This is a genomic window from Ectopseudomonas toyotomiensis, assembly GCF_900115695.1.
Taxonomy (GTDB): domain Bacteria; phylum Pseudomonadota; class Gammaproteobacteria; order Pseudomonadales; family Pseudomonadaceae; genus Aquipseudomonas; species Aquipseudomonas toyotomiensis.
This window is the reverse complement of record NZ_FOXK01000003.1, coordinates 1-113,714: the sequence shown is the minus strand read 5'-3', so window position 1 is coordinate 113,714 and position 113,714 is coordinate 1. Positions and strand designations below refer to the sequence as shown.

General features: G+C 62.5%; 113 protein-coding genes and 1 pseudogene (1 of these 114 running past the window's edge). 31 read left to right on the top strand and 83 right to left on the bottom strand.

The annotated features are described in order from the left end of the window. The 16 genes from aruF to gspE all read right to left on the bottom strand — a co-directional run. Positions 1-353: the 5' portion of an arginine/ornithine succinyltransferase subunit alpha gene (gene aruF, locus BM186_RS06740; RefSeq protein ID WP_074914057.1), read on the bottom strand. Its footprint begins 664 nt before the window's first position; only the first 353 of its 1,017 coding nucleotides appear in the window; the start codon lies at positions 351-353; its stop codon lies beyond the left edge, outside the window. Positions 354-516: 163 nt separating this feature from the next. Then, entirely contained in the window at positions 517-1,737 is a 1,221-nt protein-coding gene (locus tag BM186_RS06735; RefSeq protein ID WP_017677549.1) for an aspartate aminotransferase family protein, read from the bottom strand. A 413-nt stretch (positions 1,738-2,150) separates the two neighbouring features. Further along, complete coding sequence (argR, locus tag BM186_RS06730) at positions 2,151-3,131, bottom strand: transcriptional regulator ArgR (RefSeq protein WP_026088623.1); 981 nt, start codon at positions 3,129-3,131, stop codon at positions 2,151-2,153. Positions 3,132-3,186: 55 nt separating this feature from the next. Beyond that, positions 3,187-3,951 (bottom strand): ABC transporter ATP-binding protein, encoded by a 765-nt coding sequence (locus BM186_RS06725; RefSeq protein WP_074914056.1) that lies wholly within the window; start codon positions 3,949-3,951, stop codon positions 3,187-3,189. Positions 3,952-3,979: 28 nt separating this feature from the next. Continuing rightward, entirely contained in the window at positions 3,980-4,678 is a 699-nt protein-coding gene (locus BM186_RS06720; RefSeq protein ID WP_072424547.1) for an ABC transporter permease, read from the bottom strand. Positions 4,679-4,688: 10 nt separating this feature from the next. Continuing rightward, on the bottom strand, positions 4,689-5,378 hold the full coding sequence (locus BM186_RS06715; RefSeq protein ID WP_074914054.1) for an ABC transporter permease: 690 nt from the start codon (positions 5,376-5,378) through the stop codon (positions 4,689-4,691). Between the two features lie 174 nt (positions 5,379-5,552). Further along, complete coding sequence (locus BM186_RS06710) at positions 5,553-6,326, bottom strand: ABC transporter substrate-binding protein (RefSeq protein WP_074914052.1); 774 nt, start codon at positions 6,324-6,326, stop codon at positions 5,553-5,555. A 496-nt stretch (positions 6,327-6,822) separates the two neighbouring features. Beyond that, complete coding sequence (locus tag BM186_RS06705; RefSeq protein WP_099481805.1) at positions 6,823-7,344, bottom strand: type II secretion system protein M; 522 nt, start codon at positions 7,342-7,344, stop codon at positions 6,823-6,825. Between the two features lie 5 nt (positions 7,345-7,349). Further along, a complete protein-coding gene (gene gspL, locus BM186_RS06700; protein WP_074914049.1) occupies positions 7,350-8,489 on the bottom strand; it encodes a type II secretion system protein GspL in 1,140 nt (379 codons plus the stop codon). Beyond that, positions 8,486-9,457: a type II secretion system minor pseudopilin GspK gene (gene gspK / locus BM186_RS06695; RefSeq protein WP_074914048.1), complete on the bottom strand. Its 972-nt coding sequence runs from the start codon at positions 9,455-9,457 to the stop codon at positions 8,486-8,488. Before gspK ends, gspL begins: the two co-directional genes overlap by 4 nt. Beyond that, positions 9,454-10,122, bottom strand: a complete 669-nt coding sequence (gspJ, locus tag BM186_RS06690) for a type II secretion system minor pseudopilin GspJ (protein WP_072424541.1) — start codon at positions 10,120-10,122, stop codon at positions 9,454-9,456. Before gspJ ends, gspK begins: the two co-directional genes overlap by 4 nt. Beyond that, positions 10,119-10,505, bottom strand: a complete 387-nt coding sequence (gene gspI, locus BM186_RS06685) for a type II secretion system minor pseudopilin GspI (RefSeq protein WP_064494480.1) — start codon at positions 10,503-10,505, stop codon at positions 10,119-10,121. The genes gspJ and gspI overlap by 4 nt, the downstream gene beginning before the upstream one ends. Further along, the gene (gene gspH / locus BM186_RS06680) at positions 10,502-11,053 is read right to left on the bottom strand and encodes a type II secretion system minor pseudopilin GspH (protein ID WP_074914047.1); all 552 of its coding nucleotides are present in this window, start codon (positions 11,051-11,053) and stop codon (positions 10,502-10,504) included. The genes gspI and gspH overlap by 4 nt, the downstream gene beginning before the upstream one ends. A 49-nt stretch (positions 11,054-11,102) precedes the next feature. Next, a complete protein-coding gene (gene gspG / locus BM186_RS06675) occupies positions 11,103-11,528 on the bottom strand; it encodes a type II secretion system major pseudopilin GspG (RefSeq protein ID WP_074914046.1) in 426 nt (141 codons plus the stop codon). A gap of 3 nt (positions 11,529-11,531) precedes the next feature. Then, entirely contained in the window at positions 11,532-12,749 is a 1,218-nt protein-coding gene (gene xcpS / locus BM186_RS06670; protein WP_074914045.1) for a GspF family T2SS innner membrane protein variant XcpS, read from the bottom strand. A 111-nt stretch (positions 12,750-12,860) separates the two neighbouring features. Further along, on the bottom strand, positions 12,861-14,348 hold the full coding sequence (gspE, locus tag BM186_RS06665; RefSeq protein WP_026088627.1) for a type II secretion system ATPase GspE: 1,488 nt from the start codon (positions 14,346-14,348) through the stop codon (positions 12,861-12,863). 228 nt (positions 14,349-14,576) lie between these two features. Between gspE and BM186_RS06660 the strand changes: the two genes are divergently transcribed. Together BM186_RS06660 and gspD are read left to right on the top strand one after the other, a co-directional pair. Continuing rightward, a complete protein-coding gene (locus tag BM186_RS06660) occupies positions 14,577-15,224 on the top strand; it encodes a type II secretion system protein N (RefSeq protein WP_239690026.1) in 648 nt (215 codons plus the stop codon). A gap of 4 nt (positions 15,225-15,228) precedes the next feature. Beyond that, positions 15,229-17,172, top strand: coding sequence for a type II secretion system secretin GspD (gene gspD, locus BM186_RS06655; protein ID WP_074914043.1), 1,944 nt, complete (start codon positions 15,229-15,231; stop codon positions 17,170-17,172). 497 nt (positions 17,173-17,669) lie between these two features. Here gspD and BM186_RS06650 read toward each other — a convergent pair whose 3' ends face one another. Next, complete coding sequence (locus BM186_RS06650; protein WP_074914041.1) at positions 17,670-19,373, bottom strand: amidase; 1,704 nt, start codon at positions 19,371-19,373, stop codon at positions 17,670-17,672. A gap of 215 nt (positions 19,374-19,588) precedes the next feature. On the opposite strand from BM186_RS06650, the gene BM186_RS06645 reads away from it, so the two are divergent. Then, a complete protein-coding gene (locus BM186_RS06645; protein WP_074914039.1) occupies positions 19,589-19,942 on the top strand; it encodes a DUF7079 family protein in 354 nt (117 codons plus the stop codon). A 7-nt stretch (positions 19,943-19,949) separates the two neighbouring features. On the opposite strand, the gene BM186_RS06640 is transcribed toward BM186_RS06645, so the two are convergent. Further along, a complete protein-coding gene (locus BM186_RS06640) occupies positions 19,950-20,864 on the bottom strand; it encodes a LysR family transcriptional regulator (RefSeq protein ID WP_074914038.1) in 915 nt (304 codons plus the stop codon). A 64-nt stretch (positions 20,865-20,928) separates the two neighbouring features. On the opposite strand from BM186_RS06640, the gene BM186_RS06635 reads away from it, so the two are divergent. After that, complete coding sequence (locus tag BM186_RS06635) at positions 20,929-21,546, top strand: LysE family translocator (RefSeq protein WP_074914036.1); 618 nt, start codon at positions 20,929-20,931, stop codon at positions 21,544-21,546. Between the two features lie 57 nt (positions 21,547-21,603). Further along, positions 21,604-21,993, top strand: a complete 390-nt coding sequence (locus tag BM186_RS06630) for a GFA family protein (protein ID WP_074914035.1) — start codon at positions 21,604-21,606, stop codon at positions 21,991-21,993. A 6-nt stretch (positions 21,994-21,999) separates the two neighbouring features. Here BM186_RS06630 and BM186_RS06625 read toward each other — a convergent pair whose 3' ends face one another. Beyond that, positions 22,000-22,704, bottom strand: a complete 705-nt coding sequence (locus tag BM186_RS06625; RefSeq protein WP_074914033.1) for a class I SAM-dependent methyltransferase — start codon at positions 22,702-22,704, stop codon at positions 22,000-22,002. A 155-nt stretch (positions 22,705-22,859) separates the two neighbouring features. On the opposite strand from BM186_RS06625, the gene BM186_RS06620 reads away from it, so the two are divergent. The 3 genes from BM186_RS06620 (at position 22,860) to BM186_RS06610 (ending at position 26,358) form a co-directional block, all read left to right on the top strand. Continuing rightward, positions 22,860-23,921 carry an AI-2E family transporter gene (locus BM186_RS06620; RefSeq protein WP_074914032.1) on the top strand — a complete coding sequence of 354 codons (1,062 nt, stop codon included), beginning with the start codon at positions 22,860-22,862 and terminating at the stop codon, positions 23,919-23,921. A gap of 842 nt (positions 23,922-24,763) precedes the next feature. Then, positions 24,764-25,642 carry a glyoxalase III HchA gene (gene hchA / locus BM186_RS06615; RefSeq protein ID WP_074914030.1) on the top strand — a complete coding sequence of 293 codons (879 nt, stop codon included), beginning with the start codon at positions 24,764-24,766 and terminating at the stop codon, positions 25,640-25,642. Further along, on the top strand, positions 25,639-26,358 hold the full coding sequence (locus BM186_RS06610) for a PA1136 family autoinducer-binding transcriptional regulator (protein WP_074914029.1): 720 nt from the start codon (positions 25,639-25,641) through the stop codon (positions 26,356-26,358). The genes hchA and BM186_RS06610 overlap by 4 nt, the downstream gene beginning before the upstream one ends. Before the next feature lie 246 nt (positions 26,359-26,604). On the opposite strand, the gene BM186_RS06605 is transcribed toward BM186_RS06610, so the two are convergent. Next, positions 26,605-27,000 (bottom strand): hypothetical protein, encoded by a 396-nt coding sequence (locus BM186_RS06605; protein ID WP_074914028.1) that lies wholly within the window; start codon positions 26,998-27,000, stop codon positions 26,605-26,607. A gap of 11 nt (positions 27,001-27,011) precedes the next feature. Then, complete coding sequence (locus BM186_RS06600) at positions 27,012-28,091, bottom strand: alkene reductase (protein WP_074914026.1); 1,080 nt, start codon at positions 28,089-28,091, stop codon at positions 27,012-27,014. Between the two features lie 124 nt (positions 28,092-28,215). Here BM186_RS06600 and BM186_RS06595 point away from each other — a divergent pair, with 124 nt between their 5' ends. The 5 genes from BM186_RS06595 (at position 28,216) to BM186_RS06575 (ending at position 31,573) form a co-directional block, all read left to right on the top strand. Then, positions 28,216-29,088: a LysR family transcriptional regulator gene (locus BM186_RS06595; RefSeq protein WP_074914024.1), complete on the top strand. Its 873-nt coding sequence runs from the start codon at positions 28,216-28,218 to the stop codon at positions 29,086-29,088. A gap of 504 nt (positions 29,089-29,592) precedes the next feature. Further along, positions 29,593-29,835, top strand: a complete 243-nt coding sequence (locus BM186_RS06590; RefSeq protein ID WP_074914023.1) for a hypothetical protein — start codon at positions 29,593-29,595, stop codon at positions 29,833-29,835. Continuing rightward, positions 29,828-30,124, top strand: a complete 297-nt coding sequence (locus tag BM186_RS06585; RefSeq protein WP_074914021.1) for a LasR-specific antiactivator QslA — start codon at positions 29,828-29,830, stop codon at positions 30,122-30,124. The genes BM186_RS06590 and BM186_RS06585 overlap by 8 nt, the downstream gene beginning before the upstream one ends. A 195-nt stretch (positions 30,125-30,319) precedes the next feature. Further along, entirely contained in the window at positions 30,320-30,865 is a 546-nt protein-coding gene (locus BM186_RS06580; RefSeq protein WP_074914020.1) for a hypothetical protein, read from the top strand. Positions 30,866-31,012: 147 nt separating this feature from the next. Then, positions 31,013-31,573, top strand: coding sequence for a type 1 glutamine amidotransferase domain-containing protein (locus BM186_RS06575; protein ID WP_074914018.1), 561 nt, complete (start codon positions 31,013-31,015; stop codon positions 31,571-31,573). Between the two features lie 12 nt (positions 31,574-31,585). On the opposite strand, the gene BM186_RS06570 is transcribed toward BM186_RS06575, so the two are convergent. Further along, positions 31,586-33,253, bottom strand: coding sequence for a sensor domain-containing diguanylate cyclase (locus BM186_RS06570; protein WP_074914017.1), 1,668 nt, complete (start codon positions 33,251-33,253; stop codon positions 31,586-31,588). Between the two features lie 343 nt (positions 33,254-33,596). Between BM186_RS06570 and BM186_RS06565 the strand changes: the two genes are divergently transcribed. Continuing rightward, positions 33,597-35,648 carry a TonB-dependent receptor gene (locus tag BM186_RS06565; RefSeq protein WP_074914015.1) on the top strand — a complete coding sequence of 684 codons (2,052 nt, stop codon included), beginning with the start codon at positions 33,597-33,599 and terminating at the stop codon, positions 35,646-35,648. A gap of 204 nt (positions 35,649-35,852) precedes the next feature. Here the strand turns inward: BM186_RS06565 and BM186_RS06560 are convergent, their stop codons facing one another. Both BM186_RS06560 and BM186_RS06555 read right to left on the bottom strand, forming a co-directional pair. Then, a complete protein-coding gene (locus BM186_RS06560) occupies positions 35,853-36,992 on the bottom strand; it encodes an acetyltransferase domain-containing protein (protein WP_074914014.1) in 1,140 nt (379 codons plus the stop codon). A gap of 87 nt (positions 36,993-37,079) precedes the next feature. Next, on the bottom strand, positions 37,080-38,060 hold the full coding sequence (locus BM186_RS06555) for a GlxA family transcriptional regulator (RefSeq protein WP_074914012.1): 981 nt from the start codon (positions 38,058-38,060) through the stop codon (positions 37,080-37,082). Between the two features lie 89 nt (positions 38,061-38,149). On the opposite strand from BM186_RS06555, the gene BM186_RS06550 reads away from it, so the two are divergent. Beyond that, positions 38,150-39,352, top strand: a complete 1,203-nt coding sequence (locus BM186_RS06550; RefSeq protein ID WP_074914011.1) for an NAD(P)/FAD-dependent oxidoreductase — start codon at positions 38,150-38,152, stop codon at positions 39,350-39,352. 87 nt (positions 39,353-39,439) lie between these two features. After that, positions 39,440-41,212, top strand: coding sequence for a S8/S53 family peptidase (locus tag BM186_RS06545; RefSeq protein ID WP_074914009.1), 1,773 nt, complete (start codon positions 39,440-39,442; stop codon positions 41,210-41,212). A gap of 12 nt (positions 41,213-41,224) precedes the next feature. On the opposite strand, the gene BM186_RS06540 is transcribed toward BM186_RS06545, so the two are convergent. The 8 genes from BM186_RS06540 to BM186_RS26960 form a co-directional block, all read right to left on the bottom strand. After that, complete coding sequence (locus BM186_RS06540) at positions 41,225-41,755, bottom strand: GNAT family N-acetyltransferase (protein ID WP_017677588.1); 531 nt, start codon at positions 41,753-41,755, stop codon at positions 41,225-41,227. A gap of 64 nt (positions 41,756-41,819) precedes the next feature. Further along, complete coding sequence (locus BM186_RS06535) at positions 41,820-42,389, bottom strand: DUF1285 domain-containing protein (RefSeq protein ID WP_017677589.1); 570 nt, start codon at positions 42,387-42,389, stop codon at positions 41,820-41,822. Between the two features lie 106 nt (positions 42,390-42,495). Continuing rightward, positions 42,496-43,098: a DUF4823 domain-containing protein gene (locus BM186_RS06530; RefSeq protein WP_072425910.1), complete on the bottom strand. Its 603-nt coding sequence runs from the start codon at positions 43,096-43,098 to the stop codon at positions 42,496-42,498. Between the two features lie 100 nt (positions 43,099-43,198). Further along, positions 43,199-44,428 (bottom strand): organoarsenical effux MFS transporter ArsJ, encoded by a 1,230-nt coding sequence (gene arsJ / locus BM186_RS06525; RefSeq protein WP_074914008.1) that lies wholly within the window; start codon positions 44,426-44,428, stop codon positions 43,199-43,201. Between the two features lie 194 nt (positions 44,429-44,622). Beyond that, positions 44,623-45,627, bottom strand: coding sequence for an ArsJ-associated glyceraldehyde-3-phosphate dehydrogenase (locus BM186_RS06520; protein ID WP_074914006.1), 1,005 nt, complete (start codon positions 45,625-45,627; stop codon positions 44,623-44,625). A gap of 13 nt (positions 45,628-45,640) precedes the next feature. Next, entirely contained in the window at positions 45,641-46,141 is a 501-nt protein-coding gene (locus tag BM186_RS06515; protein WP_074914005.1) for a cyclin-dependent kinase inhibitor 3 family protein, read from the bottom strand. 18 nt (positions 46,142-46,159) lie between these two features. Continuing rightward, on the bottom strand, positions 46,160-46,873 hold the full coding sequence (arsH, locus tag BM186_RS06510) for an arsenical resistance protein ArsH (protein ID WP_074914003.1): 714 nt from the start codon (positions 46,871-46,873) through the stop codon (positions 46,160-46,162). A gap of 100 nt (positions 46,874-46,973) precedes the next feature. Further along, the gene (locus tag BM186_RS26960; protein ID WP_074914001.1) at positions 46,974-47,750 is read right to left on the bottom strand and encodes a metalloregulator ArsR/SmtB family transcription factor; all 777 of its coding nucleotides are present in this window, start codon (positions 47,748-47,750) and stop codon (positions 46,974-46,976) included. A gap of 106 nt (positions 47,751-47,856) precedes the next feature. On the opposite strand from BM186_RS26960, the gene arsB reads away from it, so the two are divergent. Beyond that, positions 47,857-48,933: an ACR3 family arsenite efflux transporter gene (gene arsB / locus BM186_RS06500; RefSeq protein ID WP_074914000.1), complete on the top strand. Its 1,077-nt coding sequence runs from the start codon at positions 47,857-47,859 to the stop codon at positions 48,931-48,933. A gap of 108 nt (positions 48,934-49,041) precedes the next feature. Beyond that, the gene (locus BM186_RS06495) at positions 49,042-49,314 is read left to right on the top strand and encodes a hypothetical protein (protein WP_074913998.1); all 273 of its coding nucleotides are present in this window, start codon (positions 49,042-49,044) and stop codon (positions 49,312-49,314) included. Between the two features lie 191 nt (positions 49,315-49,505). On the opposite strand, the gene BM186_RS06490 is transcribed toward BM186_RS06495, so the two are convergent. Then, positions 49,506-50,474: a GTP 3',8-cyclase MoaA gene (locus tag BM186_RS06490; protein ID WP_074913997.1), complete on the bottom strand. Its 969-nt coding sequence runs from the start codon at positions 50,472-50,474 to the stop codon at positions 49,506-49,508. A 79-nt stretch (positions 50,475-50,553) separates the two neighbouring features. Continuing rightward, complete coding sequence (locus BM186_RS06485) at positions 50,554-51,177, bottom strand: TetR/AcrR family transcriptional regulator (RefSeq protein ID WP_003461933.1); 624 nt, start codon at positions 51,175-51,177, stop codon at positions 50,554-50,556. A gap of 75 nt (positions 51,178-51,252) precedes the next feature. Between BM186_RS06485 and BM186_RS06480 the strand changes: the two genes are divergently transcribed. Beyond that, entirely contained in the window at positions 51,253-52,386 is a 1,134-nt protein-coding gene (locus tag BM186_RS06480) for an aminotransferase class V-fold PLP-dependent enzyme (RefSeq protein ID WP_074913995.1), read from the top strand. A 350-nt stretch (positions 52,387-52,736) separates the two neighbouring features. On the opposite strand, the gene BM186_RS06475 is transcribed toward BM186_RS06480, so the two are convergent. The 13 genes from BM186_RS06475 to BM186_RS06415 all read right to left on the bottom strand — a co-directional run bounded on the left by BM186_RS06475 (position 52,737) and on the right by BM186_RS06415 (position 63,006). Next, on the bottom strand, positions 52,737-53,525 hold the full coding sequence (locus BM186_RS06475) for a TatD family hydrolase (RefSeq protein ID WP_074913994.1): 789 nt from the start codon (positions 53,523-53,525) through the stop codon (positions 52,737-52,739). A 114-nt stretch (positions 53,526-53,639) separates the two neighbouring features. Further along, a complete protein-coding gene (locus BM186_RS06470; protein ID WP_003245164.1) occupies positions 53,640-53,996 on the bottom strand; it encodes a PilZ domain-containing protein in 357 nt (118 codons plus the stop codon). 126 nt (positions 53,997-54,122) lie between these two features. Beyond that, positions 54,123-55,115 (bottom strand): DNA polymerase III subunit delta', encoded by a 993-nt coding sequence (locus BM186_RS06465; protein WP_074913993.1) that lies wholly within the window; start codon positions 55,113-55,115, stop codon positions 54,123-54,125. Next, positions 55,108-55,740, bottom strand: a complete 633-nt coding sequence (gene tmk, locus BM186_RS06460) for a dTMP kinase (protein WP_059391794.1) — start codon at positions 55,738-55,740, stop codon at positions 55,108-55,110. The genes BM186_RS06465 and tmk overlap by 8 nt, the downstream gene beginning before the upstream one ends. A 9-nt stretch (positions 55,741-55,749) precedes the next feature. Further along, positions 55,750-56,805: an endolytic transglycosylase MltG gene (gene mltG, locus BM186_RS06455; protein WP_074913992.1), complete on the bottom strand. Its 1,056-nt coding sequence runs from the start codon at positions 56,803-56,805 to the stop codon at positions 55,750-55,752. A 3-nt stretch (positions 56,806-56,808) separates the two neighbouring features. Then, positions 56,809-57,624, bottom strand: coding sequence for an aminodeoxychorismate lyase (gene pabC / locus BM186_RS06450; protein WP_074913991.1), 816 nt, complete (start codon positions 57,622-57,624; stop codon positions 56,809-56,811). Beyond that, positions 57,624-58,868, bottom strand: a complete 1,245-nt coding sequence (gene fabF / locus BM186_RS06445; protein ID WP_074913990.1) for a beta-ketoacyl-ACP synthase II — start codon at positions 58,866-58,868, stop codon at positions 57,624-57,626. Before fabF ends, pabC begins: the two co-directional genes overlap by 1 nt. 111 nt (positions 58,869-58,979) lie before the next feature. Continuing rightward, positions 58,980-59,216 carry an acyl carrier protein gene (gene acpP / locus BM186_RS06440; RefSeq protein ID WP_003245177.1) on the bottom strand — a complete coding sequence of 79 codons (237 nt, stop codon included), beginning with the start codon at positions 59,214-59,216 and terminating at the stop codon, positions 58,980-58,982. A gap of 228 nt (positions 59,217-59,444) precedes the next feature. Beyond that, positions 59,445-60,188, bottom strand: a complete 744-nt coding sequence (gene fabG, locus BM186_RS06435) for a 3-oxoacyl-ACP reductase FabG (RefSeq protein ID WP_003245179.1) — start codon at positions 60,186-60,188, stop codon at positions 59,445-59,447. A 15-nt stretch (positions 60,189-60,203) separates the two neighbouring features. Further along, on the bottom strand, positions 60,204-61,142 hold the full coding sequence (fabD, locus tag BM186_RS06430; protein WP_074913988.1) for an ACP S-malonyltransferase: 939 nt from the start codon (positions 61,140-61,142) through the stop codon (positions 60,204-60,206). 126 nt (positions 61,143-61,268) lie between these two features. Next, positions 61,269-62,279 (bottom strand): phosphate acyltransferase PlsX, encoded by a 1,011-nt coding sequence (plsX, locus tag BM186_RS06425; RefSeq protein ID WP_074913987.1) that lies wholly within the window; start codon positions 62,277-62,279, stop codon positions 61,269-61,271. 3 nt (positions 62,280-62,282) lie between these two features. Then, positions 62,283-62,465 carry a 50S ribosomal protein L32 gene (rpmF, locus tag BM186_RS06420; RefSeq protein ID WP_003245185.1) on the bottom strand — a complete coding sequence of 61 codons (183 nt, stop codon included), beginning with the start codon at positions 62,463-62,465 and terminating at the stop codon, positions 62,283-62,285. Between the two features lie 13 nt (positions 62,466-62,478). Beyond that, complete coding sequence (locus tag BM186_RS06415) at positions 62,479-63,006, bottom strand: YceD family protein (protein ID WP_074913985.1); 528 nt, start codon at positions 63,004-63,006, stop codon at positions 62,479-62,481. A 110-nt stretch (positions 63,007-63,116) separates the two neighbouring features. Between BM186_RS06415 and BM186_RS06410 the strand changes: the two genes are divergently transcribed. Next, on the top strand, positions 63,117-63,698 hold the full coding sequence (locus BM186_RS06410) for a Maf family protein (RefSeq protein ID WP_074913983.1): 582 nt from the start codon (positions 63,117-63,119) through the stop codon (positions 63,696-63,698). Between the two features lie 189 nt (positions 63,699-63,887). On the opposite strand, the gene sppA is transcribed toward BM186_RS06410, so the two are convergent. From sppA to rluC, 3 genes are read right to left on the bottom strand one after another with little or no spacing between them, the layout of a single operon-like run. Continuing rightward, positions 63,888-64,865 (bottom strand): signal peptide peptidase SppA, encoded by a 978-nt coding sequence (sppA, locus tag BM186_RS06405; RefSeq protein WP_072425929.1) that lies wholly within the window; start codon positions 64,863-64,865, stop codon positions 63,888-63,890. Next, positions 64,855-65,550 carry an HAD-IA family hydrolase gene (locus tag BM186_RS06400; RefSeq protein ID WP_074913981.1) on the bottom strand — a complete coding sequence of 232 codons (696 nt, stop codon included), beginning with the start codon at positions 65,548-65,550 and terminating at the stop codon, positions 64,855-64,857. Before BM186_RS06400 ends, sppA begins: the two co-directional genes overlap by 11 nt. Then, a complete protein-coding gene (gene rluC, locus BM186_RS06395) occupies positions 65,543-66,496 on the bottom strand; it encodes a 23S rRNA pseudouridine(955/2504/2580) synthase RluC (RefSeq protein ID WP_017677613.1) in 954 nt (317 codons plus the stop codon). The genes BM186_RS06400 and rluC overlap by 8 nt, the downstream gene beginning before the upstream one ends. Before the next feature lie 579 nt (positions 66,497-67,075). Between rluC and rne the strand changes: the two genes are divergently transcribed. Next, entirely contained in the window at positions 67,076-70,132 is a 3,057-nt protein-coding gene (gene rne, locus BM186_RS06390) for a ribonuclease E (RefSeq protein WP_074913980.1), read from the top strand. A gap of 115 nt (positions 70,133-70,247) precedes the next feature. Here the strand turns inward: rne and murB are convergent, their stop codons facing one another. The 8 genes from murB to BM186_RS06350 all read right to left on the bottom strand — a co-directional run bounded on the left by murB (position 70,248) and on the right by BM186_RS06350 (position 77,058). Further along, complete coding sequence (gene murB / locus BM186_RS06385; protein WP_074913978.1) at positions 70,248-71,267, bottom strand: UDP-N-acetylmuramate dehydrogenase; 1,020 nt, start codon at positions 71,265-71,267, stop codon at positions 70,248-70,250. Further along, entirely contained in the window at positions 71,264-71,728 is a 465-nt protein-coding gene (locus BM186_RS06380; protein WP_074913977.1) for a low molecular weight protein-tyrosine-phosphatase, read from the bottom strand. Before BM186_RS06380 ends, murB begins: the two co-directional genes overlap by 4 nt. Further along, entirely contained in the window at positions 71,728-72,492 is a 765-nt protein-coding gene (kdsB, locus tag BM186_RS06375; RefSeq protein WP_074913975.1) for a 3-deoxy-manno-octulosonate cytidylyltransferase, read from the bottom strand. The genes BM186_RS06380 and kdsB overlap by 1 nt, the downstream gene beginning before the upstream one ends. Next, positions 72,493-72,678, bottom strand: a complete 186-nt coding sequence (locus BM186_RS06370) for a Trm112 family protein (protein WP_003245207.1) — start codon at positions 72,676-72,678, stop codon at positions 72,493-72,495. It abuts the gene before it with no gap. Between the two features lie 22 nt (positions 72,679-72,700). Beyond that, positions 72,701-73,702: a tetraacyldisaccharide 4'-kinase gene (gene lpxK, locus BM186_RS06365; protein ID WP_074913974.1), complete on the bottom strand. Its 1,002-nt coding sequence runs from the start codon at positions 73,700-73,702 to the stop codon at positions 72,701-72,703. Beyond that, positions 73,703-74,131, bottom strand: a complete 429-nt coding sequence (locus BM186_RS06360) for an ExbD/TolR family protein (protein ID WP_074913972.1) — start codon at positions 74,129-74,131, stop codon at positions 73,703-73,705. Continuing rightward, positions 74,128-74,760, bottom strand: a complete 633-nt coding sequence (locus tag BM186_RS06355; RefSeq protein ID WP_074913971.1) for a MotA/TolQ/ExbB proton channel family protein — start codon at positions 74,758-74,760, stop codon at positions 74,128-74,130. The genes BM186_RS06360 and BM186_RS06355 overlap by 4 nt, the downstream gene beginning before the upstream one ends. A 72-nt stretch (positions 74,761-74,832) precedes the next feature. Then, positions 74,833-77,058 carry a DNA internalization-related competence protein ComEC/Rec2 gene (locus BM186_RS06350; RefSeq protein WP_074913969.1) on the bottom strand — a complete coding sequence of 742 codons (2,226 nt, stop codon included), beginning with the start codon at positions 77,056-77,058 and terminating at the stop codon, positions 74,833-74,835. Positions 77,059-77,184: 126 nt separating this feature from the next. Between BM186_RS06350 and BM186_RS06345 the strand changes: the two genes are divergently transcribed. Then, positions 77,185-77,712 carry a DUF2062 domain-containing protein gene (locus BM186_RS06345; protein WP_074913968.1) on the top strand — a complete coding sequence of 176 codons (528 nt, stop codon included), beginning with the start codon at positions 77,185-77,187 and terminating at the stop codon, positions 77,710-77,712. A gap of 37 nt (positions 77,713-77,749) precedes the next feature. Here BM186_RS06345 and BM186_RS06340 read toward each other — a convergent pair whose 3' ends face one another. Genes BM186_RS06340 through BM186_RS06330 form a run of 3 tightly spaced genes read right to left on the bottom strand, consistent with a single transcriptional unit; the run spans position 77,750 to position 80,947 of the window. Beyond that, complete coding sequence (locus BM186_RS06340; protein ID WP_074913966.1) at positions 77,750-78,994, bottom strand: lipoprotein-releasing ABC transporter permease subunit; 1,245 nt, start codon at positions 78,992-78,994, stop codon at positions 77,750-77,752. Continuing rightward, positions 78,994-79,695, bottom strand: coding sequence for a lipoprotein-releasing ABC transporter ATP-binding protein LolD (gene lolD, locus BM186_RS06335; protein ID WP_017677624.1), 702 nt, complete (start codon positions 79,693-79,695; stop codon positions 78,994-78,996). Before lolD ends, BM186_RS06340 begins: the two co-directional genes overlap by 1 nt. Positions 79,696-79,699: 4 nt before the next feature. Beyond that, positions 79,700-80,947 carry a lipoprotein-releasing ABC transporter permease subunit gene (locus BM186_RS06330; RefSeq protein ID WP_074913965.1) on the bottom strand — a complete coding sequence of 416 codons (1,248 nt, stop codon included), beginning with the start codon at positions 80,945-80,947 and terminating at the stop codon, positions 79,700-79,702. Positions 80,948-81,239: 292 nt separating this feature from the next. On the opposite strand from BM186_RS06330, the gene BM186_RS06325 reads away from it, so the two are divergent. Genes BM186_RS06325 through BM186_RS06315 form a run of 3 tightly spaced genes read left to right on the top strand, consistent with a single transcriptional unit; the run spans position 81,240 to position 82,850 of the window. Continuing rightward, positions 81,240-81,806, top strand: coding sequence for a PilZ domain-containing protein (locus BM186_RS06325; RefSeq protein WP_074913963.1), 567 nt, complete (start codon positions 81,240-81,242; stop codon positions 81,804-81,806). 19 nt (positions 81,807-81,825) lie between these two features. Continuing rightward, a complete protein-coding gene (locus tag BM186_RS06320) occupies positions 81,826-82,134 on the top strand; it encodes a phosphodiesterase (RefSeq protein WP_072425941.1) in 309 nt (102 codons plus the stop codon). Next, on the top strand, positions 82,131-82,850 hold the full coding sequence (locus BM186_RS06315) for a glycerophosphodiester phosphodiesterase (protein WP_074913962.1): 720 nt from the start codon (positions 82,131-82,133) through the stop codon (positions 82,848-82,850). The genes BM186_RS06320 and BM186_RS06315 overlap by 4 nt, the downstream gene beginning before the upstream one ends. Before the next feature lie 222 nt (positions 82,851-83,072). On the opposite strand, the gene sthA is transcribed toward BM186_RS06315, so the two are convergent. The 10 genes from sthA to BM186_RS06265 all read right to left on the bottom strand — a co-directional run bounded on the left by sthA (position 83,073) and on the right by BM186_RS06265 (position 93,447). After that, entirely contained in the window at positions 83,073-84,467 is a 1,395-nt protein-coding gene (gene sthA, locus BM186_RS06310; RefSeq protein ID WP_072425943.1) for a Si-specific NAD(P)(+) transhydrogenase, read from the bottom strand. A gap of 96 nt (positions 84,468-84,563) precedes the next feature. Continuing rightward, positions 84,564-84,794, bottom strand: a complete 231-nt coding sequence (gene nqrM, locus BM186_RS06305; protein ID WP_072425944.1) for a (Na+)-NQR maturation NqrM — start codon at positions 84,792-84,794, stop codon at positions 84,564-84,566. After that, positions 84,791-85,714 carry an FAD:protein FMN transferase gene (locus BM186_RS06300; RefSeq protein ID WP_083431569.1) on the bottom strand — a complete coding sequence of 308 codons (924 nt, stop codon included), beginning with the start codon at positions 85,712-85,714 and terminating at the stop codon, positions 84,791-84,793. The genes nqrM and BM186_RS06300 overlap by 4 nt, the downstream gene beginning before the upstream one ends. A 105-nt stretch (positions 85,715-85,819) precedes the next feature. Beyond that, positions 85,820-87,043 (bottom strand): NADH:ubiquinone reductase (Na(+)-transporting) subunit F, encoded by a 1,224-nt coding sequence (nqrF, locus tag BM186_RS06295; protein WP_072425946.1) that lies wholly within the window; start codon positions 87,041-87,043, stop codon positions 85,820-85,822. Positions 87,044-87,058: 15 nt separating this feature from the next. Next, positions 87,059-87,667 (bottom strand): NADH:ubiquinone reductase (Na(+)-transporting) subunit E, encoded by a 609-nt coding sequence (gene nqrE, locus BM186_RS06290; RefSeq protein ID WP_017677633.1) that lies wholly within the window; start codon positions 87,665-87,667, stop codon positions 87,059-87,061. Further along, positions 87,667-88,335, bottom strand: coding sequence for an NADH:ubiquinone reductase (Na(+)-transporting) subunit D (locus BM186_RS06285; RefSeq protein ID WP_072425947.1), 669 nt, complete (start codon positions 88,333-88,335; stop codon positions 87,667-87,669). The genes nqrE and BM186_RS06285 overlap by 1 nt, the downstream gene beginning before the upstream one ends. Positions 88,336-88,337: 2 nt before the next feature. Next, entirely contained in the window at positions 88,338-89,126 is a 789-nt protein-coding gene (locus BM186_RS06280) for a Na(+)-translocating NADH-quinone reductase subunit C (RefSeq protein WP_074913958.1), read from the bottom strand. Further along, positions 89,119-90,330, bottom strand: coding sequence for an NADH:ubiquinone reductase (Na(+)-transporting) subunit B (locus tag BM186_RS06275; protein ID WP_017677636.1), 1,212 nt, complete (start codon positions 90,328-90,330; stop codon positions 89,119-89,121). Before BM186_RS06275 ends, BM186_RS06280 begins: the two co-directional genes overlap by 8 nt. 3 nt (positions 90,331-90,333) lie before the next feature. Continuing rightward, on the bottom strand, positions 90,334-91,671 hold the full coding sequence (locus tag BM186_RS06270) for a Na(+)-translocating NADH-quinone reductase subunit A (protein WP_074913957.1): 1,338 nt from the start codon (positions 91,669-91,671) through the stop codon (positions 90,334-90,336). 309 nt (positions 91,672-91,980) lie between these two features. Further along, positions 91,981-93,447, bottom strand: coding sequence for a glyceraldehyde-3-phosphate dehydrogenase (locus tag BM186_RS06265; RefSeq protein WP_074913955.1), 1,467 nt, complete (start codon positions 93,445-93,447; stop codon positions 91,981-91,983). Between the two features lie 131 nt (positions 93,448-93,578). Between BM186_RS06265 and mfd the strand changes: the two genes are divergently transcribed. Together mfd and BM186_RS06255 are read left to right on the top strand one after the other, a co-directional pair. After that, complete coding sequence (gene mfd, locus BM186_RS06260) at positions 93,579-97,016, top strand: transcription-repair coupling factor (RefSeq protein WP_074913953.1); 3,438 nt, start codon at positions 93,579-93,581, stop codon at positions 97,014-97,016. Positions 97,017-97,029: 13 nt separating this feature from the next. Further along, positions 97,030-97,551 (top strand): peptidoglycan binding protein CsiV, encoded by a 522-nt coding sequence (locus BM186_RS06255; protein ID WP_059391813.1) that lies wholly within the window; start codon positions 97,030-97,032, stop codon positions 97,549-97,551. 157 nt (positions 97,552-97,708) lie between these two features. On the opposite strand, the gene BM186_RS06250 is transcribed toward BM186_RS06255, so the two are convergent. The 4 genes from BM186_RS06250 to BM186_RS06235 are packed head-to-tail and all read right to left on the bottom strand — an operon-like array spanning position 97,709 to position 100,756. Then, entirely contained in the window at positions 97,709-98,446 is a 738-nt protein-coding gene (locus BM186_RS06250) for an S-methyl-5'-thioinosine phosphorylase (protein WP_074913951.1), read from the bottom strand. A 10-nt stretch (positions 98,447-98,456) separates the two neighbouring features. Then, positions 98,457-99,455, bottom strand: coding sequence for a beta-N-acetylhexosaminidase (gene nagZ / locus BM186_RS06245; protein WP_074913950.1), 999 nt, complete (start codon positions 99,453-99,455; stop codon positions 98,457-98,459). A 12-nt stretch (positions 99,456-99,467) separates the two neighbouring features. Then, positions 99,468-99,995, bottom strand: a complete 528-nt coding sequence (locus BM186_RS06240) for a L,D-transpeptidase (RefSeq protein WP_074913949.1) — start codon at positions 99,993-99,995, stop codon at positions 99,468-99,470. A 53-nt stretch (positions 99,996-100,048) separates the two neighbouring features. Continuing rightward, the gene (locus BM186_RS06235; RefSeq protein ID WP_017677644.1) at positions 100,049-100,756 is read right to left on the bottom strand and encodes a TetR/AcrR family transcriptional regulator; all 708 of its coding nucleotides are present in this window, start codon (positions 100,754-100,756) and stop codon (positions 100,049-100,051) included. Between the two features lie 228 nt (positions 100,757-100,984). Between BM186_RS06235 and lexA the strand changes: the two genes are divergently transcribed. Continuing rightward, positions 100,985-101,599 (top strand): transcriptional repressor LexA, encoded by a 615-nt coding sequence (gene lexA, locus BM186_RS06230; RefSeq protein ID WP_021488554.1) that lies wholly within the window; start codon positions 100,985-100,987, stop codon positions 101,597-101,599. Between the two features lie 9 nt (positions 101,600-101,608). Then, the gene (gene sulA, locus BM186_RS06225; RefSeq protein ID WP_059391816.1) at positions 101,609-102,082 is read left to right on the top strand and encodes an SOS-induced cell division inhibitor SulA; all 474 of its coding nucleotides are present in this window, start codon (positions 101,609-101,611) and stop codon (positions 102,080-102,082) included. 60 nt (positions 102,083-102,142) lie between these two features. Here sulA and BM186_RS06220 read toward each other — a convergent pair whose 3' ends face one another. From BM186_RS06220 to fadB, 6 genes are all read right to left on the bottom strand, one after another. After that, positions 102,143-102,379: a hypothetical protein gene (locus BM186_RS06220; RefSeq protein ID WP_003462072.1), complete on the bottom strand. Its 237-nt coding sequence runs from the start codon at positions 102,377-102,379 to the stop codon at positions 102,143-102,145. A gap of 80 nt (positions 102,380-102,459) precedes the next feature. Beyond that, positions 102,460-102,978, bottom strand: a complete 519-nt coding sequence (locus BM186_RS06215) for a DUF6586 family protein (RefSeq protein ID WP_072425955.1) — start codon at positions 102,976-102,978, stop codon at positions 102,460-102,462. Between the two features lie 131 nt (positions 102,979-103,109). Next, complete coding sequence (gene topA / locus BM186_RS06210) at positions 103,110-105,719, bottom strand: type I DNA topoisomerase (protein WP_074913948.1); 2,610 nt, start codon at positions 105,717-105,719, stop codon at positions 103,110-103,112. Between the two features lie 240 nt (positions 105,720-105,959). Then, positions 105,960-106,202 (bottom strand): DUF1653 domain-containing protein, encoded by a 243-nt coding sequence (locus BM186_RS06200; RefSeq protein WP_017677650.1) that lies wholly within the window; start codon positions 106,200-106,202, stop codon positions 105,960-105,962. A 73-nt stretch (positions 106,203-106,275) separates the two neighbouring features. After that, positions 106,276-107,451: an acetyl-CoA C-acyltransferase FadA gene (gene fadA, locus BM186_RS06195; RefSeq protein ID WP_045734553.1), complete on the bottom strand. Its 1,176-nt coding sequence runs from the start codon at positions 107,449-107,451 to the stop codon at positions 106,276-106,278. Between the two features lie 30 nt (positions 107,452-107,481). Continuing rightward, complete coding sequence (gene fadB / locus BM186_RS06190) at positions 107,482-109,629, bottom strand: fatty acid oxidation complex subunit alpha FadB (protein WP_074913947.1); 2,148 nt, start codon at positions 109,627-109,629, stop codon at positions 107,482-107,484. A gap of 469 nt (positions 109,630-110,098) precedes the next feature. On the opposite strand from fadB, the gene BM186_RS06180 reads away from it, so the two are divergent. Both BM186_RS06180 and BM186_RS06175 read left to right on the top strand, forming a co-directional pair. Then, positions 110,099-110,920: a hypothetical protein gene (locus BM186_RS06180; RefSeq protein WP_074913946.1), complete on the top strand. Its 822-nt coding sequence runs from the start codon at positions 110,099-110,101 to the stop codon at positions 110,918-110,920. Between the two features lie 150 nt (positions 110,921-111,070). Continuing rightward, on the top strand, positions 111,071-111,520 hold the full coding sequence (locus tag BM186_RS06175; RefSeq protein ID WP_074913944.1) for a universal stress protein: 450 nt from the start codon (positions 111,071-111,073) through the stop codon (positions 111,518-111,520). A 276-nt stretch (positions 111,521-111,796) separates the two neighbouring features. Here BM186_RS06175 and BM186_RS06170 read toward each other — a convergent pair whose 3' ends face one another. Then, on the bottom strand, positions 111,797-112,726 hold the full coding sequence (locus BM186_RS06170) for a LamG-like jellyroll fold domain-containing protein (protein ID WP_074913943.1): 930 nt from the start codon (positions 112,724-112,726) through the stop codon (positions 111,797-111,799). Position 112,727: 1 nt separating this feature from the next. Further along, positions 112,728-113,714: pseudogene (locus BM186_RS26575) on the bottom strand (hypothetical protein); the annotation flags it as partial.

Here is a 113,714-nt window from a genome sequence, read left to right as displayed (position 1 = left end):
GTCAGGTCGTGACACAGTGACAGCACGTGGATCTTGTTGTGGATCTTCAGCTCACGCGAGTTGTGCACGAAGGTTTCGTTGCGAAAGCTGTAGAAGGGTTCGGAATATCCCGCCGAAGCGACGATGCCGGAACAACCGACCAGGCGCCCGCTCTCGGTGTCCTCGAGGACGAAGAAATAGCTCTCCTCGCCGTTGAAACTGACTTCAGCGGCGAACGACGCATCCGAGGCGGCGATCTTGTCGCCCAGCCGGCCTGCATCGTCCGGCAATGAAGTGACACCTACCGGGCTGTCAGCAGCCAATCGCTGCACTTCGGCCAGATCCGCCATTTGCGCAGGGCGCATCACCAGCATGGGTCACTCCTTCTAAACAGGGTATTCATAGCCCGGGTCGGGCAAACAGCCGTGGGAGGCGCTTTCGGCTCGGGCATCCTGCTTCGCTCTACCTTCTGCATCCATGCAGTCGCAGCGGCGATTGTCGCAGCTAAAGCGCCTCCCGCAGCAAGTCAGCAGGGACTCAGGCGGCCGTCAGTTTGCTCAGCGCACGCTCGAAACGCGCCAGGCCTTCGTCGATATCGGCATCTTCGACCACCAGGCTCGGAGCGAAACGCACCACATCCGGGCCGGCCTGCAGAATCATCAGACCCTCGGCGGTAGCGGCATCGAGCACCTGCTTGGCCTTGCCCATCCACGCCTCGTTGAGTACGCAGCCGAGCAGCAGGCCCATGCCTCGTACCTGCTCGAACAGACCGTACTGCTTGCCCAGAGCCAGCAGGCGCGTCTTGAACTGTTCGCTCTTGGTCTTCACACCGTCCAGGGTCTGGCGGGTGTTGACGATATCCAGCACTGCCTCACCGACCGCACAGGCCAGCGGGTTGCCGCCGTAGGTCGTGCCGTGGGTGCCGGGCGAGAAGTGCTTGGCCAGGTCGGTGGTAGTGAGCATCGCCGCGATGGGGAAACCACCGCCCAGGCTCTTGGCGCTGGAGAGAATGTCCGGCACCACGCCGTAATTCATATAGGCGAACAGCTCGCCGGTACGGCCCATGCCGCTTTGTACTTCATCGAACACCAGCAGCGCGTTGTGTGCGTTGCACAGTTCGCGAGCGCCTTGCAGATAGGCCTTTTCGGCCGGCAGCACGCCGCCCTCGCCCTGCACGGGCTCCAGCACCACGGCGCAGGTCTTGTCGGAAATCGCGGCTTTCAGCGCCTCCAGATCGTTGTACGGCACATGGGTGATGCCCTGGATCTTCGGCCCGAAACCGTCGGAGTACTTCGGCTGGCCGCCGACGCTGACGGTGAACAGAGTGCGGCCGTGGAAGCTGTTGGTAGCGGCAATGATCTCGTGCTTTTCCGGGCCGAAGCGGTCATGGGCAACGCGACGCGCCAGCTTGAACGCAGCCTCGTTGGCCTCGGCGCCGGAGTTGCAGAAGAACACGCGCTCGGCGAAGGTCGCTTCGACCAGCTTCTTGCCCAGGCGCAGGGTCGGCTCGTTGGTGAATACGTTGGAGATGTGCCACAGGGTATTGGCCTGCTTGGTCAGCGCCGCGACCAGTGCCGGGTGGCAGTGGCCAAGCACGTTGACGGCAATGCCGCCGGCGAAGTCGATCAGCTCTCGACCACTCTGATCCCAGACTCGCGAACCCAGGCCGCGCACGGGGACGAAGGCAGCAGGGGCGTAGTTGGGGACCATGAACTGATCGAAATCGGCGCGTTGCACCGCATCGTGCTGAACGGACATCAAAGCTCTCCTGATGAGAAATACCGGCCGCAGAGAGGCGACGAAGCGCCCGAAACGACAGGGAATGCAAGGATTGTAGGGACTGAATCGGGGTCGGCATTGTCGCCATGCGACAACTTCTTACAGCGCCACCCCAGGTTTTCCGCGGGTTTTCGTCCAAGCGACAGAAAGCGTCGGAAAGGCGCAGTTTAATCGCAGATCGCCGCCTGGAGCACGCCGCTGGAAAAATTCTCCGCAGGCTGACCGGTCAGTATCGAACCCTGCTATGCATAGCCCGAATAAAGCCGGGGCCGGCACCGCCCCCCCCCGGATTTCATCCGGGCTACGGCTACCGCAGTGTAGGAGCGAGCTCTGCTCGCGAACCGAGGACAACGCCAAAGCTTCGCGAGCAGAGCTCGCTCCCACAGAATGGATCAACCGCGCTCGACCGGCGTCGACGTCAACTCGAAGGGGCTGTTGCTGCGGCGCTGGTTACGGTCGTCGCGCGGCGTGGCGCCGAAGAAGTTGCGGTAGGCGCTGGAGAAGTGCGGCCCCGAGGAGAAGCCGCAGGACAGGCCGATCTGGATGATCGACTTGCTGGTCTGCATCAGCAGTTGCCGTGCCTTGTTCAGGCGCAGCTCCAGGTAATACTGGCTGGGCACGCGGTTGAGGTACTGCTTGAAGATGCGTTCGAGCTGACGACGCGACACGCACACGTGCTGGGCGATCTCGTCAGTGGTCAGCGGCTCCTCGATGTTAGCTTCCATCAGCAGCACGGCCTGGGTCAGCTTCGGGTGGCTGGAGCCGAGGCGATTCTGCAGCGGAATGCGCTGACGTTCGCCGCCCTCGCGAATGCGCTCGACCACCAGCTCCTCGCTCACCGCACCGGCCAGCTCGGCGCCGTGATCGCGCGCCAGCACCGCCAACAGCAGATCGAGCACCGCCAAACCACCGCAGGCGGTCAGGCGGTCACGGTCCCAGTCGAACAGATGGCTGGTGGCGATGACCTTGGGGAAGCGCTCGGCGAAATCGTCCTGCCAGCGCCAGTGCACTGCCGCGCGATAACCATCGAGCAAACCGAGCTGAGCCAGCGGATAGACCCCGGCAGACAGCCCGCCGATCACACAACCGCTGCGCACCTGCTGCTTGAGCGCCGCCGCCAGCCCCGCAGACACCTGCGCTGGCGGCGCATCGGCCAGCAGGAACAGCTTGTCCAACCCTTCCAGGTGCCCGGCCCAGGGCTCGCCCGGTAGACGCCAGTCACCCGCTGCCAGCGGCTCGGCCTGAAGGAACACCAGCTCGTACACCACTTCCGGATGCACGCGCTGGGCGACACGCAGGGCCTCCTCCGCCAGGGACAGGGTCAGGGCCTTGGTGCCGGGCCAGTACAAAAAGCCGATTCGATGGGGAGTCATTAGCGTCTATTCAATGGGTTCAACGCACCAGTTAAGTGCGAAGTCTAGCTTCTTATTATTTGAGACTGCCGGAAAGGAACTGCTGCAGCCGTTCGGATTGCGGATTGACCAGCACTTCCTTCGGGCAACCGCGCTCCTCGACCAATCCCTTGTGCAGGAACACCAGCTGATTCGACACCTCGCGGGCAAAACCCATTTCGTGGGTCACCACCACCATGGTGCGACCTTCGGTGGCCAGGTCCTGCATCACCTTGAGCACCTCACCAACCAGTTCGGGGTCGAGCGCCGAAGTGGGTTCATCGAACAGCATCACCTCCGGCTCCATGGCCAGGGCACGGGCGATGGCCACGCGCTGCTGCTCACCACCACTCATGTGCGCGGGGTAGGCGTCCTTACGGTGCGCGACGCCGACCTTGGCCAGATAATGTTCAGCCTTGTCGCGGGCTTCGGCCTTGCTTACGCCGAGTACGTGCACCGGCGCCTCCATCACGTTTTCCAGGGCGCTCATGTGCGACCACAGATTGAAGTGCTGGAACACCATGGCCAGGCGCGAGCGCATGCGCTGCAGCTGTTTGGCATCGGCGGCACGCAGCGAACCGTCCTTGGCCGGTAGCAGCTTCAGCTCTTCGTTGTTGAGCAGAATCTTACCGGCATGCGGCTGCTCGAGCAGGTTCAGGCAGCGCAGGAAGGTGCTCTTGCCCGAGCCGCTGGAGCCGATGATGCTGATCACGTCGCCGGCCTTGGCCGCCATCGACACGCCCTTGATCACTTCATGGCTGCCGTAGCGCTTGTGCAGGTCCTGAACTTCGAGTTTGTACATGTTCGGGTTCTCTTCAATCGTCATGGCATCAGGCCTTGCGTGGTGCCAGATAGGCCAGCCAGCGGCGTTCGGCCAGCTTGAACAGGCGCACCATAATGAACGTCAGTGCCAGGTAGAACAGGCCGGCGGTGACGTAGGCCTCGAACGGCAGGTAGTACTGCGAGCTGACGGTCTTGGCCGCACCGGTGATGTCGATAAGGGTCACTACCGAGGCCAGGCTGGTGGTATGCAGCATCATGATCACCTCGTTGCTGTACTGTGGCAGCGCGCGGCGCAACGCCGACGGCAGCAGGATGCGCCGATAGAGCCTGCTGCGCGACATGCCCATGGCCTTGGCCGCCTCGATCTCGCCGGGCGGTGTGGCCTTGAGGCTGCCCGCGAGGATTTCAGCGGTGTAGGCACTGGTATTGATGGCAAAGGCCAGACAGGCGCAGAACGTGGCGCTGGACAGGTAAGGCCACATGAAGCTTTCGCGCACGGCCTCGAACTGGGCCAGGCCGTAGTAAAGCAGGTACAACTGCACCAGCATCGGCGTACCACGGATCACGTAGGTGTAGAGCCATGCCGGGAAGTTGATCAGCTTTTGCCTGGACACCCGCATGATCGCCAGCGGCACAGCCAGCAGCAGGCCCACGGCCAGCGCGATGATCAGCAACTTGAGGGTCACCAGCACGCCGCCGAAGTACAGCGGCAGGCTGTCGAGTACCACGTTGTAATCGAAAAGCATGGTCACTCCCTCAGAGCTCGGCGGCTTTCACGCCGACCGAATAGCGCCGTTCGAGATAGCGCAGCACCAGCAGCGACACACTGGTGATCGCCAGGTACACAGCCGCTGCCAGAAGGATGTAGGTGAAAGGCTCACGGGTCGCATCACCGGCGCTCTTGGCGCGGGCCATCATGTCCTGCAGGCCGACCAGGGAGATCAGCGCGGTGGCCTTGACCAGCACCAGCCAGTTGTTGGTGATACCGGGAATCGCCAGGCGGATCATCTGCGGCACGAGGATGCGCAAGAACACCCGCACCGGGCTCATGCCATAGGCCAGGCCAGCTTCGCCCTGCCCTTTCGGGATAGCCATGAAGGCGCCACGAAAGGTCTCCGACAAATAGGCGCCGTAAATGAAGCCCAACGTGCCGACACCTGCCACAAACGGATTGATGTCGATGTAATCCTCATGGCCCAGCAACGGGGCGATGCGGTTCACCAGGTCCTGACCGCCGAAGAAGATCAGCAGAATCAGCACCAGCTCAGGAATACCGCGAATCACCGTGGCATAGGTCTCGCCCAGCAGGGCCAGCCATTTCACCGGTGACAGACGAAAAGCCGCACCGAGCAAGCCAAGCGCGACAGCAACTGCCATCGACAGCAGCGCCAACTGCACGGTAAGCCAGGCACCATCGAGAATGGTCGAGCCGTAGCCTTGAAGCATGCGCTAATACCTCTCAGGCACCCCTGGCGCCGCCTAGCACAAAGAAAATTCTGTCGCTCACGCGACGGGCCGCAGGTCGAATAGCCGCATTGGTATTCACCGCCCCCCCCGCAGAACCAAGAAAAAAGTGGCACAACCTCAAAAGGTTAGTGCCACTTCATCTATCTGGGACGCTTACTCGCCGTATACGTCGAAGTCGAAGTACTTGTCCTGCACTTCCTTGTACTTGCCGTTGGCGCGGATGGCCAGGATGGCCGCGCTGATCTTGTCGGCCAGCGCCTTGTCACCCTTGCGCACGGCGATGCCCTGGCCTTCGCCGAAGTACTTCACGTCGGTGAAGTCCGGGCCGACGAATGCGAAGCCCTTGCCGCCATCGGTCTTGAGGAAGCCGTCATCGATGTTGACCGAGTCGGCCAGGGTGGCGTCCAGGCGGCCAGACTGCATATCCAGGAACACCTCGTTCTGCGAGCTGTAGCGCACGACCTCGGCGCCAGCCGGGGCGAAGATGTCGGTGGCGTAGCGGTCATACACGGACGAACGCTGCACGCCGATCTTCTTGCCTTTCAGGTCGACCAGCGGGTCCTTGATCTCGGTACCGGCCTTCATCGCCAGCTTGGCCGGCGTGGCGTAGTACTTGCTGGTGAAGTCCACGGACTTCTTGCGGTCTTCGGTGATCGACATGGAAGACAGCACGGCATCGAACTTGCGCACTTTCAGGGCCGGGATCAGGCCGTCGAACTCCTGCTCGATCCATTTGCACTCGACCTTCATCTCTTCGCACAGGGCGTTGCCGATGTCGTAGTCGAAGCCGGCAATCTGGCCATCGGGAGTCTTGAATGCGAAGGGCGGGTAGGCCGCCTCGATGCCGATGCGCAGCGGCTTCTCGGCCATGGCCAGGGGCGACATCAGGGACAGCGCCAGGGCGCCAAGCAGTGCGATCTTCTTCATTCTTTGCTCCTTCGAATTGGGTATGACATCGATGGCAGTGAGGGGCCCGGGCCTTTTATGAATTGTAGAAGGCGGTGCTGCGCTGTCGTGGTGGACGAGCGACAAAGGGGCCTTGGCTGGGTGTGCGGCATTCTAGCGGCAGGCAATGAGGCGATATTTCCTCAATGCGACAACTAATTACAGAAGCACAGGAAGCGCCGGCGGCAGATATTGACAGCCCGCAAAAGGAGTGATCAAGCAGAAAAGGGTAAACAGATATCTACAGCAATACTCAGGCCATAAATCAGCAAAAGCCCGATTCATGGGCCTCACCGCCGGTTTCACGTGTCATCCAGTGTTGTAAATGGCACCGTATCGGCGCACCAACGTTCCCTAACCGCCCAATCGGGTGCGCGCTGTTACCCGCAAGACCACCAACGCGTAGGGTGCGCCGCGCACACCGAGATGACCCAGCGTGGTAGCGAGCCCCATAAGAAGCCGGTGCGCATGGCGCACCCTACCCGTCTACGCGCAGGCTCAAGCGCGCTATCACGCGATTTTCCTCGGCGCGGTCCAGCCCGGCTTCCTCGATGCGCACCCCCTGCCCCTCCAGCGCTTGAATCCAGCGCAGCAACTGGGCGAATGCCACGGGCTGCAGGTTAACCTGCACCGCGCCAAAGCCCTCGGTATCCAGACGCTCGATCACCAGGCCCTGCTCGGCGGCACTTGCCGTGACCACCCCCTGCAGGCGCGCCGGGTCGAGGCTGGCGCGTGGCTGCAGGTCACGCCCCTGCACCTGTGGCGCACGGCTCTGCATATAGGCGTACAGGGCGCGCTGCTCTTCGAACGCGGCACGCGCAGCCTGAGCCTGACGCTGCACCGGCTGCCAAAACGCCAGATAGAACAGCACCAACAGCAGGAAAACGCTCAGCGCCACGAGTGCCAGACGATCACGTGCCGGCAGCGTTTGCCAGCGTTGCGCCAGCGGCGAGCGCTGCCAGTGCAGTTGCAGACCTTCGCTCAACCCCGTCCTCGACATGCCCATCATCCTCCTATCACCACGCGGGCACTGACGCCCTCGGCTTCACGGCTGGCCGAGCCCATCTGCACCGACAGGCCGGACTCCTCCAGGCGCTCACGCAAACGCTCCAGCTCGGCAAAACCCGGCGCCTGCAATTGCAACGACAGATCACCACGGGTCGCGCTGTAATCGAGCTGATTGACCTGCACCAGCGCTGCGCCATCGGCCTGCAGCGCCGCTGCTACTTCGGCCAGCAGGCCCAGCACCGGACTATCGCCGCCCGTGGACTGCGCCAGATGTTGATCGAACTGCGCACGCAGGTTGATCAGCTTGCTGTCCTGAGGAAACAACTCGCGGTACAGCGCCTCGCTGGACGCGGCATAAGCATCGGCTTCACGCTGCAGGTACCAGCCTTGCGCGAAATTGAAGCCCCACTGCAGCACGAGGCACAGTGCCAATACCCCCGCTAGCGGGCGCCAACGCCGCCAACTGTCGCCACTCTGGCGCAGGGCGAACTCCCCCTGAGCCAGATCGACACCGTTGCCCTGACGCACCAGCCATTGATGCGCGTCCTCCAGCAGATGCACCTCATCCACCGGCTCGGGCAGCGCCTGCCCGGCTGGCGCACTGGCGATGCATGGCGATGGGCAACGGCCTACCAGCGCTGGCCAGTCCTCAGTCTGCAAAGCCAGGCGCCAGGGCGCCTCGCCACCGAGCAACCAGCGCGACTGCAACCAGAGCAGCTGACTGCCCTGGCGTGGCAGCAGATCGGCATCGACGCGAATCGCCTGCGGCGGTTGCGCCGCGCACAGGGCCAGGAACTCGCGCAGCCAGCTGGCGCGCAGCGCATAGACGCGGTGACGGCCATCGGCCAGTTGCTCACCCAGGGCCAGATGCATCAGCTCGACCTCTTCGGCCAGCAGTTCCTCCACCGCGAACGGCAGCGCCTGGCGCATCCAGCGCGCCTTCTGCGTCGGCAGTTGCACGGCGCAGGCGGTGACCGCCTCAACCGGCAGCACCAGCTCCCAGTGTGCCGGCAAATCAGCCAGAGCCTCGGCCAGACCGAGCGTGCGACAGCTGTCTGCCGTGACGCGCTGCACGGGTAGATCCGCCGAGAGCGCGTGGCACGCCTCAGGCGGCAGAAAAATCCATAACGGGTTCATTCTTGTTCTTCCTCGATGGGCCGTGGCGGCATACCGCCCTGCCCCAGATCACGCGCCAGGACACTGACCTGGCCATCATTGCTGCGCTGCAGCAGGCTACGCAATACCACCCGGCGTTCACCCAGGCTCACCTCGCTGAACACCTCGAAATACTGGCTGCCGACTGCCAGCCCCTGTACCACCTGTTCGCCCAACCCGGCGAGCGCAGGCTGAGCAGCGAAAGCGGCCGGACTGAGATACCCCTCGTCACCACGCCCGGCGATCAATGCCAGGGCGGCATCCGGCGTCAGTCCATCGGAGAGGCTGGAGAGCACCATCGCGCTGGCGGTGTTGACGTTGAGCAACGCCTCGCTCGGCAGCGCACTGACGAAAGGCCGCAGACGGCGATAGTCGGCCTCCTCCATCTCCAGCAGCAGGCGCAGTTCGGACACGTCGGTGATCTCGCGATTGGCCGTGCGATAAGCCGGTGTCGCCAGCAGGTACTGGCCGTCCTCGGCGCCATTGCCGCCCTGCAACTCATTGTCGCTATCGAGCCAGTCCAGCAAGCGCTCGGCATAGGGTTTATCGATGCCCAGACGCAACAGCAGGCGGCGCAGGCGCAGCACCGCCAGCTCGTTGGGCCGGCCCTGGCGCACCAGGCTGTTGAGGTTGAAACGGCCGTTGGGGTCGACGATGCGTACCCGTAGCTCGCCGCCTTCATCCAGCGGGAACGTCAGCGGCCTGGCCCAAGGTTCCAGCAGGTGATCAACCGGCTGGCGCGGATCACCCCGGCGCAGGTCGCGCTCCAGCACCGCCGTGGCCAGCGTCTCGCCCCCCAGGGCGTAGTGCCAGGCCTGGGTCACGTGCAACTGATTGGCGCTGCTGCGGATCGACAGCTGCTGACGGGCGATCAGCCCGGCACACACCACCGTGACCACGGCGACCACCAGCAGCACGGTGATCAACGCCACCCCATTCTGCCGCTTCATGACTGCGGCACCTCGTTAGAATCCTCCGGCGGCGCGCCGACAGCGTTCTGCGCCGGCAGATCGGGCAGGCGCAGCAGACGGCGCAGTTCGCCATAGCGGCGATGCTGCAGGCGCAGTTCCACAGCGCGCGGCAGCTCGGTGAGCAAACCGTCGCCAGAGGCATTGGCTGGCGGCCAGTCAGGCTGCCACTGGCCGTCCTTGTCCAGATAACGCAGGCTCAACGACTCGACGCCATCGAGCGCCTGCTGGATCTGCGGCGTGCTGTCCTGCGCGCGATCCAGCACGCGCCAGTAACGCCGCTGCCACTGCTCGCCACTGAGCTGCCAACGCACCCGCTGTACTTCGGCACGCGGTTGGCCGAGCGGGTTGCGCCAGCCGACGCGACTCAGCTCCAGCGCCGTGGCATCAGCCAGATCGCCGTGCAGCGCTGGCTGGGCATCACCGAAAGCATCGCGAATCGGCCGTACCGTGATCTGGCGCAGATCACGCTCGAAGGCTGACAGGGCGCGGGTCAACTCGCGCAACTGGCGTTCGTGCTCGCGAGTGACGGCATCGGCGCTGAGCACGCTGTCGAGCATGCGGTAGGTGGCCAACCCCAGCAGGGCGAAGATGGCGATGGCGATCAGCAGCTCCAGCAAGGTGAAGCCGCGCTGCGGACGAGTCACTGCGGCGCCCCCAGGAAACCGCTGAGCGTGACCTGCGCCCGCTCACGCAGATCGCCCCTGGCGCCCCGCTCTTCGGCGGCGACCCACAGCGTCACGCGGCGCATGGCCGGCTCGCTGGTGGCCTGAATTTCGCTCTGCCACGACCAGCGACGGCCGGCGAACTCCACCTGGCCCTGGTCGCGGCCATCAGCCGGTGGCGTGTCGGCCAGCTGCAGCTCGGTCAGTCGGTTGTCCGCCACCCACATGGCCAGGGTCTTGTTCTCAAGCTGGCTGGCCGTGCGCACGCTGCGTGCGCTGGCAGTCAGCACGCTGGCGGCAATCAGGGCGAAGATGGCCAGGGCCACCAGCACTTCGAGCAGGGTAAAGCCGCGCGCTGATCTCATCTGGCGCGCCCCATGCCCAGCTCCTCGACACGCGGCAGACCAAAGCCATCGCTGGACAGTTGCAGACGCAGGCCGTCACGACGGCGTTCGGCCAGGCGCAGACGGAAGGGCGTCAGCTCGCCGCTGGAGAGGATCAGTAACTGTGGCGTATCAGCACTGGCATCGGTTGTTAGGCTCAAAGCCTCGCCCTCGACCTCGAATGCCAGCTCGGCCCACTCCGGCAGGCGATGAGCCTGACGATCCAGTGCCTGCCATTCGCTGCGCTGCGGGTCGTAACGCAGCACCCGGTAACCATCGCGGGTAAAGCTCAAGCCATATTCACGATTGTCCAGCACCGCCTCGTCGACCAGCACACCGATCAACCCACCTAGGCGCTCGGCCTCGCTGCGCAATTCGCGCACCGGCCCGGCGATGCCGGTGCTGAACACCGCCAGGCCAATCAGGCTGCCGAGAATGACCAGCACCACTAGCAGCTCGATCAGGGTGAAGCCGTGCTGAGCCTTCCACGTAGGAGCGAGCTCTGCTCGCGAAGGTTTTCTACGACGCATGCTTCGCTCGCGATGCTCGCTCCCACAGGCGCACGACGGCATGGTCGAGTCAGAGATCCCAGTTGCCGATATCGGCGTTCAGGTCACTACCACCCTGCTTGCCGTCGGCGCCGAGCGAGTAGAGGTCGAAGACACCTTTGGTACCAGGGGCCAGGTACTGATAAGGGTTGCCCCAGGGGTCGATGGGCAGGCGCTTGAGGTAGCCGTCCTTGTTCCAGTTCTTCGCTTGTGGGTTACCGCTCGGCTTGCTCACCAGCGCCTCCAGACCCTGTTGGGTGCTGGGGTAGTTGTGGTTGTCGAGCTTGTACATGTCCAGCGCCGCACCGATGGCGCGGATGTCGTTTTGCGCGGCGGTGACCTTGGCCTGATCGGGCCGACTCATCACCTGCGGCACCACCAGTGCCGCCAGAATGCCCAGAATCACCACCACGACCATGATTTCGATGAGCGTGAAGCCCGCCTGAGATTTTCTCACCTGCTATCCCACCATTTGGTTCAAAGAAAGAATCGGCAGCAGGATGGCCAGTACGATCACCAGCACCACTGCCCCCATGAATACCAGCATGAACGGCTCGAACAAGCCGACCAGCAGAGCGATCTGTGCGCCGAGGTCGTTCTCCTGATTCTTCGCCGTGCGCGCCAACATCTGATCCAGCTCACCGGAGCGTTCGCCGCTGGCGATCATATGCAACATCATCGGCGGGAACTGGCCGGTGGCCTCCAGCGAGCGGGTCAGGCTGCCACCTTCGCGCACCTTCTGCGCCGCCACCAGCACCTCGCCACGGATCACCCGGTTACCGATCACCTCGCCGGCAATCGCCAGCGCCTCCACCAGCGGCACACCACTGCGGGTAAGGATCGCCAGGGTCGAGGCAAAACGCGCGCAATCGGTGGCGCGGCCCAGACGGCCGATCAGCGGTATGCGCAGCAGAAAGCGATGCCAGCGCAGCCTGAACGCCTCGTCACGCAAGGCTGCGCGCAAGGCGACGACCGCCAACACAAGTGCCACCAGCGCCACCAGCCCCCAGGCCTTGACCCAATCGCTCAGGGCAATCAGCCCGCGCGTCAGCGCCGGCAGGGTCTGCCCCGAGTCGACGAATACCTTGACCACGTCCGGCACCACGTAGCCGAGCAGAAAGCCGACAATCAGCAAGGAGGCGCACATCAGGATCACCGGATAGAGCAACGCCAGTTGCACCTTCTGCCGCGACTGCTGGCGCTGTTCGGTGTAGTCGGCCAATTGCTCCAGCACCGGACCAAGGTGCCCGGCATGCTCACCCGCTGCCACCGTGGCGCGGTACAGCTCGGGAAAAGCAGCGGGGAATTCCTTCAGGCTACCGGCCAGGCTATGACCTTCCAGCACGCGGGCGCGCACCGCCAGGAGCATGCCCTGGATACGCGAACTGGTGGATTGCGCAGCGGCGGCGCGCAGCGCTTCTTCGATGGGCAGCGCCGCCTGGATCAGCGTCGCCAACTGGCGAGTGACCAGCGCCAGGTCGCGCGCCGACAGGCCACGTACAAAACCCAGGCGCGCCTGCCCGCTGTCCTGCTCGCGGCTGCGCGTGGCCTTGACCTCCAGCGGCGCCAGCTGGCGCTCGCGCAGCAGTTGGCGCACCTGGCGCGCGCTGTCGGCTTCCAGCACGCCCTTCTGCTGGCGGCCGCGCCCGTCGAGGGCGATATATTCAAAGGCAGCCATCGACAAATCGCTCCGGTTGTTCCCGTAGGAACGGCTGGGCGGCATTCCGTTTCAGTCGCGATCTGCCCCGACCCACGGCTGAAGTCGCACCTAAAAACATCCCACTTGCCATCATTCCTCTCGCGTCACGCGCAGCACTTCCTCGACCGTGGTCACCCCTTCCAACACCTTGCGCCGGCCATCGTCACGGATGCTCGGGCCCAGAGTGCGGGCGTGGCGGGTCATGTCCTGCTCGGAAGCGCGGCTATGCACCAGAGTGCGCATGGTTTCATCGAAGACCACCAGTTCGTAGATGCCGGTACGTCCACGATAGCCCTGTTGATGGCAATGGGCGCAACCACGGGCGTGGTAAAGCGTCGGCGGCGAACTGGCCGGCACACCGAGCAGCGCGCATTCGGCCTCATCGGCCGCATAGGGTTCCTTGCACGACGGACAGAGCACCCGCACCAGGCGCTGGGCCAGCACGCCAAGCAGCGATGACGACAGCAAAAAGGGCTCAACGCCCATGTCCACCAGACGGGTAATGGCACCAATGGCGCTGTTGGTGTGCAGCGTCGACAGCACCAGGTGGCCGGTCAGCGAAGCCTGCACGGCGATCTCGGCGGTTTCCTTGTCGCGGATCTCGCCGACCATCACCACGTCCGGGTCCTGGCGCAGGATGGCGCGCAGACCGCGGGCGAAGGTCATGTCCACCTTGGTATTGACCTGAGTCTGGCCGATGCCTTCGAGGTGGTACTCGATGGGGTCTTCGACGGTGAGGATGTTGCGCGTGTGGTCGTTGAGGCTGACCAGGCTGGCGTACAGCGTGGTGGTCTTGCCCGAGCCGGTGGGGCCGGTGACCAGCAGGATGCCGTGCGGCTTGCGCACCGTCTCTTCCATGAGCTTGCGGTCCTCGGCGCGCATGCCCAGGTGCTGCAGAGACAGGCGCCCGGCCTGTTTGTCGAGCAGACGCAGCACCACCCGCTCACCGTTGGCCGAGGGCAATGTGGACACGCGAATGTCCACCTCGCGCCCGCCGACCTTGAGCGAGATGCGCCCGTCCTGAGGCACGCGCTTTTCGGCGATGTCCAGCCGCGCCATGACCTTCACCCGCGAGACCAGCAGCGCCGCCAGCTCGCGCTTGGGCTCGAGCACCTCACGGAGGATGCCGTCGACGCGAAAGCGCACTACCAGGCGCTTCTCGAAGGTTTCAAGGTGAATGTCGGAGGCGTTTTCCTTGATCGCTTCACCCAGGATGGCGTTGATCAGGCGGATGATCGGCGCGTCGTCCTCTTGCTCCAGCAGGTCTTCGGTTTCCGGCACCTGATCGGCCAGCGAGGCCAGATCGAAACTGCCGCCGATGTCCTCGGCCAATTGCATCGATGCTGAATCGTGTTGATAGGCCGCGCCCAGCACCTGGGCGAACTCAGGCGCACTCAATACCTGCAGCGGCAGGCGGCGCCCGGCGAAGCGCTGCGCCTCGGCCAGCGCCACCGGGTCACAATCGGCGCGATGGGCCAGGCTGGCGCGCTCATCCTGCATCACGAACACCACACCGTGACGCTTGGCAAAGCTGAAGGGCAGACGGCGCAGCGGAATTTCGAGCAACGAAGTGTTCATGCGTGGCCTTAGAACAGAACCTTATACGGGTAGCACAGCCTAATCTGACTGTTTGACCCAATAGCTACCTCTAGGACGGTCTTTTTGTGCGTTTATTCAACTATCTTTAACACATCGTCTGTAACTGTACACCCACCCTATTTGGGGGATGCCAACCTCGCGCAGGCTGCTATGATCAGCGCGCGACGCCCAGCACATAAGAAGAACTAGACTGTCGTTTGCGGAGCAATGCTTTTGCCCACCTCGGCCCTTTCCCAGCGGATCAAGGACAATGCCCCGAGCCTGATCGGTATGCTCGTGCTGATTGCCCTGAGCGTGAGTCTGGCCTGGCAGAGCGCCGAATTGCTGCGCCTGGTGCGCGGCCCCGTACAGCAACCGCTCAGTCAGACTGCGCCAAATCTGCAACAGCGCGCACAAGCGCCCATCGCCCAGTTGTTCGGCAGCCCGCGTGAGGTCGACAGCGGCCCGCCACCGGCCACCAACCTGCAACTGACTCTGCTCGGCAGCTTCGTTCACAGTGACCCGCAACGCTCCAGTGCGGTGGTTCAGCGCCAGGGCCAGAGCGCCCAGCGTTATACCGTCGGCATGGAGGTGGACAGCGGCGTACGTCTGGATGCCGTCTATGCCGACCGCGTAGAACTGCTGCGCAACGGCCGCCGCGAAAGCCTGGCCTTCCCTCGTCAGCAGAGTGGCCAGTACAGCGTCTATACGCCAGCGGAAGAAACGATCAACGACCCCGTCGAACAACTCGATCAACTCGACCAGAACAACCTCGAACAACTGCGCCAGCGCATGCAAGACCTGCGCGAACAGATGGAAGCCTCTGGCACCCTGCCAGAGGAAACGCCCGCCGATCAGCTCATGGAAAGCGACTGAACCGATGCATGTTCTCCGAAGCAGACTGACCCTCGCCCTCCTCGCCGCCGGCCTGGCCGCTGCCCCTTTGCCCTTGCTCGCGCAGATCGAGCAGGTGCCGGCCAGCGCCAATCAGCAGGAAGAAAGCTGGACCATCAACCTCAAGGGCGCCGACATCCGCGAGTTCATCGATCAGGTCGCCGCCATCACCGGGCAGACCTTCGTCGTCGACCCGCGTGTGAAAGGCCAGGTCAACGTGATCTCCAGCACGCCGTTGGGGCTGTCCGAGGTCTATCAACTGTTTCTCTCGGTGATGGCCACCCACGGTTTCAGCGTGCTGACCCAGGGCGATCAGGCGCGCATCGTGCCCAACGCCGAGGCCAAGGCCGAAGCCGATGCCAGCCGTCCGGCGCCGGATCGCCTGGAAACCCGCCTGATCCAGGTGCAGCACGCGCCAGTGGCCGAGTTGATCCCGCTGATTCGTCCGCTGGTACCGCAATATGGCCACCTGGCTGCCGTCACCTCGTCCAACGCGCTGATCATCAGCGACCGCAGCGCCAACATCGAACGCATCGAAGACCTGATGCGCCAGCTCGACCGCAGCGGCGCGCAGGACTTCAGCGTGGTGACCCTGCAGCACGCCTGGGTGATGGACGCCGCCGAAGTGCTCAATACCGCCATCGCCCGCGGCCAGGCCAAGGGCACCAGCGCCACCCAGGTGGTGGCCGACGCCCGCACCAACCGCCTGATTCTGCTCGGCCCGCCGGACGCCCGCGCCAAACTGGCCGACCTTGCCCGCTCGCTGGACAGCCCCACCAGCCGCTCGGCCAATACGCGAGTGATCCGCCTGCGCCACAACGATGCCAAGTCCCTGGCCGAAACCCTCGGCGACATCTCCGAAGGCCTGAAGAACCAGGAAGGCAGCGAAACCACCGGCAGACAGTCGAATATCCTCATCCGCGCCGACGAGAGTCTCAACGCCCTGGTGCTACTGGCCGAGCCCGATCTGGTCGCCACCCTCGAAGATATCGTGCGTCAGCTCGACGTACCGCGCGCCCAGGTGATGGTCGAAGCGGCCATCGTCGAGGTCTCCGGCGACATCACCGACGCCCTCGGCGTGCAGTGGGCCGTGGATGCTCGTGGCGGCAGGGGCGGCCTGGGCGGGGTCAACTTCGCCGGCACCGGCCTGTCGGTGGGCAGCGTGCTGCAGATCCTGCAAAGTGACGAAATACCGGAAGACCTCACGCTGCCCGACGGCGCCATCATCGGCATCGGCAGTGATCGTTTCGGCGCACTGATCACCGCACTCTCTGCCAACAGCAAGAGCAACCTGCTGTCCACGCCGAGCCTGCTGACCCTGGACAACCAGAAAGCGGAAATCCTCGTCGGGCAGAACGTGCCCTTCCAGACCGGTACCTACACCACCGACGCCTCCGGCGCCGGCAACCCCTTCACCACCATCGAACGCCAGGACATCGGCGTGACCCTCAAGGTCACGCCAAGCATCAACGAAGGCGCCACCCTGCGCCTGGAGATCGAGCAGGAAATCTCCTCCATCGCCCCCAGCACCGGGCTAAACGCCCAGGCGGTCGACCTGGTGACCAACAAGCGCTCGATCAAGAGCACCATCCTCGCCGACGACGGTCAGGTGATCGTGCTTGGCGGGCTGATTCAGGACGACGTCACCCAGGCCATCTCCAAGGTGCCACTGCTGGGCGACATTCCTTTGCTCGGCGGGCTGTTCCGCTCCACCCGCGAATCCCATATCAAACGCAACCTGATGGTCTTCCTGCGGCCGACCATCGTCCGCGATGGCGCCGGCCTGGCTGCACTGTCGGGCAAGAAGTACAGCGATATTCGCATCATCGGCAACGGCGGCCCGGACAACGGCCGCCCCAGCATCCTGCCCAGCACCCCCAGCCAGCTGTTCGACGGCCAAGGCGCACCGGCGGTGGATTTGCGGCAGTAACGATAGGGCGTCACTCGTGAGGGGTGCAATCCGCCAGAATGGCAATGGCGGGTTGCACCCGCCCTACGTGCTGAATTGTAGAGCGCCACAAGCCGTGGGAGGCGCTTTAGCGGAGACAGGCGCTACGGCAGTCGCGGCTAAAGCCCCTCCCACCGAGCCAGCGCGACTTGCCTCCCATCTTCAATCACAGATGACCGATACATCGTAGGGCGGGTGAAACCCGCCGCAATGGCGATGGCGGGCTGCACCCGCCCTACGTGCTGAATTGTGGAGCGCCACAAACCGTGGGAAGCGCTTTAGCGGCGACAAGCTCTACAGCAGTCGCGGCTAAAGCCCCTCCCACAGAGTTGTAGCGCGCCTGTCTCCCCTCTCCCGTTTACGGGAGAGGGGCCGGGGGAGAGGGCTGAATCGATGTGCCTTTGTAGGAGCGAGCTCTGCTCGCGAAAAGCAGTTCGCTCGCTCCTACACACGACACAGCACGATCAGCTGACTTCCAATCACCCCAGCGCCGGCGTACGCGGCGGGATCAGGCGCTTGGAGCCGGTCGACTCATAGGCCGCCGCCAGCTGCAGCAATGACGAGTCATCATAAGCACGGCCGGCGAAGGTCAGGCCCACCGGCATGCCGATGTCAGCCATCACGCCCATCGGTACGATGACGGTCGGCACACCCAGATGACGAATCGCCAGGTTGCCATTGGCCACCCACACACCGTTGCTCCAGGCGATATCGGCGGATGCCGGGTTCACGTCGGCATCGGCCGGGCCGACATCGGCCACGGTGGGGAACAGCACCGCATCCAGGCCCAGTTGATCCATCCAGTCTTCCAGGTCGATCTTGCGGGTGTGCTCCAGGCCGCGCAGGCCGTCAGGCAGCGTGACGATCTGGTCCCAGGATTTGATCCCACGCTTGGCCATGTTGACGTACTCGTCCATGCCCGCCGCCAGATCGCCCTCACGGTTCGGCAGCGTGCCGGGGTCGTGGGGGAAGATCTGTGGGCCATCGACGTCGGCCAGGCGATTGAGCTGCGGATCACCATTGGCGCGCAGGAAATCGTCGAAGGCCCAGCCGCTCAGCTCCCACAACTCGTCGTGCAGGAACTCCGGCGTGACGATGCCGCGATTGAACACGGTCGGCGCACCGGGGCGATCACCCTCGCAGTTGGACACCAAGGGGAAGTCCACTTCCACCACCTCGGCGCCGGCCGCTTCCAGCGTCTGGCGCGCCGCTTCCCACAGGGTGATCACCGTCGGCCGGGTGTGAATGCGCTGGCCAGTCGGCCCGCCGATGCCCGGGTTCTCGCTGGTGCCAGCGGCTTCGTCCTTGTTGATGAACATCTTCGGCACGCCCAGGCGCTTGCCCTTGAGCGTATCGGCCTTGGCCGCCAGCGCCAGGTAGGACGCGGGACGTACTTCGGAGGCTTTCGGTATCGGCACCCAGGGCTGCAAACGCCACAGGTCGCCACGGCTGTCGGCATCGTCGGCCACCACCACATCGAGCACTTCCAGCAGATCGGCCATGGTCCGGGCATAGGGCACCACCACGTCCATGGTCGGCGTCAGCGGCCAGTTACCACGCACCGAGATCACCCCGCGTGACGGCGTGTAGGCGCACAGACCGTTGTTCGAAGCCGGGCCACGCCCGCTGGACCAGGTTTCCTCGGCCAGGCCAAAGGCGGCGAAGCTGGCAGCAGTGGCGGTGCCGGCACCGTTGGACGAGCCCGAGGCGAACGGCGCCGTCAGGTAATCGGCGTTATACGGGCTTTCGGCGCGGCCATAGACACCGCGCTGCATGCCGCCATTGGCCATCGGCGGCATGTTGGTCTTGCCCAGACAGATGGCGCCGGCCGCGCGCAGGCGCTCGACGGTGAAGGCATCACGCTGCGCCACCAGGTCCTTGAACGCCGGGCTGCCGGAGGCCGCCGTCAGGCCCTTGACCAGGTAGCTGTCCTTGGCGGTGTAGGGAATGCCATCGAGCGGGCCGAGCGTCTCGCCACGGGCGCGGCGCGCATCGGACGCCTCGGCCTCCTTCAGCGCGTCGGGGTTGCGCACCACCACCGCGTTGAGCCGGGTCGGCGTATCCGCGCCGTCGTAGGCGTCGATACGCGCCAGATAGGCCTTGACCAGCTCGACCGCCGTGGTGCGGCCGGACTCCAGCGCGGCGCGCAGCTCGGCAATGGAAACTTCGGTTACCTCGATCATGGTGTCATCACTCGCAGATGGCGGGCCGCGTCTACGGCCACGGATACGAAAACAGCGCGTGCACGGCCGACGCTCACGGGCAGATTCAGCCATGCAAATATGTGCCCGATGATACATCCCACCAAGCCTTCGCAGCAGCCCGCGCCAATGGCCAGGATGCGCGCCAGCCATTACAGTCTCGCCACTGATTACGCAGCATTGAGCAGACGTGGCTTATGACCCGCGAAGAACGCATCCATCTGTGGTCGGCGCTGTCGGACGTATTCATCGACAACGAAGTCGACTACGGATACATCGCCCGTCAGGTGGCAGGTTTCGACCGTGCCACAGTACAAGCCGCCTTCTACCAGGACGTCGCTCCCGCGTGCTACTCCAACCTGCTCGCGCCCATCCCACCGATCTGGACAGGCTTCGACAGCGCCTGGCTCAGCGCAACCATCGAGCAAGCCCAGGCGGCGCGACGGAGTTCCACCCTGCGCCGCCTGCGCGACCGACTCTTCATCGCCTACCTGCGGCGTGCCCTGAAACCGGAATGGGCGAAGCTTGAGCAAGAACTGGATCGCCTCTGAAACCCGGCTAGCGTCCCATCTCCCGCAGCCAGGCCAACAACTCGGCGTGCAGGTTTTCGGGCTCCGGCGCAGCGGGTGAGAACAAGCAGTAGCGCGAGCCGTCCTCGACGAAGCCAAGCGGCGCAACCAACAAGCCACTGTCGATGTCATCGCGTACCAGATGCCACGGCCCGATGGCCACGCCCAGACCTGCCACCGCGGCCTGCAGGCTGAAATAGAAATGCTCGAAGGTCTGCGCCGGCCCTTGCGGCAGCGCGCTGCCGGCGACATTGGCCCACTCCGTCCAGGCATTCAGCCGCGTGCGCGTATGCAAAGGCAACGCATCCGGGCGCAGGCCCTGGGCATCAAACCATTGCTCGACCTTGTCTGCTCGGCAAACCGGCCCTACCCGCTCGATGAAAAGCGCTTCGGCGTGATAACCGGCAGGTCTGGGAAAGTCATCGCGACGGATGGCCAGGTCGATGCCTGCCTCGAAGGTGAAAGGCCCACCGCCCGCCAGCAGATGAATCTCCTGCCCCGGCTGGCGCACCTGAAACGTACTCCAGCGCGGGATCAACCAGCGCATCAACAGCGTCGGCTCGCAGGACACCACTAATGGCCGCGTCTGCCTGGCACTGGCCCGTAGCTCGCGCGTGGCCTGGCGCATCAGCCCCAGCCCATCGCCCACCGCACGCGCCAGCTTGCGCCCAGCCTCGTTGAGATACACACGGCGGCTACGCCGCTCGAACAGCGCCACCCCCAGGTCATCCTCCAGCAGACGTACCGCGCGGCTGACTGCGCCATGGGTCAGGTGCAGCTCCTGGGCAGCGCGACTGAAGTTCTCCCAGCGCGCCGCTGCCTCGAAACAGCGCAACGCCAATAACGAAGGCAGGCGCGCATCCGCTAACTGTGAAATCAGCTCACCATCAATGTCAGAACTCATCGTTATTCATCGCCAAACGCCATCGGAATAATTGGCTCAACTCCAACCATCAGCAGAATAAGCCATGACCGAATGGATAGCTGTAATCACCATCACCCTACTTGCCGTCATCAGCCCCGGGGCGGATTTCGCCCTGGTCAGCCGCAACAGCCTGCTGCTCTCGCGCCGCGCCGGCGTGCTCACGGCGCTGGGCATCGGCTTGGGCGTACTGATCCACGTCGGCTACACCCTGCTCGGTGTCGGCCTGCTGTTGCAGCAGTCGACCGGGCTGTTCAACGCGCTCAAGATGGCGGGCGCGGCCTACCTGATCTATCTCGGCGTGAAAATGCTGCTGAGCAAACCCGACAGCGCAACGCACAGCGATGCGCAAAAGCCTGCAGCAGATGGCGCAGCCCTGCGCACCGGTCTGCTGACCAACGCGCTCAATCCCAAGACGGCGGTGTTCATCGTCAGCCTGTTCATGCAGGTGGTGCAGCCGAGCACGGGCCTTGCGACGCAACTGGGCTACGGTGCCTTCATCACCGTCGCGCATGTCGGCTGGTTCGCCGTGGTCGCGCTGTGCTTTTCCGCCGGCCCGGTGCGCGACAGGCTGCTGGCCGCCAGGCGCTGGATCGACCGCATGTTTGGCGGTCTGCTGATCGGTTTCGGCACGCTGCTGGCGCTGGCCAGTCAGCGCCCTTAACCCAGCGCGCCTTTGCTATGGTGGCAGGTACACGCCCAAACACTGGAGGACAGCAACATGGATCGACTCACCGGCGGCTGCCTCTGCGGCCAGGTGCGTTTCGAAACCAGCGGCCAGCCTTATCGGGTCGGCGTCTGCCACTGCATGGACTGCCGCAAGCACCACGGCGCCCTCTTTCACACCTCGGCAATCTTTCCGCAGGACGCGGTGAAGGTAGAGGGTGAAACCGGCCAGTACGCAGGCCGCCACTTCTGCCCGCGCTGCGGCTCGCCGGTGTTCGCACGCTCTGGGGATGAGGTCGAGGTGAACGTCGGCTCGCTGGACGAACCGAACCAGTTCACCCCCACCTACGAACTCTGGACCATCCGCCGCGAAGCCTGGCTACCGCCCTTGCCCTTTTACCGCCACTACCCACGCGACCGCGACAGCAGCGCACGCCACGAGTAGAACCATTCAAGCATCGGCTTCTCGCCGGCTTACCCAGCCGTGCATCAGCCCGGCCTGGAAGAACTGCACCGGCGCATCGAAACCGGCAGCCTGGATGATGCCAGCCACCTGCTGCGCCGGTAGCACCGCCACATCACGGGCGTAGGCTGCCCGCGCGCGCTCCAGCATCTGCGCATCGACCCCGGCCGCAGCCATCAGCGTCATCCAGCCAGGCAGCAATACCTCATACGCCGGCGACTGGATATCCGCCGCCAAGTCGACACTGGCCAGCAGCCCGCCGGGTTTCAGGCGCTGCGCGATCTGGCCGAAGAACGCGGTACGCACCGCGGGTTCGAGCAGAAACTGCGACACCAGAAAACAGGTAGCGCCGTCGTAGGCCGCCTCAGGCGCCAGCGTATCCAGATAGCCCTGGTAAAAGTCGCAGCGCTGGGCAAAGCCGCCGTGCTCCGCGCGCTGACGGCACAGCTCGAGCATCGCCCCGGACGGGTCGAGCGCGGTGAAGCGCCAGCCCGGAAAGCGCTCGGCCAGGTGCTCGATTTCCGCCCCCGTGCCGGCGCCCACGCAGAGTATCCGCGCGTCGGCCGGCAGGTCGATGAACAGCGCATCGAGCAGCAAATACAGCGCCTCACGAATCGGCGCCATCCCCGCCCATTGCTTGTCGTAGCCCGCCGCCTGCTGGTCGAACAGCGCCTTGATTTCCTCGTCACGCATGGCCATGCCTCCGTCGAATGATCGTCCTCACGCCTACCAGTATCCCAGAGCTGTCAATCCCCCCGCCGCGCGGCTACAAGTCCGGTCCAACTTTGTCGGCACTTTGCCAGAGCATCGGGGGACTAACTGACATGTCCCTTCCCAGCGATCCCGATATGCAGAGCCCGACCTTCGAACAGAAAGCCTTCATCCTCCTGCTCGTTCTGGTGACCATCGCCTTCTTCTGGATACTGCTGCCGTTCTACGGCGCTGTGTTCTGGGCCATGGTCCTGGCTGTGGTGTTCGCACCGCTGCAGGAGCGTTTGCTGCGGCGCACTGGCGGCAGAGGCAACCTTACTGCCCTGCTGACGCTGATCATCTGCCTGTTGGTGGCGATTCTGCCGGTGATCTTCATCACCTCCGCTGTGGTGGCCGAAGGCACCGCCCTGTACCAGAAGCTCGAGTCGGGCGAGCTGGATACCGGCGCCTACGTCACCAGCTTTATCCAGATGCTGCCGCCATCGATACAGGAACAGCTCGACCGTGTCGGCATGAACAACCTCGACGGCCTGCGCGAACAGATCTCCAACGGCGCCATGGCCGGCAGCCAATACCTGGCCACCAAGGTATTCGCCATCGGCCAGGGTACCTTCGAGTTCTTCATCGGCTTTTTCGTGATGCTCTACCTGCTGTTCTTCCTGCTGCGTGACGGCAAGGATCTAGTGCATAGAATTCGCACCGCCATCCCGCTGGCCGACACCACCAAACGGCGTTTGCAGATCAAGTTCACCCGCGTGGTGCGCGCCACGGTAAAAGGCAACGTGGTAGTCGCCGCCGCACAGGGCGCACTCGGTGGCTTCATCTTCTGGGCGCTGGGCATCTACAGCCCGCTGCTGTGGGGCGTGCTGATGGCCTTTCTGTCACTGCTACCGGCCGCCGGCGCTGGCATCATCTGGGCGCCTGTGGCCATTTACCTGATGCTCAGCGGTAGCCTGGTGCAAGGCATCATCCTCACCGCCTTCGGCGTGCTGGTGATCGGCCTGGTGGACAATATCCTGCGCCCCATCCTGGTCGGCAAGGACACCCGTATGCCCGACTACCTGATCCTCATCTCCACCCTCGGCGGCCTGGCCCTGCTGGGCCTCAACGGCTTCGTGATCGGCCCACTGGTGGCGGCGCTGTTCGTGGCCAGCTGGAACCTGTTCGGGGCGAAGAAGAAGGTCAGGTTGCCGCAGTAAGCCAAGCGAGACTCACACAGGCGCTCGAATTCACAAGGCAATGCGGCAGTTCGCCCTAACTTCCAGCCCTGGTCTTCCCACGCCTTCGCCAGCGAAGTGAATATCTGCCTGTGGTATGGCACGGCGGACAATTGGTCGCCTTTCGGTATGTCGGCGTATCTGGCTGAGCGCCTCCCAAGCAACGCGCGCGTCGAGCGGATGGAGGGGCTTTCTCACTACTCCTGCCTGTATGCCGCAGCACCGATGATTTGTGCGCGGCTCGCCAGCGAGTGATGTTGAGGCTGAGCTGTATTCCACGTGAACTGGAGCTATGAAGACTGTGTCGTGATCAGACTACTTTCGGCCAGAAGCGGACGGTGATCCTCAATAAATAAATCTGTCCCTTTTGGGATTTTGGGAGGATTTAGGGTGCCGATGAAGCAAGGGCGATTCAGGCAGCCTAATCATGCAATTCGCAGTGCTTGAAATGTCCACTCGCTTTTCAAATGCGCAATTGCAGTTACTTGACCACCTGATTGCATTCGGCTTGACCAAGCTTTTGCACAGGATCTGACCATCACACCGCGTGACCATGACCGACAGATAACGACCCATAAGCTTTGGGATGGTCGCTCCCATGGTCCACACCATGGTGGGCCTCCGCGCGCCAGAGCTGAAATGATCGTTAGTCTGAGATCGGATGATGGAATTCCTGCTCGACTAGACTCACTGATCGGAACTCAGATTGGCGTTAGCTTCGCGTGCTTGGCGTAGTTCGTTGAGGGAAATCCCTCATTGCCCTGTGGCGTGACACCTTCCTAGCATTGCTCTCAGTAATCGACCCGAGAGACGGAGAAAACCCCATGACTACCATACAGACTGACGACAAGCGCCCGACCCCCGACCCGGCAGAGGACAATGCCTTTTTCCCTTCGCCTTACTCGCTCAGCCAGTTCACCTCACCCAAATCTGACCTCAGTGATGCCGACTATCCGAACCCCTATCGCGGCGGGCGTTGGAAGGTCCTGATGATCGGGGCCGATGAGCGCTACTTGCTGACGGACAACGGCACCATGTTTTCGACGGGAAACCACCCCGTAGAAACACTGTTGCCCATGTACCACCTGGATAAGGCCGGTTTTGCCTTCGACATCGCGACCCTGTCCGGCAACCCGGTCAAATTCGAGTTATGGGCCATGCCCTCCGAAGACGCCGAGGTAAACGGGCAATACGCCAAGTATCGCGATCAGTTCAAGACCCCTCTCAAGCTGGCCGATGTGATCGAGCAGAAGCTGGGTGAAGACTCCGACTATATCGGCGTGTTTATTCCAGGCGGGCACGGGGCCTTGATCGGTCTGCCCGAGAGCGAAGACGTGAAGAAGGTTCTTCAGTGGGCTGTGGCCAACGACAAGTTCGTGATTTCTCTTTGTCATGGCCCCGCAGCTCTGCTCGCAGCAGGCATTGGCGAAGGTCGAGACACCTGTATTTTCAGCGGTTATAAGATCTGCGCGTTTCCCGATGACCTGGACGCGAAGACGCCTGACATCGGCTACATGCCCGGCCATCTGACCTGGAAATTCGGTGAAGAACTGAAGGCGTTAGGCCTGGAGATCCTTAACAAGGATATCTCGGGGGCAACCCACCAGGACCGGAAGCTGCTGACGGGCGACAGCCCGCTCGCGGGCAACGCCCTGGGCAAACTGGCGGCCGCCGCGCTGCTGAAAGAGGTGGCGGCGGGGTGATTCAGGGAGTGGCCGAGGCGGCATTTCGCGCCGTCCTTGGGATCGAAAGTGCCCAGGCGCTTTCGGTGATCCAGGAGACGGTTCGCACCTTTGCCACGCCCCATGGTTACGACCGCTTCGTCCTGTTTTCCGCCACATCGGCACGCGACGAAGTGGTCGAACGCATCTACTGGGTAGAGGGAGACTGGTTCGGCGACGAGCATACGGTCGACGCTGATACTTATGTCCGACGCTGTCCGGTAACTCGCCATATCCTGGAGACCCGTGAGTCTTTTTACTGGAGCAAAATGAAGGGCAACGGTGGCGAACTTTACCGGGTGGTTCGTACTCCGGTGGGCCCCGGCGTTCATGGATTGCAAATACCCGTATTCGGTCCACTGGGGCTTGAAGGCGCCATGAGCCTTGGTGGGGAGCGGGTGGATGCGACCCTCCGGGTTCGCCTGGCGCTGAGCATCGTGGCCACGGCGGCGTTCTTCTCCGCTCGCCGGTTGCTAGAGGCACCAGTGGGCGACGTGTACAGAAAACTTTCCGAGCGTGAGCGCGAAGTCCTGGCGTGGACTGCTGCAGGAAAGCGTCAGGCAGATATCGCCGCAACGCTCGGTCTGTCGGAACGTACGGTGGAAAACCATTTGCGCTCGGCGCGCCGCCGTCTTGGCGTTGCAACGACAGCCCAGGCCATCACCATTGCTATGCGAAACGGTGATCTGGATGGTTAGAGGCAGAGCGGAAAGGGTACAAATCCATTTACTGGGTTGACTGTCCGCTTCTGGCCGATAGCAGCCCGTCGTCACTGGGTGCTATCGGCCAAATGTAGTCAGTCAAAAACTCCAAAAACAGTGGTAATTCAAAAAGTTGGAGCCTCGAGCACCACGCGGCTGAGTTAATCAGTTAGTGCTCGCCGTAAAGCAAGGGTCAGTCATAAGCGTCTTTGCAAAAATGATCGTCCAGTTTGGGGCCGATGATCATTTTTCTTTGGGGGACTGCAGTAGAACGCCAAATGCAGTGATGCCCAGTAGGACTGCCGCTAACAGCAGATTGATCGGCACTCCGATCTCACGCAACGCCTGGCTGGCATATACATCTGTACCGGGAATCAGGTAAGCCACGAACAGACCCGGCCAGAAACTGCCTGGCGCCAATGCCGCCGCCCATACCTGACCACGCTTCAGTGCGGCCAGAGAAAACAGACTGACCAGAACCAGCGTGGTGAACTGCATGCCGATATGAAACCGCGCATGCCCTGGCCAATCCGGATTGAACAGATGGGTGGCATTGAACACATCGGCGATGGCCACTATCGCCACGGTAGCGACGATAGCGAAACCAAGCAGGGTTTTACCAAGTAATGGGCGAGTCATGATGGCCTCCTTCACAGGCTTGGATAGTCAATGAAGCCCGCATCCTCACCGCCATACAGTGTGGCGCGGTCGGCTTGAGCCAATTCGGCGCCACGTGCAAAGCGCTCCGGCAGGTCGGGATTGGCCACGAACGGAGTGCCGAACGACACCAGTGCGGCCTCGCCAGCCTTGAGAGCCGCCTCACCGCTCGCTGCGTCATAGCCACCGTTGGCAATCAATGGGCTGTTAATTTGCGGACCGAAAGTTGCCAGTACGTCACGCGGCCAGTGCGGGAAGTTGTCCAGCGGAAACAGCGCGCGCATTAAGTGCACATAGCCAGGCTGCAGCTTGTTCAATTCGCCCAGCAGGTAGCTGTAGAGAGCCAGCGGATCGCTGTCGATCATGCTGTTGAAAGGAATCACCGGCGACAGCTTGATCCCCACGCGAGCTGAGCCCCAAACTTCGATCAGCGCCTGCATCACCTCCAGCACGAATCGGCTGCGCTTAGCGATGCTTCCGCCGTACTCGTCCGTGCGCAGATTGGCCGAGTCCACAAGAAACTGGTTCGGCAGATAGCCGAATGCGGCGTGCAACTCAACACCGTCAAAACCCGCACGCCTGGCGTTTTCAGCGGCTCGACGGTAGTCACCGATGACGGCCTGGATTTCGCTGAGGGTCAGTGCGCGCGGTACCTCGTAATCCTTCATACCTTCCAAGGTGAAATGCTGCTGGCCCTGGATCGCAACAGCAGACGGAGCCACGGGTAACAAACCACCACGCACACTGGAATGACCGACTCTGCCGGTATGCCAGAGCTGCGCAAAGATCTTGCCACCTGCCTCATGCACCGCCGCCGTTATCTGTTGCCAGGCGGCAATTTGCTTATCGCTGAAGAGGCCGGGGGTGAGCGGACTTCCGACGGCGTCTGCCGAGATATTGATCGCCTCACTGATGATCAGTCCGGCACTGGCACGCTGGGCGTAGTAGATGGCCGTGGATGCCCGCGGCACCCCGGCAGCGTCGGCCCTTGAGCGCGTCATCGGCGCCATCACCATATGGTTGCGCAGATCAAGATCATGCAGACGAGCCGGGCTAAGCAATTGAGCGGTCATGGGGAAGTCTCCAAGTTCACGCAGAGGGATATCAGGCGTGAACAGATCATCCGGCCCAGCATGTATAGGATAAAGTCACAAAATCAGGAATGATTGCTCCACCAGTGGAGCAATGGAGTTCTATATGAAGCTGCTCAATGACATGGCCCTGTTCGTTGAAGTGATCAAGGCCAACAGCTTTCGCGGCGCCGCCGAGGCAGTTGGCTTGCCCAACTCCACGGTCTCGCGGCGAATTGCAGAACTGGAGCGACGTATCGGTCTGCGCCTGCTCAACCGCACCACACGGCGTATCGAACTCACAGAAGGCGGTCGCCTTTACTATGAGCGCTGTCGGCGCATCGTCGACGAAGCCCGCCTGGCCCATGAAGAGATCTCTGATCTGGTAGACAATCCCAGCGGCCTGATCCGTCTGTCCATGCCCATCGACTTCGGTGTGGTCTACCTGGCACCGCTATTGGCCGAGTTTGCCGAACGCTACCCGCAGATCCAGTTCGATCTGGATCTCACACCAAAGCGTCTGGATCTGATCCGTGACCCGGTTGATCTCGTGATCCGTATCGGCGCCTTACCCGACTCGCAGTTGGTTGCCCGCCCCCTTGGTACCCTGCAGCGCAACCTCTTTGCCAGCCCAAGTTATCTGGCCCGCCATGGTGTACCGAGCAGCCCAGCAGAATTACTGCAACATCAGTGCCTACGCATGCTGGATGCGCCCTGGATCCTGCACGCTGCAGAGCAGAAAGTGAGCCTGCCGATCCAGGGACGCTACCTGCTGAACAACATCGGCATGCTACGTCGCTTGGCCTTGCTCGGTCAGGGCATCGCTATGCTGGTGGACGAGATGATCGGCGAGGATCTTGCCCAAGGCCGATTGCAGCACGTATTGCCCGGCTGGCGGGCAGAGGCCCTGCCGGTTTACGCGATTACCGAGACCCGACTGGTGCCGGCCAAGGTGCGGGTGTTGATCGACTTCCTCTCTGAGCAGTTCAACAGAGAGTGAAGTACGTCCAGCGCATGCGCTGCTGCAAGAATGCCGGACAACGAGCGTAGACCAGTGCGCCGACTTTGATTATTGAATCGCCCCTGGTTTCGCAGCCGTTTTATGACCGCTTTGGGCAGATAGCTGCCGATTCACAGCTTGCCCTGCTCCCTCCCCACACGCTACAGTCCGCCCGTCACGGTCAATCCCGTGACCGGGTGTGGTAGCCCGATTCACACGAAGGCGCGGTAGCGCCATAGTCGAGAGCAGGCGCTTTTTTTGTGCCTGCTGTTTTCTCGCGCATTTATGGCGGGCCGTGTGAGGCAGGCTTCGGCCTGGCCGGCGTCCTTCGTGGGTCGGTCTACCACCCTTGCACGGTCCGCCTCCATATCGTGTGGTAGCGAATGGAACGCGGCTCCTTAAATCCACGAAGGAGCATAAGGAAAATGCACTATCCCCCTTTTACCCAAGGGCTCCGCCCTGGGCTGCCGGCTGTCGTGTCGACTTCCGTTCTGGAGGTGTCGCATGGCCAGGTCTGAATCCGTCGTTATCCCCTTCCCCACACCACGCAATCCCTTACATAGCCATGTGGCCGACGAGTGTCCGCACCAGGCTGCGGCTGAGTATCTGGCGGCGTTGCTGGCCAAGCTGTTGCGGCGGGTGCCGGAGCCGGAGTTGGCGAACATCACCAATGCGCTGCTGAGCGAGTTGGCCGTGCTCTATCGCCGGGCCATCGCCCAGGCGCAGGGAGGTAACGCCCATGGCTGAACGGCATATCACTCACCTTCCCGCCCACGACGGCCACCCCGGCGCCGAATTCGGTTGGAACGAGCAGAGCCAGGCGAGCTTCATCCATGGCGTGCAGCAGGCGCAGGCCTGGCTGGACGATTCCAACAGCGGCTGGCTGTGGGCGAATCTGTTGCTGGAGCGCCAACTGTTCCCGCCCGGTGCGCAGCGGCACGCCTTCGAGCTGGGGTTTCTTAGCCGCATCCATCAGCGCTTGTGCTCGCCGCTAGGTGGTGAGCATCAGGCCAGGCGTACGGAGTTGCAGTTGTAGGCGTCCCGCAAGCTGGTGGGCGGGCTCTGCGTGCTCATCGGCTTGCGCCTGCGGCTGGGGTGTCACGCCCCCCGTGCGTGGCATGCCGGCCCGATAAAAACAGTGAATGACTGGAGGACTCGCGGTCTAACTCGTCAGCCCCCCACGCGGCTGCTCGTCTGCCGGGCAGGCCCAACTGACAGTCGAGCACAGCCCATGAAACGCGCCCGAATCATTACCTCCGAATTACACGATCTGCATAGTGAGCAGCAGGCGGAGTTGCTGATATTCGGCACACCGAAGGAGCGGCTCGATTTCTATCGGCGGGAAATTCAGTACGAAACCAGCCTGCTGGCCGGGCGCACCAACTCGTATCTGACGGCGCAGTCGTTTCTGGTGATCGCCTATGCATCGTCCATGGCCAACCTGAATGAAAACTGGGGGGCACTATTCACTCTGGTGGTTCCGGCGCTGTTCACGCTGCTGGGCATCATCAGTTCACTACACGCCTGGCCGGGGATCAGGGCCTCCGCGACGATCATCGAGCACTGGCACTACAAGCAGGAGCAGCTGCTGCGCAGCGATCCCGAGTTCGGCCATGCCTATGACGACTCACCACTGTTCAGCGAGAAGGAGGCCAGCAGGGAGAGCACCTACAAATCGTTGTTGTTCTTTCTGCGCTCGCCCTGGCTGTTCATCGTTTTCTGGAGTGTACTGGGCGTGTTCTCGGTCTGGTTGCAGTTGCCCTCGGCGAATCTGTGAGCCGGCCGAGACGGGCCTGATGGCAGCCATCGCCCGCCAATCAAGTCGAACTTCTGCTTCTTACGCCTTTCAATCCTGATACATGCCGCGTTCGCCAACGCGACCATTCACGGCGCCCCATGCGGCGCATCAGCGGAGGTATCGATCATGAGTTCGAATCTGCAAGGCAAGAAGGTGCTGTTCATCACCGCCAACACGGGCATCGAGCGAGACGAGCTGCTCAAGCCGATGCAGGCGTTGAAGGATCAGGGCGCCAGCGTCACCCACGCCAGCGTCAAGGGCGGCGAGGCCGAAACCTGGCTGAAGGACAGCAAGAAGGACGTCAGCGTGCAATCCGACACCCAGCTCAAGGGAGTGGGCGCGGCGGACTACGATCTGCTGGTGATCCCCGGCGGTACGGTGAACGCCGACAACCTGCGCCAGGATGATGACGCGCAGCGCCTGGTGCGGGAGTTTCGTGATGCCGGCAAGACGGTCGCGGCGATCTGCCATGGCCCCTGGCTGCTGATCGATGCTGGCGTGGTGCCGGGCAAGGTGCTGACGTCGTATGCCAGCGTGCGCCTGGATCTGGCCAACGCCGGTGCGAGCTGGGTAGACGCCGAGGTGCAAGTTTGCCCAGGGCAGAACTGGACGCTGATCACCTCGCGCAACCCCGACGATATTCCTGCGTTCAACGAGGCCATCAGCCAGGCGTTGCTGGCGGCCTGAGTCAGCCTGCCGTCAGTGATACTCGATGCGATTTCGCCCGCCGCGCTTGGCGCAGTAAAGGGCGATATCGCTGCGCGACAGGGCGGCCTCGACGCTGGCATCGCTGGCATTGAGCGATGAGATGCCGACGCTGACGGCGAGGAAGATCGGCTCCCCAGCATGCAGGATCGGCGCCCTGGCCAGTTCGCTCTGGATGCGCGTGGCGAAGTGCATGGCCTTGTCCAGACTCGCATCGCTGAGCACCACGGCGAACTCTTCGCCACCCAGTCGCCCGGCTGTGTCGGCCTTGCGCAGCTGGCTGCTTAGAATTCCCGCGAAATGGCGCAGCGCCTGGTCGCCGACATCGTGGCCCCAACGGTCGTTGATGGTCTTGAAGTAGTCCAGGTCGAACATCAGGATCGCCGCACTCTGTTCAGGGCTGCGTTGCAGGCGCGCCAGTTCTGCCTCGAGCTGACACATGAAGTGCCTGCGGTTGGCGAGCTGGGTGAGGAAGTCGGTGGTGGCAAAGGCCTGCAGCTCGGCCTCGATCTGCTTGCGTTCAGTCACGTCAGTCATGAAGCCATGCCAGATCACGCTACCGTCTGCTTCGCGACGCGGGCAGGCTTCACCCTGGCACCAGGCGACTTCACGCCCCGGCACCTGCACGCGGAACTCCAGATGCCAAGGCGTGAGTTGCTCGGCCGATAGCTGGAAGGAGTCGATGAAAGCCGCGCGGTCATCCGGGTGAACGATGGCGGTCAGCGCCTCAGCGTCCTGCATCAGTTGCATGGCGCTGAGGCCGCAGATGGCTTGCGCGCCGGCGCTGGCGTAGGTAACGGCGTACTTGCCATCGCTCTGCCGGCGGAACTGGAAGACCATGCCGGGAATTTCATTGGTCAGGTCGGTCATCAGGGTAGCGGACTGCTGTACCTGCTCGGACAGGCGGCGCATGGCGGTGATGTCGGTGGTGGTGCCGATCATTCGCAGCGGTTTGCCATGCTTGTCGCGCTCGACCACCTTGCCGCGGCTGCACACCCATTTGTACTGGCCGTCACGGCAACGCAGACGGTGCTCCACCTCATAGGCATCGGTACGCTGATCCAGGTGTGCCTGGATGGTCGCGCGCACGTAGTCGAGGTCGGCTGGATGTACGCGGGTATAGCTCTCTTCGATGCGATTGCCGATTTCATGGTCGGCATAGCCGAGCAACGCCTTCCAACTGCTGGAGTAGTAAATCTCGCCGCTGCTGATGTCGCGGTCCCAGATGCCGGTACCACTACCAGCGATGGCCAGTGCCATGCGTCGTTCACTATCGCGCAGGGCGGCGATCTCATGACGCTGCCGGGCTTCGTCGGCCTCGCGTGCCAGTAAATCGAGGGTCAGGGTGGCGAAGTCCTGCAGAGCCTCCTGTTGCCTGGCATCGAGCGTACGTGGCCGGTCGAAATGCAGGTACAGCGTGCCGAGCCGGGCACCTGCTTGCGCCTGCAGTGGCCAGACGAGCGTGGTGGGCGTGGTTTCGCTGATGCCGATGATCTTCGCCACATCGCTCAGACCAGGGCTGGCCCAGATACGGCGCGCAGAGCCGGCGCCAGTAACCAGCACGGCGGCCGAGTCGAAATACCGGCCAAGCAGGCGCACTAAGCCATCGAGCCGCTCATCATTGGCACTGCTGGGCGCATTGACCGAACACAGGGGCTGCATAGTGATTCTGTTTGGATAGAAACGCGGAAGACGCCTGATATTGATACGCCATTAGCTGGCCGGCGTCTAATCGTTCGTGCAGATCAGGCCACTGTGCATCGGCCGTTGCGCCGACAGCTCAACCTCAGACGCCTCTAGCCAGAGCCTTTGCGGCCCCCGTGGCTTGATTTCGAACTGGTCGAGCGCATCAGAATTGTTATGATATAACATATGAATTGGAGATGATTCGTCGATATGTTCCGGCCGACCGGACAACCCGCTGCCGCCAGGAGACTCGCCAGCCCGCGCGGCAAACCAACGCTACACCCTCCCTCACTTAGAAAACGCAACGCTAGGAATACCCATGAAAGCCACTTCGGCCTCCCTCGCCGTCATGACCGCCCTGGTCACGCCTCAGATTCACGCCGCCTCCTCCGGCAACTCCACCGTTTCGCTCGGTTCGGTATACGTCACCCCCGAGGCCAGCGGCACGCTACGCACCGACAGCATCCTGAGCTCGGTCGACATCATGGGCAGCGACAAGATCGAGAATAAGAACGTGATGAACAGCTGGGAACTGGTGGGCCAGATGCCCGGCATCCAGCTGACCGAGACGCGCATGGGCGCCGAATCCGGCAAGGTGACCTTCCGTGCGTTCAATGGCGAGGGCTACATCAATGGCATCAAGACGTTGATCGACGGCGTGCCGAGCAACGTCAACAGCGGCAACCAGCGCTTCATCGACATGATCTTCCCGCTGGATATCGACTACATCGAGGTGGTGCGCGGCACCAACGACCCGCGCTACGGCCTGCACAACATCGGCGGCAACATCAATTTCGCCACCCGTCAGGGCGGCAACTACACCGATGGCCGCCTGACCTACGGCAGCTTCAATACCCGCGAATTCCAGCTGGCCGTCGGCCACGAGGAAGGCAACTTCGCGCAGAACTACTTTCTGGCCAAGCAGGATTCCGACGGTTTCCGCGACCACAGCAACTCCAACAAGTATTCCCTGGGCGGCAAATGGTTCGTCACCGATGACGAGCAGACCATGAAGCTCGGCGTGATCGCCCGCCTCTACCACCACCAGGCCGAGGAGCCGGGTTTTCTCACCGCGCAGGAGCTGGCCGCGAGCCGCTCGCAGTCGCCGGAGAAGAACGCCAACGATGGCGACGACCGCGACATGAAGCACCTTAGCGCGCATGCCGACTTCCAGCTCAGCGACGACCTGAGCCTGAGCAACAAGCTGTACTACAACAGCTACGACGATGACCGCACCGTGACTTTCACCAGCTACCCGGTCGGCAATGCCCCGCGTCAGCGCCGCCAGTGGGAAGAGCGCCAGACCGGCGTGCTGAGCAACCTGACCTGGCGCGCCCACGAGATGTTGACCCTCGACGGCGGCATCAACTACGAGCAACAGAACAACGAATACCGCCGCTACCGCTACAACTTCGGCATCCCCACCGATTTCGACGCGCCGCCGGCACGCACGCAAAACGACGACAGCTACACGCTGTACAACACCGGCGCCTATGCCCAGGCGATCATCCAGCCCATCGAGCAGCTCAAGATCATCCCGGCGTACCGCGTCGACAAGTTCTCCGGTAATACCGAGCTGATGAACGGCGAGAAGGCCGAGCTGCAGGACTACGGCTGGATCGAGCAGCCCAAGCTCAGCGTGGTGTACAGCATCACCCCGGACATCAACGTCTACGCCAACTGGGGCCGTACCTTCCAGATCCTCACCGGCTCCACCGCACCGGCCTACGTGACCGCCGGCCAGGCTTCGTACAAACCGTCGATCAACACCGGCAAGGAAGTGGGGGTGAAGTTCAAGCCGTTCGCCGGCTCGGAGGCGCGCATCGCCGTGTGGCAACAGGAAGCCACCGACGAAGTGGCCAACATGCCCAGCACCGGCACCACCGTCGGCCTGGGTGAAACCAAGCGTCGTGGCATCGACATGCAGCTCACCGCACAGCTGAACGATCAGTGGACGGTGTGGGGTTCGCACGCCATCCAGGAAGCCAAGGTGGTCAGCGCCTTCACCGCTGGTGGACAGTCGCTGGCGGGCAAGGAGGTGTTCTCCACACCGCGCTACATCAGCAATGCCGGGGTCGACTACCAGTTCAACGACGCCTGGCGCTTCGGCCTGTCGGCCCGCGCCCAGGGCGACTACTACATCGACGAGCTGAACCAGCAAGGCAAGTACGGCGGCTTCGCGGTGCTCGATGCCAACGTGCGCTATCAGGTATCGGCCACCACCAGCCTCGACCTGCAGATGAAGAACCTGACCGACCGCGATTACGAGTACGTATGGTTCGACAACTTCTTCTGGGGCGGCGATGACCAGCCGATGTTCTCCCCTGCTCCAGGCCGCTCGGCCTACCTGTCAGTGAACATGAAGCTGTAACGCCTGAGCCGCGCGGAAAGACCTCGCAACTCGACCTGTAGGAGCCGGCTTGCCGGCGATCGCGTCAGTCAGCCATCGCCCGCAAGCGGGCTCCTACAACGCACGACATCGTGCCAATGCCGAGCGAACGTAGGGTGCGCCGTGCGCACCGGATATTTTCGAGGTGCCAGTTGGTGCGCACGGCGCACCCTACGTCAAAGGCTCTCAGAGGTACTTCAACCAGCGAATGTCGCGGCGCCGCGCCTTGAGTCGAGCGAACCACTGCGTGGGCGCAAACAGCAGCAGCGCCAGCAGCACGGTCGCAGCCCAGATCCAACCCATCGAGTCGAAGCCGAAGTAATGCCCCTGGTTCGCGCCCCAGATGGCGAAGGCGGCGATGTACAGTAGCTTCAGCACGTACAGGTGCAGCAGGTAGAAGAACATCGGCGCGCTGCCGAACACGGCCAGCGTGCGCACCATGCGCCCATCGTTGCGGCGCTCGAAGTAGGCCAGCAGCAACAGGCCGACGCCCAGCGTCAGCGCCAGGAACAGCAGCGACGGCGGGTATTTGGTGATGTTGAACAGGCCCATCAGCGTTTGCAGTGCGGTTTCTTCCACGGCCCAGGGTTTCTCGCCATAGCCGTTGAGCAGGCGCAGCAGTACGAACAGCGCCAGCGCGCCGAAACCGGCGCGACGCAGCCATTGCAGACGCTGCTCGGGCGCACTGGTCCAGCGGAACCACGGGCCGATCACATAGCCCAGGGCAATAACCCCGATCCACGGCAGCACCGGGTAGGAGGTGCGCAGACGCAGGGTTTCGGAAAACTCGATCCAGCCGCGGTCATGCAGGATCGCCCAGGGAATGTGCAGCGCCGACTCCGCATCGAAGTGCAGCCCATCGAGCAGGTTGTGCCCCGCCACCAGCGCCAGGCCCAGCACGGCCAGCAGCGTTCGCGGCAGCCACAGCAGCACGGAGAGCGCCAGCATGCTCAGGCCGATGGCCCAGATCACCTGCAGGTAGATCACCGTGGGCGGGAACTGGAAGGTCCAGGCGAAGTTGACCAGGGTGAACTCCAGCACCACCAGGAACAGCCCGCGCTTGAACAGGAAGGCGCTGGTCGCCGCCCGGCTCATCTGCTTCTCGCCATAGAGAAACGCCGAAAGCCCGGTGAGCAGGATGAACACCGGCGCGCACAGATGCGCCAGGGTACGGCTGAAGAACAGCGCAGGCTCAGTAGCGGTCACGTCCATCGGATCACCGACCTGCTGGTGCAGGTAGAAGGTTTCGCGAACGTGATCGAGCAACATGAAGAGGATGACCAAACCGCGTAGGGCGTCGATCGAGAGCAGACGATTGGAGGACATGGAAGGCTTCGAATGGGGCTTGAAGAGAACGTAATACTATAACCAGATTCTGCCGAGCCGATGCCATCCACCTGCGGCGCAGAGCCTTCAGCGCGAGAAGCGTCTTCGATAATCCCGCGGCGAAATCGCTAAATGACGTTGGAATGTCGCACGCATTCGCTCTTCGTCACCGAAGCCGCATTGCCTGGCGATAACATCGATATTGCGGGTGGAGTCCTCCAGCAGCCTGCGCGCGGCTTCGAGGCGGAAAATTTCCACTGCCTTGGCCGGCGTGCGCCCGGTCTTCTGTTTGTACAGGCGGGAGAAATGCCGCGGGCTCATGTGGCAGCGCTTGGCCATGGTCTCGATATTCAGCTCCGGGCTGCTCAGGTGATCGCCCAACCAGCGGTGCAGCTCATCGAAGGTCGAGGTGTCCTTGGCCTGTGCCTGCAACAGCTCGCTGAACTGCGCCTGCCCGCCAGGACGCTTGAGAAAGACCACCAGCTCACGCGCCACCTGCATGGCCACCTCTCGCCCGCAATCGGCCTCGACCAGTGCCAAGGCGAGGTCGATACCGGCACTGACACCCGCGGAGGTCCACACTGTGCCCTGCTCGATGAAGATGGCGTTGTTGTCCACTTCGATGGCCGGGAAACGCGCCTTGAGCATGTCGCACATCGCCCAATGCGTCGCCGCGCGCTTGCCCTCGAGCAAACCCGCATGAGCCAGCAGAAAGGTGCCACTGCATACGGAGGCCGTGCGCCGCACTCGCCGTGCGTTGCTGGCGATCCAGGCAATCAGTTCGGCCGATTCGGCCACCGCACGCTCGATTTCCGGCGCGCCAGGCACGATCAGCGTATCGACCTGCGCCAGCTGTACCTCTGCCAGCGGCTGGGTATCCACCACCAGGCCTTCGGCAGTGCCCACCAAACCACCCGCAAGGCTGACAGTGAGGCGCTCGTAACCTGGCAAACCGCGTTCGTGCATGGCCTTGGTGGCCGCCCAGAACACCGTCTGCGCGCCGGTAAGATCGAGCAGACCGACTTGCGGGTAGGCGAGGAACAGAACGGTACGCGGGCGAGTTGGCATGATTTCGGGGGTATATGTCGTATCTGCCGAAATGCTCCTCTCCTAGCATGACTCCGTCAAACGAAACGTGCCAAAGCCAGGAGTACCAGATGAAACAACGCATTCTGATTGTCGGTGGTGGTTTTGCCGGGGTATGGAGCGCCCTCAGTGCCATGCGCCTGCTCGATCAACACGGACGAACGGATATCGGCGTGACCATGCTCGCCCCTCAGCCGGAGCTGCGCATTCGACCGCGCTTCTACGAGCCGAATGTGCAAAGCATGAAAGCGCCTCTCACCGAGCTGCTGGCAGCCGTGGGTGTGGAATTCGTTCAGGGCACGGCCGAAGGTATCGATGCACCGCGTCAGCAGGTCAGCTATCGCGACGCCGCCGGCAAGCCGGGGAGCCTGAGCTACGACCGCTTGGTGCTGGCCTCGGGCAGCCGCCTGATGCGCCCAGCACTGGAGGGCATGGAGGCGCATTTGTTCGATGTCGATGAAATCGAGCAGGCGGTGCGCCTGGAGCAACATTTGGCGAGCCTGGCAGAGCGTCCGCCAAGCACTGCACGCAATACCGTGGTGGTCGCCGGCGGCGGCTTTACCGGCATCGAGACCGCGACGGAAATGCCGGCACGCCTGCGCGCCCTGCTCGGCGATGACGCCGCAATTCGCGTGGTAGTGGTCGATCGTGGCGAAGAGATTGCCGCCGCGCTGGGTGATGGCATTCGTCCGGCGATCAGCGAGGCGTCGCGGGAACTGGGAATCGAATGGTGCCTGGGACGCATGGTGGTGGCGGTCGATGCCAATGGCGTGACCCTGGATGACGGCCAGCGTATCGCCTCCCATACCGTGATCTGGACCGTGGGTTTTCGCGCCAGCGCGCTGACCGAGCAGATCAATGCTCCACGCGATCATCAAGGCCGACTGCAGGTCGACAGCCAGCTCAAGGTCCAGGGTCAACCTGCAATCTTCGCAGCAGGCGATACCGCCCGCGCCGCAACGGACGATGTCGGCAACTTCAGCGTGATGTCCTGCCAGCACGCCATCGCCTTGGGTCGCCACGCTGGCAACAACGCTGCAGCCGAATTGATCGGGATAGCGGCGACGCACTACAGCCAGCCCAAGTACGTGACCTGCCTCGATCTCGGCGCCTGGGGTGCGGTGTACAGCGAAGGCTGGGATCGCCAGGTAAAACTGATCGGCAGCGAAGCCAAGACGCTGAAACAACAGATCAACAGCCTGTGGATCTACCCGCCGGTCGCTGATCGCGCCATCGCCCTGGCAGCCGCCGACCCGGCGATTCCAGTGGCCTGAGCGAAGCAGCCAGTTTCCTCCCAACCTGAACAAAGCGCGGCGAAGGCAGTCGGAAAAGCAGGACAATCGTCACGGAAACCCTGCCCCATGCTGCCCAACCGCGCCCTTCTCTCAGCTTTCGTCGTGGCCCTGCTCAGCCCCCTTGCCGAGGCGCAGGACCCGTTGCGCATCCAGAGCCTGCAGCGCTGCGGCGACCTGCTCGCCAGTGAAAAGCAGGAATGGTGCATGCAGGTGCGTGGCCTTGGCGCGAAGCTGCCCAGGCTGCGCCTCGGCGACGACACCCTGCCCGCTTCGGCGGTCAAGCGCACTGGCGATGGCCTACGCTTACAGTTGAACAGCAACGAACATCGCAGCGCACCGCTGTGGCTGGAGGACGGCTCGCGCGCCAGCAATCCGGTGTGGTTGTCGCTGCATCGCAGCCATGTGCTCGCTGCCGGCCCGGATGAAGTGGCGAAGAACATGGATGGCCTGACCACCTATGTCGACCTGGTCAGCCTGCTGATCGAGGAAAGCCACGACGGCCTCGACGAGGCCAGGCGCCTGGCGAAGAAATACGACGCCAAGGTGGTCGGCGCCATCCCACCGCTGAACGTCTACCAACTGCGCCTGCCGGTGAAGAACCTGACCGAGCGCGATGCGCTGGTGCTGCGCATCGGCAACGAAACCAGCGTCGATGCCGTGGTGGTGGAAGAAAGCGCACCGGAGCGCGGCGAAGAGCGCGAAGCCGCGCGCCAGCCAGCACGCAAACCGGAAAAGAACTCCGAAGAGTGGGCGGCGAACCGCTTCATGGATGCGGTGAACTATTACCAGCGACGCATCCCGGCGGGCGAGACGCCCATAGAGGCCGAACCGATCCGCGTCGGCGTGATCGAGCGCAATGTCGATTTCGATTCGCCCGACTTCGCCGATTACCTCGGCGCCTGCCCCGATGGCAAACCGCGCACCTGCGTCTATGCGCGTGATGCCGACGAGCCGGACAACCATGGCAGCACCGTGGCCGGGATTCTCGCCGCGCACTGGGACAAGGGCGGCAACACCGGTTTCCTGCGCGGGCTGGACAAGGCCAGCCAGGGCTTCGAAGTCATCGTCGAGCGCAACTCAGACGCCGGCATCACCGCCAACATCGCCGCGTCGGTGAACCTGGTGGAAGACGGCGTACGTGTCCTCAACTGGAGCTGGGGCATCCACCGCGTTGGCACGCGCAACGTCGAAGGTGACGAGATCGATTCGCTGGTGCGCTCGGGCATCGCCATGAGTGGCTATGAGGAGTTGCTGGAGGAATTCTTCCTCTGGTTGCGCGAGGAACACCCGGACGTGCTGGTGATCAACTCCGCCGGCAACGGTTCGTCCTACTCCGGCCAGGACGAGTATCGCCTGCCCTCCTCCTTCATCACCGAGCAATTGCTGGTGGTCGGCGGGCATCAGCGCAACAAGGAAAAGGAGGTCGATATCGACGACCCGAGCTACGCGGTCAAACGCAACTCGTCGAACATCGACATGCGCGTCGACATCACCGCCGCCGCCTGTGCCCGCGCTTCAACCCGTGAGGTCGATGCGACCGGCGACGTGCATTGCGGTACCTCCTACGCCACGCCCCTGGTCACCGGTGTGGTCGCCGCCATGCTGTCGATCAATCCGCGTCTGCAGCCGGAACAGGTGCGCATGCTGCTACGGCGCAGCGCCATGACCATCGGCGGTGATTACGACTTCGAACCGATGGACGCCGAAGACCTGACTGCGCCGATCCTGCCATCGGAGCGCAACTACAAGATGAGCGACAAGGACGTGGGCCGCTCGGCGCGGCTGGATATGCAGAAGGCGCTGGACCTGGCGGTACAGAGCCGTGATCGGGTGCGTTGAGGGCCGCTCAGGTCACTCGCCGGAAACCCGCTCATAGAGCTCGACCGGCTCCAGCTTGCCCTGGCAGCCGCACTGGCTGTGGCCCAGGCCCAGATGGCGGAAGCCGGCCTTGAACAGCACTCGGCCGGATTGCGGATTGCGCGCCAGGTGGCTGGCGTGCAGGCGACGCAGACGCAGTTGCTGAAAGGCGAAATCCACCAGGGCATTGCAGGCTTCGCTGGCGTAGCCACGGCTCCAGTAAGGCACGCCGATCCAATAGCCCACCTCGGCCTCGCCGCGGCCGATGTCCTTGAGCGCCATGCTGCCGACCAACTTGCCGCTGGCCGACTCGGTGATGATGAAGTTGGCCGCCGTGCCACTGGCCCAATCCTGCGCGCAGCGCTCGATCCACTGCTGCGCCAGCTCGGGCGGATAAGGATGGGGAATGCTGCTGGTGACATCGGCAATACGAAAATCACCAGCCAGACGTTGCACCTCGGCAGCATCCTCCGGCTGCGGTGGGCGCAACGTCAGACGTTCGGTTTCGATGCGATGCTCATCCATCTGCGTCTCCTGTCAAACCCGTAGGGTGCGCTACGCGCACCGGCGCTTCTCCCGAATTGCCCACTCAGACCGGGGACGGCCCGATGGGATAGAACTGCCCGGCACTCCACACCCCCAGCCAAGGCTTGCCGTCCACTTCGCGCTCCACCGCCAGTTCCACCAGTTGGTAGAACACGTTGCGATGAATCAGCGCTTCGAGGTTACGCCGCACCAGAATATAGGGCGAGGGTTCGAGTGTCGCAGGGTCGATCTCCACCCGAATCGGGTGCTCGACGCCGGCCACGACCTCGTCCTCGACGTTGGTGGTAAAGCGCAGCACCTGCGCTTCGCCCTCACCTTCCACCTGCAGGGTCACGGCAACGAAAGGCGCGTCGTCTACCTTGATACCCACCTTCTCCACCGGCGTGATCAGGAAATAATCGTCGCCGTCACGGCGGATGATGGTGGAAAACAGCCGCACCATGGGTTTGCGGCCGATGGGCGTGCCCAGGTAATACCAGGTGCCATCGCGGGCGATACGCATGTCGATATCGCCACAGAAATCGGGGTTCCACAGGTGCACAGGGGGCAGGCCCTTGCCTTCGCCCTTGGGGATCTGCGCCAGCAGGTCGCCGGCCTTGCCTGGATCGCTCATGCTCTCTCCTCGTCCATATTTTGCCGGGGACTGAAGAGGATACACCGTGGCACCTGTCGCGGCTAAAGCCCCTCCCACAAGAGCGGCGCGCCGATTGCCCCTATTCTTAGCGGCCAACACCCAGCAGGCTGCGCGCATAGTCGTGCAGCGGCGGGCCGATCAGGTCCTGCGGCTGGGCGTCGTAAAACGTCAGGAATCCGCCACGGCTGCGAATCCGCGCGGTGTCGACCAGGAAGCGGGTATTGGTTTCGATCAGCATCAGCTGGATCGATGCCCGGTCAGTGCCGAGGCGATCTGCAGCCTCCTGATCCTCCCACTCCTCCAGGGTGCCGATGCGGTCATCGCTGTAGGCGAAACGCGCATACAACAGATAATGTGCGCCAGCCCCGCGCGCCTCGGCCATGGCTTCATCCAGGCCCGCCGGCTGACGTGCGCGGCGCACCAGCGGGAAGTATTCGACGAAGCCCTTGAACGCCTCCTCGGCCACCACATTGGGCCGCGGGTAGCCGTGGCCTGGCGGCACGAAGTGGCCCTGGGCGATGTAGATGAAGGAGTCCTGCTGCAGGCGCCGCGAGGCCATGCGCTCGGTACGGCCGTGGTCGAGAAAACCGGCATCGCGCAGGTGGTACTCGGCGCCGCTGGCCAGATCGCTGACCTTCATGCACCCGGTCAGGCCCAGCAGCGCCACCAGTAGAAGCAGGTTACGCATGAATCGATCCTCCTCGCCGGTGACGGAAATCCGGCGGATGAGGCGTAGATGCAGGTTCTGCGCCAGCCTTATTCAAGTCCACCTTGCCATTTCAGCGACCTCAGGCCTGCCGAGCGGTATCGCGGTGTCTGGGCAAGGCGATGGAAATCAGCGCAGCGGCCAGTACGAACGCGCTGGACACCCACAGGCAGGCCTCCAGCCCATAAGCCTGGAAGACCCAGCCCGACAGCAGCGTGCCGATCAGCCGCCCCAGCGCGTTGGACATGTAGTAGAAGCCTACGTCCAGCGATACGCCGTCTTCCTTGGCGTAGCTGACGATCAGGTAGCTGTGCAGCGAGGAATTCACCGCGAACAGCACGCCGAACAGCATCAGCCCGCCGAGCAAGACCACCTGCGCCGACCAGCCAGTGCCCAGCCCCAAGGCGATCAGCGCTGGCAGCCCGGCCAGCAGCGTGGCCCAGACGAAAGCCGCGCGGCCGTCCGGCACTTGCCCGTTTTGCTTGCCAGTGATGCGCGGTGCAAACGATTGCACGATGCCGTAGCCGATTACCCAGGCAGCGAGAAAGCCGCCCACCAACCAGAAATCCCAGCCGAACACACTGCTCAAATACACCGGTAGCGCCACCACGAACCAGACGTCACGCGCACCGAAGAGAAACAGCCGGGCAGCCGAAAGAATGTTGATCGCCCGGCTCTTGGAGAGCATGTCGCGGAATTTCGGCTTGGCCTTGGCCTTGCCCAGATCCTTCTTCAGCAGCACCAGGCTGGCCAGCCAGATCAGCGCCAGCGCGGCAGCCATGGCCAGCACCGCGCCGGTGAACCCGAGCACGGCGAGCAGCGCGCCACCCAGGAAGAAGCCGACGCCCTTGAGCGCATTCTTCGAGCCGGTGAGGATGGCCACCCATTTGTACAGCGTGCCCTGCTGACTGTCCGGCACCAGGAGCTTGATCGAGCTCTTGGCGCTCATCTTGTTCAGATCCTTGGCGATGCCGGACAGCGCCTGCGCCACCATGACCCAGGGCACGGTCAACCAGGCGGCCGGCACGGTGAGCATCAACAGCGCCAGTACCTGCAGACCAAGGCCGATGTTCATGGTGCGGTTCAGACCCAGCCGCGCGCCCAGGTAGCCGCCCACCAGGTTGGTGACCACGCCGAAGATCTCGTAGAACAGAAACAGCGCGGCGATCTGCAGCGGCGTGTAGCCCAGGCTGTGAAAATGCAGCACCACCAACATGCGCAGTGCGCCGTCAGTGAGGGTAAAGGCCCAGTAGTTGCCGGTTACCAAGAGGTACTGGCGGATCTCCGGAGAGAGTCGTGCGAGGGCGTGCATGGCGTGATTTCCTGATCGGGCGTTATAGCGGCCGGACGGCTGGCCTCAAACGTAGGGTGCGCCGCGCGCACCATGGCGCTCCCTAACGGGCATACGAGCAAGCCGATGATTCGTCCCAGGCAGCAGGAAGGACGCCCATAAGCCTGTCCTTCCCATTCGGTGCGCTGGCTGGTGCGCAACGGCGCACCTACGAATCAGCCGGCCTGGCCGACCAGGCGCGCCAGCTCCACCGCGCGGTTGGCATACCCCCACTCGTTGTCGTACCAGGCATAGATCTTCACCTGAGTGCCGGCCACCACCATGGTCGATAGCGCATCGACGATGGACGAGCGCGGATCGGTGCGGTAGTCGATGGACACCAGCGGGCGCTCCTCGTAGCCAAGGATGTTCTTCAACGGGCCATCGGCGGCCGCTTTAAGCAGCGCGTTGACTTCCTCGGCGGTGGTGGCGCGCTCAACCTCGAACACGCAATCGGTCAGCGAGGCGTTGGCCAGCGGCACGCGCACGGCATGGCCGTTCAACTTGCCGCGCAACTCGGGAAAGATCTCGGCAATCGCCGTGGCAGAACCGGTGGTGGTCGGAATCAGGCTCATACCCGAGGCGCGGGCGCGACGCAGGTCCTTGTGCGGTTGGTCGAGGATGCTCTGGGTGTTGGTCAGGTCGTGGATGGTAGTGATCGAGCCGTGACGAATGCCCAGCGCCTCGTGGATCACCTTGACCACCGGTGCCAGGCAATTGGTGGTGCAGGACGCGGCGGTGACGATGCGATGCTGCGCCGGGTCGAACAGGTACTGGTTGACGCCCATCACCACATTCAGCGCGCCCTGCTCCTTGACCGGCGCGCAGACCACCACGCGCTTCACGCCCTGATCCAGATAGCCCTGCAGCACGGCGACCGTCTTCATCTTGCCGCTGGCCTCCAGCACCAGGTCGCAACCACTCCAGTCGGTGTCGGCGATGGCCTTGTTGGCGCTCACCTTGATGCGCTTGCCATCGATCACCACGCAATCGCCGTCGCTGCTCGCCTCATGCTGCCAGCGGCCATGCACCGAGTCGAAATTGAGCAGGTGCGCGTGGGTGGCGGCGTCGCCTGCCGGGTCGTTGATCTGCACGAACTCCAGTTCTGGCCAGTTCCAGGCCGCGCGTAATGCCAGACGGCCGATGCGGCCAAAACCGTTGATACCTACTTTGATGCTCATGTCGATGCCTCTGTCAGTGGGTCGCGTCGAACTGGTTGATCCAGTTGACGTGAGCGGGATGCTGGATGGCCTTGGGCCGCAGTGCCTGCACCAAGGCGATGGCCTGACTGCGCGCGATGCCGGTTTCGATGAGGATGCGTGCGGCGATCAGACCGGTGCGCCCGGAGCCGCCCTTGCAGTGGATGGCCAGCGCGCGGCCGCCACGCAGGTGTTCGAGAATCGCCTGGCGCGATGCCCGCCAGCCCTCGCCGAAATCCTCCAGCGGCACCTGTTCGTCGGCCACCGGCAGGTGATACCAGGCCAGGTCCAGGGCCTGGCACTGCTGGGCGATTTGCTCGGCGCCGCTGGCGGCCAGCTCGCTGTGCGGCATCAGGGTGATCACGCCCTCTGCACCAGCCTGCTTGAGCGCCAGCAGCGCCTGTTCCAGCGAGGTTTCCCGGGTGCCGGGGCAAGGCGTGAAGATCAGCGTGCCGGCCAGGCCGGGCACGTGCAGTGCATCGTATGGATGAGTCATGGCGGGCAGTTCCTTCGCTCAGATGGCGCGCTGATTGACGCGTTTGGACAGTTCTTCGGCCGACTCCTTGCGCTCGGAGTAGCGATCGACCAGATAGTCGGAGCGGTCGCGCAGCAGCAGGGTGAACTTGACCAGTTCCTCCATCACGTCCACCAGACGGTCGTAGAACGAGGACGGCTTCATCCGGCCCTCCGTGTCGAACTCCATGAAGGCCTTGGGCACCGAGGACTGGTTGGGGATGGTAAACATGCGCATCCAGCGCCCCAGTACGCGCAGCTGATTGACCACGTTGAACGACTGCGAGCCGCCGCAGACCTGCATCACCGCCAGGGTCTTGCCCTGGGTCGGGCGGACCGCGCCCATGGCCAGCGGCACCCAGTCGATCTGCGCCTTGAACACGGCGGTCATCGCGCCGTGGCGTTCGGGGGAGCACCACACCTGGCCTTCCGACCACTGCATCAGCTCACGCAGCTCTTGCACCTTGGGATGGCTGTCCGGCGCATCGTCCGGCAGCGGCAGGCCGCGCGGGTCGAAGATGCGCGTCTCGGCGCCGAAGTGCTGCAACAGGCGCGCGGCCTCCTCGGTCATCAGGCGACTGAAGGACTTCTCGCGAGTGGAGCCGTACAACAGCAGGATGCGCGGCGCGTGGGTCGAGGCCGACTCGACGCTGAGCTTGTCCGCAGTCGGAAGATCGAGCAGTTGCCGGTCAGTATTGGGCAGGTCGTTGTGCATGGTTTTCATCCGCTGCAAGGGGTTAAACGGGCGGCAGTGTCGGCATCACGCACGGGGCGGGTCGACGCGCACTGGCGCTGGCCATGAAGTGCCGCATGGCTCAATCGCAGAGCGGCTTACGCCCAGGGCGGTCACGCATCTGCCACAGGCGCTGCACATCCGGGCGCAGCCACTCGGCATTGCTGTCCAGGGTGCGCTTGAGCACGTCCCTGACCCACTCGGGCAACTGCGGATGCAGGCGGTAGTACACCCACTGCCCATTACGGCGGTCTTCCAGCAGACCGCTGCTGCGCAGCAAGGCCAGGTGGCGGGAAATCTTCGGCTGAGCCTGTTCCAGCGCCGCGGTCAGCTCGCAGACGCACAGCTCCTGCTCCAGGGTAACGAGCAGGGCGATGCGCGCGCGCGTCTCGTCGGCCAGGCACTTGAACACGTCGGTGGGGGCCATAGCCTCGGGGTCACCGCTGGCCGGCTTGCTCTTGATCAGCACGAACATCTTTATCCGCTCGTGGATCTCGTGCAGGGTCTTGCGATAGGCGTCCTTCTGCGAACTGGTCGCCGGATCCTCGAAGTTCCAGGCGATGTATTCGCCAGTGCCGGGCAACGCCAGGCACTCCAGCGCGGACTTGTCGCACAGGGTGATCACATAGTCGAACGGCTCGCCGGCGACCTGCTCGACCGACATGCTGAACAGCCCGGCGGTAGAAACGCCAAGGTGCTCCAGCGCATCGCGGGTGCGCGGGTCTACCGCAGTGGGCGCGGTGCCCGCACTGAAGGCTTCGAAATGTTCGGAGTCGGTATGGCGCAGTAGCGCTTCGGCCATCTGCGAGCGCGACGAGTTGGCCACGCAGAGGAACAGGACACGCTTTTTCTGACTCATGTTGATTTCCGTCAAGGATGCACATGAGCGAATATATTATTTTGCGAATATGCAGTAAAGCGAATATGTTTGAGCCATGCGCCCATGACGAGGATAGGCAACCAAGATGACAAATGCGTGTGACACCGCCCTGAAGCAATCCGCAGGCGCGCCCCTGGGGTTCTTCGAGCGTTACCTGACCCTGTGGGTGTTCCTCTGTATCGCGGCCGGTACAGTTCTCGGCATGCTCGCTCCGCAGGCCGCTCAGGCAGTCGGCGCCATGGAAGTTGCCCAGGTGAACATCCCGGTCGGCGTGCTGATCTGGGTGATGATCATCCCCATGCTAATGAAGATCGATTTTGGCTCGCTGCATGAAGTGCGCGGGCAGAAAGCCGGCATCGGCGTCACCCTGTTCGTCAACTGGGTGGTCAAGCCCTTCTCCATGGCCCTGATCGGCTGGCTGTTCGTCAAGATCCTGTTCGCCGACTGGCTGCCGGCCGACCAGCTCGACAGCTACATGGCCGGGCTGATCCTGCTTGGCGCCGCGCCCTGCACGGCGATGGTGTTCGTGTGGAGCAATCTGTGTAACGGCAACGCCAACTTCACCATCAGCCAGGTGGCCCTCAACGACCTGGTGATGGTGTTCGCCTTCGCCCCCATCGTTGCCCTGCTGCTGGGCGTGTCGTCGATCCCGGTGCCCTGGGACACCCTGCTGCTATCGGTGGTGATGTACATCGTCATCCCCCTGGCCATCGCCCAGGCCATACGCGCCCACCTGCTCAAGCGCGGCAAGCCCACCTTCGAAGCGGCCCTGGCGAAAATCTCTCCCTTCTCCATCATCGCTCTGTTGGCCACCCTGGTGCTGCTGTTCTCCTTTCAAGGCCAGGCCATTGTCGAACAACCACTGGTGATCGGCATTCTGGCCATGCCCATCCTGCTGCAGACGCTGCTGATCGCTGCACTCGGCTACTGGCTCAACCGCTCACTGAAGGTACACCATGACGTGGCCGGCCCCTCCACCATGATCGGCGCCTCCAACTTCTTCGAGCTGGCCGTGGCCGTGGCTATCGTGCTCTACGGCTTCGACTCCGGTGCGGCGCTGGCCACCGTGGTCGGCGTGCTGATCGAGGTGCCGGTGATGCTCTGGCTGGTACGCATGGTCAACAAGAGCCGCAACTGGTACGAGCGCGCCTTGCACCGCTAACCAGGGAAATTTTACATCTGGTTACACGCATATACGGATAATGTAATAAGCAAGTCACATAGCCTACGCTAGGGTGTGCCCACCCCCAACACCCTAGGATGCACAACGATGAAAAAGATCGCCCTGACCGCCCTGATGCTCTCCAGCCTCTTCGCCGGCACCGCGCTGGCCAGCCAGTACGACCGGCCTGGCTTCGTCACCGAAGTCGAGGACGGCCGTCTGTGGGTATTTCGCGAGAACTCTCAAGAGCTGAAGGACTTCAAGGCCACTGGCGAGCCGGCCAAGCAGTTCACCGACATCGGCAGCGGCCCGGAGGGCATGACGGTCAAATCCGCTGACGAGCAGACCCTCAAGGATTACCTGCAGGCAGTGAAGAATTAATCATGAGACAAGCGTCGGGCGTATGAAAAGACGATGCGCCTGACGCTCGCAGCCGCCTTCGGGCGGCTTTCTTTTGGACTGGACCGAAAGCCTGATGCAGAACACCCCGGCGCTTTCTTTTTCAGAGAGCACGCGGCAATCGCCGAGAAAGGATTGCGTAGCTAAGTCGTTCCAGAACAGCCAACCAAGCATCAGCCGCCGATGATCTTCATCACGGTGACGCCGCCGGAGAAGGCCAGGTCCTGCTTGTCGCCGAGTGCCTTGACCAGCAGACGCTGCAGCGCCGGCAAGGCCTGGTGACGGGGTTTGTCCAGCAGGTCGCCAACGAAGTGGCGGTTGCTCGACGACAGGCAGCCGTGCAACCAGCCGGTAGACGACAGGCGCAGGCGCGAGCAGGTACGGCAGAACGGCACGCTTTCGTTGGCGATCACGCCGAAATGACCGGCACCGGGAATGGCGTAGCGCATCGCCGTGGCATCCACCGGAGCGCTGGCCTGAACATACTGGTGACGGGTGCCGATCAGCTCGAGCAGCTCCGGCAGACCAACGAATTGCTGGTTGAAGGCATTGGGGTCGCGTGCCAGGTGGCCCATGCGCATCAGTTCGATGAAGCGCAACTCGAAACCCCGCTCCAGGCAGTACTCGAGCAGCGGCAGCACCTGATCGAGGTTCTGCCCGCGCAACGGCACCATGTTGACCTTGATCTTCATCCCGGCTTCGCGCGCCGCTTTCATGCCGGCCAACACGGTGGCCAGGTCGCCGCCGCGGGCGATGCTGCGGAAGGCGTCAGCATCGAGGGTATCGAGGGAAACATTCAGGCGGCGAATACCGCATTCGACCAACAGCGGTAGCTTGCGCTCGAGCAACTGGCCGTTGGTGGTCAGGCTGATATCGTCGAGGCCGAGCTGACTGACCTGGCGCAGGAAAGGCTCCAGACGCGTGCTGACCAGCGGTTCACCACCAGTGATGCGCAAGCGCTCGATGCCGGCTGCTTCGATCAGATAAGCCACGCCACGCGCCATGGCGTCGGCGGAGAGTTCGTCCTGAGCGGCGACCAGACGCTTGCCGTTCGGCACACAGTAGGTGCAGGCGTAGTTGCAGGCGGCGGTCAGGCTGACGCGGAGGTTGCGAAAGCGTCTGCCCTGGCGGTCGACGATCATTGAGAGCTCCAGTTCGTTAAGAACCGGAGTATATCGCTATGTCAGCCACGGCACAGTACCGTGGCCGACATGCCAGGTATCAGGCGTCGCGCTTGCGCTTGTTACCCATGCGTACGCCGATGTCCATGAGGAACTGGAAGAAGCCTTCCTGATCCTCGAGCACATTGCTCCAGAACGGCGAGTGATACAGCGCCACGGCGCCGTGCACCAGGGCCCAGGCTGCGCAATAGTGGAAGTACGGCGGCACGTCTTCCAGCTTACCTTCGGCGATGCGGCCCTTGATCAGCTGGGTCAGACGCTCGAAGTTGGAAGCACGGATCTTGTGCAACTGCTCGACCATTTCCGGCACCTGATTGCCCTTGACCACCTTTTCTTCCAGGCGGTCGAACAGCCGATAGCGCTGCGGATCGCGCATGCGGAACTCGAAGTACGCACGCGACAGCGCTTCTTTGTCACGATCCACGTCGGCCGAATGCAGCAGCTCGTTGAGATCACGCTCGTAGTCGAGCATCAGGCGCAGGTAGATCTCCGCCTTGGACTTGAAGTGCTTGTAGATAGTGCCTTTGCCGATACCGACCGCATCAGCGATCATCTCGACAGTAACGCTGTCTTCTCCTTGTTCGAGGAAGAGTTTCAGCGCGGTATCGAGAATTTCTTGCTCGCGGCGACGGAATTCGCGGACCTTACGGGGTTCTTTCTGCATAAAGGGACTACGGGGTCAAAAATCGAAGCCGCTTATTATGCCCAAATGCGGCCAAATTGCACGGATCATCCGACCATGTACGTGTTTCATGATGAGTTCCCCCTGGAAAATGGACTGCGCTATCTGAACCATGCGGCGGTCGCCCCCTGGCCGAAACGCAGCGCTGAAGCGGTGCGGCGGTTCTCGGAAGCGAACGTGACCAGCGGAGCGCGTGACTATCCCGACTGGCTGAAACTGGAGCGTAGCCTACGCGAACGCCTTGTGCGCCTGATGAACGCACCAAGTACCGGTGATATTGCACTGGTCAAGAATACCTCCGAGGCGCTGTCCTTCGTGGCATTCGGCCTGGACTGGCGAGCCGGCGACCAGGTGATCATCAGCGACGAGGAATTCCCTTCCAACCGCATCGTCTGGCTGGCGCTGGCCGCCCAAGGCGTGGAGGTGATCGAAGTCAATCTCAAGGGCGACGATCCGGAAGCAGCGCTGCTCGCCGCCTTCACCCCGCGAACACGCCTGTTGTCGATCAGCGCCGTGCAGTTCGCCAGCGGCCTGCGCCTGGATCTGCCGCGCCTCGGCCGCGGTTGCCGTCAGCACGGCGTGCTGTTCTGCATCGATGCCATCCAGCAGTTGGGCGCCCTACCCTTCGACGTCCAGGCCTACGACTGCGACTTCGCCATGGCCGACGGCCACAAATGGATGCTCGGCCCGGAGGGCCTGGCGGTGTTCTACTGCCGCAGTGCGGTACGCGACCAGCTGAAACTGCACGAGTACGGCTGGCACATGCTGGAGCACGCCGGCGATTACACCCGCCAGGACTGGCAACCGGCCCGCAGTGCACGGCGCTTCGAATGCGGCAGCCCGAACATGCTCGGCGCCTTCGCCCTGGAGGCGAGTTTGTCGTTGCTCGAAGAAGTGGGCATGGAGCGGGTCGGCGCCTTGCTGGAGGAACGGGTGCAGCGCCTTGACGACGGCATTCGCGCATTACCCGGTGCGGTGATTCATAGCCCGCTCGACTCAGCGCGCCGTGCCGGCATTCTCAACTTCAGCCTGGCAGGCTGGGACAACCCCGCGCTGTATCAACGTCTGCGCGAGGAACAGGTGATCTGCGTGCAGCGCGGTCCAGGCGTACGCCTGTCGCCACATTTCTATACCAGCGAGCAGGTGATCGAAGAGACCCTGGGCCTGCTAACCCAGCTGGCAAAAGGGTGAGGACTCAGCAGCGTCCGCGGTATTCCAAATCCGTTTAAAAAACTCAGGCTTTGGCCTGGACGCTCGCTGATCATGGCTAATACTGGAACTTACTGGTGTGCGGCATCTCCCCCCAAGTGCCCCGCCAGCCAAGGTACCGTGGACCGCGTACCTTGATTTACTCCTAATGGTCTTAACCCGGATTCATCCCCCAGAGTCCGGGTTTTTTTTGCTCAGTGGATCGCCGTTCCCGTAGGGTAGGTTAGCCGCCTGTCACGGTCGCTGACTGCTTCACTGGATCTGGGTGCGGCGTAACCCACCATGGTTGCAACGCCTCACATCGCCTGGTGCGCGGCGCCCCCTACGGGCTGTTATGCGTCAGCCACACCAGCCAACGGGAACAAACGCTTGAAGTTGCTCGAGGTCTGCTCGGCCAGGGTCTCGTAGCTGACGCCACGTAGTACGGCCAGGTACTCGGCCACTTCACGCACGTATTGTGGCAGGTTGGGCTTGCCACGATGCGGCACGGGCGCCAGGTAAGGCGAGTCGGTTTCCACCAGCAGACGGTCAGCCGGCACTTGGCGCGCCACCTCGCGCAGCGCTTCGGCATTGCGGAAGGTGACGATGCCGGACAAAGAGATGTAGAAACCGATGTCCAGCGCGGCCTTGGCCATCTCCCAGTCTTCGGTGAAGCAATGCAGCACGCCGGCCTGCGGCAGCGCCGCTTCGCGCAACAACGTCAGGGTGTCGGCGCGAGCCTCGCGGGTATGCACGATTACCGGCTTGCCCGTAATGCGCGCTGCCTCCAGATGCAGACGGAAGGAGGCCTGCTGCAGCGCAGCGGATTCCGGCTCGTAGTGGTAATCCAGACCGGTCTCACCAATGGCCACCACTTTTGGATGTGCCAGCTCGCCCAGTAGCCAGTCCAGCGCAGGCTCGGCGCCCGGCTCGAGATCCAGCGGATGCACGCCCACCGAGCAATCGACATCGGCATAGCGCTCGGCCAGGCCCTTGACCGTGGCGGCGTTGTCAGCGCTGACGCCAATACACAGGAAATGCCCGACGCCGGCTGCGCGCGCTGCATCAAGAGCAGCATCCAGCGAGCCGCCATGGGCAGCGAGGTCGAGACGATCAAGGTGGCAATGGGAGTCGATCAGCACAGCAGGAGAACTCGGGCAAATGGAAAGCCCGAATTGTAATCGAAAGTGGCAGGCGCCTGGACGCTCTGGGGGAGATGCTTCGGCCGCGAAGACAGTGAACTCGCGGCCAGCGGGTTACATGGTGTGAGTCGGCCGGTCGGACTTCAGCGCGCCAGCGAGGTAGGTTTCGATCTTGTTGCGAGCGGTGTTATCGCCATCGTTGAACTGCACGCCGACACCGGCAGCACGGTTGCCCTGGGCGCCTTTAGGGGTGATCCACACCACCTTGCCGGCCACCGGAATCTTCTCCGGCTCATCCATCAGGTTAAGCAGCATGAACACTTCGTCACCGAGCTTGTAGCTCTTGTTGGTGGGAATGAAGAGGCCGCCATTCTTGATGAAAGGCATGTAGGCCGCGTACAACACGGACTTGTCCTTGATGGTCAGGGACAGAATTCCGTTACGGGGACCCAGATTGGGTGGCAGGCTCATCAGCGCATTCCTAGCGTTTATTGCTTAATGGCTGATTCTAGGGCTTGTTCATGCTCATGCGCAAACAACCGGGCGGCAGGCAGCCAGCAGAATGTGACGCCCTGCCGAATCCGACTCTCGCACCAGTCAGCCGCGATCCTGTCCTGGCAAGGCGGCCCACTGCACCAGCAAGGCTTCCAGTAGCAGCACACGATTGAGGTTGGCTTTACCCATCACCTTCTGCCTTTGCGCGAGCAGCCATTCCTGAATCGCCAATACCTTGGCCTGCGCGCTCTTGTCCGCCAGGTACTGCACCACCTTGCGCATATCGACCTGGCCCAGGCCTTGCTCATCCTTGGTCAGTTGGTAGCGCAACATCAGTTGCGCCCAGTCGCAGAACCAGTCGAACAGCAGATTCAGCGGCAGTGAGTTCCAGCTTTCCGCCAGTTGGCTCGGGGAGACCTGCTGCTTGAGCAGTTTCTTCACGCCCTCCACAGCCTGCGCACGCTGCTCGCGCACGCCTTGCGCCTGCAAACGCACGGCGGCCAGTGGCGAACCCGCCGCCAGAGTCAGCAGATCGCTTCGTTCATCGTCACCCAGTTCGGGCAGTGCCTGGGCCAGCCAGGCCAGGCTCATCGCCTCGCTCGGCAATGGGCAGGCCTGCTGCACGCAGCGACTCTTGATGGTCGGTAGCAGGCGGCTGGGCTGGTGGCTGATGAGCAGCAGCACGGTATTGCCGGAGGGTTCTTCCAGGCTTTTCAGCAGCGCGTTGGCGGCGTTGAGGTTCATCGCCTCGGCCGGCTCCAGCAGCACAACCTTGCGCCCACCGAGCTGCGCGGTCTGCACCACGAAGTCGACCAGCTCACGCACCTGATCGACCTTGATCGGCTTGTCCGCCTCCTCGGGCTCCAGCACGTAGTTGTCCGGGTGAGTACCGGCAGCCAACAGATGACAGGATTTACAGTTGCCACAGGCATCCAGCCCATTCGGGTTCTGGCACAGCAGGCGCGCCATCAGGCGCTCGGCCAACACACGCTTGCCGATGCCGGCCGGACCATGCAGCAGGTAGGCATGGGCGTGCTGGCTACGCCCGGCGAGTTGCTGCCAGAGCGCTTGTTGCCAGGGATAGACATCAGCCACGGCAAGCCTCCAGCAGACTCGGCAGCAAGGCATCGATATCGGCCTGCACCTGAGCCAGGGTCTGCCCCGCGTCCAGCACGCGATATCGTTGTGGCGCCTGCTCGGCGCGCTGCAGATAGGCCTGACGTACCGCTTCGAAGAAGCCACGGCCTTCCTGCTCGAAACGATCCAGGCGACCGCGAGCCGCGGCGCGAGCCAGACCGATCTCCACCGGCAGATCGAAAATCAGCGTCAGATCAGGGCGCAGCTCGCCCTGAACGAACTGCTCCAGTTGCGCGATACGTTCGATGGAAAGACCCCGACCACCGCCCTGGTAGGCGTAGGTGGCATCAGTGAAACGGTCGCACAGCACCACGCTGCCCTTGGCCAGAGCCGGACGAATGACCTGCTGCAGATGCTGGGCACGGGCAGCGAATACCAGCAGCAACTCGGCATCGGCGGCCATCGGCTCATCGCTCGGATCAAGCAGCAATTCACGGATCCGCTCGGCCAGCGGCGTGCCGCCGGGTTCACGAGTCAGCAGCACATCGATGCCCTGCTCGCGCAGGCGCTCGGCCAGATATTCGCGATTGGTGCTTTTGCCGGCGCCTTCCGGGCCTTCCAGGGTAATAAACAGACCAGTCACGGGTTGCCCTTATTCGGTTTCGGCCGCCGCGCGTGGCGCGGGGCTGGAGCGGTAGTCGGCGCGACGCTTGAGCTGGTATTCGCGCACCGCGCGGTTGTGCTCGGCCAGGGTGTTGGAGAACACATGGCTACCGTCGCCTCGCGCGACGAAATACAGGGTGGTGCCATCAAGCGGGTTGAGCGCCGCGTGAATCGCCTCGCGGCCGACCATGGCGATCGGCGTCGGCGGCATGCCGTCGATGGTGTAGGTGTTGTAAGGCGTTGGCGTACGCAGGTCGGCGCGGGTGATGCGGCCGTTGTAGCGCTCGCCCATGCCGTAGATGACGGTGGGGTCGGTCTGCAGGCGCATGCCCATGCGCAGGCGACGCACGAACACGCCGGCAATCTCGCCGCGCTCTTCGGGTACACCGGTTTCCTTCTCGATCATCGAGGCCATGATCAACGCGTCGTACGGCTCGCGATAGGGCAAACCCTCGGCGCGCTTCTGCCACTCTTCTGCCAACACGCTCTCAAGACGGACGTTGGCCTGCTTGAGCAGGTCCTCGTCGCTCATACCACGCACGTAGCGATAGGTATCGGGGAAGAAACGCCCTTCCGGGTTCTGCCCGGCCAGGCCCAGGCGCTCCATCAACTGGGCATCGCTGAGATCGGCCAGGCGCTGCTCCAGACGCTCCTGGCGAGCCAGAGCGGCGCGCACCTGGCGGAAGTTCCAGCCCTCGACCAGGGTCAGGCTGTACTGCACCACCTCACCGCGTTGCCACAGGCCGAGCATGTCTCGCGCAGTTTGCTGCGGCAGCAGGCGGTATTCGCCGCTGTGCATGGCCGGAGCCCGCAGGTTGAAGCGCCAGTAAAGGCGCAGCCAGAAGGCGTTGTCGATCACGCCCTCCGCCTCCAGGCGATTGAGCAGGCCGCTCGGCGTGGCGCCGGACGGCACCTCCAGGAGTCTTTCCTCAGTCAGATGCAGAGGCTGCTCCAGCGCTCTCTGCTGCTGCCAGGCGGCCCCCACGACGAGCAGCGCAGCCAGTAGCACGCCGCACTCAAGCAGCACCAGGATCTTGCGTAGCACCAGTTATTTACTCAGTAGGTCGCAGACGATGGCCTGCAGTTTACGGGTGAGCGGCCCGACCGACCAGTGTCGCTCTTGCAATGCCCGCACAGGCCAGATGCCGTAAAGGCTGTTGCAGAGAAAGACTTCATCGGCATCCAGCAGTTCGTCGAAGGAAATATCGCGTAACTCGACAGTCAGCCCGAGCAACTGCGCCTGCTGCAGGATCTCGGCACGCATCACGCCGGACACGCCACAGCGCGACAGATCGGCCGTCACCAGCCCGCCGTCGACGACCAGGAACAGGTTGCTGTACACGCCCTCGATGACCCGACCACTGCTGTCACGCATCAGGCCCTCGGCGTGCTCGGCGTCCTGCCATTCGGCGCGCGCCAGTACCTGCTCCAGGCGGTTGAGGTGCTTGAGCCCGGCCAGCAAGGGCTGCTCGGCCAGACGCGTCACACAAGGGAAGAGACGAACACCCTGCTCGGTATGGACGGCAGGGTACTGCGGCAACGGCGCCGCCTGCAGGATGCGCAGCGGCTGGCAGGGCTGCGGCGGCGCGTAGCCGCGCTGACCTTCGCCACGGGTGACGATCAGCTTGGCCACGCCGTCGCCCAGTTGCCTGGCGAAAGCCTGCAACTCGCTGTTCATCAGCATCAGATCGAGGGGAATGGACAAACGCCGGCAGCCCTCAGCCAGGCGCGCCATATGCCGCGCCAACAGCGGGATGCGTCCGCCACGAACGGCGATGGTCTCGAACAGACCATCGCCGTAAGCCAGGCCACGGTCACGAACCGACAACTGCTCGCCGGGCGCACCGTTGACCCAGCTCAGCATCAGCCGTTGAACCGACGGAACAGCAGCGAGCCGTTGGTACCGCCGAAGCCGAAGGAGTTCGACAGCGCGATTTCGATCGGCATGGCTTTGGCCTGGTGCGGCACGAAGTCCAGGTCGCAACCTTCGTCGGGCTCATCCAGGTTGATGGTGGGCGGTGCCACCTGATCACGGATCGCCAGAATGCTGAAGATCGCCTCCACCGCGCCCGCTGCACCGAGCAAGTGACCGGTCATGGACTTGGTCGAGCTGACCGACAGTTTGTAGGCATGCTCACCGAACACGCTCTTCACTGCCGCGGCTTCGGCCAGGTCGCCCGCCATGGTCGAGGTGCCATGGGCGTTGATGTACTGCACCTGATCGGCATTGATACCGGCATCACGCAGGGCAGCCGCCATGCAGCGCGCCGCACCTGCGCCATCCTCGGGTGGTGAGGTCATGTGGAAGGCGTCTCCGCTCATGCCGAAGCCGATCAGCTCGGCATAGATGGTGGCACCACGCGCCTTGGCGTGTTCCAGCTCTTCCAGCACCAGGGCGCCGGAGCCGTCGGACAGGACGAAGCCATCACGGCCCTTGTCCCATGGACGGCTGGCCCTGGTCGGCTCGTCATTGCGAGTCGACAGCGCACGCGCCGCACCGAAGCCGCCCATGCCCAGGCCGCAGGCCGCCATCTCGGCGCCACCGGCGACCATCACGTCAGCTTCGCCATAGGCGATGTTGCGTGCGGCCATGCCGATGCAGTGAGTACCGGTGGTACACGCCGTGGCGATGGCGTAGTTAGGCCCCTGCAGACCCAAATGGATCGACAGGAAACCGGAAATCATATTGATGATCGAGCCCGGCACGAAGAACGGCGAAATGCGCCGTGGCCCCTGCTCGTGCAACGATTTGCAGTTGTTCTCGATATTGGTCAGGCCACCGATGCCGGAGCCCATGGCCACACCGATACGCTCACGATTGGCGTCAGTGATGTCCAGGCCGGAATCACGCACGGCCTGAAAGCAGGCAGCGAGACCGTACTGGATGAAAAGGTCGAGCTTGCGCGCCTCCTTGGCGGAGAGATATTCCTCGACGTTGAAGCCCTTTAGCGACCCGCCAAAACGGGTGGAGTAGGCCGACAGGTCCATGTGCTCGATCAGGCCGATGCCACTGCGCCCGGCCAAAATGCCCTGCCAGCTGCTCGGCACATCGTTACCCAGCGGCGACAGCATGCCCATACCGGTAACCACGACGCGTCTACGCGACACAGCAATCTCCTCTTGTTCTACTCAGGCGCCACATGCGCCTTGCACGTAAAGAAAAACCGCACGCCTGATTAGGGCAGTGCGGCTTTTCTCGATCAGAAAGCTGACTGTGACTTATTGCGCGTGGGCAGTCACGTAGTCGATAGCTTCCTGAACGGTGGTGATTTTCTCAGCTTGCTCGTCCGGGATCTCGGTCTCGAATTCTTCCTCGAGAGCCATCACCAGCTCAACGGTGTCAAGAGAGTCGGCACCCAGGTCTTCAACGAAGGAAGCGCTGTTGGTTACTTCCTCTTCCTTGACGCCAAGTTGCTCAGCAACGATTTTCTTGACGCGTTCTTCGATGGTGCTCATACCTTGTTTTCACTCCTATTGGACAAATCCAGGCAGCTGGTAGCGGCCAAGTGTATAGAAAGGGTTTTTAGCATTTCAAGCTGAATGCCGGGGAGCCCCCAGGAACACTTCAACGATCTGTCTATAAACCTGTTGCAGCTTTATAACGGATTTTAGACAGCGACTATGACAGTTTTCTGATGGCTCGCGTCACATTCGAGAGCCTCCGGACATTCGGAGGCGCCCTTTTTAGCTCATGTACATACCGCCATTCACCGGGATAGTAGCCCCAGTGACGTAACCTGCGCCATCAGAAGCCAGGAAACCGACCACCTTGGCGATCTCTTCGGCCTGACCCAGACGGCCCAGCGGAATCTGCGTCAGTAGGGCGTCACGCTGGCCTTCCGGCAGCTCACGGGTCATATCGGTGTCGATGAAACCTGGAGCCACCGAGTTGACCGTGATACCACGCGAACCCACTTCACGCGCCAGGGCACGACTGAAACCTTCCAGACCGGCCTTGGCGGCAGCGTAGTTGACCTGACCGGCATTGCCCATCGCACCGACCACGGAGCCGATGTTGATGATGCGCCCGAAACGTGCCTTGGTCATGCCACGCAGCACAGCCTTGGACAGACGGTAGAGGCTGTTCAGGTTGGTATTGATGACATCATGCCATTCGTCGTCCTTCATCCGCAGCATCAGGTTATCGCGGGTGATGCCAGCGTTGTTGACCAGGATCAGCGGCTGACCAAGATGTTGCTGGATATGTTCGAGGGTGGTGGCAACCGATTCGTCATTGCTTACGTCGAGCACCAGGCCGGCGCCTTCGACACCATTGGCCTTGAGGGTTTCCGCGATGCGCTCGGCACCCGAGGCGCTCGTAGCAGTGCCGATGACGATGGCGCCCTGACGACCCAGTTCCAGGGCGATTGCCTGACCGATGCCACGGCTGGCGCCGGTGACCAGCGCGACCTTACCTTGCAGACTCATGTTCGTTCTCCTTTCTCAAGCCAACGCAGCGCGAGCAGCGGCGAAAGCTTCGGGGGTATCCAGGTTGTAAGTGTTGATGCCTTTGACACAGCGCTTGTTCAGGCCGCCCAGCACCTTGCCAGGACCGCACTCGACCAGATCGGTCACACCCTGCTCTGACAGCCGCACCATCGACTCGACCCAGCGTACCGGGCTGTAGAGCTGCGCCAGCAGATCAGCCTTGAGAGTGGCCAGATCGGACACCACGGCGGCACTGACGTTCTGCACCAGCGGGATCTGCGGCGCCTGCCAGTTCAGCGCCTCGACCGACTCGGCGAAACGCTCGGCGGCCGGCTTCATCAGGGCGCAGTGCGACGGCACACTGACCGGCAGCGCCATGGCGCGCTTGGCACCACGAGCCTTACACGCCTCGATGGCACGCTCGACGGCAGCTGCGCTGCCGGCGATAACCACCTGGCCAGGGGCGTTGAAGTTGACCGCGCTGACTACATCGCCCTGCGCGGCTTCGACACAGGCGGCCAGTACGTCGGCATCTTCCAGACCGAGGATGGCGGCCATGCCGCCCTGCCCGGCCGGCACAGCCTGCTGCATCAGTTGACCACGACGTTCTACCAGCTTCACCGCATCAGCAAAGGCGATGCTCCCTGCGGCGACCAGCGCGGAATATTCACCCAGGCTATGACCGGCAACGAAAGCCGGCCTGGCACCGCCATCGGCCTGCCACAGACGCCACAGGGCGATGGAAGCAGTGAGGATGGCCGGCTGGGTCTTGTCGGTCTGGTTCAGTTGCTCTTCCGGACCTTGCTGGGTCAGTGCCCAGAGGTCGTAGCCGAGCGCTTCGGACGCCTCGCCGAAAGTATCGAGCACCAGCTTCTGCTGGGCGCCGTGGTCGGCAAGCATGGCCAGGGCTTGCGAGCCTTGGCCGGGGAAGACGAATGCGAGGGATGCAGACATGAATAAGTCCCTTGAGTCGAAAAACCAACGCCAGGCGAGCCTGGCGCAGCAAGCTGACAGTTGGATGACAGGCTGCGTGCCGCGGTCACATTCCGCCACAGCCCATGCCCTGAAAACGTGACGAGTTTACAGCAACAAGTCCTCGAGGCGACCATGCAGTCGCTGCGGCAAATTCTCCTGCACCTCGCGCAGCGCACAGCGAATGGCACTCTGAAAGCTTTCCTGACCAGCCGCACCATGACTCTTGACCACGATGCCCTGCAGCCCGAGAAAGCTCGCACCATTGTGCCGTGCCGGCGCCAGATCAGCCTTGAGGCGGCGCAGCAGCGGCATCGCCAGGGCACCAATCGCCTGGGCGAACAACCCCTCGCTGAACAGCGTCTCGACCCGACCGGTGATCATCCTGGCCAGGCCTTCGCTGGATTTGAGCAGGATATTGCCAACGAAACCGTCGCACACCACGACATCGGCTTCGCCGCGATACATGCCGTCACCCTCTATGTAGCCGATGAAGTTCAGCCCATGCGCCTGCTGCAGCATATTGGCCGCCAGCTTGACCTGCTGATTGCCCTTGATGTCTTCGGTACCGACATTGAGCAAGGCGACCCGCGGCCGAGACACGCCCAGCGTCTCGGCCGCCACAGCGCCCATGATCGCGAACTGATAGAGGTGCTCGGCACTGCAATCGACATTGGCGCCCAGATCCAGCAGGTAGCAGTGACCGCGCTCGGTGGGAATCGGGCTGACCATGGCCGGCCGATCGATACCCGGCAGCGTCTTCAGCACGTAACGCGACAGCGCCATCAGCGCTCCGGTATTGCCGGCACTGACGCAGGCATGCGCCTGGCGCTGACGCACCAGCTCCAACGCCACGCGCATCGAGGCATCGGGCTTGCCGCGCAGCGCCTGAGCCGGACGTTCGTCCATGGCGATCACTTCACTGGCGTGATGAACCTGCAGGCGCGAGCGATCGACGCCGGACTGGCGAGCGAGCTGTTCTTCGATGAGGGGAGCTTGGCCGACGAGGGCCAGGTGCAACGAGGGGAACTCGGCCAGCGCAGAAATGCAGGCCGGAACAATGCAGTGGGGACCGAAGTCCCCACCCATTGCATCAATCGCGATGATCGAGGCAGACAAGGATTACTCGTCAGCGCCCTTGTCGATCACTTTGCGACCGCGGTACACGCCTTCCGGAGAAACGTGGTGGCGCAGGTGAACTTCACCGGTGCTCTTCTCTACGGACAGGGTGCTGGCCTCGAGGGCGTCGTGCGAACGACGCATGTCGCGGGCGGAACGGGATTTTTTGTTCTGCTGAACAGCCATAACTCATTAACTCCTAAACGTTTGGGTCACGCTTTAACTGCGCCAATACACTGAACGGGTTGGACCGCGATACCTCGTCCTCGCCCGGCTCGGGCTCATCGAGACCGCCCGGCTGCTGGCAATCACCTGGGGCATGAGCAGGAACGATGGGCAAGGCGAGAAGCAACTCTTCCTCGACCAGACCAAGCAGCTCCAGCGGCTCTTCGCCCACTTCCAGCACGTCGTAGCCCTTCGGCAAGGACTGAGTGTTCGCTCCAACCCGAACCACGGCGTATTCACATTCGCTGCGGATGGGTAGCGCGACCAGCTCCAGACAACGCTGGCAGACCATTTTGACCTCAACCTCGAGCTCACTGCGGATAACCACGGTTTTCTGCTCGTCACGGGCGAAATGAAACTTCGCCTGCACCACACCCGCCGTATCGGCAAGCGGGTCGCAGAGACGCGGCAGGCTGGCCAGTTCGAGCTGCCCTTCGAGGGTAGCTTCGCGGTCGGCTAGCTTGCGCGGATCAACGTGAGGTGGAATCGGCCCATTCAACATAGGCGCAGCATTCTAGGGATGCACCCTGCCCATGTCAAAGGAAATTCGGCCTGTCTTCGAATGGTGTCGATCAGTAGAATTCCTCGCTCATCTATATAAAGGAAGAGAACATGCCCGCGCTGCTGCTCGCCTCCAGCTCACCCTATCGCCGCGAGCTGCTCGAACGCCTGCAACTGGCCTTTACCTGGCAGTCACCGAGCATCGATGAAAGCCGCCGCGAGAGTGAAGCAGCCATCGACCTGGTCAAGCGCCTGGCCGAAGAAAAGGCCCACGCCCTCGCCGCCAGCCATCCTGACCACCTGATCATCGGCTCGGACCAGGTCGCCGTACTCGGCGATGGACAAATACTCGGCAAGCCCCACAACCTGCCGAGAGCCCAGCAACAGCTGCGCGCCGCCAGCGGCAGCAGCGTCACCTTCCTCACCGGCCTGGCACTCCTCAACTCGAACACCGGCAAATGCCAGGTCGAATGCGTGCCCTTCACCGTGCACTTTCGCCAACTCAGCGATGAGCAAATCCTGCGCTACCTGCAGCGCGAACAGCCGTTCGACTGCGCCGGCAGCTTCAAATCGGAAGGCCTGGGCATCAGCCTGTTTCGCAGCACCGAAGGAGAGGACGCCACCAGCCTGATCGGCCTGCCGCTGATTCGCCTGGTGGACATGCTACTGAACGAAGGCGTCGAGATTCCTTGAGAGGGCGTCTACAAAATGGCTGCACTTGGCAATACTGCGTTGAAAACGATCTCGAAATGCTCATTTACAGCACGTAAACTCCGCTTTCTCGATCATTTTCGCCTTGTCTTGCCTTCGTTCGCCTATCTTGTAAACACTCTCTGAGCCCTCAATGAAGAAGGCCCGCTCAGCGGGCCCTCCCTTTACCTGTCAGCGCAGCGTCGGCCCCTGGAAGCCCATCCACAACGCGATGCGATCCGCCACACTGGTACCCAGTCGCTTGGCGAAGCGATCAAATGGCGTATCACGCTGAGTGAAGTCGACCATCTCTTTCTGACCAATCACCTCGCGCGCCACATAACTGGCACTACCCAGCGCATCGACCAAACCCAACTGCAGCGCCTGCTCACCCGACCAGACCAAGCCCGAGAACAGTTCGGGATGCTCGTCCGCCTTGAGACGCTCACCACGCCCCTTCTTCACGCTTTCGATGAACTGGCGATGCGTGGTGTCCAGCACCCCTTTCCAGAAGCGGGTTTCCTCTTCTTTCTGTGGCTGGAACGGATCGAGAAATGCCTTGTGCTCGCCCGAGGTATAAACCCGGCGCTCCACACCAAGCTTCTCCATGGTTTCGACGAAGCCGAAACTGGCTGCCGTGACACCGATGGAGCCGACCAAGCTGGCTTTGTCGGCATAGATCTCATCAGCCGCACTGGCGATGTAGTAGGCACCGGAGGCACCCAGATCACTGATCACCGCATAGACCTTGGTCTGCGGATATTCGCCGCGCAAACGACGGATCTCGTCATAGATGTAGCCAGACTGCACCGGACTGCCGCCCGGGCTATTGATGCGCAGGATCACACCTTTGGTATTGGTGTCTTCGAAGGCAGCACGCAGACTGCCCACCACCTTGTCGGCACTGGCCTCTTCACGGTCAGCGATCATGCCGCGAATTTCGATCAGCGCGGTATGCGCCTCAGTGGTTGAGGCTTTTTTCAGGTCGAGCACCGGCAGCACCAGCGCCAGCGCACCGAACAGATAGATAAAGGTCAGCAGCTTGAAAAAGATGCCCCAGCGACGCGAGCGACGCTGCTCCTGAACACTGGAAAGCAGTGCCTTTTCCAGCAACTTCCAGCTTTTGGCATCCTCGCCCGACGAAGACGATGACTTCCACTCATCCGACATGCTCACTCACCTCTGCAGGACGCTGCGCATGACGGCCTTCCAGCCATGCACGCAGCTCATTGAATTCATTGATCGCCAAACGCGGCGAGCACTCGCGCAGCACCGACAACGGCTGCGCACCGAAACCTACCGCCACGGCATCCATCCCGGCATTGCGCGCCATCAGCAGATCGAAGGTCGAATCCCCCACCATCAGCGCGCGCTCGGGCTGCACCCGGCAATGCGCAAGAATCTCATGCAGCATCAGCGGATCGGGCTTGCTTGCCGTCTCGTCGGCGCAACGGGTGATATCGAAGTAATCCAGCCAACCCTTGTCAGCCAGCACCCGATGCAACCCATTTCGCCCCTTGCCGGTGGCCACGGCAAGACGATAACCCTGATCACGAAAGACCTCGAGCGACTCGCGCACCCCCCCGAACAGTGGCGACGGCTCGGTTTCCAGCGCCAGATACTGCTCGCTGTAGGCACGCCGGATGGTTTCGATTCGCAGCGGCTCATCGAGTTCCGGGTAAAGCGTGCGAATCGCCACACCCAGCTCCAGACCAATGATCCCGCGCACCGCGACATCGGTGCAGCGCGGAACGCACGCCACATCGGCAGCACGGTGCATGGCCTCGACGATACGGCCGATGGAATCCACCAGCGTGCCGTCCCAATCGAAAATCAGTAGCTGATAATCAGGCACTCAGACGCTCCAGGGTCTTCGCCCACATCTCATCCACCGGCGCCTCGAGCTTCAGCACGCCGCCATCGGGCAGCGGCACGTGCAACTCGTAGGCATGCAGGAACAGCCGCTTGCCGCCCAGCTCGCGAATCTCGCGGGAGAAGTCGTCGTCGCCGTATTTGCTGTCACCAGCGATACCATGACCCGCGTATTGGGCGTGCACACGAATCTGATGGGTACGACCAGTGATCGGCCTGGCTTCGACCAGCGTGGCGAACTCACCGAAACGGCGCAGCACGCGAAATACCGTGAGCGCCTCCTTGCCCTCGGGATTCACCTCGACCATACGCTCGCCGGAGCGCAGGTTGCTTTTCAGCAGCGGCGCGGCGATCTGCTTCTTGGCGGTCGCCCAGTGGCCGCGCACCAGCGCCATGTAGCGCTTGTCCACGCCATCGCCGCGCAATGCCTCATGCAGATGGCGCAGCATGCTGCGCTTCTTGGCGATCATCAGCAGGCCGGACGTATCACGATCGAGGCGGTGCACCAGCTCCAGATCCTTGGCATCGGGACGCAACTGGCGAAACGCCTCGATCACGCCGTAATTCAAGCCGCTGCCACCATGCACGGCGATACCGGCCGGCTTGTTCAGCACGATCAGCGCCTTGTCCTCATAAACGATGGCGGCTTCTAGGCGCTGCAGCAGCCCCTGCGCCAGCGGCTCGGGCTCATCGCGCTCGGCCAAGCGCAGCGGCGGCACGCGCACCACGTCACCAGCCTGGAGCTTGTACTCGGGCTTGATCCGCCCCTTGTTAACCCGCACTTCGCCCTTGCGCAGAATGCGGTAAATCAGGGTCTTGGGCACGCCCTTGAGCTGTGTCCTGAGGAAGTTGTCGATGCGTTGGCCGGCGAGTTCCGGTGCAACCTCGATCAGCTGAACGCCGGAGGTTGGAGAGGCAGGAGTAGTCATCGCGCAATCATAACAATTTTTTATGGAATTGAAGCACTTAATCATTGCTGCTATAGTCGCGAACGCCGCCAAAAGCGGCCTGGCTTGCGGATGAATGCCAAACTTGCCATCCCCTGCCCGCGCAAACGTATTTGGACGTGAGGCCGTCCGACGGATTCTTCAGGTTAGAAAGGCCGCAAAAGGCCACGAAGACTTCGGAAATAAAGCCTTGAGTATGATGCGCGATTCGCCCACCGGGCGGTCGCGGTAACTGACAACCGCTGCGGAATCCGCGCGCGGCACCCGATTTTCAGCGATACGTGTAGGGTGGAGATGTACAACTGTCGGACTGCGTAGCATATCGCTTGATCAAAGACGCCTCATCTCGTCCGCTACCGCCAGTTGATTCCTCTTCCTGACTGAGTGCTTTCTGTCACCACAGCAAGCAGGAGACGTCCGTCGCGACCGCGGCCTGATAATGGCTGACCGTCGCTAGACAGTGGAACGATTTACGACCGTTTCTGACGCGCCTGACACCGACCCTGAGAGTCGTGTGTGCCTAACGTGGCTTCCGCTAGCCCCGGAACCCATTGGTACCACATGAAAAGAATGCTAATTAACGCGACTCAGCCTGAAGAGTTGCGTGTTGCCCTGGTAGATGGCCAAAAACTCTACGACCTGGACATCGAGTCCGGCGCCCGCGAACAAAAAAAGGCCAACATCTACAAAGGCCGTATCACCCGCGTTGAACCCAGCCTCGAAGCCGCCTTCGTCGACTTCGGCTCCGAACGCCACGGCTTCCTCCCCCTCAAAGAAATCTCCCGCGAATACTTCTCCAAGGCCCCTGAAGGCGGCCGCGTCAACATCAAGGACGTGCTCAAGGAAGGCCAGGAAGTCATCGTCCAGGTCGAGAAAGAAGAACGCGGCAACAAGGGCGCAGCCCTGACCACCTTCATCAGCCTGGCCGGTCGTTACCTGGTGCTGATGCCGAACAACCCACGTGCTGGTGGCATCAGCCGCCGTATCGAAGGCGAAGAGCGCAACGAATTGCGTGAAGCGCTGAATGGCCTTAACGCTCCGGCCGACATGGGCCTGATCGTGCGCACTGCCGGCCTCGGCCGCTCCAGCGAAGAAATGCAGTGGGACCTCGACTACCTGCTGCAACTGTGGAGCGCCATCAAGGAAGCCTCCACCAGCCGCCCTGCCCCGTTCCTGATCTATCAGGAATCCAACGTCATCATCCGCGCCATCCGCGACTACCTGCGCCAGGACATCGGCGAAGTGCTGGTCGATAGCGTCGAAGCCCAGGAAGAAGCCCTGAGTTTCATCCAGCAGGTGATGCCGCAGTACGCCAGCAAGATCAAGCTGTACGAAGACAGCGTGCCGCTGTTCAACCGCTTCCAGATCGAAAGCCAGATCGAAACCGCCTTCCAGCGTGAAGTGAAACTGCCGTCCGGTGGTTCCATCGTCATCGACCCGACCGAGGCCCTGGTTTCCATCGACATCAACTCGGCGCGCGCCACCAAGGGCAGCGACATCGAGGAAACCGCGCTGCAGACCAACCTGGAAGCGGCCGAAGAAATCGCCCGCCAACTGCGCCTGCGTGATATCGGCGGCCTGATCGTCATCGACTTCATCGACATGACCCCGGCCAAGAACCAGCGCGCCGTCGAAGAGAAGGTGCGTGAAGCCCTGGAAGCCGACCGCGCCCGCGTTCAGGTCGGCCGCATCTCGCGCTTCGGCCTGCTGGAAATGTCCCGTCAGCGCCTGCGTCCGTCCCTCGGCGAGACCAGCGGCATCGTCTGCCCGCGCTGCAACGGTCAAGGCATCATCCGTGACGTCGAATCCCTGTCGCTGGCCATCCTGCGCCTGATCGAAGAAGAAGCGCTGAAGGATCGCACCGCCGAAGTCCGCGCTCAGGTACCGATCCCGGTCGCCGCCTTCCTGCTCAACGAGAAGCGCAACTCGATCACCAAGATCGAACTGCGCACCCGTGCGCGTATCGTGATCCTGCCGAATGATCACCTGGAAACCCCGCATTTCGAAGTGCAGCGCCTGCGTGACGACAGCCCGGAAGCCCTGAGCGGCCAGACCAGCTACGAAATCGCCGCCACCGCAGAAACCGAAGAAACCGCTGCCCAGCCGGCCGCCGCCACGCGCACCCTGGTTCGCCAGGAAGCCGCGATCAAGGCCGCACCGCGCAGCAGCGCCCCGGTCGCTGCCGAGCCTCAAGCACCGCTGGCTCCGACCAAAGCGCCTGAACCGAGCCTGTTCAAGGGCCTGGTGAAGTCTCTGGTCAGCCTGTTCGCCGGCAAGGAAGAAGAAGCCAAACCTGCAGTAGTCGAGAAGAAGAACAACGAGCGTCCGCCGCGCGAAGAGCGCCGCAACGGTCGTCAGCAGAGCCGTAACCGTGGCGGTCGCCGCGATGACGAGCGCAAACCTCGTGAAGAGCGCGCCCCGCGTGAAGAGCGTCAGGCCCGTGAACCGCGTGAAGAACGCCAACCTCGCGAAGAGCGTGCCCCGCGTGAAGAACGCGCCCCACGTGAGCCGCGCGAAGGTCAGGAAAATCGCCGTGAGCGCAAGCCGCGCGAAGAACGCGCCCCGCGTGAAGAGCGCGTGCGTGAACTGCGTGAACCACTCGATGCCGATGCTGGTAACGAGCAACGCGAAGAGCGTGCCGAGCGCCAGCCGCGCGGTGAACGTCAGGAGCGTCAGCGTCAACCGCGTGAAGAGCGTCAGCCGCGTGCCGAGCAAACCGAGGCCCTGCAGGACGAAGCACTGCCGAACGAAGAGCAGATGCAGGACGATGAGCAGGACAGCAACGATGGCGAGCGTCCACGTCGCCGTTCCCGCGGTCAGCGTCGTCGCAGCAATCGTCGCGAACGTCAGCGTGATGCCGATGGCAACCTGATCGAGAGCGCCGAGAACAGCGAAGCTGCCGGTAACGACGCCCAGGCCGTCACCCCGGTTGCCGTGGCTACTGCCGCCGCCGTGGTTGCAGAAAGCGTCGATAGCAGCGAAGCCATTGCCAGCGAGGCTCCGGTCAGCGAGGCTCCGGCCGTCGAAGCACCCTCTGTTCAGGTTGAAGAAGCCCCTGCTGCTCAACCGGTGGAGGCGCAAGCCGAGGCTGCTGTGAGTGAAGTGGTCGAAGCCGCTCCGGCCACAGAGAAAGCAGTTGAAGCAGAACCGGTCGCAGTCGAAACCCCTGCTGCCGTTGAAGCGCCAGTTGCCGAACCGGTCGCTCAAGCTGAGCCGACTGTCGAAGTCGCCCAGGAGCCTGCTCCGGCACCGGTCGAACAAGCATCTGCTGCCGCACCGATTCCAGCCAATGCCACTGGCCGTGCGCCGAACGACCCGCGCGAAGTGCGTCGTCGTCAGCGTGAAGCTGAGCGCCTGGCGCGCGAAGCTGCACAGGCCGCCGCTGCAGCCCCGGCTGTAGAAGCTGCCCCAGTAGTCGACGCCGCTCCGGTCGCTGAAGCAAGCGCCCCGGCAGAAGCCGAAGCCGCTATAGTCGAAACAGCTCCTGTAGTCGAGCCGGTCGCTGAAGCCGAAGCCACCTCTGTCGTCAGCGAGCAAAGCGTGAGCGAAGCGGTAGAGCAAGCGCAGCCGGAAGAAGAAACTCAAGCCGACAAGGAGGAGGTCAAGCCTCAGGCTTGACCCTTCTGCGGTAACAAAAAAGGGGATGCCTAGGCATCCCCTTTTTCATTTCCGTCACTGGTAGCCCGGATGCAATCCGGGAGCGGCATTCACCGGTTCACGTCCGCCCCACCGATCAAAGCACGTTGGGTTCGATTTCCAGCGTTACGCCAAAACGCGCCAGGATATCGGCCTGGATACGCTGCGCCAGCCGCAGCAGCTGCGCACCCGTGGCGTTGCCGTAGTTGACCAGCACCAGCGCCTGCAAACGATGCACGCCGGCATCGCCCTCACGCGCGCCCTTCCACCCTGCCCGCTCGATCAGCCAACCGGCGGCCAGCTTGGCCAGGCCAGCTCCAGCCGGATAGCTGACCAGATCGGCATGCTCGGCGCGAATACGCTCGGCCAGTTCGAATGGCACCACCGGATTCTTGAAGAAGCTGCCGGCGTTACCCAGCTCGGCGGGATCTGGCAGCTTTTCGCTGCGAATGGCGCAGATCGCCCGGCTGACATCGCTTGCAGTCGGTGCCTCGATGCCCATCTCAGCCAGGCGCTGACGCACCGGACCGTAATCCAGACGCAGCGAAGCCAGACGGCTCAGACGAAAGCGCACGCGCAGGATCAACCAGCGCCCGGCTTCGCGCTTGAACAGACTGTCGCGGTAGGCGAAGGCGCATTCTTCCAGCGCGAAGTCGCGCAGCTCGCCGGTGTGCCGATCCAGAGCGGTCAGGCCGGCGAACAGATCCTTGATCTCCACACCATAGGCGCCGATGTTCTGCATCGGCGCAGCGCCGACGGTGCCGGGAATCAGACTGAGGTTTTCCAGGCCATTGAGGCCCTGCGCCAGACTCCATTGCACGAAGGGATGCCAGGGCTCACCAGCTTCGGCCTCCACCAGCACCTGCTCGCCGTCGTCCTCGAGGATACGAATACCACGGCTGGCCATGCGCAGCACCAGCGCCTCGACATCGCGGGTCAGCAGCAGGTTGCTGCCACCGCCGATCACCAGCAGCGGCAAGCCCTGCTGATTTGCCAGGTTCAGCGCCTCGCGCACATCGTCATCATCGTGGGCTTCGGCGAAACGCCGTGCATGCACATCGACACCGAAGCTGTTGAAGGCCTTGAGCGACACGTCGCTCTGCAGATTCAGACTCACAGGCGTCCCCTGATCTCGATCAGCAACGCGTCACTGGCCTGTTCGATCAGGTCCAGCACCTGCTCGAAGCCATCCTCGCCGCCGTAGTAGGGATCGGGCACCTCATCCAGTGCCAGTTCATACCGACGCAAGTACAGATCCAGATCGGCACGTGCGTCGGCCGGGCGCAGCGCCTTGAGGTTGCGCAGGTTGCTCTGGTCCATGGCCAGGATCAGGTCGAAGCGCTGAAAGTCGGCGACCTCGACCTGCCGTGCACGCTGCGCCGACAGGTCATAACCACGGCGCAGCGCGGCCTGACGGGTGCGGCTGTCCGGCGCCTTGCCGACGTGCCAGTCACCGGTGCCGGCCGAGTCAACCTGCACGCGATCTTCCAGCCCTGCGGCACGCAACTTGTGGCGGAAGACGCCCTCGGCCGTGGGCGAACGACAGATGTTGCCCAGGCAGACGAACAGAACCTTCATCAGGCCCCCAACAGGTGGCGCACCCGCTCCAGGTCTTCGGCGGTATCCACACCGGCGGCCGGCGCTTCGAGGGCATCGGCGACATGGATGCGCACGCCGTGATATAGCGCGCGCAGTTGCTCCAGGCACTCGGTGTCTTCCAGCCAGCACGGGCCCCAGGCGACGAAGTCACGCAGGAAGCCCGCGCGGTAGGCGTAGATGCCGATATGACGGCGATAAGGCACGCCCTGCGGCAGCACATCGCGACTCTTGGCGAAGGCGTCTCGCGCCCAGGCCAGCGGCGCGCGGCTGAAGGTCAGGGCCAGGCCATTCTTGTCGGCGACCACCTTGACCACATTGGGGTTGAACAGCGCGACGACATCCTCGATGGGCTCGGCCAGGGTGGCGATGCCTGCCTGCGGGTTGGCAGCCAGGTTGGCCGCCACCTGATCGATGATCGATGGGGGAATCAGCGGCTCGTCACCCTGCACGTTGACCACGATGGCATCGGCCGGCAGGCCGAGCTGGGTAGCCACTTCGGCCAGGCGGTCGGTGCCGGAGTTGTGATCCTCGCGGGTCAGCAGCACCTCGGCGCCGAAAGCCTTACAGGCCTCGACGATGCGCGCATCGTCGGTGGCGATCACCACGCGGCTGGCCGAACTCTTCTTCGCCTGCTCCCAGACATGCTGCACCATGGGCTTGCCAGCGATGTCCTGCAGCGGCTTGCCGGGCAGGCGGGTGGAGGCGTAGCGGGCGGGAATAACGACGGTGAAGGCTGCGCTCATTTACTTGTCCAGACGCTCGTCGGTGGTCAGGGTGCGCGCTTCGCTTTCCAGCATTACCGGAATGCCGTCGCGGATCGGGTAGGCCACGCCAGCGCCCTTGCTGATCAGTTCGGTCTTGTCTTCGGAGAGCTGCAGCGGGCCCTTGCAGATCGGGCAGGCGAGAATGTCGAGCAGTTTAAGGTCCATGGTGGAATCCTTGCTGGGGTCATCAGGACCCCGGTATGAGGCGGGCCAGCTCTCCATCCAGCCAGTCGACGAAAGCCGGCGTGGGCACGGCGTCGACGGCCAGGTACCACCAGTCGGTGGCGGCGAAGGCCCGGCATTTCACCGCATCCTTTTCCGTCATCAGCAGGGGCAGCGGCGGCTCGAAGCTGAGCTGAGCGGCATCGTACTGGGCATGGTCGGCAAAGGGGTGCGGAACCGGCCGCCAGTTTAGCGCTTCGAGGGTATTGAAGAAACGCTGCGGGTTGCCGATGCCAGCCACCGCATGCACGGCCTGACCGGGCGACAGATGATCGAGGCCGACGCGCTCACCGCTGACCAGATTGACCAGTGCGGTCGGCTGCAGGCGAAAGGCGTAGCCATCGGCGCGATCCGCCTCGGCGCCGTTGAACAGCACGGCGTCCACCTCACTGAGACGCTCGACCGGCTCACGCAGTGGCCCGGCCGGCAGGCAGCGGCGATTACCCAGGCCACGGGCGGCATCGATCAGCACCAGCTCCAGGTCACGCGCCAGACGGTAGTGCTGCAGGCCATCGTCGCAGAGGATCAGATCCAGTGGTTCTTCGGCCAGCAGCGCACGCACGGCGCGACTGCGATCCGGGTCGATCATCAAGGGCACGCACGTACGCTGGACGATCAACAGCGGTTCGTCGCCGGCCTGTGCGGCCGATTGATCGGCTCGCACCCGCCACGGCAGGCTCGGCGGCGTGGCGCCATAGCCACGACTGACCACGCCGACCTTGAGGCCACGAGCGCGGCAGTGTTCGATGAGAAAGAGGATCAGCGGCGTCTTGCCCGTGCCACCCACGGTGATGTTGCCCACCACCAGCACCGGCACCGGGGCGCGGTAGATATCACCCTCGCCGACCAAGAAACGCCTGCGCTTGCTCTGCACCACGCGACGGTACAGCCACTCCAGCGGGCGCAGCAGCGCCAGCGCCGGGTGGCCGCGATACCAGGCCTCGAGCAAGCGATCAGCAGCGCTCACTTAAGGATTTTCCTGTGCTTCCACCGTGGTGATGCGCAGGTGCGAGAAGCCCAGCTTGCCGGCCGCATCCATGGCGGTGATCACCGCCTGGTGCGGGGTCTTGCCATCGGCACTGATGATCAACGGCAGGCTGTTGTCACCGTCGGATTCCTTCTGCAGCGCCGCCATGAGGTTAGTCAGGTTGCTTTCCAGCAGCGCCTTGCCATTGACCGAGTAGGCGCCATCGGCGCCGATCAGCACCTCGACCTGCTTCAGTTCGGTCTGCTCGGGCGGCGTGCCACTGGCTGCCTCGGGTAGGTCGACCTTGAGCTGGGTCTCGCGGGTGAAGGTGGTGGTGACCACGAAGAACAGCAGCAGGATGAATACCACGTCGATCAACGAAGCCAGGTTGATCTCGACGTTCTCCCGCGGTTTGCGCCGGAATTTCACGCCTTGCCCTCACCCAGGTCGACGTCGCGATCACCCTGGACCATTTCCACCAGCTTGATCGCTTCCTGCTCCATGCCGACCACCAGCTCGTCGACGCGACGCTGCAGGTAGCGGTGGAAGAACAGCGCCGGGATCGCCACCATCAGGCCGGCTGCTGTAGTGATCAACGCCTTGGAGATACCACCGGCGAGCATCGGCGCGTTGGCCATGCCCGAGCCCATGAAGGAGCTGAAGATCTCGATCATGCCCAGCACGGTGCCGAGCAGGCCGAGCAGCGGCGCGATGCCGGCAATGGTGCCAAGGGCATTGAGATAGCGTTCCAGCTCGTGGATGACGCGGGCAGCGGCCTCCTCGATACACTCCTTCATGATCTCGCGACCATGCTTGGAGTTGGCCAGGCCGGCGGCGAGAATCTGCCCCAGCGGCGAGTCCTCACGCAGCTCCTTGAGCCTCTGGTTGTTGAGTTTCTTGTCCTTGATCCAGCGCCACACTTGAGCCAGCAGATTGGCCGGGGTGACGCGGGCGGGCCGCAGGGTCCACAGGCGCTCGGCGACGATGCCGGCAGCAGCGATGGAACAGAGAATGATCGGCAGCATCATCCAGCCGCCAGCTTTGACCAGTTCCCACACGGTAGAGAATCCCCCTCGAAAAAGTGGCGCCACTCTAGCACAGGGTGCAACGCCCGCCGACCGCCGCCGTTCTCATTTTTCCCGCCAGAAACGTGGCTCGCGTCGCAACCCATGCGGTGCAGCATATTCGCCCAGACGCAAATGCAGAGCGCCGTCGAGCGCCGTGTCATGTACCTCGACACCCGCCGCCTGATAGCGCGCCAGCACCTGCGGGTGAGGATGTCCAAAGGCATTGTGGCGACTGCGGGTGATCAGCACATGCTGCGCCCCGACCGCATCGATAAAGGCCTGGCCGGATGACGTGCGACTGCCATGATGGGGCGCCAGTAGCCACCGCGACGCCAGGGGAAAGTCGGCCTGCATCAGCGCGCGTTCGGCGCGGACATCGATATCACCGGTCAGCAACAGACGCTCACCCGCCGCCTCGATCTGCAATACACAAGAACGCTGATTGCCGGAGTTGGCCTGGTCCCACTGCCACAACCTGAACGTCACGTCGTTCCATTGCCAGCGCTGTCCTGATTCGCAATCCTCAGCGCCAAGCGTCCTGGCCAGACGCTGCGGCTCGCCACTGATGACCCGGGCCACCGGCATCCCGGCCCTGATCGCCGCTGCACCGCCGGCGTGATCGTTATCCGCATGACTGAGCAGCATCAGATCGAGCCGCCTGAGGTTCATCGCCCGCAAGGAAGGCAGGACGATACGCTCCCCGGTATCGAAATCGCCGAAGCGCGGCCCCGCGTCGTACAGCAGGCTGTGTTCTCGGGTACGCACCAACACCGCCAGCCCCTGCCCCACGTCCAGCACCCAGACATCGGCACGGCCATCGTCCAGGTGCTGTGTGGGCAACAACAAGGCAGGTAACAACAGCGCGAGGCCGGGCAGACGCAAGGGTACGCCAGCTGGCAGCAGGAGCAACAAGGCGCCTGCCGCTGCCAGTAGCCAGGCCCAGAGCGGCAGATTGCTGGGCAGCCAGGCAGGCAGCCAAGCAGCGATCACGCTGAGCAGTTCGAACAACAGATACAGCGCACCGCCGGCCAGCCACAACAGGCCCTCCCCAACCATGGGAACGGGTAGCAGCAGAGTGCCCAGCAAGGCCAGGGGTACGACCACCAGCCCCACCCAGGGCACGGCGACCAGATTAGCCAGCGGCCCGCTACTGCTGACCGGCAAACCGAGAATCAGCATCATCGGCAACAGACCAATGGCCATGGTCCACTGCGCACGCGTCAACCCGCGCCACCAACCCCAGACGCCAAGCCGGCCACCGAACACCAACGCGAGAATCGCCACGGCCGAGAACGATAGCCAGAAGCCAGGTTGCAAGGACGCCAATGGCTCGAGTAGCAGCACCACGAGCAGGGCCAGCAACAATGGCCACCAGGCGCCCAGATGACGAAAGCGCATGCGCCAGAGCAGCACCAGCGCAACCATCACGCAGGCCCTGCGCACCGGCACCTCGAAACCAGCCAACATCCCGTAGACCAGAGCCCCACTCAGGGCCAGCGCACAGGCACAGGGCAACCAGGGCCAGCGCCTTGGCCAGGCGCCGACTCTCGCCAGCAACGCCACCAGTCCGTAAAGAAAGCCGGCCAGCAGGGCGATATGCTGACCGGAGATGACCATCAGATGCACCGTGCCCGTGTGCTGCAGCAGGCGCCAGTCGCTCGCGCTCAGGCCGGAGCCATCACCCAGGACCAGAGCGGCAATGGCGCCCTCTCGCTCAAAGGCCGGCGCCGCCAGCAGATGCTGACGAAGACCGTCGCGCCAACTCCCCAAGCCCGTCGCGGCGGATATCCGCTGGCCGGACTTGATCGTGCCCGTAGCGCCAATGCGCTGGGCCAGCAGCCAGGCTTCGTAGTCAAAACTCTGCGGATTGACCAACCCATGTGGACGCTTCAGGCTGACCGCCACCCGCCAGCGCTCGCCGCCCTGCACCGGCGGCCCGCCATACCAGGCCAGGCGTAACCTTTTCGGCAACTCGGCACGTCGGGAGTGCGCCTCTTCGAACTGGAAGCGCACCACGCCGTCGGACACCTCCGGCAGACCAACCACGCGGCCCTCCAGCCAAAGGGTGCGGCCATCGAGTTGCGGATCGAGGCGGTCATCCAGCGCCGATTGCGCCGAACTGCAGGCCCAGGCCAGCCCCAACAGAAAGAACCCCAACGGATAGAGGCGCGAGAATAGCAACCCCAGGCCAGCACCGACCGCCACCAGCAACAGCCAACCCGGCGGCAAACTCGGCAGAAAGCGCAGCATCAACAGCCCCAGGGCCAGCGCCAACATCCCTGTTCGCATGGTTTCTCCTTACTCATCGAGCTGCGGCGAGCGCTTCCAGCGCTCACCTCTGGTCACAATATGGAAACGCTGGCCAGGCTGAATCCGTGCATAATATCGGCGCTTTTGCCTGCCCAGAGACTCTTCATGCCGCGTCGTTTATTCAAGCGCTACATGCCCAACCCCGACAGCATCAAGGGTAACAAGTCCCTGCGCTTTCTCGGCAAACTCATTCATGATCCCAATCTCTGGCATCTCAATCGCCATTCGGTAGCCCGCGGCATGGCCATCGGCCTGTTCTGGGCGATGATCCCCATGCCCATGCAGATGCTGGCCGCCGCCGCCGTCGCCATCCCGATGCGCGCCAACCTGCCAATCTCCATCGGTCTGGTGTGGCTGACCAACCCCATCACCATGCCACCGATTTTCTACTGCACCTACAAGATGGGTGCATGGATCATGCAGACACCACCGGTGCGCATGCCGGAGACGCTGAGCCTGGAATGGATCACGGCTGAAGTGGCCATCCTGTGGAAACCGTTGTACCTCGGCTCCTTCGTGTCCGGCCTGGTTCTCGCCGTACTGGGTTATGTGTTGACCATGCTCTACTGGCGCTGGTGGGTCCAGCGTAGCTGGCGCAAGCGTCAGGAAAAGCGCCGACTGGAACGTCACTGAAAAGAAGAAGCCGTCGAAGTTGACGGCTTTTTCATTCTTACTCGTAGCGCAGCGCTTCGGCCGGCTGCACCTGCGCCGCCCGCCATGAGGGGTAGAGCGTGGCGAGGAAACTCAGGATCAATGCCGCCGAACAGATCAACGCCACGTCCAGCCACTGCAGGTCAGACGGCAGGCTGCTGATGAAATACACATCGGAGCTCATCACCTGCTGACCGGCAAACGACTCCAGCCAGGCCACCAGCGCGCTGACATTGAGTGCCGCCAGCACACCCAGCACCGTGCCGATCAGCGTACCGACCAGACCGATGACCGAACCCTGCACCATGAAAATCGCCATGATCTGCCGGGGTGTGGCGCCCAGAGTACGCAGAATGGCGATGTCGCCGCCCTTGTCGGCCACCACCATGATCAGCGTGGCGATGATGTTGAACGCCGCCACAGCGACGATCAGCAGCAGCAGCAGACCGATCATGGTCTTCTCCATCTTCATTGCGCTGAACAGGCTGCCCTGGGTATGGGTCCAGTCATCGGCGCGGTAACCGACGCCCAGTTCGGCGACCAGTGCCTTGGATACCTGTGGCGCCTGATAGAGGTCTTTCAGCGCCAGACGAATACCCGGCACCGTACCTTCCGGCAGGCGCTGCATGGCAGCGGCATCGGCGACGTTGATCAGCGCCAGTGAGCTGTCCAGCTCGGCACCGACCTTGAACACCGCTGCCACGTTCAGACGCTGCATGCGCGGCGTGACGCCACCGGGAGCGCTGCTCAACTCGGGAATGATCAAGGTCAGCTTGTCGCCCACCTGCAGGCCGAAACGACGCGCGGTGATATCACCGATCACCACGCCGAACTCACCCGGCTGCAGATTGTTCAGGCTGCCCTGACGGATGTGCTCGGGCAGGATCGACACCTTGCCCTCCTCCACCGGGTCGATGCCGTGGATCTGGATCGGCTGCATCAGTCCGCGATGCGAGAGCATGCCCTCCAGCTCGGCATAAGGCGCTGCGGCCTGTACCTGCGGATTGGCCATGGCCTTGTCCGCCAGGGCGCGCCAGTCGGCGACCGGCTCGGCGCCGTAGAGCATAGCATGCGGCACCATGCCGAGAATGCGCGAGCTCATTTCCTTCTGGAAACCGTTCATCACCGACAGCACCACGATCATCGCCAGCACGCCAAGCGCCAGACCAATCATAGAGGTCAGCGAAATGAAGGAAATGAAATGGTTGCGGCGCTTGGCCCGTGTGTAGCGAGCGCCGATGAAGATACTCAGCGGACGAAACATCAGAGGGTCACCAGTTTGCCGTCCTGCAGGCTGAGCACGCGATCCATCTGGCGTGCCAGCTGCATGTCGTGGGTCACCACCAGAAACGCGGTGTTGGAGTCGCGGCTGAGTTCGCGCATCAGTTCCTGAATGCCTTCAGCGGTGTGCTGGTCGAGGTTGCCGGTGGGTTCATCGAGCAGCACCAGCCCCGGGCGGTTGACCAGGGCACGGGCAATCGCCACACGCTGACGCTCACCGCCAGACAGTTCTGACGGCTTGTGATTGAGGCGATGGCCAAGCCCTACGCGTTCGAGCAGCTTGGTGGCACGCTCGCGCGCCTCGCTGATCGACGTCTTGCCGATCAACAGCGGCATGCAGACGTTCTCCAGCGCAGTGAACTCGGCCAGCAGGTGGTGAAACTGGTAGACGAAGCCCAGCGCACGGTTGCGCAGCAGACCTCGAGCGGTCTCGCTCAGCGCCGACAGTTGCTCGCCGGCCAGCCAGACGCTGCCCTCGCTGGGCGTATCCAGGCCGCCGAGCATGTTCAACAGGGTGCTCTTGCCGGAACCGGAGCTGCCGACGATGGCCACACGTTCACCGGGGAAGAGTTCCAGCTCGAGGCCATCGAGCACCACCACCGACTCGGGGCCCTCGTCGTAACGCTTGCTCAGGTTGCGACAGCTGAGCACGGCATTGTGCTGTTTCATGGCGTTCTGGTTCATGGACTCACTCATAGCGCAGGGCCTCGGCCGGCTGGGTACGCGCAGCGCGCCAGGCTGGATACAGGGTGGCGAAGAAGCTCAGCAGCAACGCCGCGGTACAGACCATCACCACGTCGGCGCTCTGCAGTTGCGAGGGCAGGTAATCGATGAAGTAGACATCGGCATTGAGAAACTTGATGCCCAGCAGACGTTCGATGCCGGCGATCAGGCTGCTGATGTTCAGCGCTGCGAGAATCCCCAGCACGGCGCCGATGAAGGTGCCGACCACACCAATCACCGTGCCCTGCACCATGAAGATGGCCATGATCTGTCGCGGCGTGGCGCCGAGGGTCCGCAGGATGGCGATGTCGCCCTTCTTGTCGGTCACCACCATCACCAAGGTGGAAATGATATTGAACGCGGCCACCGCGACGATCAGCAGCAGAAGCAGACCGATCATGGTCTTCTCCATGCGAATGGCCTGGTACAGGTTGCCGTGGGTGCGGGTCCAGTCGCGGGCGTAGAAATCGCCGTCGAGGGTCTGGGCGATCTCCCAGGCGCTGCGCGGCGCCTGGAACAGATCATCGAACTTCAGGCGCAGGCCCTGTACCTGATCCGGCTTCCAGCGCTGCAGGCGCGCCAGGTCACTGATGTTGGCCAGCGCCAGTGCGCCGTCGATCTCGCCAGCGCCGACGTGAAAGATGCCGGTCACGGTAAAGCGCTTCAGACGCGGGAACATGCCGGCAGGGGTCACGGTGACCTCGGGCGCGACGAAGGTGACCTTGTCACCCAACTTCAGGCCCAGCTTGGCCGCCGCCTTGTCGCCGATGACCATGGCAAAATCACCTGGCTGCAGGCTGTCGAGACTACCCTGCTGGAAGAAACCGTCGATGATCGACACCTTGCGTTCCTGCTCGGGGTCGATGGCATTGATCAGCACCTTCTGCACCTTGCCGTCGTGTGTCAGCAGGCCCTGCATCTGAGTGAAGGGTGCCAGCGCCTCGACGCGTGGATGGCGCTCGACCTGTCGCGCCAATACCGGCCAGTCGCTTACCGGGGTCGGCGATTCGACCGTGGCGTGGGGAATCATCCCCAACACCCGCGTGCGCATTTCATGGTCGAAACCATTCATCACCGACAGCACCAGGATCATGACCATCACCCCGAGGGTGAGGCCGAGCATGGACGTCAGGGAAATGAAGGAGACGAAGTGGTTGCGACGCTTGGCCCGCGTGTAGCGCGTACCGATGAATACGAACAGAGGTCTGAACATGTCGGAGAGATTCGGGGGAAAGAAAAACGTCCTTGTGGCAGGGCCAGGTCAGCAGCCTTACACTCAGAAGCAACTCAAAGTCTGCTGCGTATCGGGCATGCTGCGTTAAAGACACTTGGAAAGCCGCTTATGGCCAGCGCGCTTCAGTGTGGCCCCTAAGGGGCGAGCGAAGCGAGCAATGCTCGTTTACCATTCGTAACCGAGGCTTGTTCGGCGACACTTGCCTGGCACGCATCCAGTTCGCGAGACTTTCAACAGGGTCTTCGACCACCACCGCTTTCATGGGTTCGCCATGTCGACTAACGATGTAGATGATCGCCGCGAATACTATCGTATCGACGATACGATCGCACTGGAATTCAGCCTGCTGTCGGGGGCCGAGGCCCATGCCAGCGACGCGCTTCACGATCCATCGCCGCTGTTCAACCTGCTCAGCGACCTGCACCTGATGGACTTCGAATCCCAGCATCTGCTGCGCCATATCACTGAGCGCGACCGCACCCTGGCCAGCTACCTAAAGGTGATCAACAAGCGCATCGACCTGCTCGGCCAGGCCGTGGCACAGAGCCTGCTGCGCGACATCGGCGCGCCACGCCAGGTATCGCTGTCCGAAGGCGGCATCAGTTTCAATAACGCCCAGGCCGTGGCGCCGGGCAGCCATCTGGCGATCAAGATGGTGCTGATGCCGCAGGCGCTCGGTCTCTTGCTGCGTGGCCAGGTGGTGCACTGCAGCCAGCGCGCGGATGGCCAATTCGAGATTGGCACCGAGTTCGAAGCGTTGACCGACGCACAGCGCCAGTTGCTGGCTCGGCATATCCTGCAAAAGCAGGCTTTGGAGCGTCGCCAAGCCCGCGAATGACAGTCGCCAAGGAACCGCCATGTATCGTCTCGCTCTGCTTTTCACCCTGCTCGCCCCCACTGCTCTCTTCGCCGATACCCTGACCATTCCCCTGGGCAGCCAGGGCGCCGATCTCGACGCCAGCAACCTGCCGCACAAAGGCCAGTCCAAGCGTTCGGTACTGGAGCGTTTCGGCCTAGCCGATGAAGAGCACAAGCCCGTCGGCCAGCCGCCGATCACACGCTGGGATTACCGCGAATTCAGCGTCTATTTCGAATACGATCACGTGATCAACAGCGTGCGCCATCACCAGCCACGCCACCTCGACACTGCCAAGGAGCAACAGTGACTCTCATCTACGGCCATCGCGGCGCCAAGGGCGAAGCCCCGGAAAATACCCTGGCCAGTTTCCAGCGCTGCCTGGAACACGGCGTCGACCGCTGCGAGCTGGATCTGCATCTGTCGCGCGATGGCGAACTGATGGTGATCCACGACCCAACACTCAAGCGCACCACCGGCCTGCGCGGCAAGGTGGTTGAACACGACGCCGCCGAGCTGGTGAAGTACGACGCGCGTAAGGGCGGCCCTGGCTGGGTGCGCCCATGCCCCATTCCGCGTCTGGAAGAATTGTTCCAGCAGTGCAAGTTCGAGCATTGGCAGCTGGAGGTGAAAAGCGCCTCGAAAGTGCGCGCCGCGCGCACCGTGCTGGCCATTGCCGAACTCGTCGAACGCTTCGGTTTGCGTGAGCAGATCACCATCACCTCCAGCTCGCGGGAGGTACTCAAGGCCGCGCGCGAACTGACTCCGCAGTTGCAGCTCGGTCTGGTTGCCGAGTACGCCTGGCTCGACCCGCTGAAAGTAGCGGCGCATTACGATTGCCACCTGCTGGCGCTGAACTGGACACTGTGCACCCCGGAGCGCCTGATCAAGGCGCAGAAGCAGGGGCTGCACGTATCGGTCTGGACGGTCAATGAGCCGGCGCTGATGCGCCGCCTGGCCGACTTCGGTGTCGACAGCATCATCACCGACTTCCCCGGCATCGCGGTGCAGACGCTGCGCGGCTGAGCCTCAGCGCCCTCTCCCCCGGCCCCTCTCCCGCACGCGGGAGAGGGGAGCAAGCCTGAGTAGCCCGCGGCGTAGCCCGAGAACGAAAAAACCGGCCCAAGAGCCGGTTTTTTCGTTGCTGCCGCCTGAGACGCTAGAAGCTCTCCCGATTCGGCCAGCGCCACTCGGAAGCCACTACCCAGCCTGCCTCCCCGACCGGCTCAGGCCGCCGGCCGGAGCCGCTCAAAAAAGCCGGTTGAGGCCGTCGAACGCGGCAACCCGATAGGCCTCGGCCATGGTCGGGTAGTTGAAGGTGGTGTTGATGAAGTACTTGATGCTGTTGGCTTCACCCTTCTGGTTCATGATCGCCTGGCCAATGTGGACGATCTCCGAGGCTTGATAGCCGAAGCAGTGCACACCCAGCACTTCCAGGGTTTCACGATGGAAGAGGATCTTCAGCATGCCCACCGGTTCCACCGAGATCTGCGCACGCGCCATACCCTTGAAGAAGGCCTTGCCCACTTCGTAAGGCACCTTGGCCTGGGTCAGCTCACGCTCGGTCTTGCCGATCGAGCTGATCTCCGGAATGGTGTAAATGCCGGTCGGCACGTCATCGACGAAGCGCCAGCTGCCGTTGTCGACGATGCTGCCGGCAGCGGAACGCCCCTGGTCGGCAGCGGCGCTGGCCAGGCTCGGCCAGCCGATCACGTCACCGGCGGCGTAGATGTTGCTGACCTCGGTGCGGTAATGCTCGTCGACCTGGATCTGACCACGGCTGTTGACCGCGATGCCGATGTTTTCCAGGCCCAGCTGATCGGTGTTGCCGGTGCGGCCGTTACACCACAGCAGGGCGTCGGCCTTGATCTTCTTGCCCGACTTCAGGTGCAGGACCACACCGTTTTCCACACCCTCGATGCGCTCGTACTCTTCGTTGTGACGAATCAGCACGTTGTTGTTGCGCAGGTGATAGCTCAAGGCATCGGAGATTTCCGAGTCGAGGAAGCTGAGCAGTTGATCGCGGTTGTCGATCAGGTCGACCAGCACACCCAGGCCACTGAAGATCGAGGCGTACTCGCAACCGATGACCCCGGCTCCGTAGATGATCAGACGGCGCGGCGTGTGACCCAGGCTGAGAATGGTGTCGCTATCGTAGATACGCGGGTGGCGGAAATCGACGTCGGCCGGACGGTACGGACGCGAACCGGTGGCGATGACGATCTGTTTGGCCACCAGCTTTTCCACTACACCATTGATGCAGACGACTTCGACGGTCTGCTCGTCAGCGAAGCTGGCGGTGCCGAAATAGGTGTCGATGCGGTTGCGCGCGTAGTAGCCGGTGCGTGAGGTGACCTGCTTGGCGATCACCTTCTCCGCGCTTTTCAGCACGTCGGGGAACGAGAACCAGCGTGGCTCACCGATCTGGCGGAACATCGGGTTGGTATTGAACTGCATGATCTGCCGCACCGAATGGCGCAGCGCCTTGGACGGAATGGTGCCCAGGTGGGTGCAATTGCCGCCGACCAGCGGACGGTTGTCCACCACGGCTACCTTGCGCCCGGCCTTGGCCGCGTTCATCGCCGCGCCCTCGCCCGCCGGGCCGGAGCCCAGCACCACCACATCGTAGTTGTAGACCGCCATGTTTACTCCTTCAGATCAGGCCGGAGCGCTTGTGGCGCACCCTCGGCGGGGCCGGCAGCGGATAATAGCCACCGGCTATCAAAGCTACCACCCGGCTTAACGCTTGCTCGCGTCGTAAGCCAGGTCGGTATTCGGCGCTTCGCTCTGGTCGCGATTGACCTCCTCGCACTTTTCACGGCTACCGCCGCAAATCGAGCATTCCTTCTCGATACCCAGGTTGGCGATGCCACCGCAGGAACCGGCGATGGGTTTGCGCCCCATGATCACGCCAACGGCCATCATGCCGACGACCAGAACCATGGCCAGAAATACAACCAGAAAAGTCATTGCTCATCTCCTGCAGCGAATAGCTGCTCGAATGCGGTCGTGCCCTGTGAGACGAAGCCCTCGCCCTCACGCGTCACGAAAAACGCCGCGATACCGTTGCGCTCGGCGAAGGCCATACCGGCATCCGGTCCAAGCACCATCAATAGGGTAGACAAGCCATCGGCACGCAAGGTCGATGGATCGGCCACAGTGACAGCTGCCAGCTTGTGGTTAACCGGCTTGCCGCTCAGCGGATCGAGCGTATGCGAGTAGCGCTGGCCGTTCTCTTCGAAGTAGTTGCGGTAGTCACCTGAGGTGGAGATACCGTAACCATCGAGCTGCAGAATGCGTTGGGCCACCCGCTGGTCGTCGCGCGGGGCCTCCAGACCGATGCGCCAGTGGCTGCCATCGGGCTTGAAGCCGGCCGCCTTGAGCTCACCGGTGGCCTCAACCAGATAACTGGTGACCCCCAACTCGCCCAGACGCGCCACGATCAGATCGACGGCATAACCGGCCGCGATGCTGTTGAAGTCGACCTGAACATCGGCCTCCTTGCACAGCTGCTCGCCGTCGACCTTAAGGTGCTGCTGACCGACCCGCTGACGCACTTCGGCCAGACGCTCGGCGTCCGGCACGGCTTCGCCCTGCCCTTTGGGGCCGAAGCCCCAGAGGTCGAGCAAGGGTTCGAGGGTCAGGTCGAAGTGACCCTGGCTCTCTTCGTGCAGGCGATTGCCGGCACGCACCAGATCCAGCACGCCCTTGGGCATGGCCTGGCAGGTACCCGCCGGCGCACGGTTGAACTGCTCGATCAGCGAATCATCGCGATAGGTGGACATCTGCAGATCGATCTCGGCGAGGATCGCCTCGGTCGCGGCCTTGAGTTCGGCTTGCGGCGCGACACCTTCACTACGGACGTATTTGATCGAATAGGTACTGCCCATGGTCGGGCCACCGAACTCTTCGATCCGTTCAGAATGCAAGCAGCCCGTTAGGGCTGCCGCCAGGGCGACAGCGATAACGGGCTGGAGTACAGCAGACCTCATGCGTTAGCCGCCGAAGTCGTCGAGGAGGATGTTCTCCGGCTCGACACCCAGGTCGGTCAGCATCTTGATCACGGCGGCGTTCATCATGGGTGGGCCGCACATGTAGAACTCGCAATCTTCCGGAGCCGGGTGGTCCTTCAGGTAGTTCTCGTACAGCACGTTGTGGATGAAGCCCTTGAGGCCGGTCCAGTTGTCTTCCGGCTGTGGGTCGGACAACGCCAGGTGCCATTCGAAGTTCGGGTTCTCTGCGGCCAGCTGATCGTACTCTTCGTTGTAGAACGACTCGCGCATGGAACGCGCACCGTACCAGAAGCTGATCTTGCGCTTGGACTTCAGGCGCTTGAGCTGGTCGAAGATGTGCGAACGCATCGGCGCCATGCCGGCACCACCACCGATGAAGACCATCTCGGCGTCGGTGTCCTTGGCGAAGAACTCACCGAAGGGCCCGTACACGGTGATCTTGTCGCCCGGCTTGAGGCTGAACACGTAGGACGACATCTTGCCCGGTGGCAGATCGTCCTTGCCGGGGGGCGGCGAGGCGATACGGATGTTGAACTTCACCAGACCGCGCTCTTCCGGGTAGTTGGCCATGGAATAGGCACGGATCACGGTCTCGTCGACCTTGGACACGTACTTCCACTGGTTGAACTTGTCCCAGTCGCCGCGGTACTCCTCCTGGATGTCGAAGTCCTTGTAGTACACGGTGTGCGGCGGGCATTCCAGCTGCACATAACCACCGGCACGGAAGTCGACGTTCTCGCCTTCCGGCAGTTTCAGCGTCAGCTCCTTGATGAAGGTGGCGACGTTGGGGTTGGAAACGACGGTGCATTCCCACTTCTTCACGCCGAAGACTTCTTCCGGCACTTCGATCTTCATGTCCTGCTTGACCGCGGCCTGGCAGGACAGGCGCCAACCCTCGCGGGCCTCGCGCTTGGTGAAGTGCGACTCTTCGGTGGAGAGCATCTCGCCACCGCCGGATTCGATGATGCACTTGCACTGGGCGCAGGTACCGCCGCCACCGCAAGCGGACGACAGGAAGATGCCGTTGTCGGCCAGGGTTTGCAGCAGCTTGCCGCCGGCCGGGACCACGATGGTTTTTTCGCCGTTGATTTCGATGTTCACGTCGCCGCTGGACACCAGCTTGGCGCGAGCAGCGAGAATGATCAGCACCAGCGCGAGAACGATGGCGGTGAACATGCCGATGGCGAGGAAGATTTCGTAATTCATCTGTTCATCCTTTCCTTACAGCTGCACGCCGGAGAAGGACATGAAGCCCAGCGACATCAGACCGATGGTGATGAAGGTGATGCCCAGACCCTGCAGACCAGCCGGTACATCGCTGTACTTGAGCTTCTCGCGGATACCAGCCAGCGCAGCAATCGCCAGTGCCCAGGACACGCCTGCGCCGATGCCGTAGACGGTGCTTTCAGCCAGGTTGTAGTCGCGCTCGACCATGAACAGCGAGCCACCCATGATGGCGCAGTTCACGGTGATCAGCGGCAGGAACACGCCGAGGGCGTTGTACAGCGACGGCACGTACTTATCCAGGGTCATCTCGAGGATCTGTACCAGTGCAGCGATCACCCCGATGAAGGTCAGCAGGCCGAGGAACGACAGATCCACCTCAGGCAGACCGGCCCAGGCCAGCGCACCATCCTTGAGGATATTGGTGTAGATCAGGTTGTTCACCGGCATGGTGATACCCAGCACCACGACCACGGCGATGCCGAGGCCAATGGCGGTTTCCACCTTCTTGGAGATGGCGATGAAGGTACACATGCCGAGGAAGAACGCCAGCGCCATGTTCTCGACGAACACCGCACGGACGAACAGGCTGATGTAATGTTCCATTAATAGGCCTCCTTGCTGGATACCTGAGGCGCCATCTTGTAGGCGTTCTTCTCGATCTGATCCTTCTTCCAGCTACGGATGGCCCAGATGAACAGACCGATCAGGAAGAAGGCCGATGGCGGCAGCAGCAGCATGCCGTTGGGCTGGTACCAGCCGCCGTCGTTGACCACCGAGAAGACCTCGTAGCCCATCAGTTTGCCCGCGCCGAACAGCTCGCGAATGATACCCAGGGCAATCAGGAAGGCGCTGTAGCCAAGACCGTTGCCGATACCATCGAAGAACGACAGCACGGGCGGGTTCTGCATGGCGAAGGCTTCAGCGCGGCCCATCACGATGCAGTTGGTGATGATCAGACCGACGAACACCGACAGCTGTTTGGACAAACTGAAGGCGTAGGCCTTGAGCACCTGATCGACCACGATCACCAGCGAGGCGATGATCACCATCTGCACGATCATGCGGATCGAGCTGGGGATCTGGCTGCGGATCATCGAGATGAACAGGTTGGAGAAACCGGTCACCAGGGTCAGCGCGGCAGACATCACCAGCGCGGTCTGCAGGTTCGAGGTGACCGCCAGGGCCGAGCAGATCCCGAGGATCTGCAGGCCGATGGGGTTGTTGTTGAAGACCGGGTTGAGCAGGACTTCTTTAATAGTCGACTGCGACATGATCAAGCCTCCCCTGCACGCAGGTTAGCGATAAACGGACCGAAGCCGTTCTGGCCAAGCCAGAACTTCAGCAGGTTGTCCACACCGACACTGGTCAGAGTGGCGCCGGCCAGGCCATCGACCTGGTGCGTGGCTTGCGGGCTTTGCGGATCTACGCCGCCCTTGACCACCTGTACGGCCAACTTGTCGTTGTCGTCGAACAGGGTCTTGCCCGGCCATTGGCCCTTCCATTTCGGGTTGTCCACCTCGCCGCCGAGACCGGGAGTCTCGCCGTGCTGGTAGAAGCCCATGCCGACCACGGTATTGAGGTCGCCCTTGACGGCGATAAAACCGTGCAGGGTCGACCACAGGCCGTAGCCGCGCACCGGCAGGATCAGGGTTTCGACTTCGCCATCCTTCTCCACCAGATAAACGGTGGTGTAGCGCTCCTGGCGCTTGATCCCAGCGATGTCCTCGCTGCCCTTGAGCGCGGTGGAGGTCTTCGGATCCTTCGAGGCCTTGAGCGGGTCGAAGGTGATCGGATCGAAGGCATCGGAGAACTTGCCGGTCTCCAGATCCACCAGTTTGGCGGTGATGGTGCCGTCGAACACCTCCTTGACCTTGGCCCCGGACATGCCCGGCTCACCCAGGCCGGCGATGGCCAGGATGCTGCGCTGCTTGTCCAGCAGACGGTTCTCCACCTGGGTCGGCTTCAGTGCAATGGCTGCACCGGCGACGAACACCGAGCACACCAGACACACCAGCACGGCCACCGTCAGCGTGCGGACGGTGGATTCTTTTTGACTAGACATTGCGTGCCAGCCTCCGCTTGATATTGGCTTGAACGACGAAGTGGTCGATCAGCGGTGCAAACAGGTTGGCGAACAGAATCGCCAGCATCATGCCCTCGGGGAAGGCCGGGTTGACCACACGGATCAGCACCACCATCACGCCGATCAGAGCACCAAAGATCCACTTGCCGGTGTTGGTCATGGAGGCCGACACCGGATCGGTGGCCATGAAGAACATGCCGAAGGCAAAGCCGCCGACTACCAGATGCCAGTACCAGGGCATGGCAAACATCGGGTTGGTGGTGGAACCGATCAGATTGAGCAGCAGGCTCAGACCGATCATGCCCAGCATCACGCCAGCGACGATGCGCCAGGAGGCGATCTTGGTGATCAGCAGGACCAGACCGCCGATGGCAATCGCCAGGGTGCTGGTCTCGCCGAGCGAGCCGTGAATGGTGCCGACGAAGGCGTCCATCCAGGTGATGCCGTTGTTGATCACGTTCTCGATGCCGCCGGAGGCTGCCAGGCTCAGCGAAGTGGCGCCGGCAAAACCATCGACCGCCGTCCAGACCGCATCACCGGACATCTGCGCCGGATAGGCGAAGAACAGGAAAGCACGGCCGGTCAGTGCCGGGTTGAGGAAGTTCTTGCCGGTACCACCGAACACTTCCTTGCCGATCACCACGCCGAAGCTGATGCCCAGGGCAACCTGCCACAGCGGAATGCTCGGCGGCAGGATCAGGGCGAACAGCACGGACGTGACGAAGAAGCCTTCGTTGACTTCATGCTTGCGGATCGAAGCGAACAGCACTTCCCAGAAGCCGCCGACGATGAAGGTCACCGCGTAGACGGGCAGAAAGTAGGCTGCGCCCTGGATGAAGTTATCCCACAGGCTGTTCGGATCGAAACCGGCCAGCGAGCCGATCAGGGCGAAGCGCCAGCCTTCCTGACTCGCCAGCAGCTCGGGGCTCTGGGCGAAGATCAGGTTGGCCTGGTAGCCGGTGTTCCACATGCCAAAGAACATGGCCGGGAAGGTGCACAGCCACACGGTGATCATCATGCGCTTGAGGTCGATGCCGTCGCGCACGTGAGCGGTGGTCTTGGTCACGCTGCCAGGACGATAGAAGAAGGTGTCGATGGCCTCGTAGAGGGCATACCACTTCTCGTACTTGCCGCCCTTTTCGAAGTTGTGCTCGATCTTGTCGAGGAATGCACGAATGCCCACGGATTAACCCTCCTTCTCGATGCGGGTGAGGTTGTCCCGCAGGATCGGGCCATATTCATACTTGCCGGCGCACACATAGGTGCACAGTGCCAGGTCTTCTTCGTCGAGTTCCAGGCAACCCAGTTTCTGAGCCATCTCGGTGTCGCCAACGATCAGATAGCGCAGCAGTTGAGTCGGCAGGATATCCAGCGGCATCACGGCTTCGTAGTTGCCCACCGGCACCATGGCGCGCGGGCTGCCATTGGTGGTGGTGGTGAAGTTGAACAGCTTGGCGCCTGCCAGCTTGGAGACGAAGATGTTCAATACCGAGTGCTTGTTAACGCCGGCACGCAGGTAATGCATCATCTCGCGGTCGTTGCCTTCCACCAGGCAAGACACCTGGTTGTGGTAACGGCCGAGGAAGGCGAAGGCGCCCTGAGCGGTACGACCGCCGAACACCGAGCCGGAAATCACCCGGTTGAAACCTGGCTTGAGCTCACCGGCGGTGAGTTCTTCCAGGTTGGCGCCCAGACGCGTGCGCAGCAGACGCGGCTGCTCGGCAACCGGGCCGCCGAGGGCAACCACGCGCTCGACGAACAGCTGACCGGTGGTGAACAGTTTGCCCACCGCGATCACGTCCTGATAACCGATTTGCCAGACACTCTTGCTGGTGCTGACCGGGTCAAGGAAGTGAATGTGAGTGCCTGGCAGCCCCGCCGGGTGCGGGCCGGCAAAGGCTTCGCTTTGCACCTTGGCAACATGCTCGCCCGGCAGGCTGGCACCTTCGGCCTTGCACAGGAAGACCTTGGCCAGATTGCCCAGTACCTTCAGACCGTTTTCGAAGTCAGCGGCGTATTCACCGATGATCACCGCAGGATCGGCGGCAAGTGGGTGGGTATCGATGGCAGTGACGAAGATCGAACTCGGCACGGCATCCAGCGCCGGCACCTTGCTGAACGGACGGGTACGCAGCGCAGTCCAGAGACCGGACTGCTGCAGGTTCTCGCGAACCTGCTCGTCGCTCAGCGAGTCGAGTTGGTCGGCAGCATACTGGCTGAAGGTTTCCTGCTCGTCGCCTTCGATGTCGATGACAACGGACTGCAGGACACGCTTCTCACCACGATGGATGGCGCTGACCACGCCAGCCGCAGGGGCTGTATAGCGCACGCCGGGTGTCTTCTTGTCGGTAAACAGCAATTGACCGAGTTTGACCCGGTCACCGACCTGCACTTCCATCGTCGGCTTCATCCCGTGATAGTCGAAGCCGATGACGGCGACACTACGTACGGGCCTGGCGGCCTCGATACGCTGTGCCGGCGCACCCGTTATGGGCAAATCAAGCCCATGCTTTAGTTTGATCATAGGTTTGCCTAACCACTGATTTAGAAAGCTTTTTATAGGACAGGCGGCGCTACCGAAGGTCTAATAGACCCGACCACGCCGATACGATATGGGCGTGGAGGAAGGCGCCAAACCTGGGTAAAAAATCCGCTTGATTATAAAGACGCCCCCCGGCACTGACCACCCAAGCGCTTGCTTTTTTTGGCCTTTCGGTAACAGGGCGCAACAAACTCGATGCTGCTCGAGATCAACTCGACAACCTCGCCAGGGCAGATTCCGGGCATAAAAAAAACGGGAGCCGAAGCTCCCGTTCTTTTGCGACCTTGACGCTTAGCGCGGGAAGGCCGGCGGGTTGACCCCAGCCATATCTTCCATCACGCGCACCACCTGGCAGCTGTAACCGAACTCGTTGTCGTACCAGACGTACAGCACAACGCGGTTATCGTTGGCGATGGTGGCTTCGGCATCCACCACGCCGGCATGGCGCGAACCAACGAAGTCGGTCGATACCACTTCCTGCGAGCTGACGAAGTCGATCTGCTTCTGCAGATCCGAGTGCATGGCCATCTGGCGCAGGTACTCGTTGATATCTTCGCGAGTGGTGGCCTTCTCCAGATTCAGATTGAGGATGGCCATGGACACGTTCGGCGTCGGCACACGAATGGCGTTGCCGGTCAGCTTGCCTTTCAGAACCGGCAGCGCCTTGGCCGCAGCGGTAGCAGCGCCGGTTTCGGTGATGACCATGTTCAGCGCGGCACTACGACCACGACGACTGCCTTTGTGGAAGTTGTCGATCAGGTTCTGGTCGTTGGTGTACGAGTGAACGGTCTCGACGTGACCGTTGACGATGCCGTACTGATCATTGACCGCCTTGAGCACCGGAACGATGGCGTTGGTGGTGCAGGAAGCCGCGGAGATGATCTTGTCCTCAGCGGTGATTTCGCTGTGGTTGATGCCGTGCACGATGTTCTTCAGCGCGCCCTTGCCAGGTGCGGTGAGAACGACGCGATCGACGCCCGGGCAAGCCAGGTGCTGACCCAAGCCCTCGGCATCACGCCACACACCGGTGTTGTCAACCAGCAGTGCGTTCTTGATGCCGTACTGGGTGTAGTCGACTTCCTTCGGGTCCTTGGCATAGATCACCTGGATCAGGTTGCCGTTGGCCGTCAGGGTGTTGTTCTCTTCATCAATGGTGATGGTGCCGTTGAACTTGCCGTGTACCGAGTCACGACGGAGCAGGCTGGCACGCTTGACCAGATCGTTGCTGGCGCCTTTACGCACAACGATGGCACGCAGGCGCAGGCCGTCGCCACCACCGGTCTTCTCGATCAGGATGCGCGCCAGCAGGCGGCCGATACGACCGAAGCCATACAGGACCACGTCGGTGCCTTCACGACCGGAACCGTTCTGCTTGCCGACCACCTCGGCCAGCTCGTCCTTGACGAACTGCTCGACGCTACGACCAGCGCCTTCGGCCTTGAACTTGGCAACCAGCTTGCCCAGGTCCACGGAAGCGGCGCCCAGCTTGAGCTCGCTCATGGCCTTGAGCATGGGGAAGGTGTCGTGCACCGACAGTTCAGCCTCATCGGCAAGGCGATGGCGAGCGAAACGGTGAGCCTTGAGGATGTCGATGACCGAACGGTTGATCAGGCCACGGCCATAGATCGAGGTCACCACATTATTGTTGCGATAGAGCTGACCAATCAGCGGAATCATCGCTTCCGCGAGGGCTTCACGATCGATCCATTCACCGAGACACTGGTCGGGCTTCTGAGTCACGGGCAGTACCTTCCACATGTAGGGGCTGAAAAAAGGGGCTACATTATGACGGCGCGCGCAGGCATGAGCAATGCGCGCCTGTCACGACTGACATTGACCACCAAGCCCCGCTACAATTCCCGGCCTTTCGTCACGACCGTGAGCCGCCCGTGTCCGTACTGCGTCTTCCGTCTCTACCGGCCAGCGCCGGCAAACAACAGTGGGGCAACCTGCCCGGCGCCGCCCTGTCCCTGACTATCGCCGAAGCCGCCAGCAATGCCGGCCGCTTCACGCTGGTGCTCACCGAAGGCAGCCAGAGCGCGGAGCGGCTGCAGGAAGAACTGGCGTTCTTCGCCCCCGACCTGCCAGTGCTGCACTTTCCCGACTGGGAAACCCTGCCCTACGATGTCTTCTCGCCGCACCAGGACATCATCTCGCAACGCATCGCAGCACTCTATCGCCTGCCGCAGCTGAGCCGCGGCATCCTCGTAGTGCCGATCACCACCGCCCTACACCGCCTGGCACCGAAGCGCTTCCTGCTGGGTGGCAGCCTGGTGCTGGATGTGGGCCAGAAACTCGATGTGGAGCAAATGCGCGGCCGCTTGGAGGCCGCCGGCTACCGCTGCGTCGATACGGTGTACGAGCACGGCGAGTTCGCCGTGCGCGGCGCATTGATCGATCTGTTCCCGATGGGCAGTGACACGCCCTACCGTATCGACCTGTTCGACGACGAAATCGAAACCCTGCGCACCTTCGACCCCGAGACCCAGCGCTCGGTGGACAAGGTCGAGTCGATCCGCCTGTTGCCGGCACGTGAATTTCCGCTGGAAAAGAAAGCTGTCACCGATTTCCGCGGACGTTTCCGCGAGCGCTTCGACGTGGATTTCCGTCGCTGCCCGATCTATCAGGACCTTTCCACCGGCATCACCCCCGCCGGCATCGAGTACTATCTGCCGCTGTTCTTCGAAGAGACAGACACCCTGTTCGACTATCTGCCAGGCGACACCCAGGTGTTCTCCCTGCCCGGCATCGAAAAGGCTGCCGAGCATTTCTGGACAGATGCGCGGAGCCGCTATGAGGACCGCCGAGTCGACCCGGAGCGCCCACTGCTGCCACCCGCCGACATCTTCCTGCCGGTCGAGGACTGCTTCGCCCGTCTGAAGAGCTGGCCGCGCGTAGTGGTCAATCAGGACGATATCGAGCCCGGCGTCGGCCAGACCCGCTTTGACGCACGCGCCCTGCCCGACCTGGCGATTCAGGCCAAGGCCGGCGAGCCGCTGGCGGCGTTGCGCCGCTTTATCGAAGAATATCCAGGCCGCGTGCTGTTCTGCGCCGAATCAGCCGGGCGCCGCGAAGTGCTGCTGGAACTGCTCGCCCGCCTCAAGCTCAAGCCCCGGGAAGTCGAGGGCTGGCCGGCCTTCGTGGCCAGCCCTGAACGCCTCAACATCTGCATCGCACCACTGGATGAAGGCCTGCTGCTCGACGACCTGGCACTGATTGCCGAGAGCCCGCTGTTCGGCCAGCGCGTCATGCAGCGTCGCCGCCGCGAAAAAGGCCGAGAAGGCGGCGACAACGTGATCAAGAACCTCACCGAGCTGCGCGAAGGCGCACCGGTGGTGCATATCGATCACGGTGTCGGCCGCTACCTGGGCCTGGTGACCATGGAGTTCGACGGCCAGGCCGCCGAATTCCTCGCCCTGCAGTATGCCGACGAAGCCAAGCTTTATGTCCCCGTGGCCAGCCTGCATCTGATCGCCCGCTACACCGGCAGTGACGATGCCCTGGCGCCGCTGCATCGCCTTGGCTCGGAGGTCTGGCAGAAGGCCAAGCGCAAGGCGGCCGAGCAGGTGCGCGATGTTGCCGCCGAGCTGCTCGACATCTACGCCCGCCGGGCTGCTCGTGAAGGTTTCGCCTTCCAGGACCCGGCACTGGACTACGCCACCTTCAGCGCCGGTTTCCCCTTCGAGGAAACCCCGGACCAGCAGGCAGCCATCGATGCCGTGCGCACCGACATGCTGGCCGGCAAGCCGATGGATCGACTGGTCTGCGGCGATGTCGGCTTCGGCAAGACCGAGGTGGCCATGCGCGCCGCTTTCATCGCCGTGCACAGCGGCAAGCAGGTCGCCGTACTGGTGCCCACCACCCTGCTCGCCCAGCAGCACTACAACAGCTTCCGCGACCGCTTCGCCGACTGGCCGGTGAAGGTCGAGGTGATGAGCCGCTTCAAGAGCGCCAAGGAAGTCGGCGAGGCCGTGCAGCAACTGGCCGAAGGCAAGGTGGATATCGTCATCGGCACGCACAAGCTGCTGCAGGACGACGTCAAGTTCCACAACCTGGGCTTGGTGATCATCGACGAGGAACACCGCTTCGGCGTGCGCCAGAAGGAACAGCTCAAGGCCCTGCGCAGCGAGGTCGACATCCTCACCCTGACTGCCACGCCGATCCCGCGCACACTGAACATGGCCGTGGCCGGCATGCGCGACCTGTCGATCATCGCCACGCCACCAGCGCGGCGTCTGTCGGTGCGCACCTTCGTCATGGAAAGCAACAAGCCGACCATCAAGGAAGCGCTACTGCGCGAGCTGCTACGCGGTGGCCAGGTCTACTACCTGCACAACGATGTAAAGACCATCGAGAAATGCGCCAGTGAGCTGGCCGAGCTGGTGCCCGAGGCGCGTATCGGCATCGGTCACGGACAGATGCGCGAACGTGATCTCGAGCAGGTGATGAGCGACTTCTACCACAAGCGCTTCAACGTGCTGGTGGCCTCGACCATCATCGAGACCGGTATCGACGTGCCTAGCGCCAACACCATCATCATCGACCGCGCCGACAAGTTCGGCCTGGCCCAGCTGCACCAGTTGCGCGGCCGTGTCGGTCGTAGCCACCACCAGGCCTACGCCTACCTGCTGACGCCACCGCGCAAGCAGATGACCCCGGATGCGGAAAAACGCCTGGAGGCCATCGCGGGCGCCCAGGATCTCGGCGCCGGCTTCGTCCTCGCCACCCACGACCTGGAAATCCGCGGTGCCGGCGAACTGCTTGGCGACGGCCAAAGCGGGCAGATCCAGGCGGTCGGTTTCACCCTCTACATGGAAATGCTCGAACGTGCGGTCAAAGCCATCCAGAAAGGCGAGCAGCCGAACCTCGACCAGCCATTGGGCGGCGGCCCGGAGATCAACCTGCGTGTACCGGCGCTGATCCCCGAGGACTACCTGCCCGACGTGCACAGCCGCCTGATCCTCTACAAACGCATCGCCAACGCCAGCGACGAGGACGGCCTGAAGGAGCTTCAGGTAGAGATGATCGACCGTTTCGGCCTGCTGCCGGAGCCGACCAAGAACCTCATGCGCCTGACCCTGCTCAAGCTGCAGGCCGACAAGCTCGGCATCAGCAAGGTCGACGCCGGCCCGCAGGGCGGACGAATCGAGTTCGCCGCGGAAACCTGCGTCGACCCGCTGACCCTGATCAAACTGATCCAGGCCCAGCCAAAACGCTACAAGTTCGAAGGCGCCACCGTCTTCAAGATCCAGGTGCCGATGGAGCGCGCGGAAGAACGCTTCAACACCCTGGAAGCCCTGCTCGAGCGCCTCGCGCCCACCACCTGAAGGACTCACACACATGCGCCCATTGCACCTGATCGCCCTGCTGCTCTGCCTGCTGGCACCGAGCGCCTTTGCCGAACGTCTTTATCAGGTCGAATTGCTGGTATTCCGCCAGGCCGGCGAACCCGTCTTCGCCCCCAAGGTGGCACCGGACGACTGGGCGGGCACGGCATTGCCGATCACCGGCAACGAACGACCGACAACGCTCGATGGCGAGGCGGCCAAGCTCAATCCGGGCAGTGGTTATCAGGTATTGCTGCACAAGGCCTGGAGCCAGACCATCGGCAGCTCGCCGAGCCGAGTGGCCGTCAGCAGCGGTGAAGAGCGTTTCGGCCATCACGTGGTCGAAGGCACCCTGAGCTTTACTCAGGAGCGCTTTGCCGACCTGGACCTGGAACTGTGGATCAACCAATTCAGCGGCGACGGCCTGCTCGAGAGCAGCGAGCACATGAAAGTAGCTCAGCGCCTGAAGGACAACAGCCTGACCTACCTGGACCATGGCAGCCTGGGCGCACTGGTACGCATCAGCCCGCTCTGAGCGGAAATCTGATGCCGCCAGCCTTTCGTAGGGGCCTCGCCCCAGAGCGAAGTTTTTCAAGTGCGCTCCGCCCTGATTCGCGGCGGCGCGCCGCGCCTACGGATTCGGCACGTCGACGCCTGACTGACGGGCATTGACCGCTGTCTTTACAGAGAAGCTAGTTACTCAGCACGCGTGCCAACACCGCCTTGACCGTCCCCATGCCCTGCTCGATCACTCGCTCGATCTCGGCCATGGTGATCAAGGCGCTGGATTTCCCCGCCGCCGGATTCACCACCAGCGCCAGGCAGGCGTAGGGCAGCGCCAATTCGCGCGCCAATACCGCCTCGGGCATACCGGTCATGCCTACCAGGTCGCAGCCATCTCGCTCCATGCGGGCGATTTCCGCCGCCGTTTCCAGTCGTGGCCCCTGAGTACAGCCATAGATTCCGTGATCGCTGAATGCCGCATTTTCGGCCCGCAGCGCCGCCACCAACCCCTCGCGCAGTTGCCTGTCGTACGGCTGGCTGAAATCGACGTGGGTCACGTGCTCCAGATCGCCTTCGTAAAAGGTGTGCGCACGCCCTGAGGTGTAATCGATGATCTGATGTGGCACGCAGAAATGCCCAGTGCCCATGGCAGCATGAATCCCTCCCACCGCATTGACCGCGACAATGGCCTTGGCGCCGGCCTGCTTGAGCGCCCAGAGGTTGGCCCGGTAGTTCACCTGATGCGGTGGAATCCGGTGCGGCTGACCGTGGCGGGCGAGAAACAGCACTTCGCGCCCGGCGTAACTGCCCCGCAGGATATCGGCGGAGGGCGCCCCGTAAGGGGTATCCAGCGGCAGCGCTTCGTGAATCGTCAACCCTTCCAACTGGGTCAGGCCGGTGCCGCCGATAATGGCGTAGACAGTCATAGGCAGGTCCTCAGTCGAGCAACTGGGCAGCTCTCAGGGCCGCCACAGCGGTAAGCCAGCGTGGCGCCTGGCGGTATTCGGTAGTGGCGTGACCACGGCCACGCATGCGCTCGAGGTGCGCAGGCGGTGTCACTCGCAGACGTTGCAAGGCACTGAGCGCCAGCTCGGCCGAAGCGCGGTCATTGCACACCAGGCCCATATCGCAGCCCGCAGCCAGTGCCGCCTCGATACGCTTGCCGGCATCGCCGACCACATGGGCACCGGCCATGGACAGGTCGTCGCTGAAAATCACACCCTCGAAGCCCAACTCGCCGCGCAAGATGTCCTGCAGCCAGCGACGGGAGAAGCCAGCCGGGTGCTCGTCAACCTGAGAATAGATGACATGCGCCGGCATCACTGCATCGAGCTCGTGGACCAGACGCTTGAACGGCTGCATGTCGCAAGCGCGGATGTCATCAAGACTGCGCTCGTCGAGCGGGATGGCGACATGAGAGTCCGCCTCGGCCCAGCCGTGCCCGGGGAAGTGTTTTCCGGTAGCAGCCATCCCCGCCTGATGCATGCCGCGGATGAAAGCGGCCGCCAGCGTGGTGGCCCGCTGCGGATCACCCTCGAAGGCGCGACTGCCAACCACCGCACTGCGCTGGTGGTCGAGATCCAGTACCGGCGCGAAACTCAGATCCAGGCCAACCGCCAACACCTCGGTCGCCATCAGCCAGCCGCAATGCTCGGCCAACTCCTCGGCATTGTCGTTGTCGGCGATGGCGCGCATCGCCGGCAGACGCAGAAAGCCCTGGCGCAGCCGCTGTACCCGGCCACCTTCCTGATCCACCGCCAGCAGCAGATCCGGGCGCAGGGCACGGATACTCTGGCATAGCTCGCGAACCTGGCGCGGCGATTCGATATTGCGGGCAAAAATGATCAGACCACCCACTTCGGGCTGGCGCAGCATCTGGCGATCCTCGGCGGTCAACCAGGTGCCAGCGATGTCCATCATCAAAGAGCCTTGCATGAGAATATTTCCTTACGTGAAGTCTTGGTCTGCAGCCCACTGCGGGTAAGGCGCCTCATCGATACGTACCTTGCAGTGCGGCGGTACACGCTCGAAAAGCGCCAGCATGTCGGCGTTACGCAAACGAATGCAGCCATGGGACAACGGCGCACCCATGGGCTCCGTATCCGGTGTGCCATGCAGATAGATGTAACGGCGAAAGGTATCGACCTCGCCCAGGCGATTGCGCCCCGGCTCAAGGCCGCTTAGCCAGAGAATACGGGTAAGAATCCAGTCGCGGCCAGGAAACTGCTTGTGCAGCTCAGGTGACCATACCTCCCCTGTCCAGCGACGACCGCGCAATACCGCGGCCAGAGGCAAACCTGCGCCGATCTTCGCGCGTACCTGATGCAGCCCACGCGGCGTACAGCCTGAACCGTTAAGTTCACCCACCCCATTGAACGCCGTGGAGACAGGCAAGCTCAGCAGCAGCCGCCCAGCACGAAAGCCGTAAAGCGCCTGGTCGGCAATGGAGATATGGAGTAAATCGAGATCGGACATGGGCCGCTAGCTTAGCAGGCCGCAGGGCGAAGCCAAGCCCACCTGCCGTCAGGTCAAACCTTGGGCGCGGCGCTCGGTGTCTTGCTGCGCGGTTTGAGTTGCGCGCCAGCCAAGGCGGGGTCGGCAACCCCGGTCTCAGAACGCATGCCTGCAGCCAGGAACGGCACCATCATGCGCATCACCTGCTCGATCGACGTGTTGACGCCGAAATCGGTCTCAGCCATCGCCCGCAGCGCCTTGATACCGGACATGCTGAACGCCGCGGCGCCAAGCATGAAATGCACACGCCAGAATAGCTCCAGCGGTGGAATACGCGGCGCAGCCTCATGCACCAACAGCATGTAACGGCGGAACACCTTGCCGTAGACCTCTTCCAGGTACTTGCGCAGGTGTCCCTGGCTCTGGCTGAAGGCCAAACCGAGCAGGCGCATGAAAATGGACAAGTCATTGCCGCTGCGCGGCTTAACGGCCAGGGCCTGCTCGACCAGAAGCTCGAGCAACTCCTCCAGGGAAGCCTGGGTTTCGGACTTGGCCTGACGGCGATCGAGTTCCTTTTCCAGGCTGGCACAGAAAGGCCCCAGGAAACGCGAGAAGACCGCCTGAATCAGCGCCTTCTTCGAACCGAAGTGGTAATTGACGGCAGCCAGGTTGACCCCGGCCTTGCTGGTGATAAGACGCAGCGATGTCTCGGCGAAGCCTTTTTCCGCGAACAGCTGTTCCGCAGCATCGAGAATGCGTTCAACGGTTTCCGACTGAGCCATGAGTTATCACCTGACAAACACTTGTTTGAAACATACGTTTCATCCCACTGAATTGTCAAGCCGCATGAGCCGTCTTTTGGCCGGCTGGTCACAGCTTACAACAAGCAGAGACGCAGATTACTCGGCATGGGTAACAAGCCGGACGGCAGTCATCCAAAAAATGGACATTGCCAAGACTCGCTTACTGTATATAATCCCAGTCACTGTATAAAAAGACAGAGCCCAGCCATGCTGAAACTGACGCCACGCCAAGCCGAGATTCTCGCCTTCATCAAACGCTGCCTGGAAGACAACGGCTACCCACCCACCCGCGCGGAAATCGCTCAGGAACTGGGGTTCAAATCGCCCAACGCCGCAGAAGAGCACCTCAAGGCCCTCGCCCGCAAGGGGGCCATCGAGATGACTCCAGGCGCTTCACGCGGCATTCGCATTCCCGGCTTCGAGGCAGGTGCCGCGAACGAGGATGCAGGCCTCCCGGTAATCGGTCGCGTCGCCGCCGGCGCACCGATCCTTGCACAGCAACATGTCGAGGAATCCTGCCAGATCAATCCGGCGTTCTTTCAGCCCAAGGCCGACTATCTACTGCGTGTACGCGGCATGAGCATGAAAGACATCGGCATCTTCGATGGCGATCTGCTCGCCGTGCACACCACCCGTGAAGCCCGCAATGGCCAGATTGTCGTCGCCCGTATCGACGATGAAGTGACGGTCAAACGCTTCAAGCGCGAGGGCAACAAGGTCTGGCTGATTGCCGAGAATCCTGAGTTTGCCCCGATCGAAGTGGATCTGGAACACCAGGATCTGGTCATCGAAGGTTTGAGCGTCGGTGTAATCCGCCGCTGAGGAGACACCATGTACGTGCAGCAGTCGTTCGAGCGCCCACAACTTCCCCTTTTCGACGCCTTTCTTGCCGGAACGTCGAGTGAGCCACGGTTAGCGACCAATGACATCTCTCGTAGCGAGGATGATCAGGCGTTCAGCGAACTGGCCCTGCGTGGCGCTGCCGGTCACTGCCTGCACTTGCTGGCACCGATTCTACGCGAGCTGAGCGAGAACCAGGATGCGCGCTGGCTGACCCTGGTGGCACCGCCAGCCAGCCTTACGCAAAGTTGGCTGCGCGAAGCTGGCCTGAACCGTGAGCGTATTCTCCTGCTGCATCCACGGCAGGGGCAGAATGCCCTGGCACTGGCGGAAGAAGCCCTGAAGCTCGGGCGCAGCCATACCGTGATCAGCTGGCTACACCCAGTCGAGAACAGCACCCGTCAGCGCCTTGCGCAGGCCGCCAATGCTGGCGGGGCACAAAGCCTGAATATCAGCCTGGGTTAAAGATTCACAAACGCAAACGGGGCTCCATTGGAGCCCCGTTTGCGTTAAGCCGCAGCGGCTTCAGTGCAAAACGCGCGAGCCTTCTTCTTCGCCACTGAAATCGCCTTCAGCCATTCGGCCAGCCATCTGCACGCCGACATTGAGCATGGCCTTGGCCACCTCGATGTGCTGCCCCTGCAGAAAAGCCTTGGCATCAGCGGAGAAGTCCAGAGTCACCAGCGCCTCTTCATCCTCTGCGCGACGCAGGGCAATACGCCCATCGGGCAGTTCGACGATTTCCAGGAAGGATGTTGGCATGGCTCAGTCTCTGTGCAAAAACGCGACATTGTAGCAGTCAGTCGGGGTCATCCCCAGCCCACTGGTCCAGTTAAACCCAATCAGCACTCGCTGAGGCCTTCGCGGAAACGCAGCACCAGCGCCTTGAGTTGCTGACGCCAGGCATCGACATCATCGAGGCTCAGCTCGGCCGGCTCTTCGCCAACGCTGACAGCAGTAATCAGCGGCATGGACGGATCGACCTTGGCCTTGCGCTCCTCACGCGGCGGCTGGAACAGCGCAGCATAGGCCGCCAGCAACTCGGCCAGCCAGGTTTCGCGCTGCTGCGCCAATTCGACCAACTCGGCCAGCTCAGGGCTGGGCGAACCGTCAAGCACCACCTGCTGCACGAAGGCCTCGACACGCGAAGGCGTAGCGTCGTTCATGCGGTAATAGCCGGCAATCTCATGACACAGCCCGAGCAGTCCACCGTACAGGTGAAACAGCGCGGCTTCTCGCTCGGCCTGCACCAGCGCCTGCACATTGAACGCGGACGACGCTTCGGCCTTGCGCCAGTTATCCAGGGCAATACCGGCGAAGAAAATCTTCTGGTTGGTACGGGTATAGATTTCTTTGGCCATTACGGCGACCTCCACAGCAGATCGGGTCATGATACGCGCGTCTGCCCTGCCTGACGCGCATCTCGTCAGGCATTCAGGGCGCCGCTGTTACGGCGCCAGGCCGACGCGCAGCACATCTCAACCAGGCGCTACTAGCGCTTGTCCTCGACCTTCCACTTGCCGCCATCGTAGAACGCGCGCCAGCCGGTGGGTTTGCCATCGACCTCGGACTGCACGTATTGCTCCTTGGTCTTGCGGCTGTAGCGAATCACCGCAGGGCGACCATCCGGATCCTTCTGCGGGGCATCGCAGAGGAAGTGGTACTTGGGGTCGATCTCATGCTTGTGTGGGACGATCTCCAGCACCAGCGGCGCACGCGTCTCTCGGTTCTTCGGGAACTGGCTGGCAGCGAGGAACAGGCCCGATGCGCCGTCGCGCAGCACGTAGGTGTCGTCCACCTTCTCGCACTTGAGCTCGGGCATATCCACCTTGTCCATCTTCGGCGGCGCCGCTTCACCGTTCTTGAGCAACTTGCGGGTGTTCTTGCAGCTGGCATTGGTACAGCCGAAGAACTTGCCGAAACGGCCGGTCTTGAGCTGCATCTCGCTGCCGCACTTGTCGCATTCCAGGCTCGGGCCTTCATAGCCCTTGATGCGGTACTGGCCCTGCTCGATCTCGTAGCCACTACAATCGGGGTTGTTGCCACAGATATGCAGCTTGCGGGTCTCGTCCAGCAGGTAGGCATCCATGGCGGTGGAGCAGATCGGGCAGCGATGCTTGCCGAGCAGCACGCGGGATTCGGACTCGCCCTCGTCATCGGCTGCGATCTCATCGCCCGGCACCAGGTTGATGGTGGCCTTGCAGCGCTCCTTCGGTGGCAGCGCATAGCCCGAGCAACCGAGGAACACACCAGTGGAGGCGGTGCGGATCATCATTGGCCGGCCGCACTCGCGGCAGGGAATATCGGTCAGCGTCGGCTGGTTGGCACGCATGCCGCCCTCGCCCGCTTCGGCCACTTCGAGCTTCTTCTTGAAATCACCGTAGAACTCGTCGAGCAGGTGCTTCCACTCGCGCTCACCCTGGGCCACATCGTCGAGATGTTCTTCCATGGTGGCGGTAAAGCCGTAATCCATCAGGTTGGCGAAGCTCTCATCGAGACGCTCGGTGACGATGTCACCCATCTTCTCGGCATAGAAGCGACGGTTGTGCACCGTGACGTAGCCGCGATCCTGGATGGTGGAAATGATCGCCGCGTAGGTGGACGGGCGGCCGATGCCGCGCTTTTCCAGCTCCTTGACCAGGCTGGCTTCGGAGTAGCGCGCCGGCGGCTTGGTGAAGTGCTGGCTGGGGTCGAGCTGAATCAGCTTGAGGCCCTCGCCTTCCTTCATTTCCGGCAGGACGTCGTCCTCGCCCGGCTTGCTCTGCTGCGGCAGCACACGGGTGTAACCGTCGAACTTGAGGATGCGACCCTTGGCGCGCAGCTCGAAATCGCCAGCAGCCACTGTGACGCTGGTGGACAGGTACTCGGCCGGCGGCATCTGGCAGGCAACGAACTGACGCCAGATCAGGTCGTACAGGCGCTCGGCATCACGCTCCATGCCGGACAGCTGGGTCGGGCGCAGATTGACGTCGGACGGACGAATCGCTTCGTGCGCCTCCTGGGCGCCTTCCTTGCTCGAATACAGGTTGGGCTTGCCCGGCAGGTACTTGTCGCCGTACTCGCTGCCGATGAAACCGCGCACCATCTCTACCGCGTCATTCGACAGGTTGGTCGAGTCGGTACGCATATAGGTGATGTAGCCAGCTTCGTACAAACGCTGAGCCATCATCATGGTTTTCTTCACCCCGAAGCCCAGGCGGTTGCTCGCCGCCTGCTGCAGGGTGGAGGTAATGAAGGGCGCCGACGGCTTGCTGCTGGTCGGGCGGTCTTCGCGCTTGACCACGCTGTAGCTGGAAGCCTTGAGCTTCTCCAGCGCGGCCATGGCCTGCGCTTCATTGACCGGTTTGAAGGCTGCGCCACTTTCGCGCACCACCTCGAAACGCACCTTGGCGTTCTTCGCGGTGCCGAGGTCGGCGTGCACTTCCCAGTACTCTTCCGGGACGAAGGCGCGAATCTCTTTCTCGCGCGCCACGACCAGCTTCACGGCCACCGACTGCACACGACCGGCAGACAGGCCACGAGCGATCTTGGCCCACAGCAGCGGCGAGACCATGTAGCCCACCACGCGGTCGAGGAAGCGCCGCGCCTGCTGGGCGTTGACGCGGTTGATGTCCAGCTCGCCCGGCTTGGAGAAGGCTTCCTGAATCGCCTTCTTGGTGATCTCGTTGAACACCACACGCTTGTAGCGGCTGTCATCACCACCGATGGATTCGCGCAGGTGCCAGGCAATAGCCTCCCCTTCGCGATCCAAGTCGGTTGCGAGATAGATGGTGTCGGCATCCTTGGCCAGGCGGCGCAGTTCTTCGATCACCTTTTCCTTGCCAGGCAGGATCTCGTACTTGGCTTTCCAGCCGTGCTCGGGGTCAACCCCCATACGGCTGAACAGCTGGCGTTTGGCCTTTTCCTTGGGCGACAGCGCAGGCGCTTCACCAGCAGCAGCCTTGCCGCGCTTGGCAGGCTCCTTGGTGGCACTTGCCGAGCCGCTGGTAGGCAGGTCACGGATGTGGCCGATGCTCGACTTCACCACGTACTGGCTGCCCAGGTACTTGTTGATGGTCTTGGCCTTGGCCGGGGATTCCACGATGACCAGCGATTTGCCCATGGATCAGAAAATTCCTGAATTGCGAAATATAGAAGGCACGAAGCCGAGAGTGTCAAAGCAGCGAGCGAAGGTCAGGCAAGGCGAAAACAGTCGAAAAAGCGCGGTGTACGAGCTGTACATGAGCATTTTGAGGCTGGTTTCAACGCAGCATGGCCGAGAGCAGCACTTTGTAGACGCCCTCTAAGGCCCCGCTATATATAGTGGTGACCAAGCGAAGGTCAAGCGCAGGGAGCTGCGCAGTCAGACTTGCGAAGCGCCGATGGGGCTGACTTCGGCCTGAATCAAAGCAAAGCGTGGAACGCGCTCGCCGTCCACTTCGATCTCTTCACAGAACATGCTCAGCGGCCTTACCCACAAGCCAAACTCGCCGTATAGCGCCTGGTAGACGACCACCTCCTCCTCGCTCTCGGAATGGCGTGCCACACCGAATACACGGTACTGCGGGCCTTTGTAGTGACGATAGAGTCCTGGCTGCAACTGCATGAGCGGTTCCCGAAATAAAAAGCCGTAAAAAGCAAAACCGGGGCACAGGGCCCCGGTTTCTGTCCGCTAACGCTTAAACGCGCTCGAAGACGGTGGTGATGCCTTGGCCAAGGCCCACGCACATGGTGGAGACACCCAAGGTGCCGCCGTTCTGTTTCATGACGTTGAGCAGGGTACCGGAGATACGGGCACCGGAACAACCGAAGGGGTGACCCAGGGCGATCGCGCCGCCGTGCAGGTTGACCTTCTCTTCCATCTTGTCGAGCAGCTTCAGATCCTTGAGCACAGGCAGGGCCTGGGCGGCGAAGGCTTCGTTGAGCTCGACGAAATCGATGTCAGCCATGCTCAGACCAGCACGCTTGAGCGCCTTCTGAGTGGACGGCACCGGGCCGTAACCCATGATCGCCGGATCGACACCGGCAACGGCCATGGCACGGACCACGGCCATCGGCTGGATACCCAGATCCTGGGCGCGCTGGGCGCTCATGACGATCATGCAGGAGGCGCCGTCGGTGATCTGCGAGGACGTACCTGCAGTCACGGTGCCGCCTTTCGGGTTGAACGCAGGTTTCAGCGCAGCCAGGCTCTCGAGGGTGGTTTCCGGACGAATGGTTTCGTCGAAGTCATACACCTTGAGGAAGCCGTTCTCGTCGTAGCCTTGCATCGGGATGATTTCATCCTTGAACTTGCCTTCGACGGTGGCCTTGTGCGCCAGACGGTGCGAGCGCTCACCGAAGGCGTCCTGCGCCTCACGGCTGATGCCATGCATCTTGCCCAGCATTTCTGCGGTCAGGCCCATCATGCCAGACGCCTTGGCGGCGTACAGCGACAGGTGCGGGTTCGGGTCGACGCCATGCATCATGCCGACGTGGCCCATGTGCTCCACACCGCCGACGACGAACACATCGCCGTTGCCGGTCTGGATCGCCTGCACGGCGGTGTGCAGGGCGCTCATCGACGAGCCGCACAGGCGGCTGACGGTCTGGCCGGCACTGGTGTGCGGGATCTGGGTCATCAGCGACGCCATGCGCGCGATGTTCCAACCCTGCTCCAGGGTCTGGTTGACGCAGCCCCAGATCACATCCTCGACTTCAGCCGGGTCGATCTTGGCGTTGCGCTCCAGCACTTTGCTGATCAGGTGCGCGGACATGGTCTCGGCGCGCGTATTGCGGTGCATGCCGCCCTTGGAACGCCCCATCGGGGTACGACCGAAGTCGACGATCACTGCATCTCTAGGATTCAGGCTCATATTTCTACTCTCGCTCTGTTCGCTGCACGATTAACCGAAGAACTTCTGGCCCTTGGCGGCCATTTCGCGAAGTTTTGCGGTCGGGTGGTACAGGGCGCCCAGCTCGGCATACTTGTCAGCCAGGGCGACGAATTCAGCAACACCGATGGAATCGATGTAGCGCAGCGCACCGCCACGGAAGGGAGGGAAGCCGATACCGTAGATCAGGCCCATGTCGGCCTCGGCTGCGGTGTCGACGATGCCGTCTTCCAGGCAACGAACGGTTTCCATGCACAGCGGGATCATCATGAAGTTGATGATGTCCTCGTCGGTGACTTCGCGCTCTTCGACCACGATGGACTTGAGCAACTCGTAAGCAGCCGGGTCGGTGACCTTCTTCGGCTTGCCGCGCTTGTCGGTCTCGTAGGCATAGAAGCCCTTGCCGTTCTTCTGACCCAGGCGATTGGCGTCGTACATCACGTCGACGGCAGTCTTGCCTTCGACAGCCATACGATCCGGGAAGCCTTCAGCCATCACATCACGGCCGTGGTGGCCAGTGTCGATGCCGACCACGTCGGAGAGGTAAGCCGGGCCCATGGGCCAGCCGAACTTCTCCATCACCTTGTCGATACGCACGAAGTCGACGCCGAAGCCCAGCAGCTTGGAGAAGCCGCCGAAGTACGGGAACAGTACGCGGTTGACCAAAAAGCCGGGGCAATCGTTGACCACGATCGGGTTCTTGCCCATCTTCTTGGCGTAGGCAACGGTGGTGGCCACGGCCACTTCGCTGGACTTCTCGCCACGGATGACTTCCACCAGCGGCATCATGTGCACCGGGTTGAAGAAGTGCATGCCGACGAAGTTTTCCGGACGCTTGAGCGCCTGGGCCAGCAGGGAAATGGAGATGGTCGAGGTGTTGGAGGCCAGGATGGCGTCTTCACGCACCACGCCTTCCACTTCGGCCAGCACGATCTGCTTGACCTTGGGGTTCTCGACCACGGCTTCGACGACGATGTCGACGTTGCCGAAATCGCCGTAGGACATGGTCGGACGGATGGCGTTGAGCGCTTCGGCCATCTTCGCCGGGGTCATGCGGCCCTTCTCGACGCGCTTGCCGAGCAGCTTGGAGGCCTCGGTCAGACCCATCTGGATACCCTCTTCGCGGATATCCTTCATCAGGATCGGGGTGCCCTTGGAGGCCGACTGGTAGGCGATGCCGCCACCCATGATGCCGGCGCCGAGTACGGCGGCCAGCTTCACGTCGCGAGCGATCTCGTCGTGGTGCTTGGCTTTCTTCTTCAGCTCCTGGTCATTGAGGAACAGACCGATCAGGCTCTCGGCAACCGAGGTCTTGGCCAGCTTGACGAAGCCGGTGGCCTCGACTTCCAGCGCCTTGTCACGGCCGAAGTTGGCGGCTTTCTGAATAGTCTTGATCGCTTCGACCGGAGCCGGGTAGTTCGGGCCGGCCTGGCCAGCGACGAAGCCCTTGGCGGTCTCGAAGCACATCATCTGCTCGATGGCGTTGAGCTTGAGCTTTTCCAGCTTGGGCTGACGCTTGGCCTTGTAGTCCAGCTCGCCGGAGATGGCGCGCTTGACCAGATCCAGTGCAGCAGCCTGCAGCTTGTCTGCAGTGACCACGGCATCGACAGCGCCCACTTTCAGAGCTTCATCGGCACGGTTTTCCTTGCCCGAAGCGATCCACTCCACGGCGTTATCGGTACCGATAACGCGCGGCAGGCGCACGGTACCGCCGAAGCCCGGGTAGATGCCCAGTTTGACTTCCGGCAGGCCGATCTTGGCGCTGTCGCTCATTACGCGATAGTCAGCGGCCAGGCACATCTCGAAACCGCCACCCAGGGCGATGCCGTTGATGGCGACGACGGTCGGCACGGCGAGGTCTTCGAAATCACTGAAGATCTTGTTGGCTTCCAGGTTGCCAGCCACCAGCTCTGCGTCGGGCAGTTTGAAGTTGTCGACGAACTCGGTGATATCGGCGCCGACGATGAACACGTCCTTGCCACTGGTGACAATCACGCCCTTGATCGAACCGTCAGCCTTGATCGCGTCGACGGAGGCGCGCAGCTCGTTGAGGGTAAGACGGTTGAATTTGTTGACGGACTCACCCTTGAGGTCGAACTTCAATTCGACGATGCCGCTCTCAAGAGCCTTAACCGTGATGGCTTTACCTTCGTAAATCATCAACTGATCTCCACGGTATGGAAGCTGAACAGTACACATCGGAGCCAACCTGCAGGCCAGCCCGCGGCAGCGCCGCACGAGCATAGCCCCAATCGGTACGACACACCCACCGACGCGATATTCGGGCTGCATATGGCGCGCCTAACAAGGCAAACGCTCAATTCATACGCCCGTTTGATTTGGGTGTGCACACCTTCAGGGAAAAGCCTGCACTTGTCAATTGGCCTCTTTTCGTCGATTTCCCGACGTTTTCTGCAGGCCTGGTCATTCGTGGCCTCCAGCCGGTTCCGATAAACAGCGTCAATAATGCATCATTGCGAGGGTTTTCCTGCTTGGTATAGACACGCCAAGGCGCCTAGCCAAATCGCCCCGCTGCGGGTACAGTCGTCTCACTTTCAGCTGGCACAGCGCCACCTGAGGGCAATACAAAAACAAATCGAGCCCCACGATGGGCCACACGGAGTCGCCAATGTCGAGCCGCCGTTCGCTTGCATTTCCCCTGAGCGCCCTGCTCCTTTTCGTCTTCACGTCGCTCTCCTCCACCTTGCTCAGCGCCGCACCAGCCAATGATCTGCTGCGCCTGCACCAACTGCGCCTGGCAACCCAGAAAAGTCTGGGCGACTTCTACATGTATAACGGCATGGAAGGCGATCAGCGCTATGCGCGCATGATTGGCGAGTCCCTGCAGGAAGGCCAATCGCACCTGGACGGCCTGGGCGAAATGCCCGGCGATGCAAGCAAGGCGCTACGCGCGCAGCTGCAAACCAATTGGCAAAGTTACCGCAGCGGGCTCCAGGCACTGATGGAAGCCATGCGCAGCCAGGGTTTCACCGACCTGCAACCCGTCGCCGATCTGGCCGAGAACAACCAACGCATCATGGCCATTAGTCAGGAGCTGTATCAGAAGATTCAGCAAGAAAGCGGTTTCAGCGTACCGCAGCTGACGCAGAAGAGCCGCGAGCAGAGCCTGCTGATGCAGAATATCGCTCTGGACTACGCTTCACGCAGTGCCTCGGTCGGCGCCAGCTTCTTCGGCGGCGGCGAAGAACGCGCCATCGACGAGCTTGCCGGTGAATTCGCCAGCAAGCTGAACAATCTCAGCGCCGCCCAGCAGAACACCCCGGAGATCAACGCGGCCCTGAACTCCATCGGCACCAAATGGCGTTACATCGAGAAATCCCTGCGCAACTACAACGAAAACACCGTACCTTTCCTGATCAGCAAGTATTCCGACAGCATCATCGAAGGCCTGGAAGCCGTTGCCGCCCAGTACGCCACCAGCCAACACTGATGCCCCATGTTTCCGGCCTGCCTGGCCCAACTCTTGCCCGGTGCTCGCACCGGGCTTTTCTTTGCCTTTTTCACGACCAGTCGCCCTATCCCACACAATGGGGCCATACTTGAGACAGAGCCATTTGCCCCCCTTAAGGAGGAGTTCACCATGCCCTACCAGCACATTCTGGTCGCCGTCGACCTGACCGAGGAATGCGACCCTGTCGTGACACGTGCGCAGAAGCTGGCGAAGGCCAGTGGCGCCAAGATGTCTCTGGTGCATATCGTCGAACCCATGGCCATGGCCTTTGGTGGTGACGTGCCGATGGATCTGTCGATGCTGCAGCAACAACAGTTCGAGCAGGCACGCGATCGCCTGGACAGCTTTACCGGCAAGTACCCGGAACTCACCGCTGATCAGCGTCACCTGGCCTACGGGCAACCACGCCAGGAGATCCACCGCCTGGCCGAAGAACAGGGTTGCGATCTGATCGTGGTCGGCAGCCATGGCCGCCACGGCCTGGCGCTGTTGCTGGGCTCGACTGCCAATGACGTACTGCACGGCGCGCCCTGCGATGTACTCGCAGTGCGCCTGAAGAAAGGCGAAAAAGGCGCTTGAGATCGCGTCGCGGCTGAAGCCCCCCCACAGTAGACGCATTGGCTCCGCCCGTGGGAGGCACTTCAGCGGCGAGCTTTTTGGCTTCGGCCTTAGAGGGTGTTTACAAGATAGGCGAACGAAGGCAAGACAAGGCGAAAACGATCGAGAAAGCGGAGTTTACGTGCTGTAAATGAGCATTTCGAGATCGTTTTCAACGCTGTAGCGCCGCGCGAAAAAACTGGCGCGAATGCGCGATAAATGAGGCGCGGAGATAGTTTCACATGCGGCAAAGGAATTTCACAAAATGCCCAGCGCCGCATCCGTTAGCTCAGCAATCTGAGCGTCGGAAAGCGCCGCCCCGTAGAACTGGACTTCATCTAGCCCGCAAGGGAGCGGATAGGCATCCGCACCGAAACGTGAGAAGCCAAGCCGGGTGGTGCCAGTAAAACTGCCCCACCGCCCGGTTGTGTTCCCTTGCGCCGCGCCGTTAACAAAGAGATGCCGCCCTGCTGCGCTCTGCCGCAGGTAGACGACCACAGCCGATCCATATGACCAACTCGATGGAGACGCAAAAAGCTGGCTGGTACCAGAGGCCATAACACGAAAGCCGAAGGTACCGCCGGACCTATCGATAACATCAAGCTCAGGGCAGCCGGTGCCATTGGCGCCCAACTGAAGCAAGACCCCAAGAGCGGTCTGCGGCGGTACCGAAGTTGGCCTGACGATTACTCCAAAAGTCCAATCACCACCAGACGCAACTGGGGCAGATGACAGCACCAGAGGTGTCAGCGTCGGCGGCAAGACGATGCCCTTATCATCATCACCAACCAGCAGCCCTGCGGATGTCAACGATTCGGCGCTGACCGCATATGACGCATTTCGATTGTTGCCAGAGCTGTCATATGCAACGGCGCCGGTAGTCTCATTGAGCCTGAGCCAGCACGCAGGAGCCAAACTCGAAACCAAGGGGCCGAATGGTCCCACGGCTGGCGGAAGAACCTCAAAAGAAAGCTCATCACTAAGCGCGCTCGAAGCGCCGCGCACCAAAGCGACCCTGTAGAAATAAGTCTCACCGTCCACCGCACTGAGGTCGTCGTAGCTAGCCTGATTGGCAGCCAGTACGGCTAGTGGGACAGGCAGCGCCTCAGGGTCGATCGGGGTGGAGCTGCGATAAACGACGTTGTTATCACCAACGCTGTTGTTATGCCAAGTCAGCCGCACACCCATCTTAGGACTCCAAATACGTGGCGCTGAGGCTGGAGGGAGCCACCAGCGGCTGCAGCAGAGTGAACTGATGGCTATGTCGCTGGAAACTCTCCAGGCCACCCCGCACAGACCAAAGCTCAACGCGCACTTGCCCCTCATATAGGGGAGAGAGAGTGCTAGATGTGCCGCTGATCGCAGTCTGACTGGCGAGTACCGCCCCGGTGTCAACACGCACTATGCGTGCGCTGTAGGTGGTCCCAGCCTCTGGGCCGATGTTTCCGATGCTTGTATCAATTAATTGATCAGCTTGCGTGAGCCTGTCTCTATGGGACCAGGTCAATGTAATGCCACCTTCAATCACGCTAGGCGCGCTCTGTCCGTTGACCTTGAACTGACCCGGAGGATAAGGGCGCGCCTGCCGAGCAATAAGCGCAAGCGTGTCGGTACCGGCCAACTCGGGAGCCAACGTTCCCGAGCTGGTGACGGTGCGTAGCCGCACCTGGACGCTCACCCCGGAGGAGTACTCGGTGGGGTCTTCGCCCACATAGTCTTCAAAGAACCATACCCGCGCCCCGGCGCTGTGGGCAGCCGGTACGGTATCCACACAGCCGCGGGCGATAGTCACGCTGAGCGTTTCGAGATTGATCGCGTCGACCCGCACAATCTCATTGTCGATCAACGCTGCGCTGCCCACCTCAACCAGGTCCAGGCTGTTAGGGGCGCCGAGCTGGATGCTGGTTGCCGTGGAAGAGATGCCTGCGACCAGCAACCCGGTTGGGCAAAAGTCCCCTGGGCCCACACGAACATATGCAGCCGAACCCACGCGCGACTCGACCGCAAAACCCAGCGACAAGGCTGTTGGCTTAATGGCCAGGGCGGCGATAAAGGCCGTGGTCTGATCCACCAGGTTGAGGTTGGCCGCGTCGATGGTCTGCACCAGGTCACGCCAGGTGACCTCTGTCAGCCTGCGAATGGCAACCGGCGCCGGGGCAGTATCCGGCGGTACCCA

Coding starts and splice junctions, on each gene's coding strand:
- BM186_RS06735 (WP_017677549.1), bottom strand. CDS start 1,737: ATGTCCGTTCAGCACGATGCGGTGCAACGCGCCGATTTCGATCAGTTC.
- argR (WP_026088623.1), bottom strand. CDS start 3,131: ATGACTCCCCATCGAATCGGCTTTTTGTACTGGCCCGGCACCAAGGCC.
- BM186_RS06725 (WP_074914056.1), bottom strand. CDS start 3,951: ATGTACAAACTCGAAGTTCAGGACCTGCACAAGCGCTACGGCAGCCAT.
- BM186_RS06720 (WP_072424547.1), bottom strand. CDS start 4,678: ATGCTTTTCGATTACAACGTGGTACTCGACAGCCTGCCGCTGTACTTC.
- BM186_RS06715 (WP_074914054.1), bottom strand. CDS start 5,378: ATGCTTCAAGGCTACGGCTCGACCATTCTCGATGGTGCCTGGCTTACC.
- BM186_RS06710 (WP_074914052.1), bottom strand. CDS start 6,326: ATGAAGAAGATCGCACTGCTTGGCGCCCTGGCGCTGTCCCTGATGTCG.
- BM186_RS06705 (WP_099481805.1), bottom strand. CDS start 7,344: ATGTCGAGGACGGGGTTGAGCGAAGGTCTGCAACTGCACTGGCAGCGC.
- gspL (WP_074914049.1), bottom strand. CDS start 8,489: ATGAACCCGTTATGGATTTTTCTGCCGCCTGAGGCGTGCCACGCGCTC.
- gspK (WP_074914048.1), bottom strand. CDS start 9,457: ATGAAGCGGCAGAATGGGGTGGCGTTGATCACCGTGCTGCTGGTGGTC.
- gspI (WP_064494480.1), bottom strand. CDS start 10,505: ATGAGATCAGCGCGCGGCTTTACCCTGCTCGAAGTGCTGGTGGCCCTG.
- gspH (WP_074914047.1), bottom strand. CDS start 11,053: ATGCGTCGTAGAAAACCTTCGCGAGCAGAGCTCGCTCCTACGTGGAAG.
- xcpS (WP_074914045.1), bottom strand. CDS start 12,749: ATGGCTGCCTTTGAATATATCGCCCTCGACGGGCGCGGCCGCCAGCAG.
- gspE (WP_026088627.1), bottom strand. CDS start 14,348: ATGAACACTTCGTTGCTCGAAATTCCGCTGCGCCGTCTGCCCTTCAGC.
- BM186_RS06660 (WP_239690026.1), top strand. CDS start 14,577: ATGCTTTTGCCCACCTCGGCCCTTTCCCAGCGGATCAAGGACAATGCC.
- gspD (WP_074914043.1), top strand. CDS start 15,229: ATGCATGTTCTCCGAAGCAGACTGACCCTCGCCCTCCTCGCCGCCGGC.
- BM186_RS06650 (WP_074914041.1), bottom strand. CDS start 19,373: ATGATCGAGGTAACCGAAGTTTCCATTGCCGAGCTGCGCGCCGCGCTG.
- BM186_RS06645 (WP_074914039.1), top strand. CDS start 19,589: ATGACCCGCGAAGAACGCATCCATCTGTGGTCGGCGCTGTCGGACGTA.
- BM186_RS06640 (WP_074914038.1), bottom strand. CDS start 20,864: ATGAGTTCTGACATTGATGGTGAGCTGATTTCACAGTTAGCGGATGCG.
- BM186_RS06635 (WP_074914036.1), top strand. CDS start 20,929: ATGACCGAATGGATAGCTGTAATCACCATCACCCTACTTGCCGTCATC.
- BM186_RS06630 (WP_074914035.1), top strand. CDS start 21,604: ATGGATCGACTCACCGGCGGCTGCCTCTGCGGCCAGGTGCGTTTCGAA.
- BM186_RS06625 (WP_074914033.1), bottom strand. CDS start 22,704: ATGCGTGACGAGGAAATCAAGGCGCTGTTCGACCAGCAGGCGGCGGGC.
- BM186_RS06620 (WP_074914032.1), top strand. CDS start 22,860: ATGCAGAGCCCGACCTTCGAACAGAAAGCCTTCATCCTCCTGCTCGTT.
- hchA (WP_074914030.1), top strand. CDS start 24,764: ATGACTACCATACAGACTGACGACAAGCGCCCGACCCCCGACCCGGCA.
- BM186_RS06605 (WP_074914028.1), bottom strand. CDS start 27,000: ATGACTCGCCCATTACTTGGTAAAACCCTGCTTGGTTTCGCTATCGTC.
- BM186_RS06600 (WP_074914026.1), bottom strand. CDS start 28,091: ATGACCGCTCAATTGCTTAGCCCGGCTCGTCTGCATGATCTTGATCTG.
- BM186_RS06595 (WP_074914024.1), top strand. CDS start 28,216: ATGAAGCTGCTCAATGACATGGCCCTGTTCGTTGAAGTGATCAAGGCC.
- BM186_RS06590 (WP_074914023.1), top strand. CDS start 29,593: ATGGCCAGGTCTGAATCCGTCGTTATCCCCTTCCCCACACCACGCAAT.
- BM186_RS06585 (WP_074914021.1), top strand. CDS start 29,828: ATGGCTGAACGGCATATCACTCACCTTCCCGCCCACGACGGCCACCCC.
- BM186_RS06580 (WP_074914020.1), top strand. CDS start 30,320: ATGAAACGCGCCCGAATCATTACCTCCGAATTACACGATCTGCATAGT.
- BM186_RS06575 (WP_074914018.1), top strand. CDS start 31,013: ATGAGTTCGAATCTGCAAGGCAAGAAGGTGCTGTTCATCACCGCCAAC.
- BM186_RS06570 (WP_074914017.1), bottom strand. CDS start 33,253: ATGCAGCCCCTGTGTTCGGTCAATGCGCCCAGCAGTGCCAATGATGAG.
- BM186_RS06565 (WP_074914015.1), top strand. CDS start 33,597: ATGAAAGCCACTTCGGCCTCCCTCGCCGTCATGACCGCCCTGGTCACG.
- BM186_RS06560 (WP_074914014.1), bottom strand. CDS start 36,992: ATGTCCTCCAATCGTCTGCTCTCGATCGACGCCCTACGCGGTTTGGTC.
- BM186_RS06555 (WP_074914012.1), bottom strand. CDS start 38,060: ATGCCAACTCGCCCGCGTACCGTTCTGTTCCTCGCCTACCCGCAAGTC.
- BM186_RS06550 (WP_074914011.1), top strand. CDS start 38,150: ATGAAACAACGCATTCTGATTGTCGGTGGTGGTTTTGCCGGGGTATGG.
- BM186_RS06545 (WP_074914009.1), top strand. CDS start 39,440: ATGCTGCCCAACCGCGCCCTTCTCTCAGCTTTCGTCGTGGCCCTGCTC.
- BM186_RS06540 (WP_017677588.1), bottom strand. CDS start 41,755: ATGGATGAGCATCGCATCGAAACCGAACGTCTGACGTTGCGCCCACCG.
- BM186_RS06535 (WP_017677589.1), bottom strand. CDS start 42,389: ATGAGCGATCCAGGCAAGGCCGGCGACCTGCTGGCGCAGATCCCCAAG.
- BM186_RS06530 (WP_072425910.1), bottom strand. CDS start 43,098: ATGCGTAACCTGCTTCTACTGGTGGCGCTGCTGGGCCTGACCGGGTGC.
- arsJ (WP_074914008.1), bottom strand. CDS start 44,428: ATGCACGCCCTCGCACGACTCTCTCCGGAGATCCGCCAGTACCTCTTG.
- BM186_RS06520 (WP_074914006.1), bottom strand. CDS start 45,627: ATGAGCATCAAAGTAGGTATCAACGGTTTTGGCCGCATCGGCCGTCTG.
- BM186_RS06515 (WP_074914005.1), bottom strand. CDS start 46,141: ATGACTCATCCATACGATGCACTGCACGTGCCCGGCCTGGCCGGCACG.
- arsH (WP_074914003.1), bottom strand. CDS start 46,873: ATGCACAACGACCTGCCCAATACTGACCGGCAACTGCTCGATCTTCCG.
- BM186_RS26960 (WP_074914001.1), bottom strand. CDS start 47,750: ATGAGTCAGAAAAAGCGTGTCCTGTTCCTCTGCGTGGCCAACTCGTCG.
- arsB (WP_074914000.1), top strand. CDS start 47,857: ATGACAAATGCGTGTGACACCGCCCTGAAGCAATCCGCAGGCGCGCCC.
- BM186_RS06495 (WP_074913998.1), top strand. CDS start 49,042: ATGAAAAAGATCGCCCTGACCGCCCTGATGCTCTCCAGCCTCTTCGCC.
- BM186_RS06490 (WP_074913997.1), bottom strand. CDS start 50,474: ATGATCGTCGACCGCCAGGGCAGACGCTTTCGCAACCTCCGCGTCAGC.
- BM186_RS06485 (WP_003461933.1), bottom strand. CDS start 51,177: ATGCAGAAAGAACCCCGTAAGGTCCGCGAATTCCGTCGCCGCGAGCAA.
- BM186_RS06480 (WP_074913995.1), top strand. CDS start 51,253: ATGTACGTGTTTCATGATGAGTTCCCCCTGGAAAATGGACTGCGCTAT.
- BM186_RS06470 (WP_003245164.1), bottom strand. CDS start 53,996: ATGAGCCTGCCACCCAATCTGGGTCCCCGTAACGGAATTCTGTCCCTG.
- pabC (WP_074913991.1), bottom strand. CDS start 57,624: ATGCTGAGCTGGGTCAACGGTGCGCCCGGCGAGCAGTTGTCGGTTCGT.
- acpP (WP_003245177.1), bottom strand. CDS start 59,216: ATGAGCACCATCGAAGAACGCGTCAAGAAAATCGTTGCTGAGCAACTT.
- fabG (WP_003245179.1), bottom strand. CDS start 60,188: ATGAGTCTGCAAGGTAAGGTCGCGCTGGTCACCGGCGCCAGCCGTGGC.
- fabD (WP_074913988.1), bottom strand. CDS start 61,142: ATGTCTGCATCCCTCGCATTCGTCTTCCCCGGCCAAGGCTCGCAAGCC.
- rpmF (WP_003245185.1), bottom strand. CDS start 62,465: ATGGCTGTTCAGCAGAACAAAAAATCCCGTTCCGCCCGCGACATGCGT.
- BM186_RS06415 (WP_074913985.1), bottom strand. CDS start 63,006: ATGTTGAATGGGCCGATTCCACCTCACGTTGATCCGCGCAAGCTAGCC.
- BM186_RS06410 (WP_074913983.1), top strand. CDS start 63,117: ATGCCCGCGCTGCTGCTCGCCTCCAGCTCACCCTATCGCCGCGAGCTG.
- sppA (WP_072425929.1), bottom strand. CDS start 64,865: ATGTCGGATGAGTGGAAGTCATCGTCTTCGTCGGGCGAGGATGCCAAA.
- rluC (WP_017677613.1), bottom strand. CDS start 66,496: ATGACTACTCCTGCCTCTCCAACCTCCGGCGTTCAGCTGATCGAGGTT.
- rne (WP_074913980.1), top strand. CDS start 67,076: ATGAAAAGAATGCTAATTAACGCGACTCAGCCTGAAGAGTTGCGTGTT.
- BM186_RS06380 (WP_074913977.1), bottom strand. CDS start 71,728: ATGAAGGTTCTGTTCGTCTGCCTGGGCAACATCTGTCGTTCGCCCACG.
- kdsB (WP_074913975.1), bottom strand. CDS start 72,492: ATGAGCGCAGCCTTCACCGTCGTTATTCCCGCCCGCTACGCCTCCACC.
- BM186_RS06370 (WP_003245207.1), bottom strand. CDS start 72,678: ATGGACCTTAAACTGCTCGACATTCTCGCCTGCCCGATCTGCAAGGGC.
- BM186_RS06350 (WP_074913969.1), bottom strand. CDS start 77,058: ATGCGAACAGGGATGTTGGCGCTGGCCCTGGGGCTGTTGATGCTGCGC.
- BM186_RS06345 (WP_074913968.1), top strand. CDS start 77,185: ATGCCGCGTCGTTTATTCAAGCGCTACATGCCCAACCCCGACAGCATC.
- BM186_RS06340 (WP_074913966.1), bottom strand. CDS start 78,994: ATGTTTCGTCCGCTGAGTATCTTCATCGGCGCTCGCTACACACGGGCC.
- lolD (WP_017677624.1), bottom strand. CDS start 79,695: ATGAACCAGAACGCCATGAAACAGCACAATGCCGTGCTCAGCTGTCGC.
- BM186_RS06330 (WP_074913965.1), bottom strand. CDS start 80,947: ATGTTCAGACCTCTGTTCGTATTCATCGGTACGCGCTACACGCGGGCC.
- BM186_RS06325 (WP_074913963.1), top strand. CDS start 81,240: ATGTCGACTAACGATGTAGATGATCGCCGCGAATACTATCGTATCGAC.
- BM186_RS06320 (WP_072425941.1), top strand. CDS start 81,826: ATGTATCGTCTCGCTCTGCTTTTCACCCTGCTCGCCCCCACTGCTCTC.
- sthA (WP_072425943.1), bottom strand. CDS start 84,467: ATGGCGGTCTACAACTACGATGTGGTGGTGCTGGGCTCCGGCCCGGCG.
- nqrM (WP_072425944.1), bottom strand. CDS start 84,794: ATGACTTTTCTGGTTGTATTTCTGGCCATGGTTCTGGTCGTCGGCATG.
- BM186_RS06300 (WP_083431569.1), bottom strand. CDS start 85,714: ATGGGCAGTACCTATTCGATCAAATACGTCCGTAGTGAAGGTGTCGCG.
- nqrF (WP_072425946.1), bottom strand. CDS start 87,043: ATGAATTACGAAATCTTCCTCGCCATCGGCATGTTCACCGCCATCGTT.
- nqrE (WP_017677633.1), bottom strand. CDS start 87,667: ATGGAACATTACATCAGCCTGTTCGTCCGTGCGGTGTTCGTCGAGAAC.
- BM186_RS06285 (WP_072425947.1), bottom strand. CDS start 88,335: ATGTCGCAGTCGACTATTAAAGAAGTCCTGCTCAACCCGGTCTTCAAC.
- BM186_RS06280 (WP_074913958.1), bottom strand. CDS start 89,126: ATGTCTAGTCAAAAAGAATCCACCGTCCGCACGCTGACGGTGGCCGTG.
- BM186_RS06270 (WP_074913957.1), bottom strand. CDS start 91,671: ATGATCAAACTAAAGCATGGGCTTGATTTGCCCATAACGGGTGCGCCG.
- BM186_RS06265 (WP_074913955.1), bottom strand. CDS start 93,447: ATGTGGAAGGTACTGCCCGTGACTCAGAAGCCCGACCAGTGTCTCGGT.
- BM186_RS06255 (WP_059391813.1), top strand. CDS start 97,030: ATGCGCCCATTGCACCTGATCGCCCTGCTGCTCTGCCTGCTGGCACCG.
- BM186_RS06250 (WP_074913951.1), bottom strand. CDS start 98,446: ATGACTGTCTACGCCATTATCGGCGGCACCGGCCTGACCCAGTTGGAA.
- nagZ (WP_074913950.1), bottom strand. CDS start 99,455: ATGCAAGGCTCTTTGATGATGGACATCGCTGGCACCTGGTTGACCGCC.
- BM186_RS06240 (WP_074913949.1), bottom strand. CDS start 99,995: ATGTCCGATCTCGATTTACTCCATATCTCCATTGCCGACCAGGCGCTT.
- BM186_RS06235 (WP_017677644.1), bottom strand. CDS start 100,756: ATGGCTCAGTCGGAAACCGTTGAACGCATTCTCGATGCTGCGGAACAG.
- lexA (WP_021488554.1), top strand. CDS start 100,985: ATGCTGAAACTGACGCCACGCCAAGCCGAGATTCTCGCCTTCATCAAA.
- sulA (WP_059391816.1), top strand. CDS start 101,609: ATGTACGTGCAGCAGTCGTTCGAGCGCCCACAACTTCCCCTTTTCGAC.
- BM186_RS06220 (WP_003462072.1), bottom strand. CDS start 102,379: ATGCCAACATCCTTCCTGGAAATCGTCGAACTGCCCGATGGGCGTATT.
- BM186_RS06215 (WP_072425955.1), bottom strand. CDS start 102,978: ATGGCCAAAGAAATCTATACCCGTACCAACCAGAAGATTTTCTTCGCC.
- topA (WP_074913948.1), bottom strand. CDS start 105,719: ATGGGCAAATCGCTGGTCATCGTGGAATCCCCGGCCAAGGCCAAGACC.
- BM186_RS06200 (WP_017677650.1), bottom strand. CDS start 106,202: ATGCAGTTGCAGCCAGGACTCTATCGTCACTACAAAGGCCCGCAGTAC.
- fadA (WP_045734553.1), bottom strand. CDS start 107,451: ATGAGCCTGAATCCTAGAGATGCAGTGATCGTCGACTTCGGTCGTACC.
- fadB (WP_074913947.1), bottom strand. CDS start 109,629: ATGATTTACGAAGGTAAAGCCATCACGGTTAAGGCTCTTGAGAGCGGC.
- BM186_RS06180 (WP_074913946.1), top strand. CDS start 110,099: ATGTCGAGCCGCCGTTCGCTTGCATTTCCCCTGAGCGCCCTGCTCCTT.
- BM186_RS06175 (WP_074913944.1), top strand. CDS start 111,071: ATGCCCTACCAGCACATTCTGGTCGCCGTCGACCTGACCGAGGAATGC.
- BM186_RS06170 (WP_074913943.1), bottom strand. CDS start 112,726: ATGGGTGTGCGGCTGACTTGGCATAACAACAGCGTTGGTGATAACAAC.